A 115,343-nucleotide genomic window follows, 5' to 3' on the forward strand; every position below is an offset into this window, starting at 1 on the left:
TCTGCCACATAATGATTCAACGCTGCATCTACCGCACCCGCTCCCAGTCCAAGGGGAATAGCCAGTATAATAAACCAGACCAGAGAGGGAGCCATGGAAAATCCAAGCAGAGAAACGGCCGTGAGCAAACAACTAAGTAATGTAATGCTGCCTGTACCCAGCTTGCGGATTATACGACCACTTGCGAGACTGGAGACGATCGTTCCAGCTGCAACAATCATGGATACAAGACCTGCTGCTCCAACCGAGGAGCCAATCTCTGGCCATATGACCGGCCATGCAGAACCGAGCAAAGAATCCGGGAGCCCCAAACTGATAAATGCCAAATAGATGATCAATAAAAACCAGGTTGCCAACGGCATTGCTCCTCTCAAGATGCGAATGCTTACTTTTCAGAACTTAATAAATACACTTTATAAAGTTTATATCGTAAGTATGCAGACATCACATCTCCTTGTCAATATGAAAAATAAACCTCATCATTTAGACTAAGCACCGCCTTGTCCTCTGATTATATGCTGTATCTTCGTTGTATGTCAGGCAGTAAAGTAACCATCTGAATACCCAGTCCCCAGGCAAAATAGAACAAATGAATGAGGGAAACAGTTTGAATAATGTACAGTTGCACGATGATCCAGATGAGCAGAGCATAACTCGTATACAAGGAAAACGTCCACGCCCAGTAGCGTTTGGGGTAAAGATTTAGCTTTTCCACTAATGTCCAATGAATTCTTCTCAGGAGAGCAATGCAAATAATGATAGGGAATAAACCAAGGACCAGTAACAAGATCATTCCAGGAATTAAAAAATCGGAAAAAGGAGAGCGTTCCAGTAGAGAAACAGGCATATTCAACATTTTCCCCGACGGATCTAAGATCAGCATGAACCCCCCAATCACTGCTCCAAGCCCCAGCAAGCCATGCATCGCTGCAAGAAGATATGATTTATCTGAGTTGTTTGAGTTTCCTGAATTTCCTGAGTTTTCTGATCGATCTGTCATTGCGAACCGCTCCCTTCGTATTCTCTATTTGTACAGGCCATTGAAATAAATGGACTTACTGTGCCATCTTCTCACAAATAGACGAATAAACCTGTGCTTATTTTCACGGGTAGGGTTAATGCAATTCATTATATGGTAAAACTTGATAAAAGAACGTATGTTCGGTATAATGTTTTTATACACTGAATGAGCGAGGCATAATACGATGGACGACAAATTTATCAAGGAATTACGTAAGATCAGCCGCGACGACAGACGCCGCTCCGAGTTCATGATTCAGGGCATGAAGGAAACATTACAGGAACGCAAAGAGGAAGGTTTGGTCAAGCGATGGATGCGCCGGCGAAAGACGAAGAAAAACATCTCTGAGCGATTTAGCTCTGATACCTCTTCAAGTCATAAATAGATAGAATTCAACCAAAGAAGGAGGCTTGTTAAGCCTCCTTTGATTCACTACATATTTTTCAAATGTTATAGCCGCTTGCACTTACGTTTTGGTCTGTAGAACTTTAAGGCAGAATAGCAAACGAGCGCACCGGGAATCCTGATGCTTTCTCCGCTTTCGGAACGATATTGAAGATGACGGCTCCTTTAGCGGGAACCTGATCCAGATTTGTTAACAATTCTACCTGATATGTGTCCTGTGCGAGCACATAATACTCCGCTAACAAGGCACCATTCTTCTGATAATCTACCGCGGCATCTGTATCAAACGTTTCGTGACCGATCGCTTGAATATTGCGTTCTTCGAACAGGAACGTCAGGGCCGCAACAGACCATCCGGGTGCATGGCTGTTCCCATCGGCATCCTTGTTGTCAAAGTCTTCATGATTCGGCCAGCGTTTACTCCAATCGGTTCGCAGAGCTACGAAGCTGCCTGCTTCAATCTTGCCATGCTCCCGCTCGAATTCGAGGATATGCTCCACTTCCAAGGTAAAATCGGGATTGTTCTTCACTTCAACAGACTGATCGATTACAACGAGCGGTAACACTAGTTCTTTAAGTCCTAGTTCATCCAAGTAACGTGTATCACGAACAAAATGAATCGGTGCATCCAGATGGGTGCCGTACTGGCCCGGGAACTTGAAGCTTTGAGCGAAGAAACCTTGATCGTGGCTAAACAGGGTATCAAACTCCGCAGCATCAAAGGCAGAAAAATGCGGCGATGCCGGACCGAAGGTATGGGTTAGATCTACCCATTTCTTTTCTTTCAACAGCTGGATGGCTTGAATAAGTTCGTTGGTCATCCGTTTCACCTCATATAAAGAATGGAATAAATTTCTCCTATTATATATCAACGTTGCACATTGGTGAAGAAGCTAAGTTAATTTGTTAGAAAGTACAAGCCTTGCCTGTCCTAGTAAGCGCATTCTTTACATATTACCAAGGAAGCCAATCAATGTTTGTTCCCTTCCTCCCCCCGAAAACAAAATTGTCCAGGACCAACCGGAACAATATTGTTATACCATTACATCGATCATTTAAGACACTCTCCTGCACAAGCTCCGCGAACCATATTCATCATGCGTTGGATTGTGTACAGTTTATCCAATGACCTTCCGTGCAGGTAACCTGGTGAAGGAAGCGGTGAGTCTAGCATATTTTTTATGGCTCCAAAACCACACAAATAAAATCTCAAGCAATTCTTCCGCTTTATGATTTTGTAACTTCGTTAGATCAATATTGTGTGCACTCTGATATTTTTTTCGGTAGCCAATTGAAAATATCCCATCCGTTTTGATGATCTTGGCGAGGTCATTCTACCAATACCCATCATCTGCCGCTTTACCATAGCCGGAAGAACCGAATTCGCAAAAAAATAAATGGCTTTATGAAACCATTTCAATGTTTCACCTCCAGACGTAAAATAGAAATAGAAGTCAGGAATATTTTCCTTGCTTTCTAAAGTGCTTCATACTTCTATGGATGTATAATATCATTAGTTTATTCTAGATTTACTAAGGATTTTGTTTCCTTAAAGCTCTAATTGACATTAAATACTCATCACCAAAGGGCGTAAGGGTCCAATAGGTCGATAGGTTTTTAACACTTCTCTGCTTTGTACTCATAGTAATTAATCCTAAAGACCTCAATTGAATTTTTATGGTTTGGAATACAGTTGAATCAATTGCAATCGATGAGCTCATAACACCCATACGCCTAAGTTCCTCGCCTGCTACATCGAGTATCAACTTTTTCAAAGCACTCACCATTGCAGATTCTGTTGACTCGTCCAAGAGTGTTGGCCCCACATAATAAAAAATTTCATCCCAAGTTGCGGAAAAAATATCCGTGCCTTCTAATTTGCCTCCTCCTCTGTAGACTTCGTATTTATATTTAATGTTAAACTCATCTGTTCCTTGTGACAGGTCTTCAGATCCTGCTGGAGGGGCAGTCTTTAATGTTTGTAGTTGCGACTGCAACTCTTCTATTAGTGTCTTCAATCTCAATATTTCTTTTGCCGCTCCGCCATCTGATACCGAGTCCGCTCTCACCCAACCTACTGCCGGATTAGATTTAATTAACTTCATCAAACTTCTGGATACTACCGACCCTAGATCCGATGGAGTAGTCCAATATCGGACTAACTTTTCTTGAGTCAGAGCCCTAAAATCTTTTAGCTTCTCTCTACCTTCCTTTTCAGACTCTGTTCTATTGGCAGCTAATTCTTCAGGGTTCTTGTGAATAAAGGCAATTATGGGCTTGCCAATTTCTAAAGCATATCTATATTCCATTTCAGTATAACTAATTCCCTCAGGACCAATTGAACCGTATCTTCCACCGAGAACCACAATGTAATAATCACTGTCGTCTATAACGTTTTTAATAAGAGTCCATTGGTCATCGTTTGTAGCAGGGAATAGTTCCATCCCTGATGGAATGCAATCTAGTTCCAGTAAAGCTTGCATTATTTCTTTTCTTTCTTCTTGAAGATCTTGATAGGTAGAACTTACAAAAACCTGATATCTTTTGTCCATAATTCCCTCCATGTGGAAACATTAAATTACCTTGGAGTATTATAACACCTTTTTTCCAACAATAGATTATTTCGAGTGGCCTATTCTAAAGCAATCTAGATTCTAATTGAATATAAGCATACGCAAAAAAAATTATGTGCTAATGTAAAAAGAAGGCAGGAATATTTTCCTTGCCCTCTTTTTATACTCTTATTGAATTCACGGTGCTACTACGGATTTAAGTGAACATTTCTGTAGTCTTTATCAAATAAAATTTACCAACTTATATTCCCTTTAATTTTATCTGAGAGTTTTGTTTTCGCACTCCCTAATCTCGCCCAAACCTGGAAGCTGTATTCTGCTATTTTTTCATCTGGTTTGACACAGATCCATACGTACCTCAAATATACTTTGCAATCCGAAGCTGAAAACAAATCAATATCATCTCGATTACCACAAATAGCATCACCAACATCAGCCAAAACCGTCCTATACTTCTCGCTCCCTTTATAAGAAGCAGTTAAAATAATCTTAGTTCCTTCAAGAAAGACTTTTACTTCAATATCATCAATGTCTGGCCAATCAGGCCAATAATTATTTAATTCAAGATTTGAATGTTGAATAACTTTTTGTAATTCATTAATTTCATTAATATCAAATGGGTCAATAACTTCAACATTTTTGGAAACCAAATTAACAACAGCTACAAATGAAGGCTTAACAATGCAAAACACTCCTGAAGGACAGTCAAAATCAAAATAAACGTACACCTTCTCCCAATCAGTTGTATAATTTAAGCATCTATGTCCCTTGAAAACGCCTTCAGCATTCACTTTCTCAATGAACTTTTCGATTACTCGTTCATCACTTAATGCTATTGCTGTAGCTATTGTACATGGATTGACCGAATACAAAGCTTTCTGGATTAATTTGTATTTTTCAGCTAAAAGCATTTCTTTAAAGTTGTCCATTTCATCAAACTCTTTATATAATTTTTGTCCAAATGTATTGTTTTCAAATGTAAAATAATATTCATTTATTAACAAATTAACATTTATAACATTCATGTTTTTATGAGTTAAATAGTCATGCAAATGAAAATCCAGATCTACTATTAATTCAGCAAATGCTAAATCAAAAGCTTCCGCCCTGTAAGGAGACTGTAATCCCCTCTTTTTCATATCTTCTTTCTTTTCCAGATAAATTTCCCCATTACTACCCATTCTCCATTTACGACTTGTTAATTATGTTACCACCTTCTCATCATCAGGTATTTCAAGGATGCCAGGGACACCCAACATGAAATAGCTCATGTTCTCTTCAAGCAAAGATTTGATATGCCCCCACATTTCAGAGCCAAGGTTACGATAGTGTGTATCTTCTGCGGAAGAACCTTGTTTACCCCAATGATAGTGTAAGCTAGTTCCTTTTTATCATTGATTTCATTCAGCCGATCCGTTATAGCTCCACCTATTCCGCTATCATCGACTCTGATCTCAATTTCATCCACTTGAGCATGTTCTGACTTAATATCATCAAAGATCCTCAAAACCCAACCTGTAGTTGTCATAGTATCTTGCTTATGATGGAAATGACTCTTCACTATCTTGCCACCAACTTGTCCGTAAATGGATGTCTCGTCATCGCCAAAACGAGCAGCGTCCACCCCAACAGTCAGTTTGTTTCCATTTGATACAATTCGAACTTCATTCTTGGCGAACTCAGCTGCTTCTAATGCGATAAAAGTATCAGATTCTCCACGGTGGAACTCAGATTCAACCCGGACACGCAAAACATCAGATCCTTTTCCATACTTCCGCTCAAACATGGCTATATTTTCTTTGCTTGTCTGAGGACTGTTCAAACAGGATACTTTATGTGTATTGTAGTCAGCACGATCTCGGTTGTGTGAGTCATAAAAGACGTCGCTTGTCCGAGTCGGGTTTCCACACATGAGCAGCTTATTGAACTCACTCGAGAGCGTGCCCAGAATGGCCTCCATAATACGATCTTCAACCCAGAAGCTTCGTCTACGATGAATAACATGTAGTCTTCATGAAAGCCCTGCATGTTTTCCGGTTTAGTCGCGGTTCGAGCTGTCGCAAACCAGCGCTCCTAATAATTTCGCATGTAAATCTTAGTCTTTGTCCACTTGAGTATTCGTTTAAGCAACGGACTTTTCTCCTGCCATTTGCTAATCTCTGCCCACAAGACATCGTGCAGTTGCCGACGTGTCGGAGCTGTACAGATCACCTTAGGAAATGGAAAGCACAAGAGAAACCAAAGTGCCACCGTCGCCTCAAGCCCCGTCTTCCCAACAACTTGACCGGATCGTACAGATACTCGCGGGTTTCCGGAAATATCCATCAACACTTCTACCTGCCACTCATCAGGAGTGAATTTTAACAGCTCCACGCAAAAAAGTACCGGGCTCTTCCGGTACTCGGGAATACACTTTTTTGAATGCAGCAAATCGGCGTTTCGTTTGTGGAGATTCTTAATCACCAGAATCCACCTCCTTCACCCAGTCCTCAATCAGATCATCTTCTGTATCTCCATCACCATTCTTCAACTTCTCAATTTCAAGTCTCGTCTTATCTACCCGAGCCTGTATCTGCTGAAGCTCCAAACGGCGTTTGTCGTCTTCATCTGCGCTTAGAAGAAATTGCTTTATCTCTCCCCTGATTTCCCGGTGAGCCGCCTTTGCCACCTCTGTTACCTTTGCATTCTTATTTCTACTAGGAGCACAAGGCTTACATTTCGCATTTGCCTTCCCATTGGTCTAGCGACTTCCATTTACGAACTGATTCAGGTGCCACACCCAACTTTTCCGTAATCTCTTTCGGTTTCATCAACGATCCGCTATCTTTCCATATTTTGAACGCTTTCTTACGAATCGGATTCTGCTTTCTGCTCACAAGATTCTCACCACTTTCTTACAATTGAGTTGGAATCCCTATTTAAGGGCCAAAGAGTTTAACCTAAAGAATATTGAATATTGGTGCGCATTCTCTCAGAAAAACTTGGGGAAACCGTTTGTATGTTAATGATCCGAAAAATTTAGCGTTGCTAATGGGAATGTTTGGACACAGCGATCCTCGCATAATATTGCGGGGACTCAGGACATGATGGATGCCGCAATCTTAAGTTTAAAATAAAATGAGTGAAACTTAATCACCGCTAACTTCGCTCAGAAGCCGATATGCAGTCGTTCGGTCAATCGGTTGGTTGCTAATCCAACTTATTGTTTTTATTTGGCGACTGGCGTAAAGAAAGTCGTACGGGTAAAAATCGGATGTGAATGACTCTAAATCTTTGTGTATGCTTGGATGGATAATAACATTTTGTCGTGTTTGTTCTTTTGTTCCACCAGTTCAATATGCATTCCTTTCGTTTGTCCAACTCGCAATCTGAGTAGATCCGAAACACGCAATCCGCTGTAAATACCCATACAGAAAAACAAATTAGTTTCTCATACTGCGCTGATAAAAATATTCCTTCATCCCATCAATGACTCTCTCGTCCCGAATCGGTTGGACGTTTCTCATTTTCAATAATCTTTCTTCTTAGATTCTTTTTTCTTCCAGCAGTGCGGCACGATACACAACCGAACAATCCCTGTCCATGTTCCCAAACAGCAACCCCGACAGTTCTCTGTCCGAAATCATAGGTATAGCCGGTTCATTTCTGCGGCGAAAATGACCTTCCTACTCTTCCCTCCAATACAAAAAGGCCGCTCCTAAGAGCGACCTTTTATTTACATTATTATATGGATTTACGATAACATGCTTTTTATTCGAAATTACTTCGTTTCTTTGTGACTGCCACCTAAGTAATAATTTAAATAGTTGTTTCTTCTGCCTCAAACAAACATGACTTTATGTATGAAGGATTTTCATTTCGTTATGGAGTTGGCACGTGTTCATTAATAACCTCCATAAATACTTACGAAAAAAATATTTACTTGTATGCTAGACAGCTGATTTTCTCCATTAAAGTAAATACACATTTCACGCATATTTTTTGCACATAAAACGCACAAATTTTACGCAAACAATGTTCAATGACACTAAAATAATATTGTAAATACTTAAAATGTTTAATAAGATAGGAGTAAGATAAAAATAAGAGTAGCCATTGCACTGGCTACTCCTGTACAACTTATGTGGCGTGACCATCTCTGAGTGGTGCATAAACGAATGAAATGACCCGACTTGGCGACGAACCTATGGCGGGTCATTTCTTTCTACGATCGATGTATGTCAGCAACGCGATCAAGAACATTGCAAGAAGCATTACTTGTTCGAAAGAGAAGTTCATGTGATCACCTCCTTTCTCAGGAGATGACCATCGCCCACCACAACTTGGCTGTACAAATTAAATTATAACAGTATATAGACGGTCAGACGAGTGTCTTTTTTTATTAGAATCTTGGTAGGCTTAATAGATTGTTATCAGGTGTTGAGTCCGAATGAGTTCTAACGTAAGGAACTCCGTCGATTGTCCTCCCTATTTCGAGATATGCTTTTTTTCCATCAGCATAAGTGTAATATGTTTTTGGAGTAGCTTGTACATAAATGATCATTTCATACTGTGTCATTTCGACTCTGGATTCCATCTTAAAGTGTGTGATGTGATGTTCCGCCGTTTCTGGCGGTCCTACTCGAACAGCTATTACCCGATTTGCGTCCATAAATATCCCCCCTCTCCTAAGCTATTTTAGTAGAAAAGGCGAAAAATGGATAGTGTGATTTTTTGATTTTTCTTACATGAAGGTATCATTGAGAAAACGCTAGTATTTCGATCTTTTATTTCGGTGTAAGTAGGTCTACCTCTTCTTCATTTTCTCGTCCTCTTCCATAATCAATTGTTACAAAATCCAATGTCAGATTGAATTTCAAACTGTTCGCAATGTTGGCTATAGCCCTGCGCCTCTTATCTGCAAATGTAGTCGCCGCTATACCAGGAACGTCCTTACACGTATTCTTGAGCTTTCAAATATTTTTTTCCTTCCAAGAATAACAATCTTGCTACTACTCCTTCGTGTGGATCTCTTAGATTATTTATTGCAAATCAGACATCGTTAGATATTGTCGCTCACCCTTCATAATGACCGAATTTTCTGTGACATCCGCAGTCAGTTCATAGCCTAATTCTCGTTTTGCAACCGATCCTTCAACTTCCACCTGTTTTTTAGGTTGGAAATAGCTGAAAAGTATGTGCTCCTCATGCTAAATCGACCCTTTGTTCAGATACTACTCTCAAACTGCATATAACCAAACAAAAAAGACAAATACGCCGCTCTCCTGTTTGGAGAACGGCGAGTGATATACAGGCTACAGAACGTTAATTCCTCTGATATTTAATCCCATGTCCATCTTCGGCTCACTCGGTTATCTCACCCATTCCAGACTAATCCGCAATAATGACCAGTTTGCCCCGTGTATGGTGGGATTCACTTTTTTCGTGAGCATCACGTAAACCCTGCTCAGTGAGCGGATAGGTTTCATCAATAATCGACTTCAGTTTCCCGGAAGCCGCAAGTTCGGCCAACTGTTCCAGTTGATCTCCCTTCGGCTCCATCATGAACACGTTACCCGTCACGCCAGCTTCCTTCGCCAGTTGTTCATCCGGCTGTTGTACAAGAGATACGAGACGTCCTCCAGATTTTAACACCTTGAAGCTGTCTCGCTGGATGTCACCGCCCATCGTATCCAGGACAACATCGTAGTCTGAGAGGATCTGTGAGAAATCCTGTTCTTTATAATTAATGAAATGATCCACACCCAATGAGCGCAGCAGTTCTTCGTTTGCTGCACTCGCCGTGGAAGCCACTTCAGCGCCCAACGATTTGGCAATTTGAATGGCATATGTGCCTACTCCACCGGCACCGGCATGTATGAGCACCTTTTGTCCTTTGCCCAAACGACCATGATCAACAAGTGCTTGCCAAGCTGTCATCGCGGCAAGCGGAATCGCTGCTGCTTCCTCAAAGCTGAGTTGCTCAGGAATGCGGGCCACGATATCTGCATCTACAGCAACATATTCCGCATAGGTTCCGAATTGACGTGGGCGGGCGAATACCCGATCACCTTCTCTGAACCGCGTGACATTCGGACCTACTTCAGCCACTGTTCCTGCCACGTCACCGCCCAAAATCATCGGCAGCTGATCCGCTGCTTCCTTCAGATAACCTTGTCTGATTTTGAAATCCACCGGATTGACCGACGTGGCATGCGTTCGGATAAGCACCTGATTGACTCCACAGGATGGCTTGGCTACTTCTTGTTCCTTCAATTGTTCCGCTCCACCAAATTCCTCAATCACAATTGCTTTCATTAAAAATCCCAGCCTTTCCGTTAGATTATCATTATGCTATCTCTCCCTTCATTCCCCCTTCCCATTGGTCACTTGACCTATTCATTCAAAAATTCATAACAATCCGGGATTCCTATACAGTTCAACAATCGTGATATAATGTCGATTATCGATTATGTTAAACTTTAGTCCATTACTTAATCCAAAAATTGAAGAAGCGAGGTAACCATATGGAGGTTGAAGTGAATACATTACATGCATTTTCTGACAAAGCTCTTGGTGGAAACCCCGCAGGGGTTGTTTTACAAGCAGCGCATTTGTCTGAATCCCAGATGCAGGAGGTTGCCAGACAAGTCGGATTTTCCGAGACTGCGTTTGTTATGCCATCGGATCAGGCTGATTTCAAAGTGCGTTTCTTCACTCCAAGTGACGAAGTTGATCTCTGCGGGCATGCCACGATTGCTTTATTTTATCTAATGAAGACACAGCATCTCGTTGATGTTGGTACATATACACTGGAGACACTAGCCGGAATTCTTAGAGTCGTTATTGAAGTCAATGGAGAAGTCTATCTGTCTCAGACGTTGCCGGAGTTTGGGGAGATTGTTGATCGACAGCAGATTGCCGATTCGTTACGTATTTCTACGGAAGAATTGCATTCTGAACTGCCTGTACAGATTGTGTCTACCGGACTACCCGATATCATGATAGCCGTTAAAGATATTGATGTTCTGACCAAAATTGATCCTGACTTCCAGCGTATCACAGAAATAAGCAGGGCTCATCATGCCATCGGTTATCACGTGTTTACACTCGAATCAAATGTTATGGACGTTCTGACAGAATGTCGTAATTTTGCACCACTGTATGATATACCGGAAGAGAGCGCAACGGGCACATCCAATGGCGCCATGCTCTGTTATTTGTATCTTTACAACCAGCTTACAGCTCCTCTTCATCACACGTACACAATTAGACAGGGGTACACTATGAACTGTCCCTCCGAGATCCGAGCCAGATTAACTTTGGACAGCTTCAATAAAATTACTCAGATTCAGGTTGGCGGTAACGCAATTCATATCAAAAACATTATCATTCACCTCCCTTAAAGGGAGGTGTTATCCGTAATAAGCATAGTGAACTATGTATTTCATGCAATATCATATCCTTCATTTATTGAATCTGTTGTAGAAATCGTAGAACCGCTTCTTCCAATTGCCTCAGACCCGGTTGCTCTATCGGAAAATGACCTGCTCCCTCCAAAATGACACACTCCTTCTCCACGGTCAGACGATCAAAAAAGGGTTGACTGAAGTGTAAGGGAGTCATCGGGTCTATCTCAGGATGAACCAGCAAAACCGGGCACTGACTGAATTGATCCGGGCTCACTTCTGGCGTTTTATTCAGGAAAGTTCTTAATAATTCCAGAGGAACAGACGTGGCCGCCGCCTGTGGATCATTCATAATGAGACGGGTCAGGTCCTTGTTGTTCGTAATCAGATCCATTCGAGAAACCCGTTTAACCGAGATTCGTGCAGCATCTAATACACCAGGGAAAAGATCCATCATACGTTTACCTACACGACTGACGAACTGATTCGGAGCAATCTGATCCCGCATATGTGGATCACTCGTATCTACAAATGTTGTTGCGATTAATCCCTTCACATGTTTGTTCCTTACACTGGCATGATAAGCCAACATGCCTCCAATGCTGCTACCCAACACAACGAAAAGCTTTCCGTCTTTCTTGTATTCCATCTCCATAAGGGCATCTAACAGTGTAATCCATAACTCATAGTTCATCCGCGTGCCGTGCAGTGCGTAGCTTAGACCGTACGGCGGCAGATCAGGTGATATCACCTCGTATCCATGTTGCTGTAGCATTCGTGCATAGGGAGCGAGTAACCTGCCATTCCCCCCGGCACCATGAATGAACAGTATTTTGATAGGTGATTCTGGCACGGGTAAACGGTCAATATGAAGATGGATTCCATGGCTTTCCCACCACTCCTCCTCCGGGGAGTTGTTTTCATCCAATCTTACTTCTTCAGGAAAAAATGACTGATACTGCTTCCAATATAAATGTGTTGTTCTATAAGAAGGCAAGTTTTTTCGCATATGTACGCTCCTTTTTCTACATCAAAAAAGCCGTACGATGTACGACTTTATGACTCATCCATGATCATACTTATTTTGATGCCACATTTCATTTAATCCGGGAACTGCACATTACCCGGTACGATATATGCACCGCCAGATCCATCATTCGGTAGAGCTGGAATGGTGTCATACACCACTTTACCACGAATATCGGTGATCCGAATACTTAATTGTTCCTTACCTAATCCCGTGCCAAGGAAATGGTTATAATCCTGTTTTTCGAGATTAAGCCATGAGCCGTTCTTCTGCTTCACTTCAAACTTCAGCACCGGATATTTATGATGACGGACTTGAATGGCTGCCCACCACTGACTGCTACCTTCCTTGATCCGATAAGATACGTTCCCTTCAATCGGCGCTTTGACTACCTTCCAGCTGATATTGATCTTCCCTGCTTTGGGATCTCCAATCTGGTTAAACGCATTCGGTGAGAGATCCAGTGCTCCACTAGCTCCTTCCGGATATAAATCGGTTACATATACCACGGTTTTCCCTTTGGGCCCCTGTACTTCCAGATAGGCTCCAGCTAAAGCAGCTTTGACACCATTATAATTAAGCTGGTATGGATTGAGCGCGGTAATCTTCATGTCTGCTGGAATCGGATCCAGCAATACAGCACCGCCCGAGTATCCCGAGCCCGTGTATGTTGCATACCCTTGATATGTATCATTCCAAGCAGCAGATGCAGGTAAAGCAAACAAAACAAGACCGAGCAGTATACCTGTGGCAGACCTTCTGAAACGCTGGAATCTACTTTTCTTGCTCATTGTGTTATTCCCTCCCTATCATTTTGACTGTGATTCTAAAATATAACTCTTCATTGTCACAGACAACGAATAACATTATTTTACATAATTTTTAAAATATTTAAATATATTTTCGAAAAATCACATCTAAAGTCCTGCTTTATATCGCATAAAAAAGCGCCGCACTTGGGAGAACATTCATTCTCCAGCAACGTGCGACGCGCTTCTCTAACCCTTATCCAGTTTCCTTGCGTTTCTCCCGATTCCGGAATCGTTCATACCTCGCATAGAGGCGAGGAGATTCTTTCGTCAGAATAGGCCCAAGGACAGCCAGAATCAACACGTATAACACAGCGAAGGATTGAATGGATGCCATCAGACCTCCAGCCTTGCCGATGTTCGCCATGATGATCGAGAACTCGCCCCGAGATACCAGGGTAAAGCCGACATTTAACGAGGCCTTGTTCGATACTCCAGCCATTTTTCCTGCAATCATACCTGCACCGAAGTTACTCAGAATCGTCAGAACGACGGCAATCAGTGTCATCCCTACAGCTCCACCGAGGGAGGATGGCTCAATGGTCAGGCCAAAGCTGAAGAAAAACAGGGCACCAAAAAAGTCTTTGAACGGCATAATCTGCTGCTCAATTCGGCTAACATGTCTGGATTCCCCAAGCACAAGGCCGATCATCAACGCACCGATAGCCTCAGCCACATGTAAGGTTTCCGAGAATCCTGCTACGAGGAAGAGCAATGTCATAATCGTAAGCAGGAATAACTCCGAGGACTTAATGTTCAATGCTTTATCGATATATTTAATACTCTTCCTGCCAATAATCAGGAACAGTACAATAAACAGCAAAGCCGAGAGAGATACCAGCAGGACACTTCCAAATGAAGTTGCTCCGCTAAGCACAAGTCCAGTCAAAATGGAAATATGAATGGCAATAAACAAGTCATCAAACATAATCATGCCCATAATAATTTCTGTCTCTGGATTCGCGGTACGTTTCAAATCCACGAGCACTTTGGCAACGATAGCCGTCGATGAACTCGTCATGATCCCGCATACGACCATCGTTTCCTGTAGTGGCAGATTCATGAACCAGCCCAGTAGCAAACCTGAGACAAAATTGAGAGCCACATAGAATATGCCACCGGTGAGGATGGCTTTCCCTGATTTTAATAACCGTGAGACCGAAAATTCCAATCCCAGATAAAACAATAAAAATAAAATACCCAGCCTGCCCATAAATTCAATAAAAGACGAGCTTTCGATAAATCGTAAATCCACAATGCCAAACTGTGGTGCATGCGGTCCAACGGCCATACCGACCAGAATGTAAAATGGAATAACCGAAAATCGTAGTCGTGCAGATATTAATCCCGTAAGTGTAATCAGCGCAATGGCAACCCCCACTTCAAATATGAGCATATCCATACGCTACATCCGCCCATCGGTCAACCATTGTTTGAGCTGCTTAAGCTGGTCACGTTCACCAGCAACAACAATTGTCGCCCCACTGGTGAACACATACTCTGGCCCGGGGTTGAATTGTTTCTGTTTCTCTTTGTCAACCGCCGCCAGGATCGCCACACCGGTAACCTGACGGATGTTCATCTCTCCAATCGTCTTCCCGATGCACGCCGCATGGGGTTCGATGCGTAGCCACTCAATCAGCAGCCCTTCCAGCATAACTTCCCGTTCGTTCTGGAACTGAGGTTTATACGTCATGCCACCGACTATAGCAGCTACGGCTCTTGCCTCATCATCGTCAAGGGTTACAAGAGAGACCATATCTCCGAGATCTTCCGCTTGATCTCCAGATTCCATATGGAACAAATCACGCCGCTCATCATTATGAACCACGATGACAAGATGCTCCCCGCTGCGAGTATGCAGCCAGTATTTACGTCCAATGCCTGGCAGATCCGTTTCTTTAAAGTGCATGATTTGCACCTCCCTGAGTCAAGCCTTGCAGCGGATTTGGTTTCGCCTCATCAGCCTGCTCAAGCTCCTGCACCAGCTCTGAGCTTTGTTCAAAAGCCCATTGAATGTCTGCTATACGTATTTTCATGTCACCCGAAGGGGTAGAGATGGCTCTCATTTCGCCTTTGTTCCCCAGAAGCAGTTGACGTCCCACAGGAGAAAGGAATGAAATCTGTCCTTCGTCCGGGTCTGCTTCCTCTGGCATAACAATCGTTAACTTATCCGATGTATGAAAATCAACATATTCCAGTTCAATCTGACTACCAATCAGCACAACGGAACTTAACAGCTCATCCGGACCAGCAAGTAATCGCTCTACTCGGTCTGTGTAGGCTGTTAATTGTTTATCCAGCAGTATACGCTCGGGATTACGCACGTCAAAATAAGCGTCAAGAAAAGTTCTTTTCTCTTCGCCCAGGGTCAACAGCTGACTCACCAGCATTTCTCTGCAATTGTCAAGTGGAGTCCTACGGTTCATAGTAGATCTCACCTCCTATACATGCCTTGTTCTCCACGTTGATTCGCTTGTTGTTACCCATCATCATCCTGTTGTCCTCCTTCTTATAATAAAAGAGCCCGAATTACGAGCTCTTCTTACCATCTTACCAAAATGAAATTATTAATCCAATCAATTCCGATAACTTGGGTTTTAATTCTATACTTTGGGTATATTATCCAACATTTCACGATATTCTTTACATTTAATGATAGATCTATAGAACATTTTAATTGCCTCATAAAAAACATTTTATGGATTTTTGTCTCGTATTTTTATTTCCTTTCCTGTATATTTAACTACAAACTTTTATGCAAATTGTACAAATAGGTATCTACAGACTTTAACACGATAAAGGAGTGCATTGAAAAAGTGTCCACGATTACTAAAGAAAGTTCAACGTCATCTCAAGTTACTACTGCCGCAGCATATGTTCATTCCGTCTATGAATCAGTTATCGCAAGAAACCCGAACGAGAATGAATTCCATCAGGCTGTTAAGGAAATCCTGGATTCACTGATCCCTGTCATCGAAGCACATCCCAAATACAGAAACCACAGTCTGCTAGAGCAACTTGTTGAGCCGGAACGGGTTATCACGTTCCGTGTGCCTTGGGTCGATGATCAAGGTAAAGTTCAGGTGAATCGCGGTTTCCGTGTACAATTCAACAGCGCGATTGGCCCCTACAAAGGCGGACTTCGTTTCCACCCATCGGTATACTCGGGCATCATCAAATTTTTGGGCTTTGAGCAAATTTTCAAAAATGCACTGACTGGCCTGCCAATCGGCGGCGGTAAAGGCGGTTCTGACTTTGATCCAAAAGGAAAATCGGATCAGGAAATCATGCGTTTCACGCAAAGTTTCATGACAGAGCTGTACAAATACATCGGTCCGGACGCTGACGTACCTGCGGGTGATATTGGTGTAGGCGCTCGGGAGATCGGTTACATGTTTGGTCAGTACAAACGAATTCGTGGCGGACATGAAGCAGGTGTACTGACAGGCAAAGGTCTGTTGTACGGTGGAAGTCTCGCACGTAAAGAAGCAACGGGTTATGGCTGCGTATACTTCGTTAATGAAATGCTTGCATCCAAAGGGCTTAGCTTCAAGGACAGCACCGTTGTTGTCTCCGGTTCCGGCAATGTATCCATCTATGCTATCGAGAAGGCGCAGGAGCTTGGTGCTCGCGTTGTAGCATGCAGCGATTCCGGCGGTTACATACATGATCCGCAAGGCATTAACCTGGATACGGTAAAACGTCTGAAAGAGGTTGAGCGTCTGCGGATCAGCGAATACGTCAAAGAACACCCGCATGCGACGTATACCGAAGGCTTCGAGGGCATCTGGTCTATCCCTTGTGATATCGCGCTGCCGTGTGCAACACAAAACGAAATCGACGAGCAAGCGGCAAACCTTCTGATTCAAGGCGGTGTCAAAGCCATTGGTGAAGGAGCGAATATGCCGTCCACACTGGCTGCCATTGATGTATTCCTTGGTGCTAACGTGCTGTTTGGCCCTGCAAAAGCTGCGAACGCCGGCGGTGTAGCCGTGTCCGCTCTTGAAATGTCACAGAACAGCATGCGGTTGTCCTGGACATTTGAAGAAGTCGATGCCAAACTGCATGACATTATGAAAAATATTTATAAAAGCTGCGTAGAAGCAGCTGAAGAATACGGCTGCGAAGGCAACTTGCTTGCTGGAGCAAACATTGCTGGTTTCCTCAAAGTAGCCGATTCGATGATTGCCCAAGGCGTCGTGTAATTCTTTTTTTACCGCATTCTTAAATGATTCATACAAAAAGAAGCCTTACCTTCTCATGCCATGGTCGCCTAGCGTCATTGTAGAGAAGAGGCTTCTTTTTTTATCGTGCAATATACTCAACTATTAGAGATCCCGATCCCTTGATAATCTCTAGACATGAACACATCTACTTCATCTTCATCATCCACCGCAAACCCAAATCGTTCGTATAAACGCTTCGCCGGACTTCCTTGCAACACGTTTAACGTCACACGTCTGCCCTTGACTGATTCCTGTTCGAGCAACATGTTAAGCACCTTTGTGCCTAGTTTCCTGCCCTGATAGTCCGGATCAATGTAGAAGTGCTCTAGCAAAAACTCTCCATCTCCCGGTTTTAATGACACACATCCAATTAACGTATCTTCCAGCTCCAACACTTGTGTATGTTCCGGCTGGAACGTATTGCGGAAACGCTCCCTCACCCGAATCTCATCATAGCGCCCTAGACGCGTCAAATCATCATAGAGCACCAGTGCCCGTAAATTAGCTAGCTGCTCCTGATCTTCCTGGGTAGCTTGACGTATCTTGAATTCATCCATGTTCTGCTACCTCCATTCGTGATCAATCCCATGTTCTCTTACTCATAATACTCTTTTCATATTTTAACATAATGCATTTCATTGAAGTGACTTCCTTACAATGGTAAAGTGAAAATGACATGATTTTATCGTTACAATTGAGATCAGCAGGTTCTTATTATGATAAGGAAGTGTGTATGTTGTCTAACCATTCTTTAAACCACATTGAACATCCTCATCTGCAAGCAGACTGCGAGCAGTGTTACGGATTATGTTGCGTGGCCTTGCCTTATGGCAAATCCTCTGACTTTGCTTTTGACAAGTCCAGCGGTACACCTTGTCCCAATCTGCGGGAGGACTACCGATGTGGTATCCACACCCAGCTCCGACAGAAGGGCTTCAAAGGTTGCACCGTGTATGACTGTTTTGGTGCAGGTCAGAAGCTATCACAAGTGACGTATGCGGACAGAAGCTGGCGTACCCATCCCGAAACGGCTCGTGCAATGTATGATTGTCTGCCTGTACTACGTCAAATTCATGAGCTGATCAGTTATATGAGAGAGGTTATGATGCGGCCCGATACGTCTTCGCTGCATGCCTCACTGGAAAAAGCCTATCCTGATGTAGCGCGTCTGAGTGATCTCGAACCGGCAGCTCTGCTACAGTTGGACATCACGAGCCATCGAGCAAATGTGAATACCCTGCTGATTCAGGCTAGTGAGATCGTACGTAGCAGTGCTCCAGCAACAACAAAAGCAAAAGGAAAACCCAAAGGCAAGAAACGCAGTGGAATGGATTTTCTGGGGGCTAACTTGCAAGGAGCAGACCTAAGAGGTACAAGCTTCCGGGGCGCGCTTATGATTACGGCGAACCTGCGTAACGCCGATGTACGAAACGCCGATTGGATTGGTGCAGACTTGCGGGATACAGATCTTGGGGGAGCCGATCTACGCGGCGGAATTTTCCTGACACAGTCTCAGCTGAACGCTGCTATGGGAAGTGCGGATACCTTGCTACCTGACCATTTGAGTATACCCTCCCATTGGCGCTAAAAACGCGCACAATGAAAAATAGCTAGTCCTTCCACGGAAGGACTAGCTATTTTTCTAAGACTATTTACCGAACTAACTAAGATTACAGCAGATCACGACGGAGATCCGCAGCGGATTTTGGAGAAAGGTGACCCAGCGGGATATCAAATACCGTCTTCGCGCCTTTGTGTCCTTCCTTGCTCAAACGCTGCGCCGCACGTGCATATGCCACAAGTACACTTGCGGTGAACTCTGGATTGCTGTCGAGCTTCAGACCAAATTCGATAATTTGTTTTTGTCCGTTACCTGTAATTCCACTGCGAATAACGAAGCCACCATGTGGCATACCTGCATGCTCGGATTTCAATTCTTCTTCACTGATGAAGGTAACTGTCGTATCGTAGTCCGAGAAATAGTTAGGCATATTCACAATCGTTTCACGAATCTCATCCTGGTCCGCACCCTCTTCTGCTACCACATAACACTGACGCAGATGTTTCTCACGTGTGGACAATTCTGGTGTTTCACCTGAACGAATACGGTCAATCACTTCTTCTACAGGAACCGTATACTGCACGCCCGCTTTCACGCCAGGTACACGACGAATGGCATCGGAGTGACCCTGACTAACCCCTTTGCCCCAGAATGTATACTCTTTCCCTTCCGGCAGAATAGATTGCGCGAGAAGACGATTCATCGAGAATAAGCCTGGGTCCCAGCCTGTTGAGATCACGCTTACATGTCCACCTTGCTCAGCCGCCGCATTTACAGCTTCAAAGAACTCAGGAATCTTTGCGTGAGTATCAAAGCTATCTACCGTATTAAACAGCTTAGCGATTACAGGTGTCTGCTCCGGCAAATCCGTCGCAGAACCACCACACAAGATCATGACATCGATTTTGCCTATGTACTGCTCAGCCGCAGAGATATGCTCAAAGCGAACTTCTGTACCTTCAGCCACCATTTGCTCTGGATTACGACGTGTAAATACAGCAACCAGCTCTAGATCATCATTCTGGGTAATTGCTTTTTCGACACCTTTACCCAAGTTACCGTAACCTACGATACCAACTTTAATCATGTTTAATCCTCTCCCTGTCTGAATCTTTTGTCTATAAGTCTATCTAAGGATATAACATAACATGTAACTTGTCAGGTTTCCAGATGTAAATCAAAAATACCTTGCAGAGGGACAGCTTTAACGCTGTACCACCACAAGGTGTGGGTAAATAAACAAGTTCATGAATAAAGATTCTATTTTGATTTTACGACTCAGACCAGGTTAACGTGAGTTCAACGACACCTTCCTGACTCGCCAGTGCTCCACCGATCATAGACCATTCCTGCTTCGTATCCGGATCAGTCCCTTGAATAACAATATTTTTCTCATCAATCAGCTGTCCGGAGTCTGTCAGTTTCTTCTCTGTAAAATAATCCTTGTACAGCTTCGATACCGTCTTCATGTCCTGTTCCGTGGTAAAAATCATCATTGCCGATTTCTTCCCTTCAGTCTCTCCGGAAGTCGCTGTCGTAATCTTGGCATCGTCCGGTAACGGGAAATCTTTAGGCAAGTATTCCGGCATGCCTTCCGCCGCACTACTTTCACCTTTACTTGCGGAGGATTCCGAAGTGGCCGGCGTGGATGCGGCTCCTATATCTGTACCTGTCGCTGCTTCGCTTGTATTTTCTGTAGCAGCTGGCTCAGCGGTTCCAGATGTTGCTTCACTATTTACTTTCTCAGATTCACCTTTGGGCTCGTCAGCAGCACTGCTACACGCACTTAAAGCCACCATCATAGCCAACGCAGCGCAGGCCAGCAAAACTTTTTTCTTTTTCACCATTAAAAATCACTCCTTCTGGTTGTTTTATGTTGTCATTCTCCAAATCACATTCTTACATCTGAAGTATGCTTCTGTATGCTGATTGCCCATCCCTCCTTCGTTTAGTCGAACTCCATTGTCTGCTGAATAACGTGTACGCATCTACGGTATGTCAATCCAGATGACTGACAACGATAACACCGTCAAAGATATCAGACAGCTTATTGCAAGGATCGATAGGAATCGGGTGATGACTTTGAACTTTTTCATACAACCCTCCTCCTTCTGTATCATTGAACAATTCAATTTATAATATATGTATGATTCAATCGTACCCAAGAAATGGCGGGATTGAAACAATCCGGAGTCCAGTCCCTTCCCCAACCAAAGTCCAGTTCCTCTCCCCTACCTCTGAGGCGCAGGAGAACGTAAAAAACCGCCTGCATCCCTTTATCGGGATACAAACGGTTGTCAGGTTCTGTTTGCTAAGTGTGTGTTCTCACAGTTTCAGCTTAACGCCTACCGGACAATGATCACTACCCATGACATGACAGTCGATATAGGCTTCGGCTACACTTGGTGCAAGCTGATTGGACACAAGAAAATAATCAATGCGCCAGCCCACGTTCCGCTCTCTGACCTTAGGCATATACGACCACCAGCTGTACACATCGGTTTGATCTGGATGCAGATGACGGAAACTGTCCACATATCCTGATGCAAGCAGGTCGGTCATCTTGCCGCGCTCCTCATCCGTAAATCCGGAGTTGCCCATATTCGGTTTCGGGTTCTTCAAGTCTATCTCTTGATGAGCCACGTTCAGATCCCCACAGATGATTACAGGTTTCGTCTGCTCCAGTTGCAGGACATAGGACCGGAAGCGGTCTTCCCACTCCAGACGGTAAGGCAGCCGGGTCAGATCACGTTTGGCATTAGGTGTATAGACATTAATCAGATAAAAGGCTTCATACTCCAGCGTAATCATTCGGCCTTCCGGCTCGCTGTCCTCTTCCATACCGTAATACACAGACAATGGCTTGATGCGACTGAATACAGCCGTGCCGGAGTATCCTTTTTTGATCGCATAGTTCCAGTACTGATAGACGTCTTCGCCCAAATCCATCTCAATCTGTCCAGCCTGTAATTTCGTCTCCTGAAGGCAGAAAATATCGGCCTCGCTTTGTTGATAATAATGCATAAATCCTTTATTCACACACGCTCGAAGTCCATTCACATTCCAGGACACCAGCTTCATATTCTCATCCCCTCACATCTCTCCAATATAACATGAGCCTGATTCACGGGACAAGACATCACATGTTGGGTGACAAGGACTGAGATGGGAGTTGAATATGGGGATGAACACGGAAATGGAGGACAGGGGCTAGTTGTCACTCTGTAGCTTCGAGAAAACAGCGAGATCGACGTATCTGCCCTTCTCAAACTCATGCTGCCGCAGCAGACCTTCCTGCCGGAACCCCAGCTTATGCAGTAGACGAATGGACGCCTCATTTCCCGGGTCCACCTTCGCTTCAATTTTGTTCAATTGCATCTGGTTGAATCCAAATTCCAGCACAGCACGAGCAACCTCAGTCATCACACCTTTGCCCCAGCACGATGAAAGCAGATCATAACCAATCTCTGCGCGATGATGTTCCTCTTCGTACCCCAGATATCCGCACGTTCCAATGACTTGATGAGACTGCTTATCTTCGATCATCCAGCGTAATCCCGTCTGTTGATTGAAAATCTTCTTATACCAGCTCATCTCATCTAATGCATCCTGTTCGGATTCGAAGGGTGTGAAGGGCATATATTCGACGACAGTCTCATCTGAGTACAGTGCCAGCAGATCCCCACTGTCACTGTCTGCTGCTGCACGGAGCACAAATCGCTCTGTTTCTATTTGCGGAAACGTGTCAAATGTAAATAATGTATTCATACGTAATCTCCTTTACATGCAAAATCTCTTCCATTTATGTATGTTATAGTCCCTGTGTTATTTTACTACGTCAACTAGATCTAACCAAGTCATATAATAGAATGATCACCATGCGTTAAGAGGAGTGAAAAAGACCACCCCCTGGCTAATCGGGAATGGTCGCGAGTAATTTATAACTAATTTTAGATATTCGATTGAATAGATCGGCGCATTCATTCTTCAAGATAAATGCCCTCTATTGAATTGTTAACGCATCGTTTTCACAAGTGATGCTATATCTTGCTCCCCATAGCCTGCTTCTATAGCTTTATGAAACATGTTTTGCATGAACATTGGAAACTCGTTATTCATATTCTTCTCACGCGCCTGTTCCATGAGCAGACCAACCGTTACCATAGACATTTGAAGAGAACTTTGTGGATTTTCGTATTTGGAATTTTGAATGACCTCACCTTCGTATTGAAGAATGGAGCCAATCATAGGCGAGACTCCAGCAATCATAGAACCAAAATCATCAATACGCAAACCATCAGACTCCAGAATTCGTGATGCGTGGAAGAATCCAAGATATGATCCAAACAGATAAGAGAGGAATGCCAGGTCAATTGAAGCAGCCGCACTAACCTGTTCTCCGTAATAAGGAACATGACCTGCTAGTGCACCGAGAACCGGCTTTACTTGATCAAAAGCTTCCACCGATCCAGAAGTGAAGATGGTTGCATGAGAGCCACCGATCTGGGTCGGGGCAGCCGCTATTGCTCCATCTATATATGCAGCACCATGGGTGTTTGCCCAGATTTCCTGCTTTTGAGCCTGTTCAGGGCTTCCTGTAGTAAGTTGGATGAGCACTCGTCCCGGCAAGGCCGCATGTACGTCTTCTACATCTAGTACTTCATACGAAGTCTTGTAATCAGACACACAGATAATCGATATTTGACTAGCACGAATCGCTTCAGCTGCCTTAGAAGTGAGTACCGCTCCTTTTTTAACGATGGAATCTGCCCTTGTCGCTGTACGATTCCATACAGTCACATGATATCCCTTTTCCAGTAATGTTTGAGCTATAGCTCCCCCCATCGCTCCTAAACCAATAACCGTTACTTCATTCATTATTATTCCTCCCAAAGTTTCTATATCACGAATCGAAGGCAACTCGTCTTGACTTCGAAATTAAGCATAATAGATAATAGTGACAAGTACTGGCATGATTATAAATTAATTGTAGGGAGTATATATGCACAAAGCACAAAGGCTTGTTCAGTTAATTATGTTAGTGAATGAACGCAGAACGTTTACCGTACAAGAACTGGCCGATGAATGCGGAGTATCACGTCGAACTATGATTCGAGATTTGGCGGAATTAAGCGAACTGGGCATCCCCCTTTATTCCGAAGTTGGTCCTCATGGTGGTTATCGTGTTTTACGTGAAAAGGTGCTCCCACCCATCAGTTTTTCCGAGCATGAAGCTATGGCTTTGTTTTTTGCCGCTCAATCGTTACAGAACTATAAATCTCTACCTTTTAACAATAAAGTACAAAGTGCGTTACGCAAATTTTTTCATTATTTATCCAGTGACCTCAAGCATAAAATTGAACGAATGCAGCAAAGACTCAACTTCTGGGTACCACCGCATGAACTCGATGTTCCTTACTTGAAGGAACTATTGGAGGCGGCATTGGAACAGAGCATCGTACAAATTCGCTATGAAGCAAGCTCGGTCCAGGATCGATTGATTCAACCTCTTGGACTGTATACGATGAATGGTTTATGGTATTGTAGGGCCTATTGTTTTCGTGCAATGGATCATCGTGTATTTCGGGTTGACCGGGTTAGTGGGCTGCAATGTGAAGTGGATCAAAGCCAAAAAGTCGACCTGAACGAAGAAAATATTCAAGAATGGATCATACGTGAGGATCTGGAAACACCACTGGAACTTAAAGTCTCACTGTCGCCAGAAGGCGTGCGAAGATGTCAATCCGATGTGTGGTTATCACAATTTTTGAAGGTCAACGAGGACGGCTCAGGAACAATTCATGCTCATATAGGCACAAGCTACACCCCTTGGGTGGTCGGTTTCTTTCTTGGCTTGGGAACAGATGCCCATGTGACGCATCCCCCGCAGGTCCGTGATCAAATTCGCTCCAAGTTGCAAGCCATGGCTGCACAGTATGGGGATTAGGGTTACATTATAGAAAAAAAGAGCAGCTTGCACGTGGTCATAGCCCGGTTAAGTAGACATCAAAAGGCAGATGTATCCACTATAACTATAACTTCATTTTACCTGATCTATTTTGGTAGCTACCCCTCGACTAGGGTAACTATCCTCATACTGACCTGTTGTCCATACCCGCACTACGTCACCAACCTGAGCACTATAATCTACTCCTGTCGTTCCCAATATGTATTGTTGTTCCGTACTTTTAGTAGGTGATACGGTTATCGTTGATTCATTTTTCTCCAGAACTATAGCTTCGAAATTGGGTTCCTCATGTACTTTTTGTTGGACAGATTCATTTGAAATCCCTGCATCACCGGTAGTCATGACTTCACGGTCACCTTCAGTCTCGCATCCGATGAGAATAAGGGTCGTTACTAACATAGTTGTTACTAACATAACTGGCATCTTACTTAATATGAATTTATGCTTCATTTGTATCCCCCCAGTAAAAATGGTATATCCTTTGTAACGTAAGGGAGATTCATTTTGTTGCAATCCCGAATTGCTAAGCCAGTAGATCCTCTCAAATGAAAAACAGCCTGCTATAAGCAAGCTGTTCCTCGTGCATCATGCCACTACCGCGGAGATTGTACTCTAGTTCACCTTAACCAGACTCCATTGTTGATTCGCTCCGCCGTTATCCTCCCATTGAATCGTAGAAGCACCCGCACTCATCGATCCTTGATTAATATCGACAGTAAGGCCACTGTTACGATTCGCCAAAACGACATATCCGCCTACATCAATCGGCAGCCACTGCTGGTTATAACCTCCGTTAGCCTGCCACTGAATTAGCGATGCTCCGCCCTGTGTGGAACCGGAATTGACATCAAGCAACAATCCGCTGCCAACGTTCCGGATGGTGTAATATCCGTTGCCTGCCGGCTCCAGCTTCCATTGCTGATTGGCTGCTCCGTTATCATTCCATTGAATAATGGTCGCGCCTCCGGCTGAGGAAGCACCATTCACATCCAGTACAAGGCCGCTGTTACGGTTAACAAGCTTGTAAATAGCCCCTGCTTCATACCCTGTGCTGCCACTGTAGGCTGCGCCAGAGATCACATAAGTAGTTACCGAATTCGCTTTAGACGTCGTTGTAAACTTTTTGTTTTGGACCGGTATGTTCGTAAGCTGTTGTAATTTCTCCGTTGCCGAAGTTCGGTACACTTGTACGGATGAACCTACACTTGAGAAGCGACTTAAATCATAGGTTACCGAAGTATCGGTAGATTCCGAGTTTGTTGTAACGAGTACCACTTTGCCGGATGCCGCATCATACGCCGCAAGCGTATTCGCATCACTCATGCCAATGATCTTGTAACCCGGACGAATAAATTTGCTGTAATTCCCCATAACATAGTATTTCTGATTAACCGTATAGCTGGTCGTTTTCGTATTGTTCAGCACGTTTTTGAAAAATCCCCAGCCTTCCGCACTATCTACGGCCTGCCAGTACACCCAAGCCGTAGCCCCCATGTTACGCATATCCTTCAGAATGATACGTGACATGGTAAGGCCACTTGCATCCCCATCTCCGTATTCGGATGTCCATAAGTGTTTGCCCGCAGATGCTGCCGTATTACGCATTGCTGTCCGGTTGCTACCATTATAGGTATGTGTGTTAATCTGGCTGATCGCTGATTGAACGGCAGTGCTGTAGCTTTTATAGGAGGTGTTGGTATCATCCAGATTGTTTTCTTCCGGTGCACTCAGCTTAGTGGTTAGTCCTTTGGCAATCAAAGATGCCTGAACCTGACTTAGAATCGCATTCTGCTCAGCAAGGCCGAAGTGCATGCCCTCCTGATCATTCCCTTGTTTCCACCAATTCGAGATTGGTTCATTCAGTGGTGTCACCGTATCAAATGTAATGCCCCAATGATCCCGGAAATGCTTCACAACCTCCGTTAAATAATCAGCAAAATCTTCATAATAATCCGGCTTGAGGTTATTACCGCCATTAGCCGCACCCGAGACACCGCCACTGATCGTCATCCAGTAAGGTGCCGAGTTAGCAAAAGCTTCAATGATGTTGACTCCCTGTGCCTTGGCAGCTTGCAACATGTAACGCTGATTAGCGTCGGCAGTCCAATCGTACACACCTGGAGAAGGTTGAAAACCAGGAACCGCTTTACGGTATTCAAGGACATTGGATGAAGGGTCATCCCCGCCTCCGATGTTATATCTCAGAATATTCATGCCAATTCCTGTCGCTGGATTAAACATTTTCTCCACATATTCATCCCGATTTGAATATTCACCAACGACCTTACCCCACCAAGCCAATGATGTGCCCCAACCTTCCACCGTTTGGTATTGTTTCGATGGATCAGCCACAGCCGTATAAGCTCCAGCAGCCGATACTTCGGACCCTGAACCCAAGCTTCCAACCAGCAGTGTGCCACTTAATAGCACCGCACTCATTCGTTTCAACCACTTCATCTACTTCACTCCTTAGACATTTTAGTTAAGCCATGTGGGTAAAAAATTCGAGTACAATCCATTATGATTAAAATCGAAATTGTCTGCTGAGCTTGACTTGCCAAGAGCTATGGATTGATCTCCCGGAAAGTTGCATCGGATTTATCCAGAGCCGTGACAACAGGTTGCAATCGTAACACTTGATCGTAATGTCTCAGATACAGATTAGGATTGTTAAATAAGGTATACGAAGTCCAGTTCGCATTCGCCAGCCCGTTAACCCGTTTGAACGTCGCATCATTGCGGAACGCAGCACTGCCGTCATTTTTCACCAGCACGGCAGTGCCATTATTATTGCGCAGGAAATAACCAGGATAATTCATCGCTTCAAACGAGATGCCCATCGCATTCGCCAAACCAGGAACGATCCGAAACTGCGCATCCTCTGCTGGACTCACGCTGGCATCAATCCGAGCTTGATAGTTATAATGACGAATGAAACTGCCTGGTACGTTAAACGATTCAAGCTTGCGAATATCACCCGGCTGACCGGATTCTTTCAGTACGGTCATATGGCGTACCATGCCGGACAGACCCGCGATTTCCTGTTTGCCACTCCAACTCTGAAAGTTGTCCGCCGAGTCGCTGTAATAATATTTGTGATCTGCATACCCATCAAAATAAATTCGCCAAGATCCATTATCGAGTTGGATCAACGCCGGTCCTTCTACCCAGGAACCCCAGCCCGCCCAATTACCTGTGCCTTTAAACGTGTATGGCCCTTTCAGCGAGTTGGACGTGGCATATTCAATGTATTTAGTCGTTTCGTTCTTCGTAAACGCGTGATAGGTCGAGCCTGTCTTTACTACAAAAGTGTCAATATAATTGGAAGCAAGACCTGTAAGCACCGCAGGTGCAGACCACGTTGTGGATGCCAGATTGCTTCCTGATGCGGTGATGACATGTGGCTTGAAGTTCTCATAGTTGCCAGGAGAGAGAGAGACGATGATGTTCACACTGCCATTCGTGTCTTTGAACCATTCCGGTGCCCAGGTATGGGCAATCGGGGTTGTAGTAGACAACGTAATATTGCGGACAAACGTCCAATTCATCTTGTCCGGGCTGGACGCGATGCCAACCGTATTGCCTGACCAGTTGGTGGTGTACACCACATAATACAAACCATCGGTGTGTTTCATGATGCTGGGATCGCGAATTAAGTCCGCCGCAGGTGGGGTATATGCTGGACCTTTCAGCAAACCGTAGTGTTTCGCGTTATATGACTCATAGATATACATGTTGGACTCGCTTGTGTTCGTAAAAGCCGTCATCGTATACACACTGGTTGTTGCTTTCACCGTAATCGGGAATGTGATCGTGAATATCATCAACAATCCTAACGTGAGTAGGAGTACAGCTCTATGTTTGCCCCATCGCTGTGCCCTGCGTTTCCTTTTGGTTAACATGAACCCAGCTCCTTATCCTGCATAAGAATCATATTGGAATACCTTCTGACTGAACGAAGCGTGTGCTTGAACATACTTCCTTTTGCCAAGAAGTACCTTACGGTATCTGCTCCCGTCCCATTTACATGAAACATCACCCCCTTTACAGGAATACACGCTTTATGTATACGCTTACAAAATATAATCTTTGGCTCCCTCTCTTGAACATAGAGATGAAGCACTGCTACTTTTCTTTCTTTATGAATTCGCTTAACCCCCTCATTCTCATATAAATCAGTTTGAACCAAGAGTCGCTATCTATACCAAACTCTCCTATGATTTAGATTTATATATAAGAATGAGGGGCAATTTCCTACAATCTAAGGCTATTGCTAACACCTAGGGCTATCGTTATCCAATATTATTTATACTTGCTCTATTGCATACATCTTAGATGCATGACTCTTAATTGACTTCTATTCTATCTTCTATATTTTGAATTTTATTTTGACTTCTATTTTTTCTTTTATTTCTACATGCTATTTTAGTTGCTATTTACTATTTCCCCGCCATGACCCACGGATATCGTGACATCTCATCCAGCAGCAATCGTACCCTTTCCGGTGTTCTGCCTTCCTCGTCAAAAATGAGCAGTTCATTCTCTTCCCTCAGCCACGCAACAGGAATTTTGTAGTCCTCCTGCGGCCCAATCTGCCAGTATCGGCCCAAATGGTGTCCGTTGACATGAATCGTTCCTTTGCTCATGCCCGTCAAGCGAAGCATCAAGTTTACTTTGTGATGCCCGGCTGTGACAGGTTTGGTAAAACGCCAGCGATACCATACCGGCTGACCGCATGAAGCGCCCGGTGTAGTCACTCCTGGTGTATCCTCTGAGAGATCACATGACTCCCATGACGCAGGAAGTAACGCATCCGTACCAGCCATTCGCCAACCCTGAAGCTCACCCTCATGAAGATAAGTGATCAGCTCAAGTCGATTGAGTGGTGACCGACTATATGGCATCTCAAGCGTATTTACAACTCCAGGCTTCACGTAGCCGGATATGTCCAGCGTCTGGAACGCAAACCAGTCCTGATAAGCAGGCATCGGAATTTCAATGCCGTTAATACGCAAACCTTTGCTCGGAGCACCCACAAGTACAGCCCGATCCATACCATCCAGCGTAAAACTTCGACGAAGCACCGTTCCTCCCCGAATGGAGTTCACTTCATCCAAATGTATAGTTCCTATTTCTGTTCCTATTTCTGTTCCTGTCTCTGGCTCCATCTGCCAATCGCGGCGAATATCCTGTACTTGCCCATCAAGGTACACCGCTCCTGCTACACCCTTGTGTTCCCCAAGATAAGGAGAAAAGTTCAGTCGGCCCATATGCTGTACAAGCATTTGCAACGTATTCTGCCCCTGAGTTACCTGAATGGGAACTGCCGCCGCACCAACCTGGCGCACTAGCGCTTGCTCAGCACCGTTTACGATAATTCTCGCGGTATCTTGTATGTTAGGCAGCACGAGATTCATCATTCCACCCACCGTACTGTCAAAATCACATTCGTACAGCAGGTAGCCAAAGTCCTGACCGTACTCGGAAAAATCGATAGGATGCCCGCTCGCAGAGCGTTGCTTTGCCGTTAATGTAACACGGGAGAACTCAGGAGATTTGCACAACACCGGAGCCAGCGGCGCTGCAAGAATCATCCAAGCAGGCTGATCTTCAACTGCAATAGATGCCGATTCAGGCTGTGTCTCCACTTCTTGAGTAAAAAACTCACGTCCAGTCCGTGTCTGTTCGCCATCTTGCCAGTCGCCCAGCAACATCGTTGTACGCTCGGGATCAGAGATCATGCCTTTCACTTGCCCGGACGCCGTGACATCCACATCGTCAAAACCGATGGCATAACGCAAGCTTTGGCCATCAGCAGATTCCATTCGCCATGTGCGATTCATCGCGTCACGATCCAGAATGATGAATCGAATGGCGGTGCCACTCGCTTCGAAACGCACCACGCCCGGCTCCTGAAAATGAAACAGATCGAAACGATATGCATTTCTCCCCGCATCATGTTCAACCAGCACTTGCACCGTGCTTTCTTTCAGGATCAATCCTCCTGCCATCGCGTCTTGTTTTGCACCCAGTTCCAACTCAACCACCGAGCGTTGTCCTCTGTCAGCTGTTATGAACAACGTCAGTTCTCCATTAATCATCTCATTACCAGTTATTAAAGCTCCTGCGGTAAGGTACACCTGTTCAGCAATTTGCACGCGATCCAGCAAAGGAACAATCTGTCCCGGATGAATCGATATCGGCAACGTACGGCCTTCTTCAAGCGTAACGCTCACCGTCTCACGCTCATCCTTGTGACTCTCCACAAACCAGATTTTTTCTTGCCCCGTCTGTCTACCGCGCACGGATATGCCGCCCGGATGCCGCACCTGAATCTGTTCAGCAGCGATTTCCTCAGATTCCATCAGCAGTGATCCAAACGCACGCACAAAATAAGAGAGGTTTTTCGTCACGGCATATTTCGGCGTCACACGTCCATATTCACTCAGCGGAGCATCGTAATCATACGATGTGATCATGAAAATATCACTGTCACCCAGCGTTCTTCCACCGTATCCACCGAAATTAGTCCCCCCATAGAACATGTAATAACTGATTCCGGTATATCCGGCTCTCAGAATTTCCATGATTCTTCGGTCCAGCAGAGAAGGCGTCTTCTGGATTGCCGAAGGTCCTCCCCAATTTTCAAACCAGCCGGTCCAGAATTCAGTAACAATCTTTGGTGTATCTGGCTGTTTCGAACGTAAATTCGCATAATGTCCATCCGCACCAGACCAGAAGTTCGCTCCCTCAATCGTTCCTTCCGCTCCGCCAACACATGTAATCAGCGGGACGTCTATCCCTCGTTCCAGTATCCCATCCCTAAGTGTGGTCATATGTGCGCTTGCCGCCTCATCATCCATCAGATAACCGTACTCATTTTCGACCTGGACGAGGATTACCGTACCTCCGGCAGACAATTGACGCTTACGAATAACAGGGATGATCTGATCAAAGTAGAGCTGCACATAATGAAGGTACGTTTCATTATTTTCACGGAATTTTACATTCTCTTTCGTTCCCAACCAGTACGGAAATCCACCGAAATCCCATTCCGCACAGATAAACGGACCCGGTCGTGCAATAACCCACATGCCTAGCTCTGCACACAGATCAAGAAATGCACCGCAGTCGTTATCTCCCTCGAAGGACCATTGTCTCTCTTCCGGTTCGTGCACATTCCATGCAAAATAGGTATCAATGCAGTTCATACCTGCCAGCTTGGCCTTCATTAAGACATCACGCCATTCTTCCTTCGGCATACGGAAATAATGAATGGTCGCACTGTTCAAGAAGATACGTTCACCGTTTAGATAAAAGCTGCGCGCATCATATGTCAGCTCCGTATGAACATCATTCTTGCTGCTGAGCTTGTTATTCTCTTGTTTCTGAAACAAAAGGGATGTTGGTTCTGTCAACGTAATTCCCTCCTTCTCATTTTTATAGATAAAGAACGCTCTCAATTGAACTGCGAATTTACACGGAACACTCCGATGTCAGAATAACTTACAGGTCGGTGCTGTTCTCCGCTATTACTCTGCAGATGGCAGAACACCTTCAAGCACGACAGTAGTGATGGAGTTATCTGCGGTTGGCACTTCAATGCCGTTAGTGTACACCGGGATATCCTCCAGTTTCTGCATATTGAGTTCCGGTGATGTCTGGTACACCTGGGCGGAGCCTGTTTTGGCAACATCCCAGCCGGTCAGGTCAAATGCTTTGTTTTCCGCTGACAACTCATTCCGAATCACCAGTACAAGCCGCTGTGCCTTGGCATCATAAGCCGCAAGTGTTCTGCCTTCATCCGTCGGAATAATGACCGCACCTGGACGAATGTACTTCGTGAACTGAGCCATACCGTAATATTGCTTGGTCAACTCGTATTGCTCATCACCGTTAAAATTCGCATGAATGAAACCCCAGTTGTTGTTCGCTCCTTCGTCTTCAACAGCTTGCCAGTATACCCAGGCGGACGGTTGCATGATTTTGAGATCAAACATGATCCTGTCTGCCAGTTCCTGTACCGAGGTCATGTCCTCATGGTTATGCGGCTCACTGCCGCCGGTACCATATTCGGACATCCAGAGCTTTTTGCCGAGTTTATCAGCCAGAGCACGCAGTTCTTCCATTTTGCTGCCGTTATACGAATGGGTATTCATCTGTTGCACCGCATCAAGCGTGTCCTGGTCATACAAGCTGAAATTAAATACGGTCTCATCGATGCTATTATCGTCCGCAGCACTGATTACCGTGCCATCCAGTCCTTTGCTTTGGAGAGAAGCGGCCGTTTTCTTAATAATTTCGGCCTGTTTCTCGGTACTGAAATGACTGCCCTCCTGCTGGTTACCTTTTTTCCACCAGTCGGCAGAAGGTTCATTCAGCGGATCAAGGGTGCGAAATGTAATGCCCCACGTATCCCGATAATGCTTCACCACTTCCGTCAAATAGTCGGCGAACGCATCGTACTGATCTTCACGCAGATTATTACCTCCATCCTCGGCACCAGTGACCGAGCCACTAATCGTCATCCAATACGGAGGTGAGTTGGAGAAGGCCTCCGTGATGTTGACTCCGCGTTTGATCGCACCCTGCATTACGGAACGCTGACCCGCATCCGCTTCCCAATCCCACTTGCCCGGCTCAGGCTGAAAACCTGGAACGTCACCACCTGGACGAAGCGCGTTCATTTCCGGGTTTTCTTCACCGCCTATATTGTAACGAATGATGTTAAGTCCCAAGCCTTTGGCCGGGTCAAATATCAGATCCATAACCTCATCCACCCTCGCCTGATCCTTCCAGCCACCGAGATCATTCGCCCACCAAGCCAGCGACGTACCCCAGCCTTCAAAATGATCATACGACTGCTCCAGCTTGAGATGCACCGGATCTTCCTGGAATACAAGTGTCTTGGAAGATGAATTCATATAATGATTGATAGCCATTCCTCCTACCGCTACCAAGGCAAGCAAAGCTGTACCTGCGAATACCAAACCTCGTCTGCCCCTGAAACGCTGTTCATGATGTGCCATCGTGACTCCTTCTTTCGTGATCCACAGATCTTCTAAGTTGATGTAGTTCATTTTGTGAAGTTGTTCGTGTTGTGTAAATTTTGAAACCCATTTCATGAAATCGGTTTCATTAAGTTGAAAATTAAAACCCGTTCCACAGGATGAAAAGGGTCTCATTTACGCCCTCATTATATTTCACGCTTCAAAGAAATGTCAACGCTTTCTTTTTTTGAGAAGCAGACCCACTACCGGGCGGCAGGTCCTGTACTTTGGCGGATAATCAGCCTAGGTTCCAATACATTCTGTTTCTTCGGTTTGCCTTGATTGATCAGATCATGTAACATATCCACGGCCTGTTTGCCCAATTGATACGTATTCTGGGATATCGTTGTCAGTTCAGGGATTACGGCACTCGCTAGCGGTGTATCATCAAAACCGATGATCGAAATATCTTTCGGGATCGACAAACCATACTCAATGGTCGATTTAATTGCACCAATCGCATTATTGTCGTTGACACAAATCACTGCCGTTGGCGGATTGTCCTGCTGCAGAAGTTTGGACATCTCCCGCTTGCCGTCGTCAATCGAGAAACCACCTAACAGCTGGCGTTCTTTCGGTATTTCAATCCCATGTTCACGTAGTTTCTTCTGTACCGCCTTAACCTTGACCATTGTGGTAGATAACTCCTTCATTCCCCCGACAAAAGCAATCTCCCGATGCCCCAGCTCAAGTAGATGCTCTGCAGCCATAGCCGCTCCAGCTCCCTCGTCAGTGTATACCCGGTGAAGTCCGCTCTTGGCAATATTACCATTGACCAGCACAATAGGCATATGCCTGCTCATATCCATCAATTCCTGTGCCATGTTATCAGGGCAGACCTGTAAATTGATACGTCCGCCGAGAAAGATAATGCCATCCACCCGTTTCTCCCGCAAAATGGAGAGATATTCAGACTCACGATTAGAGTCCCCTGCTGTATTACATAAGAAGAACGTATACCCGAGTCCACGTGCTTCATTCTCTGCCCCCCAGAACACTTCAGGGAAAAAGGGGTTGGTGATATCCGGCAAAATGATGGCGATGGTGCCCGTCTCTTTCTTGATCAGGCTGCGTGCCTGAGCATTCGGTTGAAACTGATGTTTCTCGATAATCGACATTATCTTCTCTCGCGTGCTGGCACGAACCGGAGCCGTATCATTCAACACCCGGGAGACGGTCGATACAGATACGTTTGCTTCTTTCGCAATATCATATATGGTGATCGATGTCATAGGGGGGAAACCTTCCTTTTTTCTCTATTTACCTGCTTATCATACCAGATAAGATATCACGAATGAAATGCATTTCATTCTACAAGATGCCTAGCGTGTGAAAATAAACAGCTTGCTGTCGGCATTCACTACCTGTGTGCCGTTGCTCAGTTGAACCAAAGGCATATCCCAATGGGTATGCCCGCTGAACACCAGCGTCTCCGGCCCGGCCTCCAAGGCCTGCCGGATGAGCGGTTCACCCCTAAGCCCAAGCTCGGCGATGCCCGGGCTTTGGTGCAAAAGCAAGCAATCCGGCTGCTGCTTCAGCAGCTTGCGCACGGATTGCAGGTACGGCTCTGCCGGCAGCCGGTTCGGCTTGTCCGGCCTGCCGATGATGCCGCCAAGGCCCGCGATGCGTAGCTGACGCGCCTTGGCGGCGTGGGGCGCAAGGCCACCCGGTGGGTGGCCAGCGCTAATAATGGCAGCTGGGCCATCCATGCAATGGATGCCCTCGCTGTGGTGTAACCGATGAGCGTCTGCATCATCGGTTAGATCGTGGTTGCCGTGGACGCCGGCAACCCAGCCGAAGGCTGCCCTGAAGGCAAGCCAGACGGGAACCGGATTGCCAGTCGCTCCCCTTTTCCCGCGCAGGGCATACATATCTCCACATAACAGCACACCCGTCTTCTGCGGATCGAGCTCAGGCCACTCCACCTCCATCAGCAGACGAATATAGGCAGGCAACATCTCACCCAAAAGCTTATCCGTAGCCCCCGTGTCAGAGGCGGCATCAGATTCCTTCTCCATCACAGGTACAATTCCCTGCAAATCTGAAGTGACAATCAGTGCATCGATACCTTCAGGCAAGCCATCTAATGTCCCATGATAGATCGGAAGCTGAGCCTGAATGACCTCGCCACCGGGAATCGCATTCAAATACGCATAATGTTCAATGGGATCATGATTCAGTTGCTGTATTTCCAAATTGCATCTCCCCTTTCCCTATATATTATTTTACATTCTAATCGGCAATTATGGTCCATATATTAAATTGTAAGCGAATTCATTGGGAAACAAAGGAGTGTGACGACGCCATGATCATTCAAGTGAGTCCGCAAGCAGAAGAAAGACTGGTTGAACAACTGGGCGACCAGCCGGGCTTTTTCAAGTTATTTTATGATACTGATGGTTGCAGTTCTGATGGAATTGCGGTACTTCTGATCTTAAATGAACGAGACAGTGATGACGTGCCTATTGAGGCAGGTTCGCTTCCGTTTGTGATTAATAAAAAGCAAAAAATTCACTTTGAAGCCTGTTTACGTCTGCAATCCGAAAATAACTTCCCTTCCTTCCGTCTCAGCAGTGATTCAATGATTTACGGAAGTAACGTAAAGGTGCATGATCTGCGGGATGTAGCTAACGTAACGTCTGAATCTACGGATTGGTCTATTAAATAATCACTTTGCTCCTTAAATCAGGGAATAATCAGTATGAATAATGCCCCATTCTAAAAATCGAAGATTGGGGTATTATTTACATATATAAATTATAATATATACACATATTGACTTATAATGGAATTAAAATATATTATTTAACATATGAAACTTCTATTACTTCTGTGAAACAACGTTTTGAATAGCTGGCCAACTTTCAAATATATTAAAAATTCGAAGGGAAGATAACAATGAAAAAAGTAGTTACAACTATATTGCTTACAACTTCCTTATTTTTAGGTAGTGTTCCATCTTTTGCAGATCCTTTAGATTCTCCAAATACAATTCCTACTAAAATGAATCCAGGATCTATAGTAGAATATGACGATTCCAACCAAATGATTATTATAGACCAAGGTAGACTTGTAACCCTTCCTTCTGTTTATCAAAGCACAATAACACAATTCAAGCCCTCCAATATTGATACCGAACAACTAAAGTCAGAGGAAGAATTTGTTAAAAGCATTAAAGAAGAAGCTAAAAATCTACCTGAATACACAATAGAAAATCCTCTTCCACAACCAGGGTTGAGAGTTTTATACGACGCTGAAGGTTACATAAAGGAATTTATATACCCTCAGAATTCCACTTTTGCTTTGGCAGCATATAAAGCCCTACCTCGAGGTACCAGAAAAGCAGCAGGTACTTATACTTACGGTAGTAATAATAATAAAATTACAATTACATCAAGTACTGTTCTTGGGGAAGGTAGGTTTACTAATTTTACAGATACAACTGGAGAGAACAGCAACAATCTCAAAAAAGGCGATGCTGCAACGAGAGGAGATATAGATAATCCTAAATATGAACAAGTACTGGATGCACGAAATTTGGATAATAACGTATTCGCGAATGTCACCAAAAGAGATAACGGAGCACTCCCTGATGCCACATTAGATATTTGGAAAACAGGTGTAGAACTATTTGATTTAAAATGGTCTTCTTCTCTTTCATTCAAAGGTAGATACTTCTACTCATTCTAGATCTTATTGCTCTAAATAAAGGAGGCGGAATTTTTCGCCTCCTTATCGAATTTCTAAAAAGGGTGATCATTTATGCAAGAATTCTTCGTCAAAAATAATTTCTTTCTATTCCTTTTTGTTTTACTCATTATAATTTCAGGATGCAGTAGCGATGCAACAAAGGTTGGAGAACCTTCTGTCGGCATAAAAAAAACGGACGCACAGAATCGCGAATACCTTTCCATTACGAACACCGAATACGTCAATGGGACAGATTCCGCGGATGGAATGAAAATGAATGTGTATACATACGACTTAGAGTCCAAAGCTCTCAATAAAATGACTGACTTGCCATATAACTCACAATATCCCTTGACCGTAGTTTCGTTGGCAGAAGACACCACGTATTATTCGGGTGAGGGCAAAAATAAAGGGGATGAGCTATTCGCTTATGATATGAGAACACAGCAAGTACAGCAATTAAGTTCTAATTTATTTGCGATAAATGCAATAATCCCGGATGTCACTGAGAATACACTAATGATGGCTGCTGTGCAAAAAGGAGAACGCCCTGTAAAGGTCATGTTTCTGGATAAAGCAACACAAAAAATCTCGATATTAAATGAGCAAGATTCAGATACGACCACATGGGACATCGCATATAACCCAGAAACAGAAAAAGCATACGCCATCCAATACTCTGAGGAAGAACAATATGAGCAGATGGAAAAATCAAATCAGACCCAAAAACCGATGGTTCCACCAAGTCATACCATTATCGAAATTGATCCCGTAACGAATCAAACTCGTGCAATCATCAAACTCAAAGATGAACAGATTCTCACTTTATCCTCAAGAGGAAACCAGCTTCTCATCGCAACGGCAAAACACATTAATAAAATGCCCATCGGATATAGTCTTGTGGATCTGAAGACAGGACAAAGGAAGGAACTTCATCTTCCGATCAAGGCCAGTAGTGAATTATTTCTGGACAAAGACGGTAACGGATTTTATTTTCTTGGGGAAAAAGGAAATGGCGATACCGAGAGAGGTATTTACTATTATGATATGAAAACGGATGAGATAGAGACTGTTTTTCTGCAAAAAGAAGGGTTCATTAATAACTTCACGCTGGTATCAGAGCCAGGCAAAAAATAAAAATACTCCCTTTAACGATAATAAATATTCTTACCATGTGAGCATCAGCACATAAAAACCTCCCCATCCACTATTTGGGATAGGAGGTTTAATGTATTTAATGAAATCTTTGAAGTTGTATCATTGGGTATACTTCATTCAATCCTTGCTAGCTCGTCTTGAATCGTGCTGATTCCTCGGCCAGCTGTTTGGTCAAAGCATCGATGGTCTGCACCAGCTCCGCCAAATGCTCGGTCATTCCAGACTGCTCCTCCATGGTGGCGGTGACTTCTTCAATGGATGCGGACACTTCCTCGCCCGAAGCAGACAAGTTCTGCGCAGCGCCAAGGACTTCGTCTTTATCCCGTTCAATCGATTCAATCTCGGAGGCAATCGCCTGCACCTGATTCATCATATTTTGCATATTTCGCGTTGCAAAATTAAAGGTTTCCTTGGTTTGCATCACGCTACTCTTATGTTGCTCGGCAATGGCCTCAATGGCCTGTACGCTCTGGTTATTCTGCTCCACATGTTCAATCGTCTGCATAACGATGCGATGAATATCTTCGGATTGCGCGGTTGTCTGTTCTGCCAGCTTGCGTATTTCGGAGGCCACTACGGCAAATCCGCGGCCCTGCTCTCCTGCCCGTGCCGCTTCAATGGACGCATTCAGCGCAAGCAGTTTGGTCTGATTCGCAATTTCGGCAATAGTACTGGTAATCTGTTGAATACCGGATGAACTCTCTGCGAGTTGAACGGTTATCTTGGAGATGTTATGCACCTCTGCTTCATTCCGATCATTAACGGCGATAAGGGCATCGATCACGTCATGATTATCTCGGAATGCATCCGTAATTTCATCCGCTTGAGCCATGACAGACTGGGACATCTCGTTGACATTTACAATCTTGCCGCCCACATTCATAAATTGATCCACGATCGCCTCAGTATCGTTAGCCTGCGACTCCATTGCACGGGATATTTCAAGTGAAGTGGCTGTGGTATCAGTAATCGATGCAGATGTCTGCTGTGCAGACTTATCCAGTTCCGCCGTACTTTTATTCAAAACACCAATGGAAGAGTTCATACTGGCGATTAGCTGTCTGTTCCCTTCAGCCATCGTGTTGAAGCTATTCGCCAGTTCGCTGAATTCTCCACTGTATTTCTCCTTCGCCTGTACCGTCAAGTCTCCGCCGGCAAGCTGTTTAAACAGTGCGGTAATGGATGTAACCGGTCTGGTCATCACGCGAGAGAGAAGAATTCCTACAATGATTGAGAAAGCAATGGAACTGAATAGCACGATGTACATTTTATTCGCCATGCTTGTTAGAGGTTGATTGACGTCTACGTAGGAATCCTCAACAATAATCGTCCAGTCCGATTGTGGAATTTTGGAATAAAACACCACTTTCTCGTCCGTGCTTACCTCGCCCTGTTGTAATTCATTACTTGGAGCCAAATCTACAAGAGACTTGTATTCCCCGCTTTCTAACGGTTTCCCTGCCATATCTGCATCTGCCGAGTGATACATCACCTTACCCACCCGATCCAGAACGATCACTTTACCTTCATCATTAATCTTGACGTTCTTCAATTGGTTCACAAAAAATGACGTAGATATCGTGGCAATAAGCACCCCATTTACTTGCTTGTTCTCATCATACATTGGAGAGGCAAAAACCGTGCCAAGCGTACCCAGCGTTTTGGAAATGATACCTTCACTGATTACCTGACGGTCTTGAATAGCTTCCTTAAAATAAGCCCGATCTGCCCGATCTCCGCCCACGGCCTTAGGGTCGTTCGCTGCGACTACCGTGCCATTCTTATCAATCAGCATGAGCACAACAGCGCCCTCAATACCTTCTAAACTTTGAGCTAATATATCATTGGATTCATTGATTAAAGTCTGATTTCCCTCGAAAAAGGTACTGTCTTCCTGACCTTGATTCGCACTCCGAATCTCCAGCAATTGTTCAAAAGCCTTATGTTTGGTCATTAGAAATGCGGCTTGCTTAGACAACTGCAGGGAGGTAAACAATCCCGCTCCGATCCGATCCGAATTGGCATGAATTTCATCTTTACTTTTATCCTGTGTAATACCTTCAGCTATCTTATAACACAGCACAGCCGTTACGGTCAGTACGATACACACGAGGAGACTGATCATTAATGGTAATTTGACCCGAAAAGACATATTCCTTAAGCGCTGTCCTACTTTTGCAAAAAACATAAACACTTCCACCATCCATCCCGATTTTGTATGAACCAATATAATATTTGATATTTTAATATCGGTTTTTATTAAATCGTTCGATAGATAATAAAGCGTTTTCAAAAAAAGAATTTGAATTTGAAACCTAAGTAGACCAGCTCATTTCGCTTAAATGCTCACTCATTTATTCTATTTTACTTTTTCAAGATCTAAAATTAATTTTTGTATCGCCTTCCTCTCCTTAATCTCAATCTGATTTATGAAATCAATAACATGTTGTATATCTTTTGTACTTTCTGTGAGCATATATTTTAGACATATATTTCTTAGCACCAAACATTGCTTTTTAATGTCTGTGTATGCTTCAAAATGTAAATCATATTCAGTAATAAGGTTTAGAGTATTCAGATATTCCAGACCTCTCAGCATGACTTCTTTATGATCTGAAAGTAAATGTACAGATCTAACCAGGCTGAAAACAAACTCTTCATTCTCTTTAATGTAGTTGATAAGAAATGGATAAACGCCGATTCCCCAGCTATCTGAATCATTGCCCGGCTCTTCGATCAGTTTGTAGTCAACAGAAGATTTAGTCTCATATAAATATTCTTTTAATTGTTTTATTAGAAGTTTGAGATCAAACTTAAATTCTATTTTGTGATCTTTAAACTTCAACAGTTGTACGCCTTTAAACCACTCCCCCTCGGAATAGGGACTTAAAAATGCTTTGTTAACGCTTTTAAAATCAGCTTCCGAGAAGCAGTAGGTGGTATCAAAAAAATCAGCTATGTAAAAAATTCCCCTTTCTTGGTCATATCCATAAATGAGCATATCATGTGCCCCATGCCACTTATTAAAACTTCGATAGGATGAAATATAGTATTGATCAATACTCAAATACACATAATTCCCATCATCTATTGCATCAATAATAAACTGCACTATATTATCACACCACTTGGACAAGACTCTTTTTTCGTAATGGTGCATCGTAAACAGTCTATAATATTCCCGAAAAACAGGCGTGTAAAATTGTAGGTACACCTCTGGATTTCCCCAGCCTACTAGTTGAATATGATTATGAATAAACCATGGGTAATATGCTTCCTCATAAGTGCAAAGTATAGCATTTGTATTAGCAAATGCTGGCAGAGAAGTAATTAAAGGATACTTTATAGGCAATACTTTTTGGGTTGGCAATAGCTATCTTCCTTTCTTTTTCATTATTTGACCTGTACTTTCCATAAAGCAAATCAATTACTATCAATCCTGTATTACATCCAAATAGCTGGACGTCACTTCATATTACACTCCATCATACAAGTTAAACTAAGAATATGTTAAAATACTAAAAAGAACCAAGTTAATATTTCTCATTTAAGTTAGATTTATGAATAATATAACAAAAACCCCACTCACATCACTTAAAAAATCTAGTTAAAACACGACAACTGAAGCTCAAAAAAAGGCCGCCTGCTTTTCAGTTAATTAGTTTAATTGCATTACACAAAAAAATATCACCTAAATGGGGAGAAACCACTAATGAAAACGTTACCACTTTGTAAACCTCTAATTTCAAATTATCCTCAACATGCCTTCTATCTATCCATTATTTCTGAAAATAAGGAATGTCAACCATGGATTTATTCAAATTATACGAATTTGTTTTTATCAGAATTACCAAACAATGAGTTTTTCCTTGATTTCTTTGTCCAGACACCTGAACATCACTTCAACCCATGGTTTAAAGATTCACAAAGATTACATCGCGACCTGATATTGAAGTCCATACCCGACTTAATCTCGTTTATTAAAGATCAAATCAACTCAAATTATTACATTTTGACACACGTTGATGAGTACTTCATCCCTAACACGAATTCATATAATAACGATAGGTACACTCACGCGGTTATGGTTTTTGGCTATGATGACTCGACCCGGGAGTTTCAGCTTGCAGGATTTTTCAATGACCGCATCTACTCTCAAACAACTGTTTCATACGATGAATTCAAGAAAGCATTCGAGGAATGCCATATCTATGATGATTATCTTAACTTCACTCATCTGCTGAAAATCAATCCAGAATACCATAATGGAAAAATATATAATTTCTCTATTTCTTATTTTGCAGAATGCATGGAAAACTATTATACCTCATTTAATGAAATGAAGAATTTCCAAAGTTTTTACACTCCCGAGCTTTACTCAGACCGAACCTTTGGTTTGAATATCTATAAAAAACTAACTGCTTTCTTAGCGTTAAATCTTTCCGAAAAACTGAACCTTGAAACACGCTTTCTATATACACTCAAAGAACATAAAAAATTTATGAATCTAAAAATAAATTATATTGAACAAGAAGGACACTATTATTTCCCAGATGTTTTTAAAAATAACTATCTTCAAGTCGAAAAAGAAACAACTATCCTACTCAACCAATTCTTGACACGTTTAATAACCCAAAAAGATATCAATATTAATAAATTAATTGATAAACTTAACTCTCTGTACCAATTGGAAAAAGAAGCGCTAGAGCTAATCCTCGCCGATTTCACCAAACAGGGCATAATCAAAAGCCAGTATTCCATACCTATTGCTGACTAATTGATCTTAATCGTTATATTTTCCCAAACGGATATCCAGATTATAATTCGGATATCCGTTTGGGATTTTTTGAGTTCAGGACGATACAGAATATATTTATGACAGATTACTTCCCCAGTTCCGCAATACGCTGACCGATACGTGGAAACAGGCTGAATGCGTTCTCGTAAAACACCTTCTCATGATGCTGCTCTGGCACAAGCCGGCGGACGAATTCTGCATACAGATCGATAGGTGCAAGCGGCCAATCGGTTCCAAACAGCATCTTCTCATAATGATCCGAGTAAACCAAAGCCCTGCGGAAATGATCCATGAACAGTGGCTCATTCATAAAGCGTTCGAAGTGTGGGCGATCCCCCACCACAAGCCCAGATAAATCTGCGTACACGTTAGGGTTCTTAGCAACCACCTCAGCTGCATCCATCACCCAGGGATCACCGAGATGGCAGATCATGAAGTTTACGCTGCGCTGTTGCAAGGCAAGCTCGTCCACCGTTAACGGATGCGAATATTTGAGCAGCCCGTTCATGGAGTAGGTGTCTCCCGTATGGATGACCACAGGCAGATTGTATTTTGCAGCCAGCTCATAGACCGGGGTATAGATTTTGTCATACACATAGTGGTGATAGTATCCGGCATACAGCTTGATTCCCGCAACTTCGGACGATTGCAATCTGGCTTCGATCCGGTCCAGCTCGTCTTGAGCTTGTTTGCCGTCCAGTCGATTAGGGTTAATGCCTACACATTCCATCAGAAACGATGGAACCTGTTCTTCCAGATCCAGCCCCATCGGGTTAGGGGAACTAGAATCCGGGAAAGCCCCCTTCGTTTGCTCGCTCACCCCCATGCCGATGCCAAGAATAACATCATTGCGATCAAATTCTGCCTTGAGACCCGCCGCGCTGTAGTCTACTTTGGACAGATCAATCGCGGTACGGTGAAAGCTGTCGATATCGGATAGATGAATGTGAATATCAATGATGGGCATCGGTGGCCTCCTCTTCGCTTGTTGATGTTACAAAGTTCAGTTTTAACAAATCATGCACATCTGCCGTATTGAGCGAGATCGGCCCCAGAACAAGATAGGTCGGCTCTGTCCAGACGGTTTCGCCATCTTGTATCGTAAGCTCATGTGCTACGTTATGTCCTGTTACCAGGTTGTTCGCAAACGCCCAGGCATTCTGGTTCGGGTAACGATTCACCGCGTGTAGCATGTTTTGACGTGAAAGGGAGCCTATTCGGAATATGTGCTTCAAAGGCAGCCCAATGTCTACTTTGCCGAGCGGAAAACGATCTTGACCCGGTTGCTCGATCCAGCCTTCTGTATATACTTCCGAAGGTTTGAAGAAACGACCTTCTGTAAGAGCATAATTTGCTCGTGTCAGACCAGACTTGTTGGTCACCGCAAGTAAGGTGCAAAGTACGGGAACGCCAGGCAGCATCAGATAATGCTGATGAACGGTCATTCCCCGGTTCGCTTCATGTTTCTCGATACGAGTGGTCACCTTCAAGCCTTTCCACACGTTACCGAATTGATCCTTCTGCTCCGACCACGATAGACTCGTTTGCTCCAATTGACGGCTAAAGCCGTTCATGCCTGGAATATCAACAGCCATCCCGCCATACCACGGATTCCACCACGAACGAGCGGCAGGTTCAGGATATGAACTGTCTAGCCATTCCTCGCCTTGAACTTTCAGAGAGTGTACAATCCCCCCGAATGCCGGATTAGCCGTAATAGATAACACACCATTGTTGACGGTATATAACGTCCCTGAACCGTCTGTTCCCTTTTCAATCCTTTGCTGCACTTCAGATCGTGTCTGCGGGAACCAAAGAGAGATTCGTTCCTGAATCCGATCTTCTCCACGATACACGCCCCGTACTTTCCATATATTCAGTTGCTCATATGGGTTGGTACTGTCGGGGGTGTCAGACCCTTGCGGGTCAAGGCGGTCCGCTGTCGTTGCCTTCGGCGCTCCCACTACCGTTTCCTCAGGCGAAAACTCCAGCTTATCCGAGTTCAACTGCTCCGTCGCATCGAACTCAATCGTACGAGCTTTAATCTCGGGTTCCTTACCTTGCTGTACGTACAGCTCCAGCGTACCAGCAAGCTGAACAAGCTTACGCTCAACCAATTCAGCCTGTAGTACGTCCGCAGCAAATGGATTGCCATCATTCAACATCACATCCAGATGACTGTCCAGCATCGGAATAACTCCATTAGGTTGTTTACGGGCAAATGCGCGGAAATCCGTCCACTTGGCAAATGTGTTAAGCGCAAATACCGTTTCCTTCGTGGCTACCGAAGCTCCGGCCTCCAAACGTCCCAGCTCATGCTGTAATGCCAGCGTATATTCAGGCTTAATCAATTTCAGTGAAGGGTCCCAGTAGATTCCGCACGCACCATACTCTTCTTTGCAAAACAGCCAGTTCTCCGTAATCTGTCCCGTATCCCAATGGTTTGGATCCCCGGCATAATCATCCCCCATATCTACAAAACGACCCTGATAGGGCAAAATAAGCCGATTGCCGTAGAAACCGAAGTGATCCATCAGGAATAGCTCTTCTTCCCATGCCGTATCACGTGTATTCACAATCTCATGAGAGAAAGTCGCAATTCCGTTAGCAGATAGTTTGGCGACTGTCTTCAGAAGCAATCCCGGGAAATTTTCCAATTCATAGATCGCTTTCATAACCTGCTGATTCCCCTCAGCCACAATCTGTACTTCTTTGGCTTCTTTCAGGGACAACTCCTCCGAGTATGGCTTCCCGAGCTTCGGATAGTTCCACCAGAAAGAGTGACGTGACCCGGGATATTCGATCCACATGACGTTATCATGTTTGTTCATATGGAGGGAGTACGCGCCATTCACCGCAATCCACTGTCCATTCGCCTCTCCGCCATACCTGCCTTCAATGCCCTTCATCAGCACAGAGAGTTTTCTTGTAAAAGAAATCTCAGATCCTCCCACCGGAACAGCGGTGATCACCACATCTTGGGCATATATACCATATGAATGCAGTGTAAATGGGACGGACACGGCACGTTTGCCCTTCGCCGGTAACGTAAAACGCAGTGTTCGCTCTGTCCAGTCTAGAAAAGCGTCTGCTGGCAGTTCCATAACAAATTCCGTTACAGCATCCACATTGTTTTCCACGTTCAGGATTAGCTCTGCCGGAATACCCGGATATAGTTCCTTCACGGGGAGAACCGGTGTAATCTTGGCAGGGAATTTAGGATGAAGGCCAAGACGGAACTGAGCTTTCTTGCCGCCAATCAACCAGGCACTGCAGATGACTGGATGTGTTTTGTTCTTGTTTTGTTCTTCGGTCACCGGATCGAGATAAAACTCTCCCTCTACCGTGATGGTTTCGCCTGGCTGCAACGTTTGCACGACATCCATAGCAAAACGGATATTTTTGTCGTCTTGTCCTTCGATCTTAAACTCAAGATGGGAGTCGGATTTATTTTCAATATGATAACGCACAGGATAGCTCGAACCAAACACCAGATCATGATGGTCTACTTCGGTGTGGATGCTGTAATCGGGCGTGTCGAGAGCGGTCAGACCGCGGCCTGTTTTTTCAAAAGTTGCCCGCAGGGAGAGGTCTCCCTTTTGCCACGTATAATCCAAGAAATCGAAGCCTCGCTCCTGCCGTCCATCCGGCTCAATTACTAATTCACGGGTGCTGTCGGCGTACCAATCTAATGTTTCAAAGTACGGTGCTAGTGCCTCGGTCTGCAATACCGTCGGGATAAAGTTCATTAGATGTACGCTATCGTCTTTTTTCTCCCAAAAGAATCCACATTTCTTATACATCGGCACCGCCTTCGTATTGCCCGGCCATGTGAACAGATCCAGACGCGGCCATCCGGCCTCGACTGTTTTCTCCACTGCCTTTAAGATCAGATTGCGGCCAATCTTGTAACCGTGGTAGTCGGGGCGTACATTGAGCAGCGGGACATATAGTGCATTCTCGTCAAAACGATAGTGGGCAAAGCTGCAAAAACCGACGACCTCTTCATCATGAACCGCCAGAAAAACATGCAGATTGGAGGAGTTCTCCATCTCCTGACGAATCGCTTCTTCTGTCCGCTGCCTTGTACCGCCTCCCCAGCTCTCATTACTTTGGTTCCACATATCTGCCAAGCTAGCCGCATAAGAAGCGTTGTATTCAACAATACGAATCTGATCGATGATGGTTTGTGATTGTACGTTCATGTTCCATTCTCCTTCTCTATATGTATAGGATGGTCTTCGTGAACACTATCCGGCCTTCGTCTGATCGCTTCAGAACTAATCCAGGCCCTGTGTGGCAAATCTAGCGATAGTCTTATCATACTATATTTGGAAACATTTTCAGAGTACCATCATCTCATAGATTCATATTGGCTCCAGAACGATTATAAGTAAATAAGAAACCTTAGACCGCGATCGTTCGTATCTAACTAGGGGCTGTCTTTAGCTTATGTATAGGCTAACATATACGGTGGTGATAAGGATAAATTGCCTTAACTGTGATTTTTGACAAGCGCTGTTCGCCCTTGGTACTCTGAAGAGAGCAGTGTCTACTTATATCAAAAATAGATAGATTTGTGGAGGGAAAGCATGACGGAGTGGATCACGCAATTCATACTGTTCTTTAAAGATTTGTCCTATGCAGGTCTTGTTATTGCCCTATCGTTTGAATTTGTCCCCGCTGAACTTGTTCTGCCCATGGCGGGATATTGGGTATATCTCGGGGATATGAAGCTATGGTTGGCTATTCTGGCAGGAACCGTTGGCGGCACATTTGGCCCATTAACGTTATATGCACTCGGACGCTACGGCGGCAGACCGATGGTGGAGAAGTACGGTAAATACTTTCTCATTCGCCCCCACCATGTCGATGCTTCCGATAAATTTTTTGAAAAATACGGCAGCGGGGTCGCTTTCTATGGCCGCTTCGTACCCGGCATTCGAACGGTCATCTCCATCCCTTGCGGAATGGCGAAGATGAACGTATTCAAATTCAGTATATTTACCTTCTTAGCCATGCTTCCGATCACATCCATCTACGTCTACCTTGGCTACAAACTGGGTGCACAATGGGAAAACGTCGGCGAAGTGGTTAAACCGTATGTCATCCCGGCAGGCATGATCTTCCTGATTGGATTTGGACTATACATGCTACTGAAACGTTGGAAAAAGAGACCCGCTTAGACAAGTAGAGGCTTGCTTGAAGTAAGGGAAGTGAGATGGGACGTTACGGTTAGCTTAAACTTTCTCACTTGTTGAAATTAAATGTAAACCCTGGCGATTATGAGAATCGGCGGGGCTTTTGTTTTTGAGAATAAGAAATATCTTCAATATAAGCATATTTATTCAAATGAACCCAATAAGTTACTATGTAATACATACTAATAAATCTGTTACCAATTGTTCTTCAGACAGTTGTATCTCCTTTAATTTTGTTAAAATTTTCGAAAAAACTTTCATATCATTAGTAATAGCATATTTCATTGATAAATTTTTCAACAACAAGCAATCATTACAGAGAGATCTAGACTTATCTGATAAGCTTTCATAATTCTCAGCTTTTAAATACCCTTTAGAATTTAAATAATCTATTCTTTTACTGAAAATGTTCTTATGTTCCCATATTATTCTATATAGTCTCATATCCTCAATTAGAATGGTGTCATTGGAACATCTTCTTATCAATTCATCATATACTGCTAATCCGAAAACAGAGTCTTCGCTGCCTCTATGTGTAAGGAAAGAATTTCTGGATTTAAGGAAGTCTTCTAAATATGTTCTGAAAATATCCAGATCAAAATTCAAATTAAAATGATAGACATACTTGGTAGTAGTACTTGTTAATTCTGGAGTTATATTTTTAATAAATTTAATATTCGAGACCGGATTTTCTATGAATGATAAAACAAATTCTTCATATGGAACAGAATATTGACCAAAGATCATGTCTTTATTATAACCAAGATAATACAATACCCTATCGTTATTATTGTAACCATATATTAAATTGTCATGATGGAAGTGTTCTTGCATATAACTTGCTTTGTTAGACCAGTAATATTCATCTATACCAACTTCTAAATAGTAATTCAAATCGATATTTTCTATCACTATATCCAGAATACTTTTTCCTAAAGTTTTAATTGTATGTCCATCAATACTTCCGAACTCGAGAAAAGGGATAGTAGGGTATTTTCCATTGTGAGAATAGAAATCAATTTTAAAGTCTCCTACTGGGTTCTTCCTATTGTAAAAAGTATAAAGCTGAGTATAGTTTGTAAAAAACCAACCTGAGAAAGCTTCATTCTTCTCTAGGATTGCTAGCGGGTATGCATGATTTAAAAAGGTTTGAATAGAGGGAGTTTGAATCTCTAATTTTTTCTCCATGTGTTCACTCTCCTTTAAATTTAATATAACTCATAATCTAACGAGAAATGATAGTTTGTCAACTTGCTATAATAAAAAGCACAGTCCTATTTTTTGAGTTCATGAATTAAAAAAACTCTCTCATCTACACGAGGCAAAAGAGAGAGTTCAAACAATGTTTGTTTGTTATTAATGTAGATTGGTAACGGGTTCATTTCCTAACTTAACAAGAGTTTTCTAAATCAGTTCCCGTCTTCTTTTCAAATAAACATACAGCACCACGCCAGATACCGCACAAATGACCGCACATAAACCAATGAATCCATACCCAGCCTGAAGTCCGCGCAGCAGACCCAGCTGAGTTGTGGCACCGTAAATGTTTTTCACACCTTCAATCACCCAGCCAATCACATAGTTGCCTATAACACTACCAACCCCCATGAGCGTTACCGTAAACGTAATTGCCGTATCACTGCCGTTCGGATATCTGCGGGCGATAAAGGCCATTACTGTGGGATAGATCATCGCAATGCCTGCGCCCGATATCGCGAAGAAGATCGCCAGACTTTCTCCCCCTGCAAGTGCTACAAACGTGCATATCGCCGAGAAAGCCGAGAACAAAATCAATGAGAGTACGAACCCGATGCGATCCGTCAACGGTCCTAGCAGCAAACGCCCCAGCGAGAACGTAAGGAAAAATGCCGACAATAGACCAGAGGCTTTAACCGTGTCCCACGTGTAGGCTTTCTCCAGGAAGTTAACAAGCCAGCCTCCAACCGCCAGTTCCGATACCACGCCAAAAGAAAGAATAAGCACCATCAGCCACAGGGCCGGATCACGTGTTAACGTCTTAAGCGAGGTGCGATCTTCATGGGCAAGATCATCCCCGGGGAATTTACTGCGCAGTGCCGCAATGATCGGCAGCAGGCACAGCGACAGCATAACCAGATACATGCCGCGCCAGTCCAGCAGGTGCCCAAATACCGTCAGCGACATCACACCTGTCGCCAGCAACGGCGCTACCGTTGAACTGAGTCCATAGAAGAAATGGGACAGGTTCATCATCGTGCCTGTATTTTTCACAAAAATCCGCGCCCCGAGAATCGCCAGCGCAATCTCCAGCATCCCGTTACCGATGTACATGAAGAAGTACGATGACGCAAAGAGCGGATACGTATGCGATACATAAATGAACACACCAGACAGAATCATCGAGGTAAAAGAAATAATGCTGACTGCCTTAATTCCCCATTTACGAACCAATATAGCTGTAAACGAGCAGGCGATCAGATATCCCAGAGCGTTCAGGGACAACAACGTCCCGAGCTGTTTCTCATCCAGATTGAAGTCGAACTGAATACGCGGAATGGCTGGGCCTTTAATATTTTCCGAGATGCCAAATACGATAAATCCAAGAAAGATCGTTGCCAGCTGCATGGCGTACAGCTTGTTAAACTTTCGTTTGTTGCCTTGTGTACTTGCTTGCTGATTCAAAATAAGTTCCTCCATTGTGTCCAGAAAAATGGTTACACGCTGTACCTCCGATTGCAGTGCTACCTTCCGCCCGCTGTTATCCCTGTATTTTTTGAATTTCTTTCTAAAGGTGAAAATACATTGATAAAGGCGTTCTCCAGATTGGCTCTGCCCTCTCCGCTCTCGTGTAAAAAATTTTGCTTAACTTCACTTCATAATAAGTCGTTTCTACCACTGCTTTTCAACTACCTGAATACGGTAGGTCAGGCTTTCCAACGTTACGGCTACTAGCCCGGTAACATACTCGCGCCGGGTGTCGCGGCGAATCGTGAGTTCAGGCATATGCTCCTGTGGAATGTGGTGATCTCGGCAACCTTGGATCAGGCCATCCCGCATCGCGGGGTCCATCGTATCGCCCGTCACTACAATGGCCGCTGGGTTGATGATGGCAATAATGGAGACCAGCGTCTGTACGACGAGTTCCTGCAATCCGTCTGTCGTTTTCAACATGCGCAGCTGCTCTTCCCGTGACACGCCAAATGGCAAAAAGGACACCTCTCCCCCAAATTGCGTATTCCCGGTGAGTGGCCGACCATCGATAATAAAACCTGCTCCCGGAAAATGATTTTCAGGGAACGTCACCACCGCAAAGTTCTTCTCTTGCTCAAATTGCTGTTCATTGTACAGTCCGTACACCGTCAGATTCATATCGTTGCCAATGACCACTTCGATGTCTTCGTATTGCTCTTTGAGTCTTAACCCCAGCGGCTGATTAGCCAGCTCTGGTACGTCACAGATACCGATCACACCATTGTGCGCCACCCCTGGTATCCCGATTCCGATGGCCTGCACATTGTGATGCTGCTCGATCAGCCCGGCAATGAGTTCCTCCACCACCGTGACATTAATCTCATCTAAAACAAGCGTCCGTTCGTCTTCCATATCTCCGCTCAGGTTGGCATATGTATGTGTGATCGAATGAATGCCACCTTCCGTACGAATAATCAGACACAGCACACTCGCGTAGTCCGCATTAAACTGATACCGACTCGCCGGTCTGCCCCCGCTCGACTCATCCGGGCCGAGATCAATGATCTCTCCCGTCTGGAGTAGTTCATTCAAAATTGTGCCGCATGTTGCCACACTGAGTTTGGTCAGGTTTGCGATGGAAGCCTTCGTGCCTACGCCCATCGACCGAAGTGTGTTTTTTACAATTTCAACGTTAATCCGTTTGACCTGTTGGGTGTTGTGGGATGTGGGTAACATCGTTTGTGGTGTGCCTCCTTTCGTTTTTATATTGAAGGGTGATCGCGTATTCGAGAAAGTATTGGAGGGGAGTTTTTAAAAGTATTTTAATAATTGAAGTTTAGGGGGATTGGTGTGGAAAGTCAATGCTTATTTGGAATAAGACTGAGCTAACAAAGAAAGAAGAAATAGCCTGTACGTTTCGCTATATTTCACATAATTGTTACTAAATGATAAAATTTAGCTTAAGTGTCAAGGAGGTGGATTTATATGAGTTGGTTCTATTGGCCGGAATTTATCATTTTAACTATATGTCTTATCTTGGTCTTATTCGGAATCTACTATGTAATTCGTAAGGTGTCAGGGCTCTCAAAAAGAATTTCTAACTTGGAAAATAAAATGAATACAATAAAGAAAAATGATTAGTCAATAATCAGTTTTGCGATGGAATTCTCCAAGCCTACGTCCATTGAGATGCTTTTATGGGGGAATGATTTGGGAGCGCTTATAAGGATTAAAAGGACAGTCAGAATCATTCCTAGAATGATCCTGTACTGTCCTTTTCGTTCATTCATACGGTTATGTAGACTGGCTCATGTGATGGGCCAAGATGCTCTTCTCCAGCCTGACTTCAAATAACTTGCGATTCAAATCCTGTTCCATCGCGTGAAGGTGATACGCCGCCTGTTTCACCGTTTCCATGTGCAGTACCCCTGCCCGCTTCGCGATGATATCCATGGCATCCAAGATGAGTTTGTTACACGTGACCAGTTGATCGACGTAATCGTCTTCTTGCTTTACGAGTTGTGCGTACTGCGAAGCCAGATCTTCGCTGTAGGTACTTTTCATGTCACCACTCCTTTAATAAGAAGAGGGTAACATAAATTAAGCGATCAACTGGTACGTATAAACGTAGCAATAAATAAACATTAACAAATTTATTTAGTTATCGTTGCAATATTTATAGTTTTAACATTTCAAAAATCTTTCTACTATTATTCTGAATGAATAATAAATGAAAACATTAAAATTAAATTTCCTTTTTCAGTTCATCTTTTATGTGTTTTCCTTTATTTAAATGATCTTTAATATCTCGGTAAGATGATATCTTTTTAAATATATCTTCTTTCCGTTTATTCTGTACAATTTGCTCTATTCGGTCAGAATCATTGAGAACCTCACTACTGAATAGTTCTCTACTTGGGACAATGAGTTTGCCATAAGAGCTGTTCTCTTTTCATACTCAACAAAATACAGCAACACAGTCCTGCTATCTAACACTTAATCGCCTCCATTAATAACCATATACCTTCATTACCTCACTTATTATATACGATTTTGTTAAATATAGGACATAAGGCTCTTATCTTTTGAGAATTACAGTCAAGTGGCTCACTCATTCCTCTTGTTAATTTCATTTTTTTTGATACAGTTACATTTAAGAAAGGAGAAAAGTTGAATTAGAATTAACGTACATCAGAAACACTAACTTGGGAGTGAATTACTTGAAAATCAAAAGAATTGTAAGCTTAGTCAGTTTAAGTATTTTATTTATACTTTTCAGCAATCCATTACAAGTAACAGCAAAACCTTACGTCATTCCTGAAAATGCTTATGTTGGATTTGAATACTCTATTTTTGTGGACGGAAAACTGATCGTGTTGCGTGAGAAAAGTTATACCATTGAAAAGATTAAAAATCCTGATATGTATGTGCCACTTAAGTTATTGGGTAAGTTGAAAGACGTCAATATTAATTATAATATTCCCATCACTGTTAGCTCGGATCAAGGCACCTTTAATATCGACTCAACCAATTCAGTTCTCTTCGAAAACAGTACATACATAAGTCTAACAAACTTCCAGAAGTTTACTGGCTACAAATCAAAGGAAGATTATGATTCAAAGTCTGTTTTTCTCTGGAGTGGATCTGAAGGGGAAAAAGAATCCAAACGTTTATTGCAACAATTAGACATGGTTAGTTATGATCTACAATCCTTTATGGGGAAAAAGATCTATATTTACGAAGGAGAAAAAGTCGGCTGGGTAAAGGAACTATACAACTATGAATCAAGCAGCAATATCGTTAAGGCTGTCATTCAATTAAATAACGGAACTATATATGAAGATCTTATATTTGATAATACTCCAACTTCTTTTATAGATTATTGGGATTATGAAACAATTGGTTTTTACTACACTGGAAAGTATTACTGGGCAAATAAAAATTATTTACCATCTTCAAATCCTCTAGGCCATCTAGAAAAGGTATACTTCACTTCAGTAAAATTAAAAGGAAAAAATCTATTCATTCAAGCAAAACGCTCTAATGGAGCCAAACAGACATTTAAACTGTCTTTCTACGATGATTATAAGTCACCGATAGCTAGTGGATTTTATACGGTTAATCCAAGAACGGCTTACCCAGGCTGGTCATCTAATATTTGGAACAAGATAACACAACAAAAAATATCCATTGGAATGAATACACAACAAGCTCGTTTATCATGGGGGGAACCAGAACGAATAAACACTTATAACACAAGTAACTTAAGAATTGAACAATGGGTTTATGGAAGAACATACCTATACTTCTACAATGGAAAACTAGAATCTTGGACAGATTAATTCATATTTCTATCATCTTCACTTATTTGGAAAGTATAACTTACTCTTGGTCCGCTCAAACTTTGGAGCGGACTTTCATTATCACTTTTTCAGGAAGAATTAATTTGGTTTCTATAAATCCCTCATTTGACACCCCCTCCAAAAAGGTCTATCCTAATAACGAATCATCCATTCACTATTAAGGAGTCGTTCCCGATGGTGCAGGCCAAGAAAGATGAAGTCAGGAAAGAAATTGAATATGCGGCGCTTAAGGTCTTTTTTGAGAAGGGTTATGCGGATGCCAAGATGAACGATATTGCGAATGAGATCAATATATCGGTCGGCAATATCTATACCTATTTCAAGAATAAGAAGGAGCTTTTCTACGCCGTTGTACCGCCGGATTTGGTGGATTATTTGAAAAAGGTACTGGTGGAGACGATTCATTTTGATAACCAGAACGCGTTTGAGGAAACGAACAGTGAGCAGCGATCCGTCCTCATGCAAGAACAAATAGATGTGCTGCGGAAGTATCGGAATCAGATCGTTATTATTTTTGAAAAGAACAAAGGCACCATCTACACCAACGCCAAGAACGAGCTGGTTGAGCTGATGATCGAAACGAAGAAAGCCTATCTCAAAAATCAATACAAACACTATGAGATCGGCACCGAGGAGAACCTGATTCTGCTGAACATTCTGGCACATAACGTCATTGACATGAATCTGGACTTATTGAAACGGGACATGAGCGAGGACAGCCGCAAGCAAATCTTTGAAGCGTTGTATGTATACCGACTGTACGGCATGAAAAGCTTGAACGAATAAGGAATAGTGCTTGGTCGCCAGCCAATCCAAACCCCACTTTCTATCATAGATCACTACGCGTCGCACAGCGTGCAGATCAGTTGTACTTTCCCTGATTTGCACGCAAAAAATAAGCATAAGCAAGCCAATCTATTTTTTTAACCCAAAAATGAATTATAAATTCACTTTTAGAACACCAGAATACTTTGCACAGAGAAACCAAATAACACAGAACCGTATCACTCGACTGATTCAACAAGTAACATCATGTAACACCACCCACACCCAAGGAGGAACACACCATGAACACCGCTTACGCTTTGAAAAATGTCAATCTGATCCACGGCGACGCAAGCCGCCATCTGCAGCCAAACATGACCCTTCTCGTCAACGAACAAGGGCGTATCGAGAACATCGCTCCAGATCAGGAGCTGAACATCCCCAGTCACTACACAATAATCGACCTTACCGGGAAATACGTGATGCCAGGGCTAATCAACGCACATGTGCATCTGTTTGCCGATGGTAAACCGCTCACCCTCTCCGTCAGTGAAGGATTGCTGAATTTTGCTTATCATCGGATTTTGAATACCCGATTCGGTCGAAATATTTTGAAGAAACGCATGAAACGCAACGCTCTTACCGCACTCCATGCGGGTGTAACAAGCATGCGCAGTGTGGGCGAATTCTTTTATACCGATGTGCGGCTGCGAGATGAGATTAACCGCGGGGAGTGGGTCGGTCCGAATCTGCTTGTTTCGGGATTCTTCCTGAGTGTGACAGGTGGACACGGGGCTCCCTACTTGGCACTGGAGGGTGACTCGCCTTGGGAAATGCGCAAAAATACACGGATTAATGTGAAGAACGGTGTGGACTGGATCAAAATCTGTGTGACAGGCGGTGTAACGGATGCCAAAATGGTTGGCGAAGCTGGGCGTCTGCAAATGACGGTGGAAGAGGTCGCGGCGGTCTGCGATGAAGCCCATAAGATTGGATTGAAGGTTGCCGCTCATGTGGAGAGCACGGAAGGTGTGCGCGTTGCGCTGCAAGGGGGCGTGGATACGATTGAGCATGGGGCCGAGATGGATGACGAGATTATTCATTTGTATAAAAAGAACCCCAAGGCCCTTCATGGTTACACCGCATTGATCCCTACCCTGCAAGCTGCTTATCCATCCGCTTCGCTCGATCCAAGTGTGACCAAGTTAAGTCCGACGGTAAAAGAAAACGCTAGACTGGTCTACGACTCCATGCTCAAAGGGGTGAAACAGGCGGTCGACAACGGCATCACTATTGGAATTGGAAACGATGCAGCCATGTCCTACGTCACCCACTATGATATGTGGAGAGAGATAGATCATTACATGAGACAGACCAAACTGACCAATAAAAAGGTCATCGACATGGTCACTCGCAACAATGCTAAGATTCTAGGGATTGACGACGTGACGGGTGCTCTGGATATCGGCAAACAGGCCGACTTGATTGTAGTGGATCACAATCCGCTAGAGCAGATCGAAGCTTTATCCAACATATCGATGGTCATGGTCAAAGGTAATCTGATCCAGAACCCATCCGTCACACACATCAAAGAGGTAGATGAGGTTCTTAATCTCGTGTGGTGAGCAAAGAATTGAGTAAATTTTCTTCTTTAACTGCAAAACATATACTCTCACTGAATTAGTCATTTCTTTTATATTGACTATTCTTTATTGATTCTTTTAGCAGTTATTGGTAGCTTCAGACACGCTGCATCGATTAAAACATTTAACAACTTCTAAGTGGAATATTATTTATAAATATCTTCTAACACTGAAGTTTAGGTTTGCACCGATTCAATGATATCAAAGACTTATATATATAAATTTGTATTATGTTATAATTAGCTATACAAAGAGGAAATTCAAAACATTATTTTAAAGAAAGGAAAATTATATGCCATTAATTGTACGAGGTGTACCCGAGCTCTTTATTTTTCTAATAATAATGGCCGCCAACTATCTAATCATGTATCTTGTTGTTAGCTCTGTTCTTAATAATTCAGGTTTAAAATCAAAAATTGATAATTTAGAAAATGAAGTTTTGGATTTAAAAAAAACTTTGAATGAGAGCAAAAAAAACAAACCTGATGATACTAACAAAAATTAATTAGAACACAAATACTAAAATTGCTAAGTTATTACTTAATCAGCCATAGCAAAATCCCCCAAAGTACTTCAACCACTATTTATATAGATGGAGTACTTTGAGGGAAGCTACGATTCAGTCCAGTATTGTTCTTTTTAAGTTAAAACTTTATGTGTTACTTACTATCAATTGTAAAGGTAACATCCCAATCCCACTCACTCCCTATAAAATTAGAAAAATTAAGAGAAATAGGTCCCACAGTAACGCTAGGAGTTAAAAGAGTATAAGGATGAGCGTATTTTGCAATATGTTTTCCTGTTAACCCTTTATAGGAAACAGGTATAGTAACCGTTTCTTTAAGAACTAAATTTTTATAGAGATAAAGACCAGCGTGATCAAACTTTACAGATGAACCATTTATCCCCTCTATTGTGACCTGTTGTTTACTTTCATTGCCTAACTGTGGTGTTAACCATGTTGTTAATGTTGCTTCTCTACCTACACTGGTAGCAAATGATTGCCAAGAATTTGCTAATTTATCAATGTACTTATAGTAAGGGGGCTCCGCCCATGATGCCGTGTTGTAGTAGTCATATATAAACTCTTTGGCGTTCGACGTTTTTCCTCTATATATGACATAACCAGTTCCGGTAAACGGATACTCCTCACGAACATCTGACATCATTCCAATGTTTGATGATTGACCTGCAGGTTTATTAATAACCCCTGTTTCTTTTTGACTTAGCGCTTCAATTTCTTTTCTGTTTTCGTTTGTTACAAGATATTTTTTACCGTCAGATGAATTATAGTATTGCTTTATTGTAGTTTGAGTATCAACTTTTTTTCCACCATTCAAAGAGATTTCCTGAATTATTGCTGGACTCATTTTTTCAATTTCTTTCTCAGAAAACCCCATTTCTTCCAAAACTGATCTTTGTTGAGATACTGTAAGAGAATTATCTGAATTTCTCATTTGAAGATAAACCCTTCCGTCAGTTTTCTTATCCAAACTAAGATTAGAGTCTATGATAATATTATCGATCGATATATCCTCTTCGTTAACAGCATTTTCTTGTGCACTTACAGTAACCGGGACTAAGAAAAGCAAAGCAACAGAAATAGTTAGTAGGAACTTGGATAATTTTTTCATTTTATCGTTCACCTCTCATTTATAAACCTACATTCTCAGAAATACACTTACCCCCTTTATAGTTAAATTAAGGTTTTTTAATTATACACTTATATTATATTTATGTAAATATATTGTAATAAATAGAGTATATATATTATTCTAATAAACATCTCAAGCCTCAAAGAATGTTATTTTGTAACAAAATTTTGTTATATACGAAACAGCAAATAGATTGCAATGAGTGTTTTTAAGAATGGCTTCATTTACTTCAAACTAAGCCCCTTATCTCATTTGTCCATTGTTATGGTCAAAGGTAATTCCATCCGTCACATGCATCAAAGAAGTAGACGAGATTCTTTACGCCGTGTGGTGAGGTCAGAGTTAGAGTAGAATAGGCGAAAATCATGCTCTTCCCTTGCGTCCTGTGCAGTCCATGTCTTTAATAATGAATATTTACTTCAATTAAATATGCTTTATCATTTGGGTTGGATAACTGAGGCATGGTCTGAGAAGGCGGGAGTTCTTCCACTGGTTCTCCGTCCAGATATAGTCCTAGCGCATCTTTTGCCATGATTAATGCGTCTTCAAGGGTATGACCATAGGTAAGGCAACCTGGCAGATCAGGGAACGAAACGTTTATTCCGTCGTCGGCAAAGTTAAAAATGGCGTAATATTTGTAGATCCGAATCATATGGAAATATCTCCTTTTTTCAACAGTCAGCTATGACAGGATGAATAAGTTCCAATCGACAGTTCACCTGCATTTATAGTAAAATAATGGAATGCCCATTGTTACATTTCACATTAGAAAAGGATGAATTCAGATGAGAGAGTACACTGTCGTTCCAGGCCCCAAAAATGTTCAAGTGAACCGAGGGGATACCCAAGCCGCTGTCAATTTATTTGCGGATATCATTAATCACAAAGCGGAGTCAGGATGGATCTACCAATCCATGGAGTCCCTTGCGGTTACCGAAAAACCAGGTTGTCTCCAGCAACCCGTAACTACACACCATTACATGCTAATATTCTACAGAGAAGTATAATAAGCGTGCAAGATTCATGAAAAGCCCAGAATCTGAAGAACCTATTTACAATACCATGCCATCCGAAGAAGAACTAATAAAGCTCTTACATACCCATCATGAGAAAGATGATCCTCGAAGCCATTTTTATGTTAGAACTCATGTAATCCCGGAAGTGAATTGGTTAAATGCTATTGGCAAGTTTATCCTATCATTATGTATTTCTTTACTGGTATCGTTAATCTTTTTCTATAGCTCCAAACCGTTCATTCCGGCGTATGCTTCAATGAGTGTCCCATTGGTTTTCGTAGCAAGTATGTTCTTCATCGTTCTGATTCGAGCCAAAGCCATTCTAGTCTGGATTATCCGTATTTATCAACGATTTGCTCCTTTAGAGTTGCGGGACAAATGTCGTTATGAGCCCAGCTGTTCGATGTATATGATTCAAGCCATTGAACAGTATGGAGCGGTCAAGGGCCTTTCACTGGGTATTCGGCGTCTTCGGAGATGTAATATCACAGGCGGGGGATATGATTACCCTTAACAAAATGTAGTTTGTAGCACTTGTAAAATAATCATGTGTTTCTATCAAAAGTATCCACAAAACACCAAAAGGCTATTCCTACACGTCATGCAGACGACAGGAGATAGCCTTTTGGTGTTTCAAAAATTCTAACGATCACAGGAGTGCCTATTTGCCCCGTTTTGGGCAGTTTAAAATCTAACGATCCGTACGGACGTTATTTTGACGAAATTCAGCCTTTTTCAGGATTTGAAACCTTCCGTGGAGATCGTTAGCGCTTGAAGCATCAGTCATTCAACCCTTTTCCCTCCATAATAGGCTGTATACATTTTTCAATGCGAGCTGTCTTGGTCTTGGATTGTTTTGGCTGTGAAAAGTGATACAGATACGCCCGCTGACGACCAGGGGTTAGTGCTTCGAATGCCTCCTTGAAGGCAGAATTGGCATCGAATTGGTGCTGGAGTTCGTCAGGAACCGCATATTCCTCTGTTTTCTTTTTCTCTACTTGCAATCCGGCTTGCTCGACTTCAATTGCCTCCTGAATATACGATTTCAGCATGTCTTCCTGCTCTACAATCTGCTGCAAATTAGTAAAACGAATCTGACGACCCGCTTGCACATTTTCCGTTTGTTGAACCAAGAGGCCATGGGTGTCCTTGAGCAGAGCTCCTTTAATAAAGAGGATCGCACAGTACTCCTTAAAGCCATGAATCAGCACCACATTCTTCCCGTTCAACGTGTAGCATGGATGCATCCATTTGTAATCTTCGGTCAGGTCGAACTCCTGAATAATCTCCCTTAACTTCACGGATTCTTCTTTCCATGTTTTGATTTTGCTTAAATATTCATCTACTTTGGGATTGGTATTTGGTACTACCACAGGTATCTTCCTCTCGTCTGCTTAATCACGACTAATTAGCCCTCGTACACTTAAATCAACAAGCACATACCATAAAAATGTAACAAGAAGCTCACTTTCCTCTGAAGCATACTCATGGCAATGATCGATAATTACAATCCACTTAGCCCCAGCAGTCCGTAAATCAAACTCATTATCATAAGATAACATGTTTATTAATGAACCCACGGTGAATAGGGGAAATACATCTTTCTCTGCTACTCTTCTTCCTCCATTATAAATAACAGTCCAACTGTCATAATGTTCCTCGATCTCTTCTACAACATACATTTCATCATTGTAAGGAGTAATAATAAAAAAAGGGTCTCCTACCCTTATACTATATCTAACAGACCGTAACACACTTCTTACCTCATGAGACTCATAGTCAAAAACATCATCAACCGTTAATATATCCCGACCATACTGCATAAACTGACAACTCCTTTGAAGTATTACTACTTCATTCGACAACGCTTAACTATCCCCTTCTTTGGATGTCACATCCTGCCATTGAGCTCTTTATTGCGATTTGGATTCAAACCAGCTTGATCTATAGCGCACAAAAAGAGCTCATAAAACAATTTATGAGCCAATTCTTTTCATACTGTTTAGAAAAATTGCAAATGTATAAAGCCTTCTCCGTTAAAGTCCACATAGATGGTTAGACTTATATAATTGACTATTCGATTTACATTACCAGATTCATTTTCAAGCGATCCAGCTGTAAAAAATGATGTTTGTAGTGCATTTCGATCAAGTGAAACCACTCTTGAGCATTTAACGCTCCAAGACGGGGGTGAAGCACTTTGGAGCCTGTAGCCACTTCTTCTAGAACAAGTACAGAAGCTGTACTTCGCATACGATCCACGACCTGCTGCAGTCCCTGGGCAATTTGTTCCTTACTTTCGGGTTGCAATGGTGTATATTGCGGAGAAGCTGGTACTTTAACACGAACAGGAGGGAATTGTTCTGCCTCGAATACCTGACTGCCCAGCTCTGTTTTCACCTCATCTGAATGTACGGTGTGCTCATTATTAGCCAAACAATGGTCAATGTTACGCAGCTGCATGAACAGCGCCGATTGAATCAAATGCATGTACATTTGCCCGATCGACCATTCTTCTTCATTCTCTTTTTGTAGTAACTCATCCATATTCAAAAGATTTAATTCTGCTACATACCTCTCTACTGTAGTCTCGAAAGAATTTAATATTTCATTTGTGCTTTTCATCCTGCAAACAACTCCTCTTCATCTTGAATAATTCCAGTATAAAAAAGCACTACTGACAAGGGTATGTCAGTAGTGCTTCAAGATATTTGTCGCCATCTCCCGCATACGTACACGCAGGGACTCCGGCTCCATCACTTGGATATCTCCACCTAAACCAAGTAAATGATGCAGAATTTCCTCAGGATAGCGGACACGAAAGTGGAAATGAATGCCGTCCTCGTGTTCCTCCACATGATCGATATAAAAATGAAGGGTCTCCATCATTTTGTCAGCAACTTCTGATTTTGCTCGAACAAGCACATGTTCGTTACGATCATCCGGCGGCTGATACCGATTCAGATCAAAATCTGGCGGCATACGAAATTTTTCTTCCAGAACAGAAAGCTCCGACATGCGGGACAAACGAAAATGACGAACATCCTGCCGCAGATCACATCTGCCGATCAACACCCAATTTTCCCGCACCAAGGTAAGCCCATATGGCGACACGACACGCTGATTCGAGCGTTTCCCGTCCGAGCCCGGCATTTTTTTCAGATACATCAAGCTGATTTTACGTTGCTCCAGAATCGCGTTACGTATATCGTTAAGGTAAGTTCTCACCATGCCCGTTGTATCAGGTCCCATCGGATGAAGCACACGCATCGTTTCCTGTACACGTGTGGACTGTTTGCGAACAGCTTCTGGTAAAATCGCTTCAATCTTACGCTGTGCAGACTTGGCCTGAATACCATAGGCGATATCCCATCTCTGTTCGATAAACTTCGCTCCCATGAGCAGCGACACGGCTTCCTCCGCAGTAAAACTAACCGGGGGCAGGAAGTATCCCTCCATCAGAGAATACCCATGACCCGGAGCACCTGCAATGGGCACGCCAGCCTCGCTTAATGCTTGGATATCGCGATATATTGTACGAACACTGGTCTCAAACTGAGCGGCCAGATCCTCTGCCCTTATCAGTTTTGTTCGTTGTAGTTCCAACGTAATAGCGAGCTGTCGCTCTGTTTTGTTCATGTTTCATTCAGTCCCCTACTGTTTCGTCATCCTTGTTTATTTATTCTATCATAATCATACTGGAGGTCTGCAAATGAAGATAAAACGCTGGATTGCGAGTGGAATTTTCATGCTTTTCATCAGCATACTACTCCTGAGCGAATTCATGATGTTATCTTCCCAGAAGGTGGGCTTGATCAATACAACCTACAGATTCATCTCAGGTGCACCTCATATCAGCACGCAGGGGCAGACCTTGTCTTATCAAGGAAACTTGCACGCGGAAGACTTTCTGGACAGCATAGAACCATATTCAACAAGTGATGACGGAACAACTTTATACAAAGCGTTTGGCACCCCCGTCCCGCCTCCATGGATTTATGTTAAACATGAGAACAACACCGTTTTTCGTTACAAGTACCCTCGTCTCCCCTGGAAAATGTAAATCACAAAAGAGCCTTTCAGACCATTTCTGAAAGGCTCTCGTCTACTGCTTAAGCAGCACCATCTCAACCAAATCGGCCGCTGATATAATCCTGTGTGCGCACATCGACAGGTTCGGAGAACATGCTCTTCGTAGGCGAATACTCTACAACTTCGCCGTTCAGGAAAAACACGGTCTGCTGGGAGACACGCGCGGCTTGCTGCATGTTGTGGGTGACCATCACGATGGTGTAACGCTCCTTCAGCTCATGTGTCAGTTCCTCAATCTTGAAGGTGGAGACGGGATCAAGGGAAGCCGTCGCTTCATCCATGAGTAGAATATCCGGTTCCACGGCCAGAGCACGAGCGATGCACAGGCGTTGCTGTTGTCCACCTGACAAACTAAGCGCTGAGCGCTTCAGGTTGTCCTTGACTTCATCCCAGAGAGCAGCGGAACGCAGACTGCGTTCAACGATCTCATCGAGCTTTTTTTTGCCATGAATCCCATGCTGTCTTGGTCCGAATGCAATGTTGTCATAGATGGATTTCGGAAAAGGATTCGGTGACTGGAAGACCATACCGATCTTCTTGCGCAGTGTCTCTACATGCACATCACCACTGTAAATATCCGTTCCACCAACAGCCACCGTTCCCTCAATTCGTGTGCCAGGTATCCGGTCATTCATACGATTCAGGGTGCGTAGCAAAGTAGATTTGCCGCAGCCGGATGGACCGATAAATGCCGTAATGGCGCGTTCCGGAATTTCAATGGATACTTCTTTCAGCGCCTGAAAGGTACCGTAAAATAAGTTCAGCTTATTCGTTTTAATAATCGATTGCACCATATGTCCTCCTGGCGATGAATTAGAATATACTATTTTTATAACAGACATAACAGGTTTGCCCGCATAGACTTTGGCTCTACGTTACATTTGATTTTTACGAGAATTAAACCACAGTGGCACACGGAATATAATATTGATCAGCAGCACGACAAAGATCAGTACGGCTGTGGATTTCTGGGCAATCTGCTCCGCATCGGGCACAATAGCTTCGGACTGGATATACCACAGATGCACCGCAAGCGTACCGCCTGGCGACAACAGATTGAAATCCCACATCTCGCCGGACGTGGATACACCCGCGGTCAGAATAATAACGGCACTTTCGCCAAAAGCACGGCCTGCGGTCAGACAGATGCCTGTCATGATTCCGTTCAGCGCAACAGGAAGAACCACTTGCCGAATCGTCTGCAGATGCGTTGCACCCAGTGCAAACGAACCGTTACGAAGCTCGGTTGGTACAGCACGAACAGCTTCCTCTGTTACCCGTGTCAATACAGGCAAGTTCAGGAAGGCAAGACTGACCGCAGCTCCAAGAATTGTCAGACCGATCTCGAAATACTCGACAAATAGTGCAATCCCAAACAAACCAAAAATAATCGATGGCACGGACGACAGCCCTTCCACGCATATACGCACAACCTCGATCAGTTTGTTGTTTGGTGCAAATTCTGCAAGGTAAATACCTGCTGCAAGCCCGATCGGAATCGAGATGAGAAGGGACAGAATCAGCACGTAAAAAGAGTTAAAAAGTGCCGGACCAATGCCTCCGCCCTCTTCAATCTCACTCGGTACACCGTACAGGAAATCCCAGCTGAGCATCGGCAATCCTTTTTGCAACAACAGGAACAACAATCCCACAATAAATAAAATAACAATGATACCTACGCCCCACACCGTACCCGTAAACAACTGATCCATCCATGCCGAGGACGATCGCCGTTTGCCAAAGGAATACGCAGTAGCCGGATTAACCTCTCTTTTCACGCTCACAGGTGGCGTCCCCCTCTCTTCTGCAGCATTCTCACGGCAACAATCATCAGGATGGAAATCGCCAGCAAAATAAAGCCCATCATATACAAGCCATGATTCCAGATCGAATCGAATTCCACACTGGAGATTTGCATCACAATGTTACTGGTCAGCACGGCAGTTGGCGTAAACAGACTGGTCGGCAGCTGCGCCGTGTTCCCAATAACCATAACCACCGCCATCGTCTCACCAATGGCACGTGTCATGCCCAGAATAACTGCATACATAATGCCGCCTCTTGCCGCAGGAAGCACAACCCGGGTAATCGTTTGAAACCGATTCGTACCGAGTGCATACGCCGCATCCCGGTATTTGTTCGGAACAGCGGAGATGGCATCATCACTAATTCGGCTAATTGTCGGCAGCACCATAATGGTGAGCACGATAGACGCCGCAAGCAGACCATCTGCCAGATCACGTCCACTCAAGTCTCTAAGCCATGGGATCAATACCGTCAAACCAAGATAACCGTATACGACGGACGGGATACCCACCAGCAGATCCAGCACCGGACGCAACAGGCGACGAAGCCATTTTGGTGTCATTTCCGCCAAAAATACAGCAATGATTACGGATAGAGGAATCGCCATCAGCATCGTAAGTCCAGTGAGAGCAAACGTACCCAGAATAAAGGTCAACGCACCGTAGTGCTCATTTTCCGGGTCCCAGTTCGTGGAGAAAAAGAACTCCTTCAGCGAGACGTCTGCAAAAGTGAGGACACCTGTACGAAGCATAAGCACCAGAATACAGAACAGAACGAGGCAGACAAAGGCCGCACTGCTAATGCAGAGGATGCGAAACATGCGGTTAGACCACCGGAGCCGGGCTTTACGGTCAAAACGTCGTCTCTTCTCGGGCGCTTTGCCAAGGCTTGAACCCAGCTCATTCGGAGCCGGGCTGTTCGCCGGTGGATTCATTTCCATCATAGAGGACTCTTCCTTTCACATAGAGAAGCCAGCTTGGCGACCACGCGCGGAAGCTGGCTATCCCTTTCTTATGAAATGCAGGTGCAGGATGTTGAAGTCTGATTCAGATCAGACTGAACGTTTTACTTAACGGCTGCGAGCGGAATGAATTTCAGCTTTTTCAGGGAACCGTTCTGGAATTTGTTGCTTTGGATGTATTCGATGAATGCCTTCGTTGCACCCGTTGGTTGACCTTTCGTCATGTAGTATCCGATACCCCATACTTTGTATGTTTTGTTCAGCACGTTTTTCTCTGTTGGAGCTACGCCATTGATGGATACAGCTTTCATTTTGCTTGTTACGTACGGCAGGTCGATATAACCAATCGCGTTAGGTGTCGTTTCGATCGTCGTTTTCATGTCACCGCTTGAACCTACTTCTTTGTAGTTGTCACCTTTGCTCATGAAGTCTTTACCATCGAGTGCTTTTTGTTGGAAGTTAACACGTGTACCTGATCCGAACTTACGGTTAACCACAACGATTTTACCGTCTGAACCGCCAACTTCTTTCCAGTTGGTTACTTTGCCGGAGAAGATGTCTTGCAATTGTTTCGTAGTCAGACTCGTTACACCCACGTTTGTATTTACTACCGCTGTAAACACGGTTACAGCTACCGGATGAGCAACCTGTCCGTCGAACTTTTTGAAGCCAGGAACATCCTTGGATGCATCCCAGTCTACCGCACCGATATCTGCAATGCCTTTACGAACGGATTGTGGCCCTGTCACGGAACCCGCAGCAGATGCCGAGATTTTAACTTTTGGATTGTCTTTCTTGAATTCACTTGCAGCTTGAAGCGTCAATGGAAGGAGTGCAGAAGATCCATTGATGACAATTTTGCCTTTCTCTGTGCTTTTGGCAGCCGATGCTGTCATTGCACCACCAAGTCCACCAACCAGGGATACAGCCATCAGCATGGCTGTGAAAGGTTTAATCCATTTTTTCATTGTAAAAAGCTCCTCTCGAATTTAACGTTCTATTTTAGTTTTCAGTACATTTTAGTTTTACTTCGTTACAGCTTTCCAGCTTCCATCTGCTTGCACCAGCACTCGTCCGTTCTCAACGACAGCAATCTGTGAACCCTTCACAACGATAGAAGATACATCAGAGGACACGGTGTACAACTTGGATTGTTGTCCGGTTACCGTATCGATGGAAAGAATCACGCTGTTCTTGTCATCCTGCGCAGCAAGTACGTATAAGGTACCGCCTGACAAAACTGCTTGTTCTACATCATGCTCGTTGTACACGGTGACTGGTTTCTGGGATGCATCTACAGACATCAGTGAAGCATTACCATCCTCAGAAGGTACACTTACGTAGTAAGCTTTCTGACCATCTGCAGAATAAATAAATACTTTATCATCCGTTGAAGTGGTTAACTTCACTGCCGATGGTTTGTCATCGCCGTTGTTATACGAAAATAATTGCTGTTGATTCGCCGAGAAATCAATATCCACATTGTCTGCATCTACATTCGTCGAATCTGCGGTTACTTTGCCCAGAGTAGTCACGGTATAGACGAATCGTTTGCCGCTCAGTGACACATTCAAGTTTTCTTTGTAATCGACTTTATCTTCCACCAGTTTCTTGATGGTACCGTCCGCCAGATTCAAGTTCGCGATCACCGATCCTTTATCTCCTTGCAGGAAATAGATCGAACTCTCGTCCGCAGACCAGACCAGTTCCGGTTTGATGCTTGTATCATTCGTAATGAGCTTGGAAGCCTTCGTTTTCAAGTCAATAACGTATACGGCTCCTTCTGCATTCGTATAGGCTGCCTGATTGCCGCTTGGGGATACAACGAGGTCTGAACCACCTTCAGTCGTTAACAACAGCTCATATTTTCCAGTAGCCGTATTGATGAGATAATCACTTCTGCCCTCATCGTCATTTTTGGAGACAATTAGCTCATTTGCTCCGGCAAAACGCGGGTTCTCTGTACCTTCAATCAGAGCAATCGTGCTGACTTCAAGCTGACCGTTCTTCAAACCAACGGTACCGCCTACGCCTGCCACGAGCGGACGAAGTGCAACGTAGCTTACTCCTCCAATGATCGTAACCGGCTGATTCAGATTCACCTTAGCCCCGTCCACGACAAGCTGCTTGGACTTGTTCTGCAAGCTAACCGTGTGACCATTCAATTGAATCACCGTCGCTCCGTTTGCAATTTCAGCTTGTGCACCGATCGCTTGGATTACATCACGAACGGCTACAAGTGTTTCTCCATTTTTCACAATGGAACGTACAATGACACTGTTACCGTTTATGGTAAACGTGGAGTTTTTCACCTGAGCTGCACTCGTACTAGCTACAGATTTTGTTGCAGGAGCAGCCGATACTGCGTGAGCCACAGAGGTTGTTAATACTGTGGCTACCATGGACACTACTAACGTCTTCTTCATTGACATTGGCTTTTGTCACCCTTCTTTTCTCCATATAATCTTGCCTGATATTGCTGTGCCCTGCTTGGTATGTTTGCATGTATCGTCTATATGAGAGCTAGTTCGCCTCATCCCCCCAAACTATCCACGTTCATAGTAAAAATGACCTATCACGTTTGTAATTATAGGAGGGATTTGTAAACGGGAAATCTTGGAATTGTTAACGTGTTGTCAATGTTTTCATATAAACACATTCATATTGTAAAATTTTCATTACAATTCGGCTCGCCCCGTGATTGCAACACAAATAACCCATACGAATTGCATGGGTCAAAGGTTAGCGTATTTTTTTAAAGGGAAGCAAACACCCGATCAAAGCCTGCCTTTGACTTGGCAAACCGTGTCTCCACATCCAGTTCGGATGCAGGTGCCAGCACTTCCTGAGCCACAACATCGTTATAACCGATGGCCTGCAGATTTTTCAGAAAACCTGTTAGATTAATGATACCTTCTCCCGGATAAAGCCGTTCTCCGTCCTTCAATTCCTCAATAGGCAGGTCATAAGCATCATTGATGTGTACATGAACCACCTGCTCCTGCTTTAGCTTCAGTAGCTCATTCATCTCCATCCCATTCGTGTGCCAGTGATACGAATCGACGAGCAGACCCACATTGGGTGCATGTATCGTATCGATCCAGTCCAACGTATCCCCTACACGCCAAAGAAACGGATTCTTCCATTGCGTACGCAAGTGATGACATCCTACAAACTCCAGTCCGAGCCGGATACCATAAGCATCCAGAATATCAGCACAAAGTCTTAGTCGTTTGGTCGCTGCAGCCATAAATGTCGCTGCAGGCTGATCGGTAGAGGGGAGAATGTAGGTACAGCATTTGTCTACGTTCAGTGCGGCAGATGCTTCGGCCATCGCGACGAGATTCGGCAGCCCCTCTCGGAATTGTTCATCGTCTGAGCGCCATTCTACTGGAAAATCCGCTGAGCCAATGATAACTTGATTACTTTCCAGCAGATGCTGGGCTTGTCCTATGCCATACGTCTGTAAGAATGAGAGCGGATTCAAATCAACTGCCCCAAAACCATACCTGGCAGCATACGTGATATATTGTTCATCGGATTCCAGCTTGCCAAGTCCTGCCTTGGTCAATCCCTTAATCATCCCTTCGCCTCCTGTCAGTCCTTTTAGATGCTTATTCCATTGTATACGAAATGCCTACTCCCCAACAGAACAAACGCAACCCTTCACCAAACATTGCGTATTAAAAAGAACATTCGTTTACAGGAAAGGATTGGATATTCATCTGTGAATTCTCTATTTAAAAAACATGGGCCTACCCTCATTATGCTGGCTTGTCTTGCAGTTTTATCAGTCATTGTCGGAATCAGTTCGAAATCTTATTTTACACAGCCTGTATTCTATATTGATAAACATAAATATGGTTCAGACTATGAGGACGGCACAACAATCACCTATCGAAGCCAAGATGCAGTCCCCATTCAGGTACAAGTCGAACAGCACAAACGTATCGTAACGATTGGCGAGCAGAATTTCACTGTAACTCAAACCGCTTCCAAGCCTATTGCAACGTATAATGTATTTTATCCTCAAGGAAACAAATATGAAGTCGAGCAACAACACGGCACTTTATTGAGTTATGATGAAAAAGGTCATATGGCTCCTCCGCAAAGTGACGTTCTAAACGGGGAACGCATAATTGCAGAGGGCGAGGAACAATATACACCGGTTATGCTCGTAACGGCCGCCTTCCCAGAGTACCACGAGAAACCAGGTATGCCTGCTTTTCTATTCCTCGCCATTGCCGTATTCATTTACGGGTGGTGCACGTTTTATTACGAACCATTTCAGCAGTTTCTCTTCTGGATTTCCTTCCAAAGGGTTTCTTTTAAAAATCCCGAGCCGAGTGATTTTTATTATGTAACGTGTAAAATAGGAGGCATCCTATGTATGTTCCTTGCCATCTGGACCGCATTTCAGGCATTTTAAAAACTTATAAGTTATAAGTCACACAAGCTGATGCAGGAATATATTCTTGCATCAGCCTCCTCTCTGCAAAAAAAACATTGCCCCACCAGAAGTTTCTGATGAGACAATGCCTGCGAATGGGTTCTACTAGTATAGCGCGATGCGATGTTACATTTTTTGCAAAATACCTTTAACCAAGCCAATGAACGTTGTTTTCACTTTGGCTGCGACCTCAATCACTTCATCATGGCTGAGCGGTTGATCCAGAATACCACATGCCATGTTTGTCAGACAGGAGATTCCTAATACCTTCATGCCGCCATGAATGGCAACAATTGCTTCAGGTACAGTAGACATTCCTACAGCGTCCGCACCCATCGTGCGAATCATGCGAATCTCAGCAGGTGTTTCATAAGCTGGACCACTCCACCACGCGTATACCCCTTGTTGCAGGCTTACATTTTGCTCTTCAGCAACCTGTAGAGCGACACTACGCAATTCACGGTTGTATACTTGAGACACATCCGGGAAGCGCACGCCCAGATCAGCATTGTTTGGTCCAATCAGGGGATTGTTGCCAACCAGATTAATATGATCCGTAATCAGCATGAGCTGGCCTGGTTCGAAACCGGTGTTGACCGCACCACAAGCGTTGGTGACGATCAGTTGTTCAACGCCAAGTGCCTTCATAATGCGAACCGGGAATGTTACTTCATCTAAGGTAAAACCTTCATAGTAGTGAAGACGGCCTTTCATGGCTACAACGGTCTTCCCCATTAATTCTCCAATCACCAATTCATTAGCGTGTCCAATGGCTTCGGATTGAGCAAAATATGGAATCTCTGTATAAGGAATCACTGTTGCATTCTCAATCTCGTCCGCAAGTGCTCCCAGTCCTGAACCCAGAATCATACCTACTACTGGCTTGGAGTTGATCCGGTTTAATATGTAATCGCGTGCTTCCTGAATGTGTGCTGATTGATGCATAATAACGTCCTCCTGATAATCTGAATTGATATTACATATACCCTATTTATAAGCGTTACTTATCAAGTGTAATGAACAACGGCTCGGATGTAAATGGGTGTCCTCATTCTGTCTTCAATACACAATTCCGACAAGCTTTGTTAGGCTTTAACTCCAGACTGCAACGCGCCGAAGTAAGGCTTCAACATCGTTTCGAAAATTGCGTCTTGTTCTTCAATCTGCTCAACATACGTCCACAATAAACGTTCTTCTGTGTCGATGTTTATTACCTCAAACTCCATCTGCCGAGAGGCCCATATCGTGACCTGCCCCATAGCTCTCTCCGATTCATGAACATATCCAATGAAAGGATCGGGAGTACACTCCTTCTCATTTTCAGGATTTCCTTTTCTCTCTTCCGTAGAGATCTGGAGCACCTGCAGTTGTTCCTGTTTACGTTGCATCCAGCATCGGAATGAATCCAGCGAAAACGGTCGTGACAGCAATCCAGCACCTCCTCTCCAAAATTGTACACCAAATAGCCAATCCTCTGCCGGGACCGGCTCCATGGTACCATATGCTAATTCAGCGTATGACTCCCTCTACGTTTATACCAGTCTATCCCCATCATTAAGATAAACATCCAGAACGCAAATATCAGCGGTTTAACGACCCTTCCCTCTCCGAAAATAAAATAGGCCATTGCGAAATTTCCGATAAACGTTAACGCATTATTACGGATACTTTCCATCTTATTCAACTCCATCTTGAATTCAATTTATAACTCTTCAAGATATATCGTTTCGGCTCGATCTTCATTCCATTGAACCGCTGACTCGCAAGATTACACTGTATTATTGAAAATAATAACATATACAGCAAATGTTTGGATGTCATTTTCTTCTCATATTGCTTATACATGCGTATACCAAACAAAAAAGCCGACCTCATTTGGCCGACTTCTTTAGATTCTACTATAATTCGCTTCCTAACGATGATAACTCATCGTTGCTGCTTCTTACTATTCCTTCACACTACCCAGTTGCAATCCGTGTACAAAGTACTTCTGCAAGAACGGATACACCACCAGGATCGGCAATGCCGCAACAATGGTAATCGCTGCCCGGATCGATATCGGCGTAACCATATTACGCGCTTGCCCCATATCAGCCCCGCTGGATACCGCAGCACTGCTGTTGGTATTCATAGAAGAGGACAGCAGTTTCATCAACTCGTACTGCAACGTACTCAGGTTTTGCTTGGATGAAGCGTACAGGAACGTATCAAACCAAGAGTTCCATTGCCCTACCGCAATGAACAACGCGACCGTTGCAAGTACAGGCTGACACAACGGTAAAATGATCGACATAAACGTTCTGAAATCGCCGGCACCATCAATCTTGGCTGACTCAATCAATCCTTCAGGCAACGTCTGGATATACGTCCGAATAACGATCATATTAAACGCACTGATCAGACCCGGAATGATGTATACCAGGAAGTTGTTAAGCAAGTGCAAATCTTTGATCAGGAAGTATGTTGGAATGAGACCTGCACTGAAATACATGGTCAATACAACGATAATCGTGATCGGTTTGCGCAGAATATAGTCTTTGCGGCTCAGCGTATATGCCAGCATGGAAGTGAGGAACAAGCTGAGAACAGTACCTAGTACAGTTCTGGCAACCGAGACCCCAAAAGCCGCGAATATGGTTCCACCCGCAAATACAGCTTTGTAGTTTTGGGTAGTCCACTCCCTCGGCAACAGATAGATTCCGCCCCGAATCGTATCGTTACCCGCATTAAAAGAAATAGCCAGTGTGTTCAAAAATGGATATAAGGTTACTACTGCAATAAAGATCATCAGCAAGCCGTTAAATGTGTGGAAGACAATCGGCTCAACTCGAGATTTGTTTATTCCCATCGATGTGTCCTCCTCATATTAATCGGTCTTCGCCGAATCGTTTGGATATTGAGTTAGCCGCAAATATCAGGGTAATACTTACGACCGTTTTGAATATACCGGCTGCGGTAGCTAGTGAATAGTTACCGATCTGTAGCCCGTATTTCAAGACAAAGATGTCAATGGTCTGAGACCAGTCAACAACGACACCATTTCCAAGCAAGTACTGGACTTCGAATCCAGCTTCCAGAATCCATCCCATGTTCATAATCAACAAGATAATGACGATGGACTTGATGCCAGGCAACGTAACATACAACATTTTTTTATACCGGTTAGCTCCATCAATCTCAGCCGCTTCATAGAGTGAAGGGTCAATGGAAGTGATCGCAGCCAGATAGATGATTGCATTCCAGCCGACTTCTTTCCACACGTGTGATGCACCGACAATACCCCAGAAATACTCTGGAACGCTGAGCCACATGATCGGTTCTTTAATGAATCCCAGCTTCATCAGCACCACGTTCACAATCCCGCCATCAACCGATAACGAGCTGGCTACAATGCCCGTAACGATGATCCATGACAGGAAGTGAGGCAGATATGAGATCGTTTGAATCGTGCGCTTGTACAGCTTGTGTTTGATTTCATTCAGCAAAATCGCAAAAACAATGGCTGTCACGAAGCCAAGAATCATGTTAATTAAACTCATCGCGATCGTATTGCGAAGCACGTTCAGAAACGCGTCGTCCGTAAGCAGAAACTTGAAGTGCTTAAGTCCGACCCACTCCTGTTGCGAGAATTTCTTCGCTGGACTGTAATTCTGGAACGCCATAACCCAGCCCCAGATCGGATAATACGAGAAAACCAAAATATAAGCGACGATGGGCAGAGACATAAACATCAGTTGTTTTTGACTGCGCAGGCGCTTCATCAGAGGCGTCTTGGTCACAACGGTTGGAGCAGATTTTTCCTGTATGGCTCCCGGCGTATTCGCCATCTTTCACTCCTCCTATCAACGTACAGCGGATTTGGGGATGAATTGCTCAGAAGGCACAAGGCATGATTTACATCCATGCACCTGACACCTTCCGAGCTAATTCAACAACCGCTTTTATTTATTTCACGGTCCAGTTCTGAATCCGCCATTGTAATTGCTCATTGATTCGGTCTTCATACGCTTTCACGTTGATTTTCTTGTAAGCGTCCACATACTCGCCCCAGATCGAATCAAATTGATCTGAATTGGACATGATCGCTCTAGGCAAGTACTTCAGCGATGTATCGGTCATTTGTTTGTTGGCTACCGAAGCATCTGAACCTTCTTTCAAGTCCACTTGCCATGCTGGATAATACACTGGGTTTTCAGGTGCAGGAGAGAAGAAATCACTCCATGTTTTGAAACCGTATGCATCCAGCAATTCTTTATCCTCTTTTTTCAACCCATCATAGAATTCTTCAGGCTGATTGGTTGCACCAATCGCGTTGCCATCCGAGAAAGTACCTTCCATTTTCGGTGCTGCACCGTAGAAACCTTCTGCTTTGTTAGCCAGTTTCCATGCCGGGTCTTCCTGCTGAAGACGTTGTTCAGGTGTACGATAGAATCTGCCTTTATCGTTAACCATGTAGTCTACGCCCTCTTCACCCCAAGACAGCAACTTTTGGTACTTTTCATCCATCAACTTATCCAGGAATTTCAGGATTGCAACAGGATCTTTAGCATCTTTACTGATACCAAAACCGTTGTTCAAGTTGATAACCGGACGATCCAGGTAGTGATCCTTGATGCTTGTGTCATATACAAGTGGGAAACCAACATACGTTTCACCAATTTTGTTCTGAGCTACGAGTGGATCTTCACCTTGCTGGAAGTTCCAGTGCTGGTCAAACATACCGACAACGCGTCCAGATGAGATTTTAGCCAGATACTGGTCATAGTTCTGAACGAAAGCTTCTTTATCAAGCAGTCCTTCATTATAGAGACTGTTCAGCTCTTTATAATATCTTTTCGAAATATCTTTATCCGCGAATACGCTTGCAACACCTTTATCATCAACCACAACCCCGCCATCATTCGGATGACCTGTCAAGTGCTCTGGCGGATTGAGCAGTGGGAAGGTTCTCCAGTCGGAAGCCAAAGTTGTGAAACCAATCGTTGGCTGTCCATCCGCTGTTGTTGGATGTTTTGCAGTATAATCACGAATCAGTTTCATATACTCATCAAGTGTTTTCGGTGTTGGATATCCGGCTTCTTTCAGTACCTGCTTTTGAATCCAGAACGCAGGACCGGAATAGTAGTTACTGATGAACTCACCCGTGTATACACCGTAGTTTGGCAACCAGTAGATATGTCCATCACTGGAATCTTTCATCCGTTCCCAGTCTTTTGCGTAATGCTTTTTGAGATTTGGAGCATGTTGCTCGATCAGATCCTCCAGTGGAATAACCGCGCCGGCCGCAACCAGTTTGGTATCTGCTGTAATCAGATCCGGGTATTCTCCACCCGCAACCATAACACCTAGCTTCTGTTGCAAGTCACCGACCAGAAACTCCATGTTTAGTTTGACACCCAGCTCATCTTCAATCTTTTTGTAGATGCGGTTATCCGCTGCCGGTGCCTGATTTGGTGTACCAATAAATGCCGAGATGTTTAATACTTCCTTACCATCGGGTGTCGTCGTTTTGGCCTCTTCTCCACTGCATCCTGCCAGTGCCAGAGTTAGTGCCAGAACAAGAGAAACGGAACCCCAAAGTTTCTTTTTCTTCAATCCCCCCATGTATTGCGCCTCCTTGGAAGTGGTTTGCCTTACTGATTTCATTATGAGGAAATGTATGCGGTTTCAAAATAAACAGATTTAAGCATCTCCCCCCCTTAATTGCAGGAGGTCTTGAACCGGATCATACCTCCTTATATGTGCTCTAATTAGCATGCTTAAGGCGATACTCAGCCGGTTTCAGCCCTGTTCTCCGCTCGAACTGTTTCAGGAAATGCTGGTAACTCTTATAACCAACCTGCTCTGCAATCGCACATGAAGCATCGTCTGAATCTCTGAGCAGTCTCATCGCTTCCTCTATCCTAAGATCATGTACCATGTCCAGAACACCCTTGCCATATTTGCGCATAAAAGATTGGCCCAGATGCACAGGATGCATGAAGAATCGCTCGGCAAGCTCCTTAATGGTAAAGGTCTCTCTAAAATGCGCTTGCAAGTATTCAGCTACCATCGCCTGTGTTCCGCCAAGCTGTTTTTGACGTAGAGATGATGCCACAGCTTGACACTTCAAGCAAAACTTTTCCATCATACTCGCTGATTTTTCGATGTTCCAGTGATACCGGTCATCGGAATGAAAGGCTGTATCCAGCAACAGATCCTTCGTTTCTCCTCCAAGCTCCTTGCATAGAGAAAAACCGCGGAATAAAATCTGGGTCATGAATATGTGCACAAATTCAGGTGCAGTCTTGTTCATTACAAATTGATGGAATGCTTCTCTAATCGACAGACTTAATTGTTCTGGCGAACCGTTCTCCAGATGCTCCATAATGAGATCCACTTCACAGAGAGATTCGGGATTAAATCTTAGACGTTGTTCCTGAAGATCTTCGGCGAATAGCAAATTCCCTTGGTGCAAAAACAAAAAACGCTCCGTCTCGACAGCCATACTTCTGGAAAGAGATAAGGCTTCCGGTTGCTGCACAGGCAAACCTACGGCAAACTGAACTCCGTCTGGAACAAATTCATTTAAGTCAGACAACAACCTTTCCGCAAAATCCCGATGATCTCTTCCTTGCCATGTTTCTAACTCTGAGGACACTTCACCCCAGACAATACCGCAGGCATCCTGTTCATTTTCCACCACATAACAGCACGGTTCACGGCTTACGGTCTCATGAATCACCGAGCGAATCTGACCAGAATCAGCACGCTGAAATCTCACTTTCACATACGTCCACTTCTGAGCTTGCTCATACAAATGAGCGATATCGTGAGCCATCTGTTCTGCATCCTCAACTTCCTGTCCGGTAACCAGTGTAGCCAAAACATGCCGTGTTTCCTGTACTTTGGCCTGTTCACGAACAACTTCACGCTCTTGCTTCTCCTTCAACTCCTGCGCCAGTCGCTCCAGCATATCGTCCGCTTCCATCGTATCCACAGGTTTGGTTAAGTAATTACTGACGCCAAGACGAATAGCCTGCCTCGCGTAATTAAAATCGCTGTAGCCACTTGTAATGACAAACATTGTGGAATCGTGCCCCAGACGGCGTGCCTCTTCAATCAATTCCAGTCCGTTCATCGCTGGCATATGAATATCCGTGACAACCAGATCAGGTTTACTCGTACGGATCGCTTCGACTGCCTCTTCTCCATTCGTACACACACCGTTAATTTCAAAACCGAATTTTCGCCAATCAATTAACAACTGCAGGCCTTCAATCGCAAACGGCTCATCATCCACCAATAGAACTTTATACATCTTGCTGTCCCCCTTTGTTCATCAGTCACAGTCTATCTGTCGGAATATGAAATCCGGCTTCCGTACCGCTGCCCTTCTCACTGCGAATCGTGAACGTTGCATCCCCTTCATAAAATAATTCCAGGCGGCGATAGACATTACGAATGCCCACATGTGAACCGTCCTTCGCCTGATCCGAGCGTACGTCCTGTATTAATTGCCGCAGTTTATCCTGCTCCATCCCGATCCCGTTATCGATAACCCGAATAACCAGTCCGGATTCACCTAGCTTTGCGGTAATATGAATTAATCGCCCATTTTTGCGTGCTTGCAATCCATGTTTGCACGCATTCTCCACCAGCGGCTGAATACTCATACGCGGAATACGTTTGCCCGCAGCCTTTGGATCAATATCCAGAGTATAATCAAACAACTCTCCGAATCTGAACTTCTCAATTTGAAGATAAAGTGTTGTGAATTGTAACTCCTCTTCGAGTGGGATCAAGTTGTCTGATCTGCTGAGCAACTGTCTCATGAGTAAAGATAAGCTTTTAATAATCTCAGATACTTCGGTATAGCCGTTTTTAGTGCTTACGACGAGTAATGCGTTCAGTGTATTAAACAGAAAATGTGGATTCATCTGGCTCTGGAGCATAGATAACTCCGTTCGGACTTGATCCAGTTCCAGATCCTTGTGCCTGATCTCCAGTTTGTATACGTCGTTAATCAGGGAATGGATTTTGCTGATCATCATATTAAACGTGCGAATTAACCCGCCAATCTCGTCCCGACCTTCCTGGATCTCGATCAGGTCAAAACGTTCATTCCGCACTTTCTCCATATGCCTTGACAATTTACGGATACGGTAGTGGTACGAACGCAAAATAAAGTAAATGAGCACCGATGGTACGATGACACTGATAATCGCCAGCCACAAAATGGAATTACGCGCTTCGTCCAACAACTGATCCACATGCCGCGTATCCGCAACACCGATCAGCTTCCAGCCGTCCAGATAAGCCAGATTACCAAGTGACTTCTCCATGATATATTCGGACTTCGCATCGGAAGACCATCCCTCTGCCGGGAAGCGTGCACTGGAAACGACCGGACGGCTATTTCCGTCCACAAGTCTGAGCTGCAGGCTGTTTGTCTCCCGATTAAGGATGCTGTAAATGCGATTCACTTCGAGATCAATTTTGGAATACTTCGCGTAGGTAGCATATGAAGTAAATGTCTTCATTTTTCCAATGACACTAATTCGCTTCCCGCGGCTAAATCCAGACTGTTCTTCGTAATCAATAACTAAAATATCGCCGTTTGCTTGATTTAACTGCTCCATGCCCGGCAACGACGTCGTTTTGTCCTTCATGACGATGTAGTGACTACCGGTCTGAATGGTATCGTTATCCGTATAAATTCGGACTTCCAAAATATTGGCCGACATATACCGTGTCAATTTGTCACGCAGGAAAACATGATATTCGTTGTAATAATCCACAGGTGACGCGTAGGTACGATCCAGAGCTTCATATAAGGAATCATCGGCGGCAATCATACGGCTTAGCGCCACGCTCTCATCAATCATACCAACCAATTCTCCTGCGGCTCTATCAATCGATTTGCGCAGATTTTCCTGTTCCCGTACTTTGATATCTGCAGATGTTCGTTGATAGAAAAACAGATTAATCGCAATAATCGGTAGCAGAATACTGACCACATAGATCAGCAGAAATTTATATCGAAGGGGGATGTCGTTTACCGTATGAAAAGTCCTCTTCTTCTTATGCACATAATCACCCTTGGTTGTTGTTTTTATATAGAGATGGAAGCTCACCTGTAAGCGCTTTAAATTTTTCTGTAAAATACTCCGCATCATGATAGCCCAATTCAAATGCAATATCTGAGATTTTCATATTGGTTCGGCGGAGCATCCTGCGTGCCTCTTCAATACGAAGACGATGAACATATTCACTGAAGCTGACTCCCATCTCACGCTTGAACTGCTGACCTAGATAAGCCGAGTTGACATGAATGTGATTAGCGAGCTGCTGCAGCTTGATTTTGGTACGATAATGCTCCTTCAGATACTGGACAGCCTCTGCCACCAGACCACTGGAACCTGGATCAGCCTGAGCCATTGAAGCAAACGTTTCCGTAATCCGAATAAACAATTTCTTCAAGTCCCCCATGAACCAACTCTCTGTATGATGCCAGGTTCGCACTTGGAGAAGAGTCTGATCTGCTCCGATCATGCTATATCTGCGTAGTAGTTCCCCATGGATGTATCTGACTGCGCTTTGAGCCCAGATCATCGCGGCCCGAGATTCTTGTATCTCCTGTAGCATATCATCAACAATGCGAGCAACGCCTGTTACATCTCCTGCCTCGATTAACGCGATAAACTGCCGTGCCCGCGATGCCATTTTCTCCAGATCCGCCTCATCCAACATGCCGTCGTCATCCGTAGTTGAGTCCAGCATCTCCATGGCGTGATATTGCTCTTCCGCAAGCTTGATCTCTATTTCCTGCCGCTGGGTATCCAGCGGTACGATCAGGTTCCGTAATAACTCGTGAATTTCTTCTGGCACCAAAGGTTTGAGCACATATTCATTCACCCGATATCGTATCGCCTGCTGTGCATAACCAAACTCGGAATACCCTGTTACGATCACGATCTGGGAATCATATTTTAACTCTTCACGCATGGTTCGGATCAACCCCAGTCCATCAAGCACAGGCATCTGGATATCGGTTACCACCAAATCCGGATTTACATGATTGATCAGTTCCAGTGCTTCTTCTCCATCGGTCGCAGTTCCACACAACTCATATCCGCAGCCTTGCCAATCGATCATCGTTTTCCAGCCTTCCAGCATAAACGGCTCATCATCTGCTACAATGACCTTGTACATTGGATTCACCTGCCATTTCCCCTTTTTTTCTCCAGTATGGCATCGTACCGTCCATGTGACAATGCTATTATTCGAATAAATCTGCTCTATATATAAGATACTTCAAAAAAGCCTTACAGGCTTAACCCTTTTTATGGGGTCCGCATGTAAGGCTGTAATTCCGAAACACTCAGCAGAGCGCTGTATGCTTAGCTTAAACGTATATTTAAATTGAGCCTGAAATTTTGCCTTAGCTTTCTTCTTACTTTTGCCCGAGAATGCGCCAAAATGAATCCTTCGGTTGCTGCTTGGTATCGAACACAAATGGCCAGTTTTTGCGGCCACGTACCGGGAAATGATCCAACCACGTATAATGATCAGCCGCACCCCAGAATGTTACAGAAGTAATATTGGATTGATACTCCCGGAACAGCTTGAAAATCTCCTCATACCGTTTCTCCTGAAGCTCCATCATCTCAGACGTTGGCTCTGTCAGATCAGTTCGCGTATCATCATGTTGAAACACAGATACATCCAATTCAGTGACGTGAAGCTGCACATCCAGTGAAGCATAACGTTCAATGGCTTCACGGATCTCTTCTATGGACGGTCCATGAATATTCCAATGACCCTGCATTCCAATACCATGAACCGGAACCCCTTGATCCAGCAGTGATTTTACTAGATTGTATATTTTCTCCCGTTTGACCGGATTAGTCTCGTTGTAATCGTTGTAAAACAGCAATGCATCAGGATCAGCTTCATGAGCCATATGGAATGCCTGTGCCAGGTAATCTTCTCCCAGCAATCGCAACCATTTTGTATCTCGCATGATCACGTCAGTCTTGTCTTCGATCGCCTCGTTTACCACATCCCATGCGTAGATCTGTCCTTTGTAACGGCCAACAACGGTATCGATATGCTGCTTCAAGCGGGACAACATCAGTTCCCTCGAAGCCGGTCCGCCGGAAGCATCCTCAAACACCCATGCCGGCGTCTGGTTGTGCCATACCAACGTGTGACCACGTACACCTATCGCACGGCCCACTGCAAAATCAACAATCTCATCTGCTGCCTCAAACGTATATTCATGTTCTCGCGGATGAACTTCTTCAAACTTCATCTGATTCTCCGCAGTAACACTATTATAGTGCTTCGCAATAAATTCCCCTTCGGATTGTAGCATTCTTGTATGTACTGCTGCACCTATTTTGAACGCATCGGCATAAGCAGTATGTAGGGACGGAATTTCGGTAGACATCCTGGTTCCTCCTCGCAGATTTATTTCTTCATCATAACGTAAAATGAATGCGCTTTCCCTGAACAAAATAAACCTTCTCCCCCCTGAAATTCTACCAATTTCAGCACAAAAAGAAGAAATACAGGCAATATACGTTATAACTTGTCTATCTGTAGCAAAGTCACTTGCTTCACTGTACATGCCGGGCTGACTTGTTCTTCAGAGAGTACATTAAGCTTGATCAGGCTTTTCAGCTTATGGCTGTCCACCTTGGACAGCAGCCTCCAAATCTCCGGGTCGGGCAGGGATGCATATAGCTTCTGATCGTCATATTCCTTGCGGTGCTGGAGCACCGTTTTCACCTTATATCCGCCTACTTCGGTCTCATACACCCCTTGCTGCGCACAGTACGCCACAATCTCATCTCTCAATACAGATAACTGTTGTTCGATCTCTTTCTGCTGCTGTTTTAGTTCAAAGTAAGCCTGCACCTTCTGTTCCATTATTTATCACACTCCTCTACTACCATAGGTATGCAGAAAATATGAGTTTAGGACAGGCTTGTAGGCCACCTTAAAAAGATATTTCGAATACCAAATCGTAATTTTAGGACTTTAAGAAAAAATTCTATAGGGAGGATATTTCATTTACAACAAGTCTGCTTGGAGGTAAGGGTTATGAGTAGCTACATCAAACACTCGCCGCATGACTTCTGCATTTCTCGGAACATCGCCTTCGCGCGAGAGCAACACCCAGCGTAACCAGGCCAATGCTTCAAACCCCTCCTCCTCGTCCAGCGTATTGCCGGCAGCCGCTCGTAATTCGGCCTGATAAAACATTCCCAACTCTCTTCCGTTATAGATGGTGATTAGAAAAACAGACCATGCCGCATCATATCTCGGGTCTCCGTACTGTCCGTTGGTCCAGTCTATAACGGTGTATTTTCCATCCATCTCTACGATATTTCCTAGGTTGTAGTCACCATGAATGAAGTCATCCTGTCTGATCTTTACACGTTTCATTAAGTCATGAACAATGTGATGGATATCTCGGTGCTTAGCCAGCTGAGGAAAAAAATAGTCGATAAAATTGTAATGAGGAATGTAATCTTGCTTTGCTTCTTTCGTTTGCGGCTGTTTAACACGGATTGGATGCTGGTGGATATCATTTAAAGTCTGAGCAAGCCGTCTTAATATTCCATGATCTAGCCGGGTAACCGGCACACCATCGTAACTTGTTAGTAGCACTTGATTCTGATGTTCATCTGTTCCCCAGCCATATGGCTTGGAAACCTGAATCCCGCTTTGACTCAGCTCGTGCAACAACTGATATTGTTTTCTAATATCCGGGTGTGAGTCCTTATTCCAGATTTTCAGTACGTACAGCTGATCATGAAGTTCAACACGCATAACATCCGCTTCCAATCCAGGCTTAAGCGGGATCATCCGATGCTCCTGACCTATTCCCTGCCGAATCGCTTCATCCAGTTGAACCCAGCGGATACTGCTAAGTTGTATCACTTGTACTCACCTCACGGCCCTTCATCATGGTTAGGTTCAATCAATCCTTTGCCTATAACATTAGCAGATACGGGCTCTCGGCCAAGTTCTCTTGCCCATACAGATAACTGCCCTATATGATGAATTTCATGTGCAATTACATGACGCATAACTTCGCCCCAAGCATCGATATGCACGTGTCCGTCGGTTCGGCGGTCGATGTAAGTTCTCTTTTCCATACTCGGCTCCCACAATAAAACAAATGCTTCCACATCTTGATGTAGCTTATGGTCCAGCTCACGAACAGCTTCGAGCGTCTGGTAGTTTGCAAAATCCTCCGCAGTATCCGGTTTTCCTTGTAACAGTTGAAGCCAGCTCCACTCCACATCAATGATATGAAAAAAAGTCTTCAGGATACTTCCCACACCACCTATACGCGGTCGAAGTAATTCTTCTGGCGGCAGGTCTGCACACCATGCATACCACTGTTCACGCACGATCCAGTTGTATCGAAAAAAGGTTTCCATACCGTAGCCTCCTATGTTGCTGTACTTAGGTCATTAAAGCTTCTTGATCAATTCAATAAATTATTATTCATTCCACTGATTTGTTAGTTAATCTTTTTTTGATATAGACAATCACATGTATTCCAGCATAAATAAATAGAACATTCACGAAATAAACCAGTAAATTAATATGCATATTGGATATAAACCAGATTGATCCGTTTGAATTCGAGACATGATAGTCCGTCAAAAAACGAAGCGGGAATCCATACTCGGTTCGTAAAGGTTCGTTATCATTATTCAGCGTTCCCGGAATAAAAAAGACAGCCAATACAGCGAGCCAAGCCGACAAATTGAATATTTTTTTATGTATCTTCATTATGTCTCCCCCTGTTCCTCCTTAGCCAGATTTCCTCCGTAATAGGTTCCCTCCAGCTCTTGATCCAGGTAACTCTCCAACGCCTGATGGTGCAGTGCGTACCTCGAAATTTTGCTGAAACGGCCAATCTTCGTAACATAAATCTGTTTGCCGTTGTATTGTATCATGACCTGATTGTTATGCTTCAATCTCAGAGCGATGCCCATATGAATGCTGCCCTCAATGCGATCTACAGCCGTCTTCGCTGACGCTGGAGCTTCATTCAACCAATCAACAACTCTGCTTGTTTCTGCTTCATTTAAAACAGCTGCATCAAAACGGATCTGTACTCCGCTGCCACCCTTGGTATATATCGCTTTGCTCGTATCTGCACGGACAACCTCCGCGCTAGATAAAGGGGTTTCAATATCCACAAACCGGTTGTTCATATACACGAAGTACAGGGCTAGCGCAGTTGCCATAATGCCTATAATCAACCAGAATCGTTTGATATTTCGTGTGTTATTCATTCTTCATCACCTCGTAATGTGTGCCATGTCCACCACATGAGCAAACATGCTCAGCACCGAATTATGATGTTCTATAATCTTCTGTTCCACGTTTCCACGGGCTTCCACTATTCTTATAATAAAAACAACCTGAATTGAACTTTAGTTACAACCTATTTTATCATTTATTCAATGGCAGCCTCTCTTCATCGATCAGATGTATGAGTATGGAACCATTTCCGCAACTGATTTATATGCGCCTGATGATAACGATTGTGGTCAGCCATGTGCCAAAGTCCCCAGCGAACAGAAGCTTGCTTTTCATTCCTATGCCCGAAAGCAACTACGATATCCATATCCGCATCCGTAAGAATTGTGCACGTTTCCTGTAGCATGTTCATGATCAACTGATGTTGAGAAATAAGGGTGTCTCTGGATATCCCCGCTATGAAAGGAAGTTTGTTGTTTTCATCAATCATGGGACCGTATTGCTCCAACATATCGTAAGGTAACGTTTTTCCTTTGATGCGATACACCCAGTTCAGGTCAACGAACGTGATATGTCTCAGTAACTGAGCTGTACTGTTATATAGGTTGCCAGGTCCTCTGTAATCGACCTCCTCCTGTGACATGGAATCCGTGATGGATTTCAGGCGATCACTGTTCTCTTTAACCACGGCGAAAAGCATCCCCGTGACAGAAGACATATTTTCCTCCCCTTTTAAATCATGAATCATACCCTCACCTCTTCAACAAGATAAGGCGATCTCACCAGATCGCCCCTGTCGTTAATAATTTTCCTTTTCGATAAGCTTGAAGATGCTACCTGTTGTCATAAGGAACTCCTGGGAGCATTTCCGTGAATATCGGTTAAAATGGCAACCTTCATTCCGCTTTCTCCTCAGGAACATACATCGTCTGAATCTCCTGCACACCTTGAACAAAACCCAGATTCAGATATACAGACTCGGCATCATTGCCTTCCATCACATACAGTCGCAAAAATGGATAGTGCCCCTTGAGCATCGTTAATGCTCTTTGTAACATTTGGGTAGCAATTCCTCTGCCTCTGTACGAGGGGATTACGCCTATACTGTATACCGCAGCCTGATTGTCCTGTAGACATAAGCGGCAGTTGGCGACCAATTGACCCGTTGCTTGATCGTATACCAATGTAGATGCCTGAGTCAGGATTTCATTGGTATAATTAGGATCTTCGTCAGGTGTAAAATCTTCAAGAGAGCTCTGCTTTCTGCGCGTTGCTTCTAGACTTCCACCGAAACTTTCCAGATCACACTGGGCAATTTCCTCTTCGTTTACATATTTGAAGCCACCTGATTCTTTTCCAATAATCTCTGGGCTCTTAACAGTCACCCTGCTGTCCCAATCCACCTCGAAATGATCCGTAGGACGCTGCATCCAGCGGCATCTGAATTCGGCCGGCCAAAATCCCGCTCTCGCAAACCAGTCCACTTGACCTGGTAGAATCTCAAATGTCAGAATTCGTTTACTCCGATCCGACCACTGCATTAATTTCTGTTTCAGCAGCTTCACGATCTCAAAGCCTTGCTGGAATGGCGGGATGAGAAACAAATGATACATCTTGTTAGGCTCCATTCGCACACCACCTATTTTACTTTCCCCGCGATAGATCCAGTACGCACTGCATCTTGAGGAACTGAATTCTTCTTCCCTAAAAAATCCGACGTATCCCATATCATAATAAATGGTGCAAAATAACCCCCACTCCGTAACATCCGCAAGCCGAATTGAGTATTCATCTGATAAATCATATTGAAGCGTGTCAGCAGACCACTCTGTCAAAGTCATATGTCATTCCTCCTTAACCGGGTATCCGATTTCCGCGATGTCCTCTTCCAACTCATCTAACTCGATCTCCGGGTTTAATGCCTGCAACAGTCGTTCGTTCAACGGTTTCATGGCAAAAACATGCTGGATCGGCTCTAAATTAAGTTCAATCTCATAGTATTCCTGAGCCCAGGCATGGTAGTGCTCCGCACCGCCCACAAGAACTTGTAGAAGAACATAAGCTTCATCCGCGAGCTGTTGACTCGAAGTCCACTCGTTATGTACCTTTTCATGCCAGACGCAGAAGGTGATCTGATCCATCATAAAAGCAGGCTCGTCCAGAAACGTCTTTTTGAAATCTGCCGGCACACCCTCCAATACATCACCAAGTTGATCTTTATGTAGGGAAGCATAAGCTTTGTCGTAACCTTTGATGATTAAACGGTTGCTCGAATCAAATAACGCGAAATAGTGATCTCCCTCCTTATCTCTCATCGAAGCCATCTGTTCGTTCGCATCCCACTGCGCATTGTACGAATAATACCTGTACTCCCATTCTGGCATTAGAATTGCATCCAGCATCGCTACTGCCTTGAAGATTCGCTGACATTCAGAAATGCTGGGCAATTGATGGATAAAATCAGAAGTATTGCTCATTTTCTTACCTCCCGAGTAATCGAACCACTTATCAATGAAATAATGACATATGCAAATGCCTGGATCACAAACATCAGCGTAACAAACGCCACCGGAAGACCGCTTTCTGAACTAAAATCATTCATCAAATCGATAACAACCTGCCCGGGTCTGGACACGATATCCCATGAATTCCAGCGATTAAATCTCCCGATATATACGCCCAGACAACTTAGAAGTAAAATGAATCCGACAATAATCCAGCAAACGAACCTGTGTACGAACAATTGCAGCACATGTTCTATTTGCCTTATAGAACATGTGGAGAGCATCAACCCTAAAATAGCTACACCAAACGTAAGGGTCAGACTGTACCAGAAATCCATCTCGAACCAAAAAGCACTCTCAGGCTGAGCAGTAAAATACCGGAATGCATGCAACATTTCTGTAAACAGATAGGCCGCGTTAGGCAGAAAGAACAGCCAGATCATTCCGAGCAAACCTGTCAACGTCATGCCCATCCATCCGGGTCTCACAGCCTTACGTCGAAAGATAAGAGCAATCATCGTTGAAATGAGAAACGGAACCCATGCCAGAAACATATCCCAGTCTAGGAAGGCATACATATTCGATCCTGACTTTGCACGCAGATACACCGCAATGCCAAGACAGCATAACGTCGTAAGTAGCAATGAGAACGCTAAGGCAATAAATCTATTGTTCAAAATTCGATCATGTTTATCTATCATCTTGTTGGACTAGTCCTTCTTCTGGAAATAAATTTATAGATATTTTTTAAAGGCTTTGCTGGACTCGCCATCGTATCCTAGCTTTCGATAAAATTGATGGGCCCCTTGCCTGGAAGCTCCGCTAGCGAGGAGGATCTTGGATGCATTCACCTGCAAACATACCTGTTCCACATGTTCCATTAATTCTGTTCCGTATCCGTTGCCCTGCAACTCGCTAGACATAACAACCCTTTCAACCAAACCAAACGGCCGATTTCCTGCCAGAGCGTCTAGGCAGATATGTAAATGTGCCGTACCTACCACCTGCTCCCGGACTTCGTACACAAAAAGGAAGCTGTGTTCGTGACGCCTGATCTCTTCAATTCGTTCAGCAAGCACCTCAGTATGCGCGTGGTTGGGCAACAGCTCCCTGTACAATTTGTCAATAGTTGCTGCATCCCTGGCTTCGGCTTCTCTGATCATTTTTTTGCCACCTCTACTCTCTAACTTGATAACCTAAAATAATGTCACCATTATCCTCTAATTCTCCTGTTTCCTGAAACCCACAACGCTTGTACAGTGCATTAGCCGCAACATTATGCGGGATATGAGATACCCTGATTTGCCGACAATCCCTTCGCTCCTGCAACATGTGAATAACTTCCTGGATGGCACGTTTCCCATAACCTTGACCCTGATGTTTTCCATCAATCATAAAACGAAGAATCCAATAATGCCCATCTGTATAGATCTCGTTATCAAATAAAATAAACCCGACCATCTCATTCCCTGCATAGATCCCGTAAGGTCTTGAAGTTACTTCCTTGGTCGCATGGATTAAGGAATCCGCATTGCTCGCTACCAGTGTGAGCTGATCTTCCTTCGGTTGCAGAAGGATGCACTCACTTTCATTTTCCTGTGTAACCGGTTGCAAAGTGACTTGTTTCTCCATCATGTTATCACGCATATCTTATTCTCCTTCATCTATCACTACTTCAATTTTCTTCATCAGTATAATTTCTAATGGCTGTGTATCTAACAGTAAAGCTCCTGCATCCACATATCCCATTCCACGATAGAAATGTTGAGCACTCTCATCAGACTGCGTAGAAGTCATAACCGTATCAAAGCCCTTCTTTTTCATTTCATTTTCCCAATACTGTACGACACGTTGTCCTGATCCACGGCCACGAAACGGCTCATCGATCCAAATCATGTTCATAAAAGGCGTGTTATCCCAAAAGTATCCATATCTCATCCAGCCAATCCTTGCCTCGTCTTCCCAGAGGATATATATTTCCTTCTCTTTTATTTTCGTCTCAACAAGTGTGGGATGGATATGCCGATCTTTTTCAACGATATATGCATGGTCTGCCTGCGAAGCATATGTAATGTTCATAGGATTAACTCCTTCAATAGTAAAATCATAATCTATCATAACCCAGAATGTGGGTTATGCGTATAATTTCTTCCTCTGTATGGGCTATATATGTTGAGCTAAAATAGTTCCACACGACTCATGCCTATTCATGCAAAAAAAGCCACGGTATCCGTAGCTTAATCTTTAACCTTTATTCTGTTCATTACATCTTAAGGGGATGCCTGTTACGCTAGCGATCCACTTACCAAGTGTCCTTGATACCACACAGCCAGCCTTCCAGATCGCCTTGCCACCGCTTCGGCTGCACAACTCGCCTGCACCAGAACAAAGCTTGCTACATCGCCTGCCTTTGGCCATACGCTCTCTCCTGCTGCATTCAGCGAAGTCACTCCGCCCGTAATCGTAGCTATTGACTGGGACAACGATAACTCGTCGCTATATCCATACAGCTCGGCGAAGCGTCCAGCCTTTTCAAGCATATCTCCACTACCAAAAGGAGACCAGTGATCCGTCAGACTGTCTGTCGCCAGTTTCACGTTTACACCCACACGTTGCAACATCGGAAGCGGCATCATCGTTCTGCCCATCGGCACGGTTGAAGCCACGCTCATTCCCAGCGATGCCATGCGGCTCGCCATCTCCTCGGCTTCCTTTTTCTCCGCTCCTGCAAACCAGAACGCGTGGCTAACCGTCACCTGACCCTGAAGCCCTGCTTCTTCAGTCAACCTTACAAGTTCCAGTAACGTTTGCTTGCCAGCTTCGCCACCATCATGCAAATGCATATCGATCCCTGCCTGATGTTTGACTGCCAGTTCCACCATGGTATGCAGCGATTTTTCGATGTTCTCATCTACGGTATACGGATCAAGTCCGCCTACATGTGTTGCACCCTCTGTCATGGCTTGTCCCATGAGTTCGACCGAGCTGGATCGTAACAGCCCATGCTGAGGGAACGCGACAATCTCTGAAGATATTTTACCTGTGTAACTCTCCAGGGCTTGCTTGGTTGCTTCCAAACGTTTTAATCCACTGACTGGCTCAATATTGCAGTGCGCGCGAACGTGTGTAGAGCCGTAACCCTGTATTAGTGCAAGGATGCTTTCTGCCTGCCGTTTTGCATCGGGTAACAATTTGGGTAGTAATACCTTCTCCTCTTCAATACGATCAAAGATGCTGGAGCTGCGTCTGACCGCTTTCCATGGCCCGTCATAATAGGTTTTGTCCAGATGAATATGTGCTTCTTCAAACGAAGGCAACAATAACAAACCTTTGCCATCCACTCGCGGCAATTCTTCTGTCAATTGCGCCTTTGCGTCCACAATGGCAGCAATAACTCCGTTCTCAATCCGCAGATGAGCAAGACCCGTTTGTGTGCCCGTCACCTCTGCTCCTTCACGAATATATCCTTGTTCCAATCTTACATTGGTCAGCCAGAATGCCTGTTGCTGTTGCATTGTCTTTCCCTCATTTCTCTCTTCTCTTTAATTAAAAATTAAACCGTGCATGTCCGCCATCTGTCACGCCCTCAATTTGTTCAATATCGAGTAATCTGCGCTTCATCTCGAGACCACCACGAAAACCCGTCAGCTTGCGATTGGCACCAATAATCCGGTGGCATGGCAGTAACACTGGAATGGGGTTCGCCCCGTTCGCCGCACCTACAGCCCGCACAGCCGAAGGTCGTCCGATCACGGCAGCGATATCCCCATAGGTACGTGTCTCACCGTATGGCACACGCCCGAGCGCTTTCCATACCTGTTGCTGAAATTCGGTACAGATCAGGTCAAGCGGGATGTCCTCTGTGTATGCTGTCTTTTCCCCTGCAAAATAGGACTCCAGCCAGTCCATCATGCCCGTCTGTCTTAATGCCTGCTCATTCTCTTCAAGTTTAACACCCGGGGCAATTTTACTAATCCAGCCGTGCCAGTCTTCCAGCGTTTCGTTCGGCATAACGATCCGGCACAGTCCCTTTTCGGTCGCAAGCAGACTCCAGGGACGACCGTCCAGCAACATCGTGGCATACATCATCTTTTGTCTCATTTCATATTCGACCTTTCTTTATATATATCTGAGTCAGGAGCTTGTCTGTTTGGGAGCACTTGTCTGTTTGCTCACCTTGCGTTTCATGCTGCGGATCACTTGTTTGTCCTCCGGTGTCACGCGGTACGATTCCGTAATCTTCTGGAGTGCTTTGTTGTACGTAAAATCGTCAAGCGTATTGTTTTGCAAATACGGCATGGTCACCTCAGGTTGCTTCACATACGCGATCGAGATCGCCCAGGCCACCGCCATTTTCACATAATAGGCCTCATGTTTAATCTGATCAAGTAACGGCAACACCTGATGAATATAATGCGGCTCCAGATAAAAGTTCAACAGCATGACCACGCCAAACCGAATTTCATATTCCTGATCCGACTTGATATAAGGCTGAATGAAGTTCCACATCGCATCCATATGCACTTTCGTATATTTCAGTCCGGCACAGAAGCTGTCACATACCGACCAGTTATCCATTTTGGGTACAAAAGCCGCAATACGTTTTAACATTTCGTCCAGATCTGCTTGAACGTGACCAATGACCATTGCTTGCAACATTACTTCTTCAAAATAGTCATCCTGCGCCGTATCCAGGTACGTACGCCAGTCTGCAACGGCAATCTGTTTGGCTATTTTGCGGATCGTCGGCAAGCGCACACCCATCACGTTTGAAATATTCGGTATAAGGGAAGCCGCGAATTTCTGGTATTCCGGCTCAGCCAGGCTGAGCAGTTGTGTTCGAATATCGGTTTCCAAGGGCACTGGACCTCCTCGTTGATTACTGTAAAACAAGTATATCCTGAGTGCTTTCTTTTGTAAGCCCATCTCGAATGTTTGAGCAAGATTTCAATATTGTTTAACAACGAATGCATTCCGTTTAAAAATATGAAGCGCACCATTCAGGAAAGGAGTGTCATTATGAACGGTTCTCAAACCAATAAAGAGCTCTCCGTTGAGGAGATCACCCAGCAACTGACACAGCATGTACAATCCCAGAATCTGCCGGAATTCTATAAACTGGTGAAGGAACTGCGTCCCTATGATCTTTCACTCATCTATAAAAAATTCCCTGAAGACGAAAAGAATCGTTTTCTTCTTCTATTTAAACCGGATACACTTGCCGATCTGGCCGAAAACTTAAAGCTGCACGAGCAGGCTGAACTGTTTGAACGACTCGGACCAGAGCGTACGCTGGAAGTCATGCAGCAGATGGACAAAAGTGACCTCATTCGCTTCATGCACGACCTGCCCGCAAAACGCAGGGAAGAATTGTTATCCAGCATGAATCTGGATCATTCTGCTATCATTCGCTCTGTACTCAGTTATCCACCAGAAACTGCCGGACGGATCATGACCGACCGCTATCGTACGTTGTCCACCCACGACACAGCGAAGGAAGCACTGAAGCAATCACAAGGTACGCTGCACCTCTCCCCGTCCAGTTACCTTTATGTCATTGACGATGAAGGTAAGCTAGCTGGTGTCGTTAGTTACCGCTCGCTTGCTCTGGCCGATGACAAAACCAAAGTGGAACAACTGATGACCAGACGTGTCATTCACGCCACCGTAGATATGGATCAGGAAGAGGCTGCCCAGTTGCTCCAACGTTACGAATTCATCGCCGTTCCGGTCGTCGATGAGAATAATAGGCTGTGCGGGATCATCCAGATGGATGACGTCATTGACATCATTATGGATGAGGCCAGCGAAGACCTCGCCAAAATGGGCGGTGGCGGTAAAGATATTGATTTTGATACCAAACCGCTCGTTGCGGTCAAACGAAGGTTGCCTTGGCTTATTTTGCTGTTATTGATCGGCTTGATCTCGGGAAGCATTGTGGATTTTTTTGAAGATACACTGAATCAGGTTGTGGCTCTTGCGTTCTTCATGCCTATGATTGCGGGTATGACGGGAAATACAGGGACGCAATCCCTTGCTGTCGTCGTACGCGGACTTATTGGACGCAAGCTGGACAAGTCAACGGTACTCGCCTTGATTGGACGAGAGATTAAAGTTGGTACGATGATCGGTCTTGTCTGCGGTCTGCTCATTACGGTCATTGCTTATTTCTGGCAAGGAGACTGGTTGCTCGGGATGATTATCGGTGTATCCCTGTTTCTCACGCTAATCATCGGTACACTGACAGGCACATGCATCCCGCTCCTGCTCAGCCGTTTCAAGGTTGATCCCGCAGTGGCATCCGGCCCGTTAATTACAACACTAAATGATATCTTGTCCCTGTTTATCTACTTTGGTATTGCTACACGTTTTATAGGCGCACTGATGTAGCTTCTTGTGCAGTATAACGGACGGCATATGGTGGACGACTTATGGTTCTTATGCACCAAAAGGACCCTGATCATTAGATCAGGGTCCTTTCTTTAGCTCCCACTACTCTTAAGCAGCTCGTTTGTTTTTATTATAGATATCAAATGCCACTGCCAGCAGCAGTACCAATCCTTTGATTCCTTGCTGCCAGTCGATACCCAGGCCGATCAGGGACATCCCGTTGTTCAGCACACCCATAACCAGACCACCGATGATTGCACCGAATACGGTACCGATTCCGCCCGAAGCTGACGCTCCGCCGATGAAGCAGGCTGCAATGGCATCCAGCTCAAAGTTCGTACCCGCTCTTGGCGTAGCCGCATTCAGACGTGCGGCGAAGATCAGACCCGATACAGCCGCAAGTGTACCCATGTTTACGAACACCCAGAACGTTACTTTTTTCGTTTTAACGCCAGACAGTCCTGCAGCCTTCTCATTGCCGCCGAGTGCGTACACATGACGTCCCATCACGGTACGATTCATGACAAAGGAATACACCACGATCAGAACAAACAGAAGCACCAGAATGTTCGGAATACCCGCATAACTTGCCAGTACAAACGTGAACAGGTTGGTTACTGCTGCTACCACAATCAGCTTGAGCAGGAACAGCCCTTGCGATACTACTTCAAATCCATACTTGCGCTGGGAAGCTCGTTCCCGCAGTTCATTCACAATGTACCAGATGGTAAGCGCAATCCCCACAATAATGGACACCAGACCCATGCCTGAGAATTGTACATCCGGCAGGAAACCGGAGCTGATCTTTTGAAATCCTGCAGGGAAAGGGGATATCGACTGCCCTTCCAGTACAATCATCGTCAGACCACGGAAGAGCAACATGCCGGCAAGCGTAACAATGAAGGCGGGAATCCGCACATACGCAATCCAGAAGCCCTGCCATGCACCAATGAGTGCACCGACCAGCAGGGAAGCAATGACTGCGAGCCAAGCTGGCAACTGCCAATCCACCATCATAATGGCGGCTACAGCACCGACAAAGGCCGCAATGGAACCGACGGACAAGTCGATATGACCTGTGATAATGACCAGCACCATACCAATGGCCAGGACTAGAATGTAGCTATTTTGCAAAATCAGGTTCGTAATATTAATTGGTTTGAGCAACAGCCCACTAGTTAACACCTCAAATAGAAGCATAATGACAACAAGGGCAATGATCATGCCATATTGACGTATATTATTTTTGAACAGTTTAGTTACCGTTTCCATGCTTACCGCCTCCAGACTTGGTCATATATCTCATCAGTGTTTCCTGCGATGCCTGCTCCCGGCTGACTTCACCCGTGATTCGTCCGGCATTCATCACATAGATCCGGTCACACAGACCCAGAACCTCCGGCAGCTCCGATGAAATCACCAGCACACCCTTGCCTTCGGCAGCAAGCCGGTGGATAATCGTATAAATTTCAAACTTGGCACCTACGTCGATCCCGCGTGTCGGCTCATCCAGAATGAGAATATCCGGCCCGGCAAAAATCCATTTGCTCAGTACCACCTTCTGCTGGTTACCTCCGCTCAGATTCCCGGTTTTCTGCAGGATGTTTGGTGCCTTGATGTTCATGCTTTTCTTCATCTCTTCCGCAACGAGCACTTCCTCCTGCTCGTTCACAACGGCATTACGGGTCAGTTTACTAAGTCCGGTGAGGGAAATATTGCGTTTGATATCATCCATCAAAATAAGGCCATATTCCTTGCGATCCTCCGTCACATAAGCAAAACCATTCTGAATCGCCTCGGTCACACTGTTATTCTGAATCGGCTTGCCATCCTTGATCAGCTGCCCCGAGATGTTACGGCCATATGATTTGCCGAAAATACTCATTGCAAGCTCTGTACGTCCTGCGCCCATCAGTCCCGCGATCCCTACGATCTCGCCACGTCTGATGTTCATGTTGATCTGATCGAGCACCTTGCGCTCGGCCTGATGCTCGTGATACACCGTCCAGTCTTTTACTTCCAGCACCACGTCACCAATCGTGGCATGACGTTCAGGGTAGCGGCTCGTCAGGTCCCGTCCAACCATGCCGCTGATGATGCGATCCTCGGTGACGTTATCCTTTTTCATATCGAGCGTTTCAATCGTCTTGCCATCCCTCAGGATCGTCACCGCATCCGAGACCTTGGACACCTCGTTCAGCTTGTGAGAGATGAGGATACAGGCGATGCCCTGCTTTTTGAATTCCAGCATCAGTTGCAGCAGATTTTCACTGTCGTCTTCATTCAACGCTGCCGTAGGCTCATCCAGAATAAGCAGACGTACTTTTTTGGAGAGCGCTTTCGCAATTTCAACCAGTTGTTGCTTACCTACCCCGATGCTGGATACCAGCGTGTTCGGGTTTTCATTCAGACCTACTTTGCCAAGTAGTTCACGTGTTCCGATAAAGGTTTCCTTCCAATTCACGATGCCTCTGCTTGCACGCTCATTGCCCAGATATATATTTTCCGCAATGGAGAGATACGGGATCAGCGCGAGCTCCTGATGAATAATGACAATGCCCAGATCCTCGCTCTGTTTGATATCTTTGAACTCACACGTCTTACCGCGGAACAAAATGTCCCCTTCATAGCTTCCATGCGGGTATACTCCGCTAAGCACCTTCATCAGCGTAGACTTGCCTGCGCCATTCTCGCCGCAGATGGAATGAATCTCGCCTTCCCGGATCTTCAGGTTGACGTTCTCTAGCGCTTTGACGCCCGGAAACGTTTTGGTAATGTTCTTCATTTCAAGAATAATGTTCGTCATGGCATGTACTCCTTTCCTTGGATGATGCGTTATGGCACACCGATCTTTTGCATCGTATTTATGAGCGCCCTACCTATTTCATCGCACTTTACGGTAGGCCTATTTCTTCTTTGGTGTAATACTTGCTGCCTACAATATCTTTTTCCACATTGGTACGATCTACAGAGATCGGGTCGAGCAGATACGCAGGAACAACCATTAATCCGTTGTTATATGACTTTGTGTCATTCACCTCTGCTTGTTTTCCTTGCAAAATGCTGTTAGCCATCTCCACTGTTTTCTCGGCGAGCTTACGTGTATCCTTGAAGACCGTTTGGGTCTGCTCTCCGGCCACAATGGACTTGATGGATGCCAATTCCGCATCCTGCCCCGTAATAACCGGAAGTGGTTTGTTTGGCTTGCCGTAGCCAATGCCTTTCAGAGATGAGATAATCCCGATACTGATTCCGTCATACGGAGATAACACCGCATCCAGATTATCGCCTGAATAGTAAGCACTCAGCAGGTTATCCATCCTTGATTGGGCCAAAGCCCCGTCCCAGCGCAGTGTGGCAATTTGCGCCATCGTCATCTGTTTGCTTCGGACGACCAGTTTGCCAGAGTCAATATACGGTTTGAGCACCGACATCGCACCGTCGAAGAAAAAGTATGCATTGTTATCATCCGGTGATCCACCAAACAACTCAATGTTAAACGGCCCCTTGCCATCCTTAAGCCCCAGCTTCTGTTCAATATAGGAGGCTTGTAACACCCCGACTTTAAAGTTGTCAAATGTAGCATAGTAAGTCAGATATGGCGTGTTACGAATAAGTCGGTCATACGAGATGACCTGAATGCCTTCGTCATGTGCCTTCTTGATGACATCGGTCAGCGTATTTCCGTCTACAGATGCAATGACCATGACATCAACGCCTTTGGTAATCATGTTCTCAATCTGGGAGATTTGATTCTCAACCACGTCTTCGGCGTACTGAAGATCTGTTTTGTAACCTTGCTCCTGAAACAGACGAACCATATTCTCTCCGTCTCCCACCCAGCGTTCCGATGATTTGGTAGGCATGGATATGCCGACATATCCTTTCTCCTTGCTTCCCACATCACTTTCAGCCAGATTACAGGCTGAGAGCATGACGGACATTACCAGAAGCCAGATGAGTATTACTCCTTTTTTCATATGAAGTTCCCCTTTCCTCACGTCATCGCGTTCAGTTGGAATCTCAAGATAACGCTTACATCTCATAGAGTATCGTCTAACTTATTGTCCCTCTCTGTATCTCATGGTAGCATTTCGCAGCGAGCAAGGTCTTTGCAGGTTTTGAACCTTTTTTATAAAAATTTAACTTTTGATGGAAAAGGGCAAACGAAAAACCCACCACAGGTGTTTAACCTTTAAAGGTGGGTTTGTTTGTAGCCTATTGATATCCATACTTCGGATGAAGCTTCGAAATCTACACAGAGCCTGCGCTGGAACTGTCTGTTCCGCCATTTTTACGATATTGGGCAGGCGAGATACCCATCGTTTTTTTAAACGCTGTGCTGAAATAGTGCTGTGTATCATACCCTACGCGTTCAGCGATGGTATGGATCGGGAGCGACGTGGAGTCCAGTAGCTGTGCGGCTTTACGAATACGAGTATGAGTGACAAGAGTAACGAACGAGTCGTTTAACTCTTTTTTCAACACACGACTGAGATATACCGCCGACACCTGCAAACGGGATGCGAGTGATTCCAGCGTCAACTCCCGTTCTGCGTACTCCTCCTGAATCAGCTGCCTTGCCCTGCGAACGAGCGGAGAGAGCTTCACTTCTTCATATACCTGTTCACGGCAATGCCGATACGTACCCGGCACCTCTTCCAGCGTCCCCCTATGAGGTTCAACATGGGCATGAACAGCGATGTTCAGGCAAGCACTAATCTGCTGCTCCAGCAGGAGTGCAATCTCCTCAGGGGTCTCCTGCCACAGGCAGATCCCGATAACACTACTAGCATCACGAAAGAGCACGTGCGGATGATCTCCGAGCAGTTCTGCTATGATATTTTCCATGGCATACAGAAACAGCTGACGATCATTCTCCCTCAGTATGGTCTGACGCGCCTCGGCAGCAGGCCAACGCACCACTCCAACTTGTACAGGCGATACAGACGGCAGATGTAGAAAAGCAAGTTGCTCCATCAGACTATTACCATCTACCTGTCCTTTCATCCACTCCTGACAAAATCGCTGACGAAGGAGCGGAATATTGCGTTCAATCTGCTCTGCCGCCTGTCTGACATAGGCTGTCCGCTGATGTTCCTCATCCAGCCGCTGACGCAACCGCTCCAGTGCAGCTCTCAATTGGTCTGCTTGTACAGGCTTCAGGATGTAATCCTCAACCCCGAGACGAACCGCTTCCTGGGCATAAGCGAATTCATCGTGCCCCGATATGATCAGGTACCGAACCCCGGGGCACTGTTCCTGTAAAGCACGAATCAATCCAATGCCATTCAGAAACGGCATATTCATATCGACCAGCACGACATGTACATTCAACTCAACTGCCCGTTCGAGCGCTTCTTCACCGTCCTCGGCTTCACCGACAACCTCCATGCCAAGTGTAGCCCAATCCATAGCCTCGCGGATTCCTTCTCGAATAATCGGTTCATCGTCGGCAATCAGCACTCGATACAGGTTATCCGTTGCATTGACATTGACAGGTTGCACTGTATAGTCCACGACCCTCTTCACTCCTTCTCTCGTCGATCTTGATTATCTCGGGGCTCAACCCGTGGAAGTATTGCTGCAGGCATTTCCCGCATCAATGGATGAACAATCGTAACGCGGGTTCCCTCACCCTGCCTGCTGTCCAGCCAAATCCCATAGTCACTGCCAAATGATAATCTCAATCGTGCCTGTACATTCAGCATCCCGTAACTTTTACCCGTCCACTCCGGTGAGGTCGATTCCAGACTCTCCATGGGCATATCCAGTAGCCGTAGCATCTCCGCTAGTCGTTCTTCGCTCATTCCGGCTCCGTCGTCCTTAATTGTCAGATGTAGCCGCCCCTGCTCCACATTCCCTTCTATGACAATATGACCTGGGCCACGTCTACCCTTAATGCCATGGTATATCGCATTTTCTACCAAAGGCTGGAGTAACAGCTTAAGTACATACAAGTTCTGCAATTCTTCCGGGACATGGATGGTGTATCCAAGACGATCCCGATATCTGGTCTGCTGAATCTGCAGATAACTGCTGATATGTTCCAGCTCGGAGTGTAGGGGAATATAATCCTGTCCTTTGCTGAGTCCGATTCGGAACAAACGGGACAGTGCCCCAACCATATTAGACACACCGTCAGCGCCTTCTTTTCGAGCCATCCAGTGAATCGTATCCAGCGTATTATATAAAAAATGAGGCTTGATATGCTCCTGCAAACTGCGCATCTCGGCATCCCGTTTCTGCCGTTCCCTCAGTTCATTCAGCGTAATCAGCTGACGAATCTGGCTCAGCATTCGGTTAAAACTATTTCCCAGCATACCGATCTCATCGGCACGATCACTCCACCGGCCTGCGTTGAGATTGCCTGTTTCGGCTCTGCGCATATAAGACATCAATCGGAAGATCGGCTGCGCAATGGAACGGGAAAACCACAAGGATGCACTCAGACCAAACAAACACACGACAAAGACAAAACTAACCACATAAAACTGAATCTGTCGCACCTCGGAGATCGACTCTTTGGTCGGGAACACCCCGACCGTTCTCCAGCCCGTAAAGGTAGACGACTGATACATGAATAATAACGCTTCGCCATCCACATCTTTCGTAAACGTTCCGCCCTCTCCCGAAGCAAACCAACTCGCCGGAATATGTTCAATGAGCGGATGTTCGGGTCTGTATACACTTTGTCCTTCGGCATCGGTGACCATGACATACCCGGATTTGCCAAGGGTTACATTACGAGCCGCCTGTGAAACGGACCTCAGCTTGAGATCAATTAGTACAGCTCCCTTCACGAGCCCGGTCGTTTCATCCGTGACAGAGCGGGCGACCGATACAATCTCATCATCCTTATACCGGACATGGGTGGTCATGTTGCGCTCCCGCGGCTGACCCAGTACCGTGAAAATCCCTGGTTGCATTGCAGCCTTCCGATACCACTCTTCCTCGGTCAGACGTTGCTCCGTTCGAGGATACATCTCATTGCTTATATAGTCACCGTTGCCGTTCACAAGCACGATGCCCGCAATTTCCGGGTACAATGTGGTGAATCCTTGCAAAGTCTGTTTGATGCCATACAAACGGTTCTGTTCAGATTCCGTATACGCTTGGCTGGCTTGTCTTTCGACGCGTTCATGTTCACGTGTGTTCCCGTCTCCACCGATCTTCTCGTCCATGAAAGCATTGACGTCTGGTTCGAATGCAATCAGGTAGGTCATATTTTGCAAATTCTCCATCTTGGTATTCAACGCTTCATTGACCTTGCCAATCAGCTGCATCGTATGTCCCTCTACCTGTCGCTCCACGACTCGTTCTACCGTCCAATTCACGAGCAGACCCAAACCGACGGACGGCACGATGGCAAAAAGCAGAAATAACAGCATCAATTGGTATCGTAATGGCATGTTACGCAGACGCAGGCGGCGTACACCGTTCACAAGCTCAGAGCGCCATGTTCTCTGCTTATTTGGCATAATAATCATCCACATTTGAACGTGTCACGACCGAGATCCCCGTATCTACCGTTACAGGCAGCGGTGCATTTTCCCCTGAAGGCGAAGGCGCAGGCACGGTCAAGTGATGGTGCAGATGGAACAGATATTGAAGCGACCAATACCCCATGTTCCAGGTCCCTTGTGCAATCGTAGCGGATATTGTGCCATTTTGGATCAGATCGAGTGTTGATTTATTTGTGTCAAAAGAAATGATGTGCAGCTTCTGACCATTGCCTGGATTTGCATTTTGAACCGCTTCCCCGGCTCCGGCGCCTCCCGTTGCCTCGGTGACAAATATACCCGCCAGCTTCGGATGTGCCTTCATCATCCGGATCGTTTCATCCCGGGATTTCAACGTATCTCCATGTCCATCCGCGATTTCGACGACTTGCATATTGGGGTATCGCTGCTGAATCGTTTCGCGGAATCCGTTGGTACGTTCCTCATGATTCTGCTGTCCCGGCAACGTTAATACAGCCACTTCTCCTTCACGACCGAGTAGCTCAGCCATTTTATCCGCTGCCGTTACGCCTGCCTTGTAATTATCCGTACCCAAAAAAGAATACGCCTGACTCCCCGGTGCATCGGCATCGAACAGGATTACAGGAATATCCGCTTCCACTGCTTTATTGATCGCTGGAATTAACGATTTTGGATCAATTGCGGATATAGCAATGCCTGCAGGTTTGCGCGCAATGGCCTGCTCGATCACCGTGATCTGCTCTTTGGCATCATACCGTGTAGCCCCCCGATATTCGACGGTCACGCCTAGCGCATCCGCGGCATCCTCAAAACCTTTCAGCGGACTCTTCCAATATTCCAGCCCGGACTGAAACGTAATCATCATGTACGTCTCACCCAGATCACCGCGAAGTCCGCGGTTTTCCCACGAGCTGTTCACCTGACTGGTATATTCAAATCTCAATACATACAATGCAAACGCCGCAATCAACACAATATAGATCAGCAGCATTTTCTTCATTTTTATTCACTTCCTCAAGTGGTCTATGTCTACCTGTAAACCCTCGCTCCGTTATCGATTGTAAACGCAATCATTCAAAAAGGGAACCTCTCTATATAAGTTGACTAAAGATTTACACAGTGCACTCCGTTAACGTGTAAATAAAATACGCACAACTTTTATAGAGAGCGCAATGATTAGGAGAAACACGCCTCATGATCTCAAGCTCCGCTGCGCAATAATGTACTATGGCTCTGGTCTGCTCCGCCGTATGATTACGACAATGAACGTGAAATTTGAATCTATCATCGAAGAAGGAGCTTAACATGAATATACTAACCTTTTTAATCTACTGCATCGTTGTCACTTTCACACCCGGCCCCAGCAATATTGTCATTCTCTCCTCCACACAAAAAGTAGGCGCACGCCGCACCATGCCTTATGTCTGGGGAGCTACCTTAGCTTTCGGTCTGTTGCTGACCGCGTCTGCTTTGTTAAATCAGCTTCTCGCTGACGTCTTGCCAGGCATCTTGCAAGTCATGCAGATCATCGGCGGCATTTACATGCTATACCTCGCTTATCAGGTCTATCGAATGGGCTCTACTGAAGCCGCTCCCCAGGCTATATTAGGCTTTTGGAACGGTGTAATGATGCAATTCGTGAATCCCAAGGTGGTGCTGTTTACCTTCACCGTCATTCCAGCTTATGTACTTCCTTACGTCGCTGCAGAATCATGGTCTGCGTTCTTCTATGTTATGCTGATTACGTGTATTGGTTTTCTGGCTTACTCCAGCTGGGTGGTGTTCGGCACGATCTTTCGATCCTTGCTGAATCGTTACCAGCGAACATGTAGTATGCTGATGGCTCTTTTTTTGATATACTCAGCCATTATTGTATCAGGTGTGATCTAACGACTTATTTCATCTGAGGAGGTGTGCGGTATGGAACAGTTTAGCTACAAAAGATCAGAAGACGTGCTGGCTCTATCCGCCAGCTTCACCGATTTTACCTATAAAAAGCATTGCCATGAGGAATATGCCGTAGGTGTAACGCTGCGCGGCATTCAGCAATATCATCTGGAAGGTCACTATCAGGCCTCACATCCGAACGGCGTCATGCTGTTTAACCGCGAGCAATTACATGATGGAAGTTCCTATGATAAAGAGGGTATTGATTATGTGATGCTTTACCTGAAGCCTGAATTAGTTGAAGAAATTATGGGTAGAAAGGAACTTCGCTTCTCCACTCCCATCGTCTATGATCCGAAGCTTGCCCGAAGCATTCTCATGCTGAACGATGCCGTGCAGCACAGACAGGACGAAGCCGAGTGTAGCACCCGGTTGTTTGAACTGGTGCATATGCTCGCTCAGGAGGAACAGCCTGCAAGTCTCTGGAAACCTCAGGACAGTCTTGTTCGCAAAGCAAAAGAAATGATGTTTTGCAGCACCGCAGACGTACTTAAACTGGATGATTTGTCGGCGGCATTTGGCCTGTCGAAGTTTCAGTTTATCCGTGAATTCAAAGCCCATACTGGCTTTTCACCCTATCAATTTTTCCTGAACTGCAAGGTCGAACATGCCCGTCAATCGCTTGAGAAACATAGAGACATCTATACCGCCGTGGCTGACTGCGGCTTTGTCGATCTGACCCATCTGAACAGACATTTCAAACGGGTCTTCGGTGTGACTGCGCATGATTATATGGTACAGCTCCAGCGTTAGTATGGAGTTGCATCATCCCGAATAGGATGGTCATCACCCACCGAAATCAAAAACACAGCTGAAAAATCAACATCCCCTTACGGAGCGTATATAGGTCCATAAGGGGATGTTTAGTCAGGTAAATTCCACTGCACGCTGCGTTCACTGCAGCTCTTGTCCTTCATATGGCCGCTCTCATACAAACCTTCTATATATCACATACAACTCTTCTATGATAACAATACAGATGCTTCAACTATAAATATTATGCTCTCCGCTGTTTCTTTCTCCACAGCGAGCCACCTACCAGCGCAAGTATGACAACTGCACCCCCAGCATATAGCGAAATCATCCACTGATTTCGATATCCACTGCTGCTGTCCGTGAAATCATCAGAGCTTACAGGAGTGCCCTTACCCAGCATATTAATTGCTTCTCCAGCCTGTTCAATCTGAAGATTACCGCTACATAGGCTGCTGTATAATTTGCCATCCTTATCATCCTGATTAGCAAAAATAAGATAAGACTGATCTTTTGCCAATGTTATTCCACAGGCACCTTCGCCCATATTATTAATCAATATGGTTGTCTTTTTTGCATCTACGCCTTTCCAGGTCGTGTCTACATCCAGCGTATATTTCTTATATTCCCTACTACTGATTATGGAGTCGCCTCCGATCTCGACTACTTTCCCCGTAAATACAGCGCTATACGTTTCCAACTTCTCCTTGACACTGGATTCGACACAACTGCACGCGTATGCCCGCTCCCCTGGCCAAACCATCACATTTGCTACAAAAAACAACAGAACTAAAACGGCCGCTCCCACTCTCCTCATCCTTACATTCTCCCCCTTTGAGTTATCTTGAAGCCTCTCTTATCTTATTAACGTCTCCATTTTCGTTTTTGTTTGTTTTATTGTAGAATGTTAACACTATGTTTTGAGCGAACAATACTTTCGTTCAACAACGATAACTATAATCAAAAACATCATGGATGACGGAGGAACTTAACATTTGAAGCCCAATTTGACGAAAAAAATCTCCATTCCGCTGCTCGTTGCAGCGTTATGCCTGTCCGCTTTTATCAGCATTGCGCTGTCCATTAGCGATAACCAGATTCATCGCTTTGATGCTGTACTCATCGACTTGATCCAAGGCATGGAATCACCTGGAATGACCCGATTTATGCAATTTTTCACCTGGATTGGTAGTGAGCTTCAGGTTGTTGTCATTACGGTCATTGTCATGCTGATCCTCTATGTTTTCCTACGCCACAAACGCGAACTGCTCTTTCTTGCCATCGTGCTTGCAGGCTCTACGCTACTGAATGCCGTGATCAAGCTGCTGTTTCAACGAGCTCGCCCAACTATTAACCGCATTATCGAAGTAAGCGGGTACAGCTTCCCCAGCGGACATTCCATGGCGGCGTTCAGCCTTTATGGTGGACTTGCTTTTCTGATCTGGAAACATATCCCGACCTTTGCCGGGCGTGTATGTATGATTGCAGCCAGTGCTGCCTTTATCCTGATGATCGGCATTAGCCGGATCTATCTGGGCGTACATTACCCTAGTGACGTCGTTGGCGGTTACTTTCTGAGCGGGTGCTGGTTATTCACCTGTATCTGGTTCTACAGACGTCATTTGCAGCGGCTGTCTGAATTACAAGCCAGAAGCTTCGCCTAGTCGCATGTTATATATGCTTCATCGCAAAAACCCCAACGACCGAAAGATCGTTGGGGTTTTGTTATCCTTTTAAATCAAGCTGATTTGCTTGAACTCTTTTTTATAACTTCTCTCCATTAGAAGCAATTACATCTTTGTACCAGTAGAAGCTTTTCTTCGGTGTACGGCTCAAGTCACCGTTGCCATCATTATCTTTGTTGACATGAATGAAACCATAACGTTTCTTCATCTCACCAGTCGATGCACTTACAAGGTCAATACAGCCCCACATCGTATAGGCAATGAGATCAACGCCGTCTGCAACCGCTTCTTTCATCTGCTCAATGTGACCTTTCAGATAATCAATCCGGTAGTCATCCTGAATGGAGCCGTCTTCTTCAATTACATCAACCGCACCCAGACCATTTTCCACAACCATTAATGGCACCTGATAACGATCATAGAGGTGGTTCAGCGTATAGCGTAGTCCTTTCGGATCGATCTGCCAGCCCCAATCGGAGGCCTCAAGATATGGGTTTTTGATACCACCCAGTAGATTTCCTTCCGCTCGATCCAGCGATGCATCCGCACTTTCCACGAGAGACATGTAATAACTGAAGGAGTAGAAATCTACACAGCCTTCGCGCAGCGTCTGCTCATCTTCCGGTTGCATTTGAATTTCAATGCCTTCTTCTGCGAAGAAACGTTTGGCAAATCCCGGATACGCTCCCCGAACCTGTACATCGCCACAGATCATGTTGGACAGTTGATCTTTCTTCTGTGCAAGCAAAATATCATCCGGGTTGCACGTGTTCGGATACGTTGTCATGAAAGCAACCATACAGCCGATTTTGAAATCCGGGTTGATCTCGTGTCCCAGCTTCACTGCTTTGGCACTGGCCACGAATTGATGATGCAGCGCTTGGAACCGAGTCTGTGGCTGATCTACGCCGTCCGTCAATGTTTCTTTACCTTCAAACAACAATCCACCTGCCATATATGCACCAAGCGGCATTGTCAGACAGTTAATTTCGTTAAAGGTTAGCCAGTATTTCACCTGGTTCTTATAACGATTGAAGAGGGTTGTACAATAACGGATGTAAAACTCGATCACTTCACGAGAAGCCCAGCCGTTATATTTTTGTGTCAGGCCAAACGGTGTCTCGTAGTGGGAGATCGTCACCAATGGCTCGATATTGTGTTTTTTCAACTCGGCAAAGACGTTATCATAGAACTTCAAACCCTCTTCGTTTGGCTCCAGATCGTCACCGTTCGGGTAGATGCGAGACCAGTTGATCGACATGCGGAACATTTTGAAACCCATCTCGGCCATCATCGCAATGTCTTCTTTATAATGTCCATAAAAATCAACCGCTTCATGGCTCGGATAATACGTGCCCTCTTCAAGAACAGGTGTAATTCGGCGCGGCGTGGTATGCGTTCCGCCTGTCATCATATCCGATGTGCTTGGCCCTTTGCCATCCTTATTCCATCCGCCTTCAAACTGATTGGCAGCCGTTGCGCCGCCCCAAAAGAATCCATCTTTCATTTTCATGATGCGTTTCCTCCTCTATATGTTGACGGCTACTAGAGCACGTCTATGATCTTCAATCCACTGAAATACGCTGAGAACTATAACGTTATAGTCCAAGTGTAGCACCCATACCCTGACAAGGGTTGTCATGATATAATTTGTTCATGGAACATAACCGATTATTCCGAATGTTGTTGCTGTTGCTGGAAAAAAAGAAAACGACCGCCCCGGAGCTTGCGCGCCTGTTCGAAATCTCGGTTCGCACCGTATACCGGGACATTGACCGCCTGAGTGCTGCAGGCATCCCCGTCTATACAACAACGGGCAAGCACGGCGGCATTCATCTGATGGATCACTATGTCATGGACAAGTCGTTGCTGAGCGAGGATGAACAGAATGAAATTTTGCTCGGCTTGTACAGCGTCAGCGCCATTCCTCATCTGAACAGCGCCCGGATGCTGGGCAGGTTAACGACCCTTTTTGATCATAAACTGGACTGGATTGAATTTGAGTATTCTCCGTGGGGCAGTATTCCCGAGCAAGAGATGCAACTGTTTAATCAGGTGAAACAGGCGATATTCGCAAGTCAGTTGCTCGCATTTCACTATATCGATTCCAATGGAGAAGCGAGTGAGGAGACGGCGTTGCCGGTGAAGCTTATTTTTAAAAACAATACATGGTACTTCAAGGGTCTAAAGCAACCCCAGCCTATGACATCCAATTCGCCCGACACCTTCGTCACGTACAAAATCAAACGGATCACGAAACTTCGCTTTGTGCCCGGCGCATATGAGCATACTCGGCCATCGACAGGGGAGGGAGATAGAGTCAAAGAAGAACCTTATCACGGAGAAAACCAAGACATCAAGATACAGTCTAACCAGCCGTCTGAGAAACAGACTCTGATCGAACTTCTGTTTGAACAAACGATCGCTTATCGTGTTTACGATCTGCTGGATCCCGCCATTATTCAGCAAGAAGCGGATGGGAAACTAAGGGTTTCTATTCCAATTGATGAGGGTGAACAGCTTTATTCATTCTTACTCTCCTTTGGCTCAAAAATAAAGGTGATCTCACCTTTGACGGTGCGCAAAGAGTTACTTCGCAGACATCAAGAGGCCGTCGCGCTTTTACTGGAAGATGATGGGCACAAAACCGAGGATGATGGTACAATATAGTATGCATCTATACCATTTCATTTTAAATTAGGATCGACAGGAATTTAGCGATGTTGGGAGGACATACATGAATCAGCAGATCAGACACAATAACGTAGAACGCTTTAAAGGATTTGGCACACTGTATGATCAAAACAGACCCGCTGCTCCCCGCGAAGTCGTCGATATTTTGACTCATTATCTGGGCAAAAGGCCACACTTCGTGGCTGATGTCGGTTGTGGTACAGGTTTATCCACCTGGATCTGGCTGGATTATGCCGAGCGAGTAATCGGCGTGGAACCTAGCGAGGATATGCGCTCCGTTGGCATTGCGAAATGGGAAGCTGCAGGCAAACCGGATCAACTTCGCTTTGCGGCGGGAATGTCTCATGACCTCGGCCTTCCTGATGATAGTGTAGATATTTTGACCTGCTCCCAGTCGTTTCACTGGATGGAGCCGGAATCCACCTTACGCGAGTTCGCACGGGTACTGCGTCCAGGCGGTATTTTTGCTGCCTACGACTGTGACTGGCCGCCTGTATTAGACTGGCAACTTGAAGTAGCATACCGGCAACTGGTGAGTACAGCGGATGAACTCGCCTCACGTCTATCGAGTACAGAGCAACAAGCACATAAATGGAGCAAAGAAGGCCATTTACAGCAGATCCAGCAATCCGGGCTGTTCCGTTACAGCCGAGAAATTATGTTCCATCATCAGGAGCCATTCACAGCTGAGCGTTATGCCAACCTGGCTCTTAGCCAAGGCGGACTCCAGACAGCTTTGAAGCTGGGCGCCACAGAATTGAATGACATGGCGGACGATTTCAGACGCCGGGCAGAGCTTGTTTTTGACGGAAAATCAAAAGAAGTGCTGTTCTCCTATCGCATGCGAACCGGTATCGTTTAAAATAAAAGCATACGAGGATATAAGAATAAGAAGATAAAAAATATAAGGATTATGAATCTTGAAGGGTTGTGACCACTCTGATTAACAAAGAGGTGCTGGAACGAGATCGACTTTTCATCAAAAGCTGGCTTGACACATATTTTGATTCTCCTCACCGGGATATGCTCATGTCTCATCCGGCCAAAATGGAAGAAGAGGACTATGGCGTGCCTTCGGATATGCAGGATGGTGAGGTTGATGAAGAAGAATGGGTTCGCTGGAAAATGCTAGACTCGAAGGTTACGGTAGATCAGATCAACGAATTAGTTGCTAGTTATGTTAAGTCTGGTTCGGACACGCATAGCTCTTCTTTCTCTCTGCCGCCGCTCTATATGGCCTATCTGAGTAGCCGATATGTTCTGAATGTGTATCTTCGCTATGAAGGATTTACGATCGAATTACCGAATCTACCTTCTGACTACCCCCTGCGGGAATTACGAAACCTCTGGTCATCATCGGAATTACTGGTTAAGGCGGGATATATTCCATTTGCCTCCTATGAAGATCATGCGGGGCCTGTCTGCTGGGATTCGAGTAAACCAAATGATGACAATGATTATGCTGTCGTGTGGTTCGATCACGATATATTAACAGAAGAGGGACAGCCCAGCCGGGAGCAGCTTGAACACTACGCACAGCCTCTTTTTCACTCTTTCCGGGAAATGCTGATGCGCTCTTCTTCAAGCACTCGTTCTTAATTTAATTGTAGAGATATAAATAAAGAGCGCCGTTCCCGTTCATCGTCCGCTTTGACTTGGGGAGGGCGCTCGAATATATAACTCTAATTTCCTGAAATGAACCGCGAGAATGCTACAGTTCCATTTTGTACAGCTTTTTTAAAGTGATGCTAAGGATAAGCAGATCAAGATGAGAATATTAAGACGAGAAAAGATGATTTAACTGTTGTTCCTGCACTTGAAGAGCAAGGGCCACTTTGGAAGGGTCCTGCGGCGAATAAAATACGTTAATGATATGTCCCTGCTGAACCTGTGACATGGCAGAAGGCAGGATTTCTTTTTGCGTAATCACCTCAAAGGTTTCACCATTTGGCTTCGTAATACTAAGTTTAAGCTGTAACTTGATGTTGCCATTCTGTCCACTTCCCATAGGGGTAACGTCGAGAATTTTAGCCAACCCCTTCTCTCCTGTACGTGCGATATCTACCATTTCCGGTGCTATACCTTGTTGCATCATCTTTTCATTCAACAGTTGCTGCATATGCTCTTGCGACACGGTTCCATGCTGATCCAGCCCGACTTTGCGCTCATCTTTCTCGGAAACGACAAGCGGAATGATAGCTCCCGGCTGAAACTGAGACAGCGAAGTCAGAGGAATAATGGTTCTTAAATCTGTATCATATGTTTCCCGGCCTTGACGAGACACCTTCAGCATCATTTTCACTTCCGGCTGCTCATTAATATAGGTACCCGTCTGCTGAATGCTTTGGATCACACCCACTGCCGGCAATCCTGATTTGATCTTGCGCTGACCCAAACTTGTACCGAATATAGACGAAATGACCAGTAAACCAATTCCTCCAAAAAGCATCGGTTTAAACCACCACGCCTGCATGACCATAAACGGATCATCCCACAGCCACTGAGCTATGAACGGGGAAAATCCTGTCCCAAATACCATCAGTAAGCCAATTACTCTAAAAAAACGACTCATCTCTATCACCCTATCTATCTAATTTATGCTGTATAAATCTTTTTACTTTTTACTATTTGATATCTTTTGTTATATCTTCGGTGTGTATGTTTCCTTTGCGTTGTTATCTGTAACACGTAAACTAATAATTCAAATTTTTTCCTATATTCGGAATAGTCGCATTAATATCTATCGCTATGAATCCACCTAAACCGAAAGAAGTCCCATATAGATCAGTTCAGAAGGATTCGCCGGATGCTGTCCCAAACCGACACGATCACCCACACGCGGAATCTGCAGCTTGGATACAAGTGTTTCCATTGTGCGTTGATACGTGTGACCACCCGTTTCAGTAACTTCAAGTACAAGCACCACAATGGGATCAAAATTAATTAATTTTCCCGTATCCGTTACACTGATCACGGTTCCAGTTGCTGTCAGAGGCAACGATCCGCTTGCAGCGAGTTGTGCCTGCTTAGCCGAGTCCAAACTTTGGTTGATGGCATCCCGATGTTCCTTTGGTACAAATCCTTTCATCATCATGCCCGTAAGCCCTTTGTTCATTACGCGATCCGCTTTGGCAACCGCATCTTCCTGTTTGTTTTTACGTGTAAACCATCCCATCATATCGAACACCTCATTTGTTTTTTATTGGGTATGATTAATTATAAACACAACATAGCCCGTATGAATACCGATCTGGACACATACAAAAGAACCGAATAAATGTCCTGCTGGAGACGGCTTTCCATCAATTTATTTGTAGCTATGCTTGCTTTTTCTCAATAAAAACGTTGTTCTAACCGACTCAATGAGGAGTAAGCCATTTATTTTTGTGAATTTGTCCGTTACTTGGCTCTGATTACAGTTACTCAGAGTAGTCAAATTCCTATTTTTAGACGAATGCACACTCGGCACCTTAGCTCTATTAAAGATGCTTATCTAGCAAACATTCAGCAATAAAGACAAACTTACAGCATACATCTGCCATCTACCGCACAAAATTCACACACATATATCTTCAATATTTAAAATATTCTACTGAAAAGTTGAAGCTTTGCAACCCATTTATTTATTCTAACGATCTCAGATAAGCTTATTTGAGCAAAATAGGCCTTTCTGAAATTGTAACGATCACCAGAGAGCTTATTTCACTGAAAAACAAAGAAAAAGTCCAATTTGGCACTGATTTTCCTAAAATAAGCTCCACTGTGATCGTTAGGATACCAAATGCCTGAAATTCGCAGAAATAGCGTCGCTGGTGATCGTTAGAAAATAAACCTCCTTGTATTGTCCTATCCTGGCTTGTCTTAATCTACTCTACTCTTAATTCACCTTTTGCTTGTCCTGTCTCATTGCCTTACCTTACCCTGCTACAATCTATATCCCTTTACATTACTGCATCTAGCCAAGCGGTCCGATCCTTACGATACACAATACGTTCCAGACCTACTCTATCTGTTCTATCTTATCCTTCTACTTCCTAATTTCCCTTAACCGATCACCTTATGCCTGCACTGCTTTCCCTTCCTCCAAACTTCAATCGATTTACCTTACTTACCTTACCTTACCTTACCTTACCTTACCTGCCCCAACCGGCCTTAAAACTTAACCTTTACTTCGTTCTCCGTAGCAAATACACCAGCTTGCGATAATAACCTGCCGCCTCTTTGTACCGCCGCTGATCCTCACTCACCACAGCCAATCCTTCATATAGGGATTCCAGGCGTAGCGGTTGCTGCACAGACTCAAAATACGACAGACAAGCCAGGGCTTGAGTTATAAAGGTGTCCTGTTCTCCGTGTGCGAGCGCCAGCTGACTTTGATAAAAAATCGCGTTCATTCGCTGATCCTCTGTGACAACACAACTTAACAGTTGATCCACACTTTGCGCCAGCATGCCCCAGCTTTTCCGAGCGGAGGCAACCTCACAGCGATAGACCAAAAGCAACGGCTTCATCGCCTGTTGCGTCTCATTCGTTTCTCCCTGAAGCAAGCTTTCGAAACGCTCAATCTCAGCCTGTGCCTGATCTAACTCCCCTGACATCGTCAACATGACAATTCGATTGTTCGCAATGGCCGTCACCAAGTCTCCCTGATTTCCGGCGTAAACCAGATTCGCCTCAGCCATCGACAATGCGGACAAAGCTTCCTGCAACAATCCCATCGTAAAGCAATACCCGCTGTATGCCACATACAGACCAGACAAACGATGAAACAACCGCTGGTCATACACATGTTTCATCGTCTGCTCAAATGTGCGCTTCGCATCCTCATACTGCCGGGTATGAATGTATGCCTCTATCTGGATATTTTGGATCGACAGCCATAGCTCGCTTCCTGGCTCCGTCAAGGCGCTCAGTCTTGTCACATGAGTGAGCACGTCCACATACGCCTGCTTGGATCGGTAATATTGGATTTTGTAAAATAGCAAAGCTTTCGTAAGCGGCTCAGGTAGCTGCACGTCATCCGGGCGGCCATACTTCTCCAAATAAAAATTCAGATACGAGGTATGTATATATTCATGCGCGGCGGCGTCATTTAACTGCTGGTAATACACTGCCTTCATCAAAGCAGTCGTCAGTTCTACCGTAAGTGAATCATCCCGATCCTCCAGTGCATGTACCGTTTCCTCCGGGATCGCCGAGGCTGGAACCGACATTTGTACAAAGATCGCTTCTGCTCGTGCCAATGTCTGTTCATCCTGCACTGCTGTCCGCAAAAGATAGGAGGAGCTTACACCCAAGCGCTCAGCAATACTCTCGGCCAAATCCTCAGGCAGTGGATAACGCTCTGCCAGGATGTTTGCAAAATGCGCCTGCGTAACCAGACCTTCTACGAGGTCTTTACGTGAGATTTGTTTTCGTTTGCTCAAAAACTCGATCCGTTCTTTCAGCATAACAGGTCTATCCTTTCATTATGACAGTCTACTCTTTCTCTATAGCGAGTCTATCATCTCATCATCCCAAAATGAAAGCCGAATTGCCACCCCCGTACTATCCTTCCAGTAAAATTGACGAAACGGTTTCCGTTTCGAACGTAATTGTTTTACAATAGGGAGGATGTATACGTACAATGTACGAAAAAAGCATGATGAATCGATCCAATGTTACACATGAATTGAACACGAAAGGGTGCCACAACAATGATTATTAAACCAAGAACACGTGGTTTTATTTGTACAACTTCTCATCCTGTCGGCTGTGCGGCACAAGTGCAGGAGCAGATTAATTATGTAAAATCCAAGCCAGAGATTCAAGGC

General features: G+C 44.6%; 107 protein-coding genes and 1 pseudogene (2 of these 108 running past the window's edge). 25 read left to right on the forward strand and 83 right to left on the reverse strand.

What is annotated here, in order from left to right:
• On the reverse strand, positions 1-362 hold the 5' end (the start) of the coding sequence (locus tag ACT89M_RS21110) for an MFS transporter (protein ID WP_154887776.1). Its footprint begins 847 nt before the window's first position; only the first 362 of its 1,209 coding nucleotides appear in the window; it begins with the start codon at positions 360-362; its stop codon lies off the left edge, out of view.
• A gap of 149 nt (positions 363-511) precedes the next feature.
• Positions 512-1,000, reverse strand: coding sequence for a hypothetical protein (locus tag ACT89M_RS21115; protein ID WP_308722893.1), 489 nt, complete (start codon positions 998-1,000; stop codon positions 512-514).
• A 205-nt stretch (positions 1,001-1,205) separates the two neighbouring features.
• On the opposite strand from ACT89M_RS21115, the gene ACT89M_RS21120 reads away from it, so the two are divergent.
• Positions 1,206-1,406 carry a hypothetical protein gene (locus tag ACT89M_RS21120; RefSeq protein ID WP_154887772.1) on the forward strand — a complete coding sequence of 67 codons (201 nt, stop codon included), beginning with the start codon at positions 1,206-1,208 and terminating at the stop codon, positions 1,404-1,406.
• A gap of 103 nt (positions 1,407-1,509) precedes the next feature.
• On the opposite strand, the gene ACT89M_RS21125 is transcribed toward ACT89M_RS21120, so the two are convergent.
• The 7 genes and pseudogenes from ACT89M_RS21125 to ACT89M_RS21155 form a co-directional block, all read right to left on the reverse strand.
• A complete protein-coding gene (locus ACT89M_RS21125) occupies positions 1,510-2,247 on the reverse strand; it encodes a cyclase family protein (RefSeq protein WP_253492058.1) in 738 nt (245 codons plus the stop codon).
• A 711-nt stretch (positions 2,248-2,958) separates the two neighbouring features.
• Complete coding sequence (locus ACT89M_RS21130; RefSeq protein WP_487344820.1) at positions 2,959-3,990, reverse strand: DUF4062 domain-containing protein; 1,032 nt, start codon at positions 3,988-3,990, stop codon at positions 2,959-2,961.
• 1,091 nt (positions 3,991-5,081) lie between these two features.
• Positions 5,082-6,408, reverse strand: a pseudogene (locus tag ACT89M_RS21135) (DEAD/DEAH box helicase family protein); the annotation flags it as partial.
• A gap of 46 nt (positions 6,409-6,454) precedes the next feature.
• Entirely contained in the window at positions 6,455-6,667 is a 213-nt protein-coding gene (locus ACT89M_RS21140) for a hypothetical protein (protein ID WP_308722895.1), read from the reverse strand.
• A gap of 43 nt (positions 6,668-6,710) precedes the next feature.
• Positions 6,711-6,875 (reverse strand): phage terminase small subunit-related protein, encoded by a 165-nt coding sequence (locus ACT89M_RS21145; protein ID WP_308722896.1) that lies wholly within the window; start codon positions 6,873-6,875, stop codon positions 6,711-6,713.
• 1,505 nt (positions 6,876-8,380) lie between these two features.
• Entirely contained in the window at positions 8,381-8,650 is a 270-nt protein-coding gene (locus ACT89M_RS21150) for a DUF3892 domain-containing protein (RefSeq protein WP_373323251.1), read from the reverse strand.
• A 719-nt stretch (positions 8,651-9,369) separates the two neighbouring features.
• A complete protein-coding gene (locus ACT89M_RS21155; RefSeq protein WP_308722898.1) occupies positions 9,370-10,296 on the reverse strand; it encodes an NADP-dependent oxidoreductase in 927 nt (308 codons plus the stop codon).
• Positions 10,297-10,517: 221 nt separating this feature from the next.
• Here ACT89M_RS21155 and ACT89M_RS21160 point away from each other — a divergent pair, with 221 nt between their 5' ends.
• Positions 10,518-11,384 (forward strand): PhzF family phenazine biosynthesis protein, encoded by an 867-nt coding sequence (locus tag ACT89M_RS21160; protein WP_308722899.1) that lies wholly within the window; start codon positions 10,518-10,520, stop codon positions 11,382-11,384.
• 64 nt (positions 11,385-11,448) lie between these two features.
• Here the strand turns inward: ACT89M_RS21160 and ACT89M_RS21165 are convergent, their stop codons facing one another.
• The 5 genes from ACT89M_RS21165 to ACT89M_RS21185 form a co-directional block, all read right to left on the reverse strand.
• Positions 11,449-12,396: an alpha/beta hydrolase gene (locus ACT89M_RS21165; RefSeq protein WP_487344821.1), complete on the reverse strand. Its 948-nt coding sequence runs from the start codon at positions 12,394-12,396 to the stop codon at positions 11,449-11,451.
• A 92-nt stretch (positions 12,397-12,488) separates the two neighbouring features.
• Positions 12,489-13,205: an expansin ExlX gene (gene exlX, locus ACT89M_RS21170; RefSeq protein ID WP_308722901.1), complete on the reverse strand. Its 717-nt coding sequence runs from the start codon at positions 13,203-13,205 to the stop codon at positions 12,489-12,491.
• A gap of 214 nt (positions 13,206-13,419) precedes the next feature.
• Positions 13,420-14,625, reverse strand: a complete 1,206-nt coding sequence (locus tag ACT89M_RS21175; protein WP_154887760.1) for a cation:proton antiporter — start codon at positions 14,623-14,625, stop codon at positions 13,420-13,422.
• Positions 14,626-14,628: 3 nt separating this feature from the next.
• Entirely contained in the window at positions 14,629-15,135 is a 507-nt protein-coding gene (locus tag ACT89M_RS21180; protein ID WP_186809605.1) for a cation:proton antiporter regulatory subunit, read from the reverse strand.
• Positions 15,125-15,652 (reverse strand): GreA/GreB family elongation factor, encoded by a 528-nt coding sequence (locus tag ACT89M_RS21185; protein WP_090915211.1) that lies wholly within the window; start codon positions 15,650-15,652, stop codon positions 15,125-15,127. Before ACT89M_RS21185 ends, ACT89M_RS21180 begins: the two co-directional genes overlap by 11 nt.
• 390 nt (positions 15,653-16,042) lie before the next feature.
• Between ACT89M_RS21185 and gdhA the strand changes: the two genes are divergently transcribed.
• Positions 16,043-17,431 carry an NADP-specific glutamate dehydrogenase gene (gene gdhA / locus ACT89M_RS21190; protein ID WP_373323252.1) on the forward strand — a complete coding sequence of 463 codons (1,389 nt, stop codon included), beginning with the start codon at positions 16,043-16,045 and terminating at the stop codon, positions 17,429-17,431.
• 116 nt (positions 17,432-17,547) lie between these two features.
• Here the strand turns inward: gdhA and ACT89M_RS21195 are convergent, their stop codons facing one another.
• Positions 17,548-18,009 carry a GNAT family N-acetyltransferase gene (locus ACT89M_RS21195; RefSeq protein WP_253492051.1) on the reverse strand — a complete coding sequence of 154 codons (462 nt, stop codon included), beginning with the start codon at positions 18,007-18,009 and terminating at the stop codon, positions 17,548-17,550.
• 176 nt (positions 18,010-18,185) lie between these two features.
• Between ACT89M_RS21195 and ACT89M_RS21200 the strand changes: the two genes are divergently transcribed.
• Positions 18,186-19,040, forward strand: a complete 855-nt coding sequence (locus ACT89M_RS21200) for a pentapeptide repeat-containing protein (RefSeq protein ID WP_487344822.1) — start codon at positions 18,186-18,188, stop codon at positions 19,038-19,040.
• A gap of 82 nt (positions 19,041-19,122) precedes the next feature.
• Here ACT89M_RS21200 and ACT89M_RS21205 read toward each other — a convergent pair whose 3' ends face one another.
• From ACT89M_RS21205 to ACT89M_RS21225, 5 genes are all read right to left on the reverse strand, one after another.
• Positions 19,123-20,100: a diaminopimelate dehydrogenase gene (locus ACT89M_RS21205; RefSeq protein WP_253492044.1), complete on the reverse strand. Its 978-nt coding sequence runs from the start codon at positions 20,098-20,100 to the stop codon at positions 19,123-19,125.
• A gap of 184 nt (positions 20,101-20,284) precedes the next feature.
• The gene (locus ACT89M_RS21210; RefSeq protein ID WP_308722903.1) at positions 20,285-20,860 is read right to left on the reverse strand and encodes a hypothetical protein; all 576 of its coding nucleotides are present in this window, start codon (positions 20,858-20,860) and stop codon (positions 20,285-20,287) included.
• 478 nt (positions 20,861-21,338) lie between these two features.
• On the reverse strand, positions 21,339-22,094 hold the full coding sequence (locus tag ACT89M_RS21215) for an exodeoxyribonuclease III (RefSeq protein ID WP_253492033.1): 756 nt from the start codon (positions 22,092-22,094) through the stop codon (positions 21,339-21,341).
• A gap of 129 nt (positions 22,095-22,223) precedes the next feature.
• Positions 22,224-22,781: a GNAT family N-acetyltransferase gene (locus tag ACT89M_RS21220; RefSeq protein WP_308722904.1), complete on the reverse strand. Its 558-nt coding sequence runs from the start codon at positions 22,779-22,781 to the stop codon at positions 22,224-22,226.
• Positions 22,782-23,027: 246 nt separating this feature from the next.
• A complete protein-coding gene (locus ACT89M_RS21225) occupies positions 23,028-23,891 on the reverse strand; it encodes an NAD(P)-dependent oxidoreductase (RefSeq protein WP_308722905.1) in 864 nt (287 codons plus the stop codon).
• Between the two features lie 124 nt (positions 23,892-24,015).
• On the opposite strand from ACT89M_RS21225, the gene ACT89M_RS21230 reads away from it, so the two are divergent.
• A complete protein-coding gene (locus ACT89M_RS21230) occupies positions 24,016-24,960 on the forward strand; it encodes a helix-turn-helix transcriptional regulator (protein ID WP_308722906.1) in 945 nt (314 codons plus the stop codon).
• A 93-nt stretch (positions 24,961-25,053) separates the two neighbouring features.
• Here ACT89M_RS21230 and ACT89M_RS21235 read toward each other — a convergent pair whose 3' ends face one another.
• The 7 genes from ACT89M_RS21235 to ACT89M_RS21265 form a co-directional block, all read right to left on the reverse strand.
• Positions 25,054-25,395 carry a hypothetical protein gene (locus ACT89M_RS21235; RefSeq protein ID WP_308722907.1) on the reverse strand — a complete coding sequence of 114 codons (342 nt, stop codon included), beginning with the start codon at positions 25,393-25,395 and terminating at the stop codon, positions 25,054-25,056.
• 198 nt (positions 25,396-25,593) lie between these two features.
• Positions 25,594-27,438 carry an RICIN domain-containing protein gene (locus ACT89M_RS21240; protein WP_308722908.1) on the reverse strand — a complete coding sequence of 615 codons (1,845 nt, stop codon included), beginning with the start codon at positions 27,436-27,438 and terminating at the stop codon, positions 25,594-25,596.
• A 107-nt stretch (positions 27,439-27,545) separates the two neighbouring features.
• Positions 27,546-28,883 carry an AbfB domain-containing protein gene (locus ACT89M_RS21245; RefSeq protein WP_308722909.1) on the reverse strand — a complete coding sequence of 446 codons (1,338 nt, stop codon included), beginning with the start codon at positions 28,881-28,883 and terminating at the stop codon, positions 27,546-27,548.
• 537 nt (positions 28,884-29,420) lie between these two features.
• Complete coding sequence (locus ACT89M_RS21250) at positions 29,421-32,399, reverse strand: beta-galactosidase (RefSeq protein ID WP_308722910.1); 2,979 nt, start codon at positions 32,397-32,399, stop codon at positions 29,421-29,423.
• 114 nt (positions 32,400-32,513) lie between these two features.
• The gene (locus ACT89M_RS21255) at positions 32,514-34,106 is read right to left on the reverse strand and encodes a glycoside hydrolase family 30 protein (RefSeq protein WP_487344823.1); all 1,593 of its coding nucleotides are present in this window, start codon (positions 34,104-34,106) and stop codon (positions 32,514-32,516) included.
• Positions 34,107-34,234: 128 nt separating this feature from the next.
• Positions 34,235-35,263 carry a LacI family DNA-binding transcriptional regulator gene (locus tag ACT89M_RS21260; RefSeq protein ID WP_090915238.1) on the reverse strand — a complete coding sequence of 343 codons (1,029 nt, stop codon included), beginning with the start codon at positions 35,261-35,263 and terminating at the stop codon, positions 34,235-34,237.
• A gap of 90 nt (positions 35,264-35,353) precedes the next feature.
• Positions 35,354-36,226, reverse strand: a complete 873-nt coding sequence (locus tag ACT89M_RS21265) for a metallophosphoesterase family protein (RefSeq protein ID WP_487344824.1) — start codon at positions 36,224-36,226, stop codon at positions 35,354-35,356.
• A gap of 110 nt (positions 36,227-36,336) precedes the next feature.
• Here ACT89M_RS21265 and ACT89M_RS21270 point away from each other — a divergent pair, with 110 nt between their 5' ends.
• The 3 genes from ACT89M_RS21270 to ACT89M_RS21280 all read left to right on the forward strand — a co-directional run bounded on the left by ACT89M_RS21270 (position 36,337) and on the right by ACT89M_RS21280 (position 38,858).
• Complete coding sequence (locus ACT89M_RS21270) at positions 36,337-36,699, forward strand: iron-sulfur cluster biosynthesis family protein (protein WP_221790322.1); 363 nt, start codon at positions 36,337-36,339, stop codon at positions 36,697-36,699.
• Positions 36,700-36,929: 230 nt separating this feature from the next.
• Entirely contained in the window at positions 36,930-37,721 is a 792-nt protein-coding gene (locus ACT89M_RS21275; protein ID WP_308722913.1) for a hypothetical protein, read from the forward strand.
• A 273-nt stretch (positions 37,722-37,994) separates the two neighbouring features.
• The gene (locus ACT89M_RS21280; RefSeq protein ID WP_487344825.1) at positions 37,995-38,858 is read left to right on the forward strand and encodes a hypothetical protein; all 864 of its coding nucleotides are present in this window, start codon (positions 37,995-37,997) and stop codon (positions 38,856-38,858) included.
• Between the two features lie 148 nt (positions 38,859-39,006).
• On the opposite strand, the gene ACT89M_RS21285 is transcribed toward ACT89M_RS21280, so the two are convergent.
• Both ACT89M_RS21285 and ACT89M_RS21290 read right to left on the reverse strand, forming a co-directional pair.
• Positions 39,007-41,067, reverse strand: a complete 2,061-nt coding sequence (locus tag ACT89M_RS21285) for a methyl-accepting chemotaxis protein (protein ID WP_487344826.1) — start codon at positions 41,065-41,067, stop codon at positions 39,007-39,009.
• A gap of 171 nt (positions 41,068-41,238) precedes the next feature.
• Positions 41,239-42,249 carry a BtrH N-terminal domain-containing protein gene (locus ACT89M_RS21290; protein ID WP_154887724.1) on the reverse strand — a complete coding sequence of 337 codons (1,011 nt, stop codon included), beginning with the start codon at positions 42,247-42,249 and terminating at the stop codon, positions 41,239-41,241.
• 342 nt (positions 42,250-42,591) lie between these two features.
• Here ACT89M_RS21290 and ACT89M_RS21295 point away from each other — a divergent pair, with 342 nt between their 5' ends.
• The gene (locus ACT89M_RS21295; protein WP_487344827.1) at positions 42,592-43,656 is read left to right on the forward strand and encodes a hypothetical protein; all 1,065 of its coding nucleotides are present in this window, start codon (positions 42,592-42,594) and stop codon (positions 43,654-43,656) included.
• Between the two features lie 106 nt (positions 43,657-43,762).
• On the opposite strand, the gene ACT89M_RS21300 is transcribed toward ACT89M_RS21295, so the two are convergent.
• Together ACT89M_RS21300 and ACT89M_RS21305 are read right to left on the reverse strand one after the other, a co-directional pair.
• Positions 43,763-44,644: an amidohydrolase family protein gene (locus tag ACT89M_RS21300; RefSeq protein WP_341181191.1), complete on the reverse strand. Its 882-nt coding sequence runs from the start codon at positions 44,642-44,644 to the stop codon at positions 43,763-43,765.
• Positions 44,631-47,882 (reverse strand): GNAT family N-acetyltransferase, encoded by a 3,252-nt coding sequence (locus tag ACT89M_RS21305; RefSeq protein ID WP_487344828.1) that lies wholly within the window; start codon positions 47,880-47,882, stop codon positions 44,631-44,633. The genes ACT89M_RS21300 and ACT89M_RS21305 overlap by 14 nt, the downstream gene beginning before the upstream one ends.
• Positions 47,883-48,269: 387 nt before the next feature.
• Between ACT89M_RS21305 and ACT89M_RS21310 the strand changes: the two genes are divergently transcribed.
• Positions 48,270-48,863 (forward strand): DedA family protein, encoded by a 594-nt coding sequence (locus ACT89M_RS21310; RefSeq protein ID WP_221790326.1) that lies wholly within the window; start codon positions 48,270-48,272, stop codon positions 48,861-48,863.
• A gap of 183 nt (positions 48,864-49,046) precedes the next feature.
• Here ACT89M_RS21310 and ACT89M_RS21315 read toward each other — a convergent pair whose 3' ends face one another.
• The 4 genes from ACT89M_RS21315 to ACT89M_RS21330 form a co-directional block, all read right to left on the reverse strand.
• On the reverse strand, positions 49,047-50,066 hold the full coding sequence (locus tag ACT89M_RS21315) for a hypothetical protein (protein WP_154887714.1): 1,020 nt from the start codon (positions 50,064-50,066) through the stop codon (positions 49,047-49,049).
• 216 nt (positions 50,067-50,282) lie between these two features.
• Positions 50,283-51,482, reverse strand: coding sequence for an MFS transporter (locus ACT89M_RS21320; protein ID WP_154888575.1), 1,200 nt, complete (start codon positions 51,480-51,482; stop codon positions 50,283-50,285).
• A gap of 264 nt (positions 51,483-51,746) precedes the next feature.
• Positions 51,747-52,784 (reverse strand): ROK family protein, encoded by a 1,038-nt coding sequence (locus ACT89M_RS21325; protein ID WP_154887712.1) that lies wholly within the window; start codon positions 52,782-52,784, stop codon positions 51,747-51,749.
• A gap of 558 nt (positions 52,785-53,342) precedes the next feature.
• Positions 53,343-53,612 carry a hypothetical protein gene (locus ACT89M_RS21330; RefSeq protein WP_253491982.1) on the reverse strand — a complete coding sequence of 90 codons (270 nt, stop codon included), beginning with the start codon at positions 53,610-53,612 and terminating at the stop codon, positions 53,343-53,345.
• Between the two features lie 647 nt (positions 53,613-54,259).
• Between ACT89M_RS21330 and ACT89M_RS21335 the strand changes: the two genes are divergently transcribed.
• From ACT89M_RS21335 to ACT89M_RS21345, 3 genes are all read left to right on the forward strand, one after another.
• Positions 54,260-55,390: a hypothetical protein gene (locus ACT89M_RS21335; protein WP_487345323.1), complete on the forward strand. Its 1,131-nt coding sequence runs from the start codon at positions 54,260-54,262 to the stop codon at positions 55,388-55,390.
• A 195-nt stretch (positions 55,391-55,585) separates the two neighbouring features.
• Complete coding sequence (locus tag ACT89M_RS21340) at positions 55,586-56,197, forward strand: TetR/AcrR family transcriptional regulator (protein ID WP_145413671.1); 612 nt, start codon at positions 55,586-55,588, stop codon at positions 56,195-56,197.
• A gap of 281 nt (positions 56,198-56,478) precedes the next feature.
• Positions 56,479-57,801: an amidohydrolase family protein gene (locus ACT89M_RS21345; RefSeq protein ID WP_308722920.1), complete on the forward strand. Its 1,323-nt coding sequence runs from the start codon at positions 56,479-56,481 to the stop codon at positions 57,799-57,801.
• A 677-nt stretch (positions 57,802-58,478) separates the two neighbouring features.
• Here ACT89M_RS21345 and ACT89M_RS21350 read toward each other — a convergent pair.
• Entirely contained in the window at positions 58,479-59,453 is a 975-nt protein-coding gene (locus tag ACT89M_RS21350; protein WP_308722922.1) for a hypothetical protein, read from the reverse strand.
• Positions 59,454-59,874: 421 nt separating this feature from the next.
• Positions 59,875-60,126 carry a type II toxin-antitoxin system HicB family antitoxin gene (locus ACT89M_RS21355; protein WP_154983330.1) on the reverse strand — a complete coding sequence of 84 codons (252 nt, stop codon included), beginning with the start codon at positions 60,124-60,126 and terminating at the stop codon, positions 59,875-59,877.
• Between the two features lie 133 nt (positions 60,127-60,259).
• On the opposite strand from ACT89M_RS21355, the gene ACT89M_RS21360 reads away from it, so the two are divergent.
• Together ACT89M_RS21360 and yidD are read left to right on the forward strand one after the other, a co-directional pair.
• A complete protein-coding gene (locus tag ACT89M_RS21360; protein ID WP_090915311.1) occupies positions 60,260-60,481 on the forward strand; it encodes a hypothetical protein in 222 nt (73 codons plus the stop codon).
• A 154-nt stretch (positions 60,482-60,635) separates the two neighbouring features.
• On the forward strand, positions 60,636-61,004 hold the full coding sequence (gene yidD / locus ACT89M_RS21365; RefSeq protein ID WP_253491957.1) for a membrane protein insertion efficiency factor YidD: 369 nt from the start codon (positions 60,636-60,638) through the stop codon (positions 61,002-61,004).
• A gap of 265 nt (positions 61,005-61,269) precedes the next feature.
• On the opposite strand, the gene ACT89M_RS21370 is transcribed toward yidD, so the two are convergent.
• From ACT89M_RS21370 to ACT89M_RS21385, 4 genes are all read right to left on the reverse strand, one after another.
• Positions 61,270-61,863 carry a YdeI/OmpD-associated family protein gene (locus ACT89M_RS21370; RefSeq protein WP_308722923.1) on the reverse strand — a complete coding sequence of 198 codons (594 nt, stop codon included), beginning with the start codon at positions 61,861-61,863 and terminating at the stop codon, positions 61,270-61,272.
• A 21-nt stretch (positions 61,864-61,884) separates the two neighbouring features.
• On the reverse strand, positions 61,885-62,313 hold the full coding sequence (locus tag ACT89M_RS21375) for a hypothetical protein (protein WP_308722924.1): 429 nt from the start codon (positions 62,311-62,313) through the stop codon (positions 61,885-61,887).
• Positions 62,314-62,572: 259 nt separating this feature from the next.
• Complete coding sequence (locus ACT89M_RS21380) at positions 62,573-63,115, reverse strand: DinB family protein (RefSeq protein WP_308722925.1); 543 nt, start codon at positions 63,113-63,115, stop codon at positions 62,573-62,575.
• 66 nt (positions 63,116-63,181) lie between these two features.
• The gene (locus tag ACT89M_RS21385; protein WP_308722926.1) at positions 63,182-64,129 is read right to left on the reverse strand and encodes a helix-turn-helix transcriptional regulator; all 948 of its coding nucleotides are present in this window, start codon (positions 64,127-64,129) and stop codon (positions 63,182-63,184) included.
• 73 nt (positions 64,130-64,202) lie between these two features.
• On the opposite strand from ACT89M_RS21385, the gene ACT89M_RS21390 reads away from it, so the two are divergent.
• Entirely contained in the window at positions 64,203-64,553 is a 351-nt protein-coding gene (locus ACT89M_RS21390; RefSeq protein WP_253491940.1) for a hypothetical protein, read from the forward strand.
• Positions 64,554-64,617: 64 nt separating this feature from the next.
• On the opposite strand, the gene pstB is transcribed toward ACT89M_RS21390, so the two are convergent.
• From pstB to ACT89M_RS21420, 6 genes are all read right to left on the reverse strand, one after another.
• Complete coding sequence (gene pstB / locus ACT89M_RS21395) at positions 64,618-65,376, reverse strand: phosphate ABC transporter ATP-binding protein PstB (RefSeq protein WP_154957935.1); 759 nt, start codon at positions 65,374-65,376, stop codon at positions 64,618-64,620.
• An 81-nt stretch (positions 65,377-65,457) separates the two neighbouring features.
• Entirely contained in the window at positions 65,458-66,294 is an 837-nt protein-coding gene (gene pstA, locus ACT89M_RS21400) for a phosphate ABC transporter permease PstA (protein ID WP_373323265.1), read from the reverse strand.
• A 68-nt stretch (positions 66,295-66,362) separates the two neighbouring features.
• Positions 66,363-67,331, reverse strand: coding sequence for a phosphate ABC transporter permease subunit PstC (gene pstC, locus ACT89M_RS21405; protein ID WP_154887679.1), 969 nt, complete (start codon positions 67,329-67,331; stop codon positions 66,363-66,365).
• 122 nt (positions 67,332-67,453) lie between these two features.
• Positions 67,454-68,317 carry a phosphate ABC transporter substrate-binding protein gene (locus ACT89M_RS21410; protein WP_090915333.1) on the reverse strand — a complete coding sequence of 288 codons (864 nt, stop codon included), beginning with the start codon at positions 68,315-68,317 and terminating at the stop codon, positions 67,454-67,456.
• Positions 68,318-68,374: 57 nt separating this feature from the next.
• Positions 68,375-69,775: a stalk domain-containing protein gene (locus ACT89M_RS21415; protein WP_253491929.1), complete on the reverse strand. Its 1,401-nt coding sequence runs from the start codon at positions 69,773-69,775 to the stop codon at positions 68,375-68,377.
• A gap of 329 nt (positions 69,776-70,104) precedes the next feature.
• Positions 70,105-70,932: a sugar phosphate isomerase/epimerase family protein gene (locus ACT89M_RS21420; RefSeq protein WP_308722928.1), complete on the reverse strand. Its 828-nt coding sequence runs from the start codon at positions 70,930-70,932 to the stop codon at positions 70,105-70,107.
• Between the two features lie 144 nt (positions 70,933-71,076).
• Here ACT89M_RS21420 and ACT89M_RS21425 point away from each other — a divergent pair, with 144 nt between their 5' ends.
• Entirely contained in the window at positions 71,077-71,778 is a 702-nt protein-coding gene (locus ACT89M_RS21425) for a DUF6199 family natural product biosynthesis protein (RefSeq protein WP_308722929.1), read from the forward strand.
• Positions 71,779-71,925: 147 nt separating this feature from the next.
• Here ACT89M_RS21425 and ACT89M_RS21430 read toward each other — a convergent pair whose 3' ends face one another.
• The 25 genes from ACT89M_RS21430 to ACT89M_RS21550 all read right to left on the reverse strand — a co-directional run bounded on the left by ACT89M_RS21430 (position 71,926) and on the right by ACT89M_RS21550 (position 93,434).
• Positions 71,926-72,744, reverse strand: a complete 819-nt coding sequence (locus ACT89M_RS21430; protein WP_090915340.1) for a purine-nucleoside phosphorylase — start codon at positions 72,742-72,744, stop codon at positions 71,926-71,928.
• A gap of 140 nt (positions 72,745-72,884) precedes the next feature.
• Positions 72,885-73,229, reverse strand: a complete 345-nt coding sequence (locus ACT89M_RS21435) for an immunity protein TriTu family protein (protein ID WP_154983342.1) — start codon at positions 73,227-73,229, stop codon at positions 72,885-72,887.
• 74 nt (positions 73,230-73,303) lie between these two features.
• Positions 73,304-73,474, reverse strand: a complete 171-nt coding sequence (locus tag ACT89M_RS21440) for a hypothetical protein (RefSeq protein ID WP_186809601.1) — start codon at positions 73,472-73,474, stop codon at positions 73,304-73,306.
• A gap of 270 nt (positions 73,475-73,744) precedes the next feature.
• On the reverse strand, positions 73,745-74,647 hold the full coding sequence (locus ACT89M_RS21445; RefSeq protein ID WP_090915344.1) for a carbohydrate ABC transporter permease: 903 nt from the start codon (positions 74,645-74,647) through the stop codon (positions 73,745-73,747).
• Positions 74,648-74,660: 13 nt separating this feature from the next.
• Complete coding sequence (locus ACT89M_RS21450; RefSeq protein WP_090915693.1) at positions 74,661-75,560, reverse strand: ABC transporter permease; 900 nt, start codon at positions 75,558-75,560, stop codon at positions 74,661-74,663.
• A 184-nt stretch (positions 75,561-75,744) separates the two neighbouring features.
• Positions 75,745-77,403 carry an ABC transporter substrate-binding protein gene (locus ACT89M_RS21455; RefSeq protein ID WP_308722930.1) on the reverse strand — a complete coding sequence of 553 codons (1,659 nt, stop codon included), beginning with the start codon at positions 77,401-77,403 and terminating at the stop codon, positions 75,745-75,747.
• A gap of 142 nt (positions 77,404-77,545) precedes the next feature.
• Positions 77,546-79,099 (reverse strand): response regulator transcription factor, encoded by a 1,554-nt coding sequence (locus ACT89M_RS21460; protein ID WP_154887669.1) that lies wholly within the window; start codon positions 79,097-79,099, stop codon positions 77,546-77,548.
• 25 nt (positions 79,100-79,124) lie between these two features.
• On the reverse strand, positions 79,125-80,870 hold the full coding sequence (locus ACT89M_RS21465; RefSeq protein ID WP_244159176.1) for a sensor histidine kinase: 1,746 nt from the start codon (positions 80,868-80,870) through the stop codon (positions 79,125-79,127).
• Positions 80,871-80,874: 4 nt separating this feature from the next.
• Positions 80,875-81,993 (reverse strand): response regulator transcription factor, encoded by a 1,119-nt coding sequence (locus ACT89M_RS21470; RefSeq protein ID WP_090915695.1) that lies wholly within the window; start codon positions 81,991-81,993, stop codon positions 80,875-80,877.
• Positions 81,994-82,234: 241 nt separating this feature from the next.
• Positions 82,235-83,233, reverse strand: a complete 999-nt coding sequence (locus ACT89M_RS21475; RefSeq protein ID WP_090915353.1) for an endo-1,4-beta-xylanase — start codon at positions 83,231-83,233, stop codon at positions 82,235-82,237.
• A 134-nt stretch (positions 83,234-83,367) separates the two neighbouring features.
• Positions 83,368-83,715, reverse strand: a complete 348-nt coding sequence (locus ACT89M_RS21480; RefSeq protein WP_154887667.1) for a hypothetical protein — start codon at positions 83,713-83,715, stop codon at positions 83,368-83,370.
• 144 nt (positions 83,716-83,859) lie between these two features.
• On the reverse strand, positions 83,860-84,732 hold the full coding sequence (locus ACT89M_RS21485; RefSeq protein WP_253491912.1) for an aminoglycoside phosphotransferase family protein: 873 nt from the start codon (positions 84,730-84,732) through the stop codon (positions 83,860-83,862).
• Positions 84,733-84,743: 11 nt separating this feature from the next.
• On the reverse strand, positions 84,744-85,238 hold the full coding sequence (locus ACT89M_RS21490) for a DinB family protein (protein WP_308722931.1): 495 nt from the start codon (positions 85,236-85,238) through the stop codon (positions 84,744-84,746).
• A 67-nt stretch (positions 85,239-85,305) separates the two neighbouring features.
• Complete coding sequence (locus tag ACT89M_RS21495) at positions 85,306-85,596, reverse strand: hypothetical protein (protein ID WP_090915361.1); 291 nt, start codon at positions 85,594-85,596, stop codon at positions 85,306-85,308.
• On the reverse strand, positions 85,596-86,105 hold the full coding sequence (locus ACT89M_RS21500) for a hypothetical protein (RefSeq protein ID WP_154887660.1): 510 nt from the start codon (positions 86,103-86,105) through the stop codon (positions 85,596-85,598). The genes ACT89M_RS21495 and ACT89M_RS21500 overlap by 1 nt, the downstream gene beginning before the upstream one ends.
• A gap of 185 nt (positions 86,106-86,290) precedes the next feature.
• On the reverse strand, positions 86,291-86,821 hold the full coding sequence (locus tag ACT89M_RS21505) for a DinB family protein (protein ID WP_154887658.1): 531 nt from the start codon (positions 86,819-86,821) through the stop codon (positions 86,291-86,293).
• A gap of 148 nt (positions 86,822-86,969) precedes the next feature.
• Complete coding sequence (locus ACT89M_RS21510) at positions 86,970-87,914, reverse strand: GNAT family N-acetyltransferase (protein WP_154887656.1); 945 nt, start codon at positions 87,912-87,914, stop codon at positions 86,970-86,972.
• A gap of 3 nt (positions 87,915-87,917) precedes the next feature.
• Positions 87,918-88,550 carry a hypothetical protein gene (locus tag ACT89M_RS21515; RefSeq protein WP_308722932.1) on the reverse strand — a complete coding sequence of 211 codons (633 nt, stop codon included), beginning with the start codon at positions 88,548-88,550 and terminating at the stop codon, positions 87,918-87,920.
• On the reverse strand, positions 88,547-89,278 hold the full coding sequence (locus tag ACT89M_RS21520; protein WP_308722933.1) for a DUF1361 domain-containing protein: 732 nt from the start codon (positions 89,276-89,278) through the stop codon (positions 88,547-88,549). The genes ACT89M_RS21515 and ACT89M_RS21520 overlap by 4 nt, the downstream gene beginning before the upstream one ends.
• Before the next feature lie 33 nt (positions 89,279-89,311).
• Positions 89,312-89,740, reverse strand: a complete 429-nt coding sequence (locus ACT89M_RS21525; RefSeq protein ID WP_253491906.1) for a GNAT family N-acetyltransferase — start codon at positions 89,738-89,740, stop codon at positions 89,312-89,314.
• Between the two features lie 13 nt (positions 89,741-89,753).
• Complete coding sequence (locus ACT89M_RS21530) at positions 89,754-90,224, reverse strand: GNAT family N-acetyltransferase (RefSeq protein WP_308722934.1); 471 nt, start codon at positions 90,222-90,224, stop codon at positions 89,754-89,756.
• 3 nt (positions 90,225-90,227) lie between these two features.
• Positions 90,228-90,656 carry a GNAT family N-acetyltransferase gene (locus ACT89M_RS21535; protein ID WP_308722951.1) on the reverse strand — a complete coding sequence of 143 codons (429 nt, stop codon included), beginning with the start codon at positions 90,654-90,656 and terminating at the stop codon, positions 90,228-90,230.
• A 206-nt stretch (positions 90,657-90,862) separates the two neighbouring features.
• Complete coding sequence (locus ACT89M_RS21540) at positions 90,863-92,092, reverse strand: amidohydrolase (protein WP_308722935.1); 1,230 nt, start codon at positions 92,090-92,092, stop codon at positions 90,863-90,865.
• A 31-nt stretch (positions 92,093-92,123) separates the two neighbouring features.
• Positions 92,124-92,678, reverse strand: coding sequence for a methylated-DNA--[protein]-cysteine S-methyltransferase (locus ACT89M_RS21545; RefSeq protein WP_308722936.1), 555 nt, complete (start codon positions 92,676-92,678; stop codon positions 92,124-92,126).
• A gap of 33 nt (positions 92,679-92,711) precedes the next feature.
• Positions 92,712-93,434, reverse strand: coding sequence for a DNA alkylation repair protein (locus ACT89M_RS21550; RefSeq protein WP_308722937.1), 723 nt, complete (start codon positions 93,432-93,434; stop codon positions 92,712-92,714).
• 162 nt (positions 93,435-93,596) lie between these two features.
• On the opposite strand from ACT89M_RS21550, the gene mgtE reads away from it, so the two are divergent.
• Positions 93,597-94,967 (forward strand): magnesium transporter, encoded by a 1,371-nt coding sequence (gene mgtE / locus ACT89M_RS21555; protein WP_090915385.1) that lies wholly within the window; start codon positions 93,597-93,599, stop codon positions 94,965-94,967.
• A 108-nt stretch (positions 94,968-95,075) separates the two neighbouring features.
• Here mgtE and mmsB read toward each other — a convergent pair whose 3' ends face one another.
• From mmsB to ACT89M_RS21585, 6 genes are all read right to left on the reverse strand, one after another.
• Positions 95,076-96,239 (reverse strand): multiple monosaccharide ABC transporter permease, encoded by a 1,164-nt coding sequence (mmsB, locus tag ACT89M_RS21560; RefSeq protein WP_090915387.1) that lies wholly within the window; start codon positions 96,237-96,239, stop codon positions 95,076-95,078.
• Entirely contained in the window at positions 96,223-97,773 is a 1,551-nt protein-coding gene (gene mmsA / locus ACT89M_RS21565) for a multiple monosaccharide ABC transporter ATP-binding protein (RefSeq protein ID WP_154887636.1), read from the reverse strand. Before mmsA ends, mmsB begins: the two co-directional genes overlap by 17 nt.
• A gap of 88 nt (positions 97,774-97,861) precedes the next feature.
• Positions 97,862-98,947 (reverse strand): multiple monosaccharide ABC transporter substrate-binding protein, encoded by a 1,086-nt coding sequence (gene chvE, locus ACT89M_RS21570; RefSeq protein WP_090915392.1) that lies wholly within the window; start codon positions 98,945-98,947, stop codon positions 97,862-97,864.
• 274 nt (positions 98,948-99,221) lie between these two features.
• Positions 99,222-100,487, reverse strand: coding sequence for a response regulator (locus tag ACT89M_RS21575; protein WP_253491896.1), 1,266 nt, complete (start codon positions 100,485-100,487; stop codon positions 99,222-99,224).
• Positions 100,488-100,495: 8 nt separating this feature from the next.
• The gene (locus ACT89M_RS21580; protein WP_154887631.1) at positions 100,496-102,457 is read right to left on the reverse strand and encodes a cache domain-containing sensor histidine kinase; all 1,962 of its coding nucleotides are present in this window, start codon (positions 102,455-102,457) and stop codon (positions 100,496-100,498) included.
• Complete coding sequence (locus tag ACT89M_RS21585; protein ID WP_154887629.1) at positions 102,438-103,451, reverse strand: substrate-binding domain-containing protein; 1,014 nt, start codon at positions 103,449-103,451, stop codon at positions 102,438-102,440. Before ACT89M_RS21585 ends, ACT89M_RS21580 begins: the two co-directional genes overlap by 20 nt.
• A 305-nt stretch (positions 103,452-103,756) precedes the next feature.
• Between ACT89M_RS21585 and ACT89M_RS21590 the strand changes: the two genes are divergently transcribed.
• Positions 103,757-104,341 (forward strand): LysE family translocator, encoded by a 585-nt coding sequence (locus ACT89M_RS21590; RefSeq protein ID WP_154887626.1) that lies wholly within the window; start codon positions 103,757-103,759, stop codon positions 104,339-104,341.
• Positions 104,342-104,371: 30 nt separating this feature from the next.
• Entirely contained in the window at positions 104,372-105,151 is a 780-nt protein-coding gene (locus ACT89M_RS21595) for an AraC family transcriptional regulator (protein ID WP_308722938.1), read from the forward strand.
• 244 nt (positions 105,152-105,395) lie between these two features.
• Here the strand turns inward: ACT89M_RS21595 and ACT89M_RS21600 are convergent, their stop codons facing one another.
• Positions 105,396-105,968 (reverse strand): hypothetical protein, encoded by a 573-nt coding sequence (locus tag ACT89M_RS21600; RefSeq protein WP_308722939.1) that lies wholly within the window; start codon positions 105,966-105,968, stop codon positions 105,396-105,398.
• A gap of 178 nt (positions 105,969-106,146) precedes the next feature.
• Here ACT89M_RS21600 and ACT89M_RS21605 point away from each other — a divergent pair, with 178 nt between their 5' ends.
• Positions 106,147-106,815 carry a phosphatase PAP2 family protein gene (locus tag ACT89M_RS21605; protein WP_154957965.1) on the forward strand — a complete coding sequence of 223 codons (669 nt, stop codon included), beginning with the start codon at positions 106,147-106,149 and terminating at the stop codon, positions 106,813-106,815.
• A 100-nt stretch (positions 106,816-106,915) separates the two neighbouring features.
• Here ACT89M_RS21605 and ACT89M_RS21610 read toward each other — a convergent pair whose 3' ends face one another.
• Positions 106,916-108,349: a glycoside hydrolase family 1 protein gene (locus ACT89M_RS21610; RefSeq protein ID WP_253491886.1), complete on the reverse strand. Its 1,434-nt coding sequence runs from the start codon at positions 108,347-108,349 to the stop codon at positions 106,916-106,918.
• A 143-nt stretch (positions 108,350-108,492) separates the two neighbouring features.
• Here ACT89M_RS21610 and ACT89M_RS21615 point away from each other — a divergent pair, with 143 nt between their 5' ends.
• The 3 genes from ACT89M_RS21615 to ACT89M_RS21625 all read left to right on the forward strand — a co-directional run bounded on the left by ACT89M_RS21615 (position 108,493) and on the right by ACT89M_RS21625 (position 111,129).
• Positions 108,493-109,506, forward strand: coding sequence for a helix-turn-helix transcriptional regulator (locus ACT89M_RS21615; RefSeq protein ID WP_222592164.1), 1,014 nt, complete (start codon positions 108,493-108,495; stop codon positions 109,504-109,506).
• A 67-nt stretch (positions 109,507-109,573) separates the two neighbouring features.
• Entirely contained in the window at positions 109,574-110,392 is an 819-nt protein-coding gene (locus ACT89M_RS21620) for a class I SAM-dependent methyltransferase (RefSeq protein ID WP_154887618.1), read from the forward strand.
• Between the two features lie 68 nt (positions 110,393-110,460).
• Complete coding sequence (locus tag ACT89M_RS21625; RefSeq protein ID WP_308722940.1) at positions 110,461-111,129, forward strand: hypothetical protein; 669 nt, start codon at positions 110,461-110,463, stop codon at positions 111,127-111,129.
• Positions 111,130-111,307: 178 nt separating this feature from the next.
• Here the strand turns inward: ACT89M_RS21625 and ACT89M_RS21630 are convergent, their stop codons facing one another.
• The 3 genes from ACT89M_RS21630 to ACT89M_RS21640 form a co-directional block, all read right to left on the reverse strand.
• On the reverse strand, positions 111,308-112,102 hold the full coding sequence (locus tag ACT89M_RS21630; RefSeq protein WP_221790390.1) for a hypothetical protein: 795 nt from the start codon (positions 112,100-112,102) through the stop codon (positions 111,308-111,310).
• Positions 112,103-112,288: 186 nt separating this feature from the next.
• Positions 112,289-112,708 (reverse strand): hypothetical protein, encoded by a 420-nt coding sequence (locus ACT89M_RS21635; protein WP_186809599.1) that lies wholly within the window; start codon positions 112,706-112,708, stop codon positions 112,289-112,291.
• A gap of 988 nt (positions 112,709-113,696) precedes the next feature.
• Positions 113,697-114,980 carry an XRE family transcriptional regulator gene (locus ACT89M_RS21640; RefSeq protein WP_154887611.1) on the reverse strand — a complete coding sequence of 428 codons (1,284 nt, stop codon included), beginning with the start codon at positions 114,978-114,980 and terminating at the stop codon, positions 113,697-113,699.
• A gap of 246 nt (positions 114,981-115,226) precedes the next feature.
• On the opposite strand from ACT89M_RS21640, the gene fabV reads away from it, so the two are divergent.
• A protein-coding gene (gene fabV, locus ACT89M_RS21645; RefSeq protein ID WP_090915423.1) for an enoyl-ACP reductase FabV crosses the window boundary here: on the forward strand, positions 115,227-115,343 show its beginning. It continues 1,080 nt past the right edge of the window; the window shows 117 of its 1,197 coding nt (coding positions 1-117); its start codon is at positions 115,227-115,229; its stop codon lies beyond the right edge, outside the window.

The organism is Paenibacillus sp. NN59, assembly GCF_057597225.1.

Bases quoted from the DNA above. Each gene is read 5' to 3' on its own strand.
- pstB (WP_154957935.1), bottom strand. From the start codon at position 65,376: ATGGTGCAATCGATTATTAAAACGAATAAGCTGAACTTATTTTACGGT.
- ACT89M_RS21620 (WP_154887618.1), top strand. From the start codon at position 109,574: ATGAATCAGCAGATCAGACACAATAACGTAGAACGCTTTAAAGGATTT.
- ACT89M_RS21380 (WP_308722925.1), bottom strand. From the start codon at position 63,115: ATGAAAAGCACAAATGAAATATTAAATTCTTTCGAGACTACAGTAGAG.
- ACT89M_RS21175 (WP_154887760.1), bottom strand. From the start codon at position 14,625: ATGGATATGCTCATATTTGAAGTGGGGGTTGCCATTGCGCTGATTACA.
- ACT89M_RS21245 (WP_308722909.1), bottom strand. From the start codon at position 28,883: ATGTTAACCAAAAGGAAACGCAGGGCACAGCGATGGGGCAAACATAGA.
- mmsB (WP_090915387.1), bottom strand. From the start codon at position 96,239: ATGGAAACGGTAACTAAACTGTTCAAAAATAATATACGTCAATATGGC.
- ACT89M_RS21275 (WP_308722913.1), top strand. From the start codon at position 36,930: ATGAAAAAAGTAGTTACAACTATATTGCTTACAACTTCCTTATTTTTA.
- ACT89M_RS21150 (WP_373323251.1), bottom strand. From the start codon at position 8,650: ATGGACGCAAATCGGGTAATAGCTGTTCGAGTAGGACCGCCAGAAACG.
- ACT89M_RS21210 (WP_308722903.1), bottom strand. From the start codon at position 20,860: ATGGTGAAAAAGAAAAAAGTTTTGCTGGCCTGCGCTGCGTTGGCTATG.
- ACT89M_RS21125 (WP_253492058.1), bottom strand. From the start codon at position 2,247: ATGACCAACGAACTTATTCAAGCCATCCAGCTGTTGAAAGAAAAGAAA.
- ACT89M_RS21130 (WP_487344820.1), bottom strand. From the start codon at position 3,990: ATGGAGGGAATTATGGACAAAAGATATCAGGTTTTTGTAAGTTCTACC.
- ACT89M_RS21460 (WP_154887669.1), bottom strand. From the start codon at position 79,099: ATGTATAAAGTTCTATTGGTGGATGATGAGCCGTTTGCGATTGAAGGC.
- ACT89M_RS21455 (WP_308722930.1), bottom strand. From the start codon at position 77,403: ATGGGGGGATTGAAGAAAAAGAAACTTTGGGGTTCCGTTTCTCTTGTT.
- ACT89M_RS21535 (WP_308722951.1), bottom strand. From the start codon at position 90,656: ATGAACATTACATATGCTTCGCAGGCAGACCATGCATATATCGTTGAA.
- chvE (WP_090915392.1), bottom strand. From the start codon at position 98,947: ATGAAAAAAGGAGTAATACTCATCTGGCTTCTGGTAATGTCCGTCATG.
- ACT89M_RS21220 (WP_308722904.1), bottom strand. From the start codon at position 22,781: ATGAATACATTATTTACATTTGACACGTTTCCGCAAATAGAAACAGAG.
- ACT89M_RS21255 (WP_487344823.1), bottom strand. From the start codon at position 34,106: ATGAAATGGGTTTCAAAATTTACACAACACGAACAACTTCACAAAATG.
- pstA (WP_373323265.1), bottom strand. From the start codon at position 66,294: ATGGATCAGTTGTTTACGGGTACGGTGTGGGGCGTAGGTATCATTGTT.
- ACT89M_RS21180 (WP_186809605.1), bottom strand. From the start codon at position 15,135: ATGCACTTTAAAGAAACGGATCTGCCAGGCATTGGACGTAAATACTGG.
- ACT89M_RS21530 (WP_308722934.1), bottom strand. From the start codon at position 90,224: ATGCGTGATAACATGATGGAGAAACAAGTCACTTTGCAACCGGTTACA.
- ACT89M_RS21440 (WP_186809601.1), bottom strand. From the start codon at position 73,474: ATGGAAAGTATCCGTAATAATGCGTTAACGTTTATCGGAAATTTCGCA.
- ACT89M_RS21195 (WP_253492051.1), bottom strand. From the start codon at position 18,009: ATGGATGAATTCAAGATACGTCAAGCTACCCAGGAAGATCAGGAGCAG.
- ACT89M_RS21270 (WP_221790322.1), top strand. From the start codon at position 36,337: ATGATCATTCAAGTGAGTCCGCAAGCAGAAGAAAGACTGGTTGAACAA.
- ACT89M_RS21495 (WP_090915361.1), bottom strand. From the start codon at position 85,596: ATGAAGATACATAAAAAAATATTCAATTTGTCGGCTTGGCTCGCTGTA.
- ACT89M_RS21385 (WP_308722926.1), bottom strand. From the start codon at position 64,129: ATGAACAAAACAGAGCGACAGCTCGCTATTACGTTGGAACTACAACGA.
- ACT89M_RS21285 (WP_487344826.1), bottom strand. From the start codon at position 41,067: ATGTTTTTTGCAAAAGTAGGACAGCGCTTAAGGAATATGTCTTTTCGG.
- ACT89M_RS21165 (WP_487344821.1), bottom strand. From the start codon at position 12,396: ATGCGAAAAAACTTGCCTTCTTATAGAACAACACATTTATATTGGAAG.
- ACT89M_RS21595 (WP_308722938.1), top strand. From the start codon at position 104,372: ATGGAACAGTTTAGCTACAAAAGATCAGAAGACGTGCTGGCTCTATCC.
- ACT89M_RS21480 (WP_154887667.1), bottom strand. From the start codon at position 83,715: ATGGAACAGAAGGTGCAGGCTTACTTTGAACTAAAACAGCAGCAGAAA.
- ACT89M_RS21345 (WP_308722920.1), top strand. From the start codon at position 56,479: ATGAACACCGCTTACGCTTTGAAAAATGTCAATCTGATCCACGGCGAC.
- ACT89M_RS21585 (WP_154887629.1), bottom strand. From the start codon at position 103,451: ATGAAGAAAATGCTGCTGATCTATATTGTGTTGATTGCGGCGTTTGCA.
- ACT89M_RS21315 (WP_154887714.1), bottom strand. From the start codon at position 50,066: ATGGAGAAAAAATTAGAGATTCAAACTCCCTCTATTCAAACCTTTTTA.
- ACT89M_RS21325 (WP_154887712.1), bottom strand. From the start codon at position 52,784: ATGTTACCCACATCCCACAACACCCAACAGGTCAAACGGATTAACGTT.
- ACT89M_RS21525 (WP_253491906.1), bottom strand. From the start codon at position 89,740: ATGATCAGAGAAGCCGAAGCCAGGGATGCAGCAACTATTGACAAATTG.
- ACT89M_RS21225 (WP_308722905.1), bottom strand. From the start codon at position 23,891: ATGAATGAAGTAACGGTTATTGGTTTAGGAGCGATGGGGGGAGCTATA.
- ACT89M_RS21510 (WP_154887656.1), bottom strand. From the start codon at position 87,914: ATGACTTTGACAGAGTGGTCTGCTGACACGCTTCAATATGATTTATCA.
- ACT89M_RS21200 (WP_487344822.1), top strand. From the start codon at position 18,186: ATGTTGTCTAACCATTCTTTAAACCACATTGAACATCCTCATCTGCAA.
- ACT89M_RS21590 (WP_154887626.1), top strand. From the start codon at position 103,757: ATGAATATACTAACCTTTTTAATCTACTGCATCGTTGTCACTTTCACA.
- ACT89M_RS21320 (WP_154888575.1), bottom strand. From the start codon at position 51,482: ATGCAGCTGGCAACGATCTTTCTTGGATTTATCGTATTTGGCATCTCG.
- ACT89M_RS21295 (WP_487344827.1), top strand. From the start codon at position 42,592: ATGAAAACGTTACCACTTTGTAAACCTCTAATTTCAAATTATCCTCAA.
- ACT89M_RS21240 (WP_308722908.1), bottom strand. From the start codon at position 27,438: ATGAAGTGGTTGAAACGAATGAGTGCGGTGCTATTAAGTGGCACACTG.
- ACT89M_RS21580 (WP_154887631.1), bottom strand. From the start codon at position 102,457: ATGATTATTATGCCAAATAAGCAGAGAACATGGCGCTCTGAGCTTGTG.
- ACT89M_RS21155 (WP_308722898.1), bottom strand. From the start codon at position 10,296: ATGAAAGCAATTGTGATTGAGGAATTTGGTGGAGCGGAACAATTGAAG.
- ACT89M_RS21330 (WP_253491982.1), bottom strand. From the start codon at position 53,612: ATGAAAAGTACCTACAGCGAAGATCTGGCTTCGCAGTACGCACAACTC.
- ACT89M_RS21420 (WP_308722928.1), bottom strand. From the start codon at position 70,932: ATGATTAAGGGATTGACCAAGGCAGGACTTGGCAAGCTGGAATCCGAT.
- ACT89M_RS21280 (WP_487344825.1), top strand. From the start codon at position 37,995: ATGAATGTGTATACATACGACTTAGAGTCCAAAGCTCTCAATAAAATG.
- ACT89M_RS21310 (WP_221790326.1), top strand. From the start codon at position 48,270: ATGACGGAGTGGATCACGCAATTCATACTGTTCTTTAAAGATTTGTCC.
- ACT89M_RS21410 (WP_090915333.1), bottom strand. From the start codon at position 68,317: ATGAAAAAATGGATTAAACCTTTCACAGCCATGCTGATGGCTGTATCC.
- ACT89M_RS21260 (WP_090915238.1), bottom strand. From the start codon at position 35,263: ATGACATCGATCACCATATATGATATTGCGAAAGAAGCAAACGTATCT.
- exlX (WP_308722901.1), bottom strand. From the start codon at position 13,205: ATGAGCAAGAAAAGTAGATTCCAGCGTTTCAGAAGGTCTGCCACAGGT.
- ACT89M_RS21610 (WP_253491886.1), bottom strand. From the start codon at position 108,349: ATGAAAATGAAAGATGGATTCTTTTGGGGCGGCGCAACGGCTGCCAAT.
- mgtE (WP_090915385.1), top strand. From the start codon at position 93,597: ATGAACGGTTCTCAAACCAATAAAGAGCTCTCCGTTGAGGAGATCACC.
- ACT89M_RS21545 (WP_308722936.1), bottom strand. From the start codon at position 92,678: ATGAGACAAAAGATGATGTATGCCACGATGTTGCTGGACGGTCGTCCC.
- ACT89M_RS21355 (WP_154983330.1), bottom strand. From the start codon at position 60,126: ATGATTCGGATCTACAAATATTACGCCATTTTTAACTTTGCCGACGAC.
- ACT89M_RS21235 (WP_308722907.1), bottom strand. From the start codon at position 25,395: ATGTTAGTAACAACTATGTTAGTAACGACCCTTATTCTCATCGGATGC.
- ACT89M_RS21375 (WP_308722924.1), bottom strand. From the start codon at position 62,313: ATGCAGTATGGTCGGGATATATTAACGGTTGATGATGTTTTTGACTAT.
- ACT89M_RS21305 (WP_487344828.1), bottom strand. From the start codon at position 47,882: ATGAACGTACAATCACAAACCATCATCGATCAGATTCGTATTGTTGAA.
- ACT89M_RS21490 (WP_308722931.1), bottom strand. From the start codon at position 85,238: ATGGAAACCTTTTTTCGATACAACTGGATCGTGCGTGAACAGTGGTAT.
- ACT89M_RS21205 (WP_253492044.1), bottom strand. From the start codon at position 20,100: ATGATTAAAGTTGGTATCGTAGGTTACGGTAACTTGGGTAAAGGTGTC.
- ACT89M_RS21115 (WP_308722893.1), bottom strand. From the start codon at position 1,000: ATGACAGATCGATCAGAAAACTCAGGAAATTCAGGAAACTCAAACAAC.
- pstC (WP_154887679.1), bottom strand. From the start codon at position 67,331: ATGATGGAAATGAATCCACCGGCGAACAGCCCGGCTCCGAATGAGCTG.
- ACT89M_RS21615 (WP_222592164.1), top strand. From the start codon at position 108,493: ATGGAACATAACCGATTATTCCGAATGTTGTTGCTGTTGCTGGAAAAA.
- ACT89M_RS21600 (WP_308722939.1), bottom strand. From the start codon at position 105,968: ATGAGGAGAGTGGGAGCGGCCGTTTTAGTTCTGTTGTTTTTTGTAGCA.
- ACT89M_RS21300 (WP_341181191.1), bottom strand. From the start codon at position 44,644: ATGCCCATCATTGATATTCACATTCATCTATCCGATATCGACAGCTTT.
- ACT89M_RS21500 (WP_154887660.1), bottom strand. From the start codon at position 86,105: ATGAATAACACACGAAATATCAAACGATTCTGGTTGATTATAGGCATT.
- ACT89M_RS21520 (WP_308722933.1), bottom strand. From the start codon at position 89,278: ATGATAGATAAACATGATCGAATTTTGAACAATAGATTTATTGCCTTA.
- ACT89M_RS21475 (WP_090915353.1), bottom strand. From the start codon at position 83,233: ATGTCTACCGAAATTCCGTCCCTACATACTGCTTATGCCGATGCGTTC.
- ACT89M_RS21430 (WP_090915340.1), bottom strand. From the start codon at position 72,744: ATGCATCAATCAGCACACATTCAGGAAGCACGCGATTACATATTAAAC.
- ACT89M_RS21185 (WP_090915211.1), bottom strand. From the start codon at position 15,652: ATGAACCGTAGGACTCCACTTGACAATTGCAGAGAAATGCTGGTGAGT.
- ACT89M_RS21470 (WP_090915695.1), bottom strand. From the start codon at position 81,993: ATGTACAAGGTCATTGTAGCAGATGATGAGCCGTTTATGCTGGAAGGC.
- ACT89M_RS21215 (WP_253492033.1), bottom strand. From the start codon at position 22,094: ATGAAGCTGGTGTCCTGGAATGTGAATGGACTTCGAGCGTGTGTGAAT.
- ACT89M_RS21635 (WP_186809599.1), bottom strand. From the start codon at position 112,708: ATGATGGGATGGTTTACACGTAAAAACAAACAGGAAGATGCGGTTGCC.
- ACT89M_RS21640 (WP_154887611.1), bottom strand. From the start codon at position 114,980: ATGCTGAAAGAACGGATCGAGTTTTTGAGCAAACGAAAACAAATCTCA.
- ACT89M_RS21120 (WP_154887772.1), top strand. From the start codon at position 1,206: ATGGACGACAAATTTATCAAGGAATTACGTAAGATCAGCCGCGACGAC.
- ACT89M_RS21230 (WP_308722906.1), top strand. From the start codon at position 24,016: ATGCACAAAGCACAAAGGCTTGTTCAGTTAATTATGTTAGTGAATGAA.
- ACT89M_RS21415 (WP_253491929.1), bottom strand. From the start codon at position 69,775: ATGAAGAAGACGTTAGTAGTGTCCATGGTAGCCACAGTATTAACAACC.
- ACT89M_RS21360 (WP_090915311.1), top strand. From the start codon at position 60,260: ATGAGAGAGTACACTGTCGTTCCAGGCCCCAAAAATGTTCAAGTGAAC.
- ACT89M_RS21340 (WP_145413671.1), top strand. From the start codon at position 55,586: ATGGTGCAGGCCAAGAAAGATGAAGTCAGGAAAGAAATTGAATATGCG.
- ACT89M_RS21540 (WP_308722935.1), bottom strand. From the start codon at position 92,092: ATGCAACAGCAACAGGCATTCTGGCTGACCAATGTAAGATTGGAACAA.
- mmsA (WP_154887636.1), bottom strand. From the start codon at position 97,773: ATGACGAACATTATTCTTGAAATGAAGAACATTACCAAAACGTTTCCG.
- ACT89M_RS21630 (WP_221790390.1), bottom strand. From the start codon at position 112,102: ATGAGTCGTTTTTTTAGAGTAATTGGCTTACTGATGGTATTTGGGACA.
- ACT89M_RS21445 (WP_090915344.1), bottom strand. From the start codon at position 74,647: ATGGGAATAAACAAATCTCGAGTTGAGCCGATTGTCTTCCACACATTT.
- ACT89M_RS21515 (WP_308722932.1), bottom strand. From the start codon at position 88,550: ATGAGCAATACTTCTGATTTTATCCATCAATTGCCCAGCATTTCTGAA.
- ACT89M_RS21505 (WP_154887658.1), bottom strand. From the start codon at position 86,821: ATGATTCATGATTTAAAAGGGGAGGAAAATATGTCTTCTGTCACGGGG.
- ACT89M_RS21390 (WP_253491940.1), top strand. From the start codon at position 64,203: ATGAAGATAAAACGCTGGATTGCGAGTGGAATTTTCATGCTTTTCATC.
- ACT89M_RS21350 (WP_308722922.1), bottom strand. From the start codon at position 59,453: ATGAAAAAATTATCCAAGTTCCTACTAACTATTTCTGTTGCTTTGCTT.
- ACT89M_RS21450 (WP_090915693.1), bottom strand. From the start codon at position 75,560: ATGAAGCGCCTGCGCAGTCAAAAACAACTGATGTTTATGTCTCTGCCC.